Below are 113,195 nucleotides of genomic sequence, written 5' to 3' on the forward strand. Positions count from 1 at the left end.
CGGGCTGGAAGGTGCTTTCGTAGCGCGTGCGGATGCGGCTGTTCAGGCCGTCGCTGGCGATCACCAGGTCGGCGCCGTACTGCTGAGCGAGCGCCTGGTCGTCTGTGACATCGGTCTCGAAGACCAGCTTCACGCCCAGGGCCTCGCAGCGTTCCTGCAGGATGTTGAGCAGGCGCTTGCGGCCGATGCCGATGAAGCCGTGGCCACCGGAGCGCACGCTGGCGCCCTTGTAGAACACCTCGATGTCGTCCCAGTGGTTGAAGGCGTCCTGCATGGCCTGCGCGGTCTCGGGGTCGGCCCGGCGCAGGTTGACCAGGGTCTGGTCGGAGAACACGACGCCCCAGCCGAAGGTGTCGTAGGGCCGGTTGCGCTCGACCACGGTCACCTCCAGCGCCGGGAAGCGCCGCTTCATGAGCAGGCCGAAATAGAGGCCCGCCGGGCCGCCACCGATGCACAGGATGCGCCTCAGCGCTGGAGTGGGTGTGTTCATGCCTGATTAGTTTAGGCTTGAACTAAATGCGAACAACCGGGTTAACCCGCAGGGGGGAAGGGGCGGACGGGCTTCCCGCCGAACGGTGCAAGAATGCTGTGCAGTGTTCTCAGTGGAGGAGCCCCGAATGTCCCTGTACCGATTCAAGTCCCGCGAAACCGGCGATCTGGTGATGCTGGCGCCCAGCGGCAAGCACATCCTGGACATCCTGGGCAAGGATGCTTCGTCCTCCGGCATCATCCGGCCCGAGGAAATGCCTGGCGCCATCGCCGCCCTGCGCGCAGCGGTGCAGGCCGAAGAGGCGGCGCAGCAGCAGATGAAGGAAGAGGCGCTGGCCAAGGGCGAACCGGCGCCGCAGTTCGAGGCGGTCAGCCTGCGCATGCGCAGCGCGCCGTTCATCGAGATGCTCCAGCGCTGCGCCAAGGCCGAGGTGGAGATCGTCTGGGGCGTTTGACGCCTCCAAGCCCCCCGGGCCCCGGAAACGAAACAGCCCGCATCAGCGGGCTGTCGTTCGTTGGCCGGGTTGCGACCCGGTCCCGGATGGTCAGTCGGCGAATTCGCCGGCGGCGTCGATTGCGGTCTTGAGCTTGGTGATTTCGCTGGCAACGAAGGCCTTGTGACCAGCCTGGGTCACGCGGTTGTCGGTGACCACCAGAGCGCCCAGCTCGGCCTGCTTCTTGACGAAGTCCGGGTCCTTCAGCGCGACCTGCAGAGCGTCGTTGAGCTTCTTCTGCACATCCGCCGGCGTGCCCTTCGGTGCGTACATGGCGTGCCAGATGGTCAGGTTGAAGCCCTTGAGGCCCATTTCCTGCAGCGACGGGTAGTCCTTGAGCAGCTTGTGGCCGGACAGCGGCTTGGCCGTGGTGACAGCGAAAGCCTTGACACGACCGCCTTCGATCTGCGCGGTGGTGTTGGTGGTCTGGTCGCACATCACGTCCACCTGCCCGCCGATCAGGTCGTTCATGGCCGGGCCCGTGCCGCGGTAGGCGATGGTGGTCATGGCCTTGTCCAGCTTGACCGCGGACTGCCACATCAGGCCGCACAGGTGCGAGGCGGAACCCAGACCGGCGTGGGCCAGGTTCAGCTTGCCACCGTTGGCGCGGATGTAGTTCTCGAAGTCGCGGTAGGTGGCGGCGGGCAGCTTGGGCGAGCCCAGCAGCGTCATCGGCACGTCGTTGATCATGCCCAGGTACTCGAAGTCCTCCAGCGGCTTGTAGGGCAGCTTGCGGTAGAGGCTGGCGGTGGCGGCCATGCCGATGTGCCAGACCAGCAGGGTGTGGCCGTCCGGCGCGGCGCGGGCCACCTTGGCGGCACCGATGGTGCCGCCGGCGCCGGCGGCGTTCTCGACCACGACCGAAGCGCCGCCCAGCGGCTTGCGCATGGCTTCGGCGAGCTGGCGGGCCACCAGGTCGGTGGGGCCACCAGCGGCAAAGGGCACCACCAGGGTGATGGGCTTGCTGGGGAAGCCTTGGGCAAATGCGCCGGCCGAAACGGCGGCGGTCAGGGCAAAGGCCAGGATCTTCTTCATGTGGGTGCTCCTATGGGATGTTCAGAATCGCATGGTAGTGCGCCACACAGCGCCGGTCATGGCGGAAATTACTTAGCCAGGCCTCGGTGGAAACCCTTTGACTGAGGCGCCTGCGCTCACTTGTAGCTGCGTGCGTCTTCGATCACCTTGCCGTCGTTGGGCAGGCTGCCGGGGCGCACCACCTGCACGTCGCCGCGCAGCTTGGTCACCTCCCGGATTGCGGTCTCGATGCGCTCGCGAAGGCCGTCGCCGACTTCGGTGGCTTCCACCTGGAGGCACATGGCATCGCTGGCCATCTCGCCGCTCACCACCAGCCGGGCCTTCTTCACCTCGGGGAAGCGACGGGTGATTTCGGCCACCTGCGAGGGGTGTACGAACATGCCCTTGATCTTGGTGGTCTGGTCGGCGCGGCCCATCCATCCTTTGATGCGTGGTGCGGTGCGGCCGGTGGGGCACTGGCCCGGCAGGATGGCCGAGAGGTCGCCAGTGCCGAAGCGGACCAGCGGGTAGGCGGTGTTGAGCGTGGTCACCACCAGTTCGCCCACCTCGCCTTCGTCCACCGGTGTGCCGGTGCCGGGGCGCACGATCTCGACGATCACGCTCTCGTCCAGCACCAGCCCTTCGCGCGAGGGCGTCTCGTAGGCCACCAGGCCCAGGTCGGCGGTGGCGTAGGTCTGGTAGACGTCGACGCCGCGCTCCTTGAACCAGGCCGTCAGGCTGGGCGGGCAGGCCTCGCCGCCCACCGAGGCCTTGGTCAGACTCGGCAGGGCGATGCCGGCCTCGGCCGCCTTCTCCAGCAGGATGCGCAGGAAGCTGGGCGTGCCGGTGTAGGCATTGGGCTTGAGGTCGACCATGGCTTCGAGCTGCTGCTCGGTCTGCCCGACACCGCCGGGGAACACGGTGCAGCCCACCGCATGTGCGCCCGATTCCAGGATGAAGGCGCCCGGGGTCATGTGGTAGCTGAAGCTGTTGTGCACCAGGTCGCCGGCGCGGAAGCCTGCGGCGAACAGCGCGCGGCCGGCGCGCCAGTAGTCCTTGCCCGCGCCCTCGGGTTCGTAGATGGGACCCGGGCTGGCGAAGATGCGCGACATGGCCGGGCCGCGCACCAGGGCCGAGAAACCGCCGAAGGCGTCGTGCTGCCGCTTGGCCTTCTGGCGCTCCAGCAGCTCGCTCTTGCGCGTGACCGGGATGCGCGTCAGGGCGGTGCGGTTGTTGATGCCCGACACGTCGATGTCGCGCAGGATGTCGGCAAATGCCGCGCTGTTCTGTTTGGCGTGGGCCAGCTGCCCCGGCAGCGCGGCCATCTGCGCCGCCTCGCGCTCGGCAGGGGATCGGGTTTCCAGGGCGTCGAAGTGTTCGCTCATGGTGTAGGAAGCCTCGGGTTGATGGGATGCGGGATCAGGCCAGCCAGCGCTTGCGGCGCTTGTAGCTCTTGACGTCCTTGAACGACTTGCGCTCACCGCCGCCCATGCCCAGGTAGAACTCCTTGACGTCCTCGTTGTTGCGCAGGTCGCCGGCGGCGCCGTCCATCACGATACGACCGCTTTCCATGATGTAGCCGTAGTCGGCGTACTTCAGGGCCATGTTGGTGTTCTGTTCGGCGATCAGGAAGGTGACCTTCTCCTTGGTGTTCAGGTCCTTCACGATCTCGAACACCTCCTCCACGATCTGCGGTGCCAGGCCCATCGAGGGCTCGTCCAGCAGCACCACGCTGGGGTTGGCCATCAGCGCGCGGCCGATGGCGCACATCTGCTGCTCGCCACCGGACGTGTAGGCCGCCTGCGAGGTGCGGCGCGTCTTCAGGCGCGGGAAGTAGTTGTAGACCTTCTCCAGGTTGCGCGCGACCTCGGCCTTGTCGGTGCGCGTGTAGGACCCCGTCATCAGGTTTTCCTCGATGGTCAGGTGCGCGAAGCAGTGGCGCCCCTCCATCACCTGCACCACGCCGCGGTTGACCAGGTCGGCGGGCGACAGGTTCTCGATGCGCTCGCCGCGCAGCTCGATGCTGCCCTTGGTGACCTCGCCACGCTCGCCCTTGAGCAGGTTGGAGATGGCGCGCAGCGTGGTCGTCTTGCCCGCGCCGTTGCCGCCCAGGATGGCCGCGATCTTGCCTTCGGGCACGTTCAGGGAAACGCCCTTGAGCACGAGGATCACGTGGTTGTAGATGACCTCGATGCCGTTGACGTTGAGAACGATGTTGGGATTGGTGCTCATGGTGTTTCCTTCTGGACCATTTGCAAGGCTCGGCGCACCGGCCTTGCAGATGGTCGCTGGCGAACCAGCGACCAGGGGTGACACCGATCAGCTTCCGCAGTCCGACGCGGCGCGACGGGTCAGCTTCTTCTCGGCGGCGTACTTGTCGGCGGCGGCTTTGACCATTGGCTTGATGATCTGTTCATCGGCCTGCAGCCAGTCGCTGGTGAATTGCCACTTGCTGCCGTCCCAGGTGTGCACGCGGGCCCAGTTCGCGCCCATGTGGTCCTGGCAGCTGGTGGACACCGGGCGCATCACGCCCTTGAAACCCAGGGCGTCGAGCTTGGCCTGTGTCAGGTTGAGGTTCTCGTAACCCCAGCGGGCCTGCTCGGCGGTCACGACCTTGCCCTTTCCGTACTTTTCCTGAGCCTGGCGCACGCCTTCGACTGCAAACATGGCGCTCATCAGACCGCGCATGTAGAGCACGTCGCCCACTTCTTCCTTCGGTCCGGTGCCCTGGCCCTTGTCGTGCAGTTTGGACAGGATTTCCTTGACCACATCGGCGCCCTTTTCCGTGCCGTGCTGCATCGTGACGGCGTTGTAGCCCTTGGCGCCCTGGCCGACGTCCTTGACGTCCGGCTCGGCACCTGCCCACCACACGCCGTACATCTTCTCGCGCGGGTAGCCGGTGGCCTGGGCTTCCTTCAGTGCGGTGGAGTTCATCACGCCCCAGCCCCACAGCACCACGTAGTCGGGGCGCTGCTGGCGCACCTGCAGCCAGGTGGCCTTCTGCTCGACGCCAGGGGCGGTCACGGGCAGCAGGCTCAGCTGGAAGCCCAGTTGCGAAGCGCGTTCCTGCAGCAGCGGAATGGGTTCCTTGCCGAAGGGGCTGTCGTGGTAGACCAGCGCGATCTTCTTGCCTTTGAGGCTGGAGAGGCCACCTTCCTTCTTGCCCAGCTGCTGGATGATGGCGTCTGCGGCCACCCAGTAGGTGCCGGCCAGCGGGAAGTTCCACTTGAACACACCGCCATCGGCCGATTCACTGCGGCCATAGCCAGCCGTGATCAGCGGGATCTTGTCGATCGGTGCCTTCTCGGTCAGGGCAAAGGTGGCGCCGGTGGACAGGGGCTGGAACACGGTGGCGCCTTTGCCTTTCAGGCGCTCATAGCACTCCACGCTCTTGTCGGTGGCATAGCCGGTCTCGCACTCTTCGAAGCTGAGCTTCACGCCGTTGATGCCACCGCGGGCATTGACCAGCTTGAGGTAGTCCACATAGCCGTTGGCCCATGGCACCCCGTTGGGGGCGTAGGCACCGGTGCGGTAGACCAGCACCGGGAAGAACTGCTCCTTGGCCTGGGCCATGGCAGCCGTCGGGACCACCGCGCCCGAGAGGGCGGCACAGGCCAGCGACACGGAGAGAACCAGGTTACGTACTTTCATCGCTTTGTCTCCTTAAGGACAGGTCAGGCACACACAGAAAGAAAAGGCAATCAATGGGGGAAAGGCCAGAGGCGAAGCTTCTGCTTGCCAATGCTCCACAGCTTGGCCAGGCCGTGGGGTTCCACGATCAGGAACCAGACGATGAGCGCGCCGAACACCATGAAGGTCATGTGGGCGGCGGCTGCGGTCGAGAGGCCGACCAGCAGGCTGATGCGTTCGATGAAGATCGGCAGCAGCACGATGAAGGCGGCGCCGAAAAAGCTGCCCATGATCGACCCCATGCCGCCGATGATCACCATGAACAGCAGCTGGAAAGAGCGGTCGATCGAGAAGGCCGCCGGTTCCCAGGACCCGAGGTGCACGAAGCCCCAGAGCGCGCCAGCCACGCCGACGATGAAGGAGCTCACCGCGAAGGCCGACAGCTTGGCGTACTTGGGGCGAATGCCGATCACAGCGGCGGCCACGTCCATGTCGCGGATGGCCATCCATTCGCGGCCGATCGAGCTGCGCACCAGGTTCTTGGCCAGCAGGGCAAACACTACCAGGAAGGCCAGGCAGAACAGGTACTTCTGCAACGGGGTCTCGATGGGCATGCCCAGCACCTGCAGGTTCGACACCGACACCGACCCGGACGCGTTGTTGTTGGTGAACCAGCCCACGCGCAGGAAGGCCCAGTCGCAGAAGAACTGCGCCGCCAGCGTGGCCACAGCCAGGTACAGCCCCTTGACGCGCAGGCTGGGGAAGCCGAAGAAGATGCCCACCAGCGTGGCGAAGAAGCCGCCGGACAGCAGCGCCAGGATCAGTGGCATGCCTTCGATGCGGATGTAGGTGTTGTAGGCCATGTAGGCGCCCACGGCCATGAAGGCCCCCGACCCCAGCGAGATCTGGCCGCAATACCCCACCAGGATGTTCACGCCCAGGGCGGCCAGCGACAGGATCAGGAACGGGATGAAGATGGCGCGGAACAGGTATTCGTCGGCCAGCATCGGCACGCCGACGAAGGCGAACGCGATGAGGGCGAGGATGGCCCAGCGGTCCTGTGCGATCGGGAAGATCTGCTGGTCGGCGCGGTAGGAGGTCTTGAACTGGCCGTTTTCGCGATAGAACATGTTCTTGTCTCCTTACACGCGGTCGATGATCTTTTCGCCGAACAGGCCCTGGGGCCTGAACAGCAGGAACACGAGCGCCAGCACATAGGCAAACCAGATCTCGATGCCGCCGCCGACCATGGGGCCGAGGTAGACCTCCGAGAGCTTCTCGCCCACGCCGATGATCAGGCCGCCGATGATGGCGCCGGGCACCGAGGTCAGGCCGCCCAGGATGATCACGGGCAGCGCGCGCAGGGCGACGGTGGTGAGCGAGAACTGCACGCCCAGCTTGGAGCCCCAGATCACGCCGGCCACCAGGGCGGTGATGCCGGCCACGCACCAGACGATGACCCAGATGCGATTGAGCGGGATGCCGATGGACTGCGCCGCCTGGTGGTCGTCGGCCACCGCACGCAGCGCGCGGCCGGTGCTGGTCTTCTGGAAGAACAGCGACAGCGCGGCGACCAGGCAGGCCGCGATGACGGCCGCGATGATGTCCTCCTGGTTCACCAGCACGCCGCCCTCGAACACGTTCTCGAACAGGAACACCGGGTCCTTGGGCATGCCGACGTCGATCGGGTAGATGTCCGAGCCGAAGATGGTCTGGCCCAGGCCATCGAGGAAGTAGGTGATGCCCAGCGTGGCCATCAGCAGCGTCACGCCTTCCTGGTTGACCAGGTGGCGCAGCACCAGGCGTTCGATCAGCCAGGCCAGGATGAACATGCAGCCGGCCGCCACGATGAAGGCCAGCACATTGCCCAGCAGCTTGCTTTCGATGCCCAGCCACTGCGGAATCCACTGGGAGAAGCGGGCCATGGCCAGCGCGGCGAACAGCACCATCGCGCCCTGCGCGAAGTTGAAGACGCCCGAGGCCTTGAAGATGAGCACGAAGCCCAGCGCCACCAGCGAATAGAGCATGCCGGCCATCAGGCCGCCGAAGAGGGTTTCGAGAAAGAATCCCATGGTGTCGTCTCCGGGTTCAGTGGCTCGTACCGAGGTACGCGCTGATGACTTCTTCGTTGGTGCGCACTTCCTCGGGCGTGCCGTCACCGATCTTCTTGCCGTAGTCCAGAACGACCACGCGGTCGCTGATGTCCATCACCACGCCCATGTCGTGCTCGATCAGCACGATGGTGGTGCCGAACTCGTCGTTCACGTCGAGGATGAAACGGCTCATGTCCTGTTTTTCTTCCAGGTTCATGCCGGCCATGGGTTCGTCCAGCAGCAGCACCTGCGGCTCCATCGCCAGGGCGCGGCCCAGGTCCACGCGCTTCTGCAGGCCGTAGGGCAACTGGCCCACAGGGGTCTTGCGGAAGGCCTGGATTTCGAGGAAGTCGATGATGTGCTCGACGAACTCGCGGTGCTGCTCTTCTTCGCGCTGGGCCGGGCCGATGCGAAGCGCCTGCAGGAACAGGTTGCTCTTCATGCGCAGGTTGCGGCCGGTCATGATGTTGTCGATCACGCTCATGCCCTTGAACAGCGCCAGGTTCTGGAAGGTGCGCGCGATGCCCATCTCGGCCACCTGGCGGCTGTTCATGTGCTTGAAGTGCTGGCCGCGGAAGGTGATCTGACCTTCCTGCGGCTGGTAGACGCCGTTGATGCAGTTGAGCATGGAGCTCTTGCCCGCGCCGTTGGGGCCGATGATGGCGCGGATCTCGTGCTCCTTGACGTTGAACGAGATGTCGGTGAGCGCCTTGACGCCACCGAAGCGCAGGCTGATGTTCTGGACGTCGAGGATGACGTCGCCGATTGTTTTCTGGCTCATGCTGCGGCTTTCACGGGTGCAAACGTCTTGGCGTCGCTGATCTTCAGTGTGGCGCTCACGCTGCCGGTGCGACCGTCCTCGAACTTGACCTGGGTTTCGATGTACTGCTCGGCCTTGCCGCCGTAGAGCGCGTCCACGAGCACGCTGTATTTCTCGGCGATGAAGCCGCGGCGGACCTTGTTGGTGCGGGTGAGTTCGCCGTCGTCGGCGTCCAGCTCCTTGTGCAGCACCAGGAAGCGGCTGATCTGGCTGCCGGCCAGCAGGGTGTCGCGGCTGAGGTCGGCGTTGACCTTCTCCACGCATTCCTTGATCAGCTCGTACACCTCGGGCTTCTGCGCCAGGTCGGTGTAGCCGGCGTAGGGCAGGTTGCGGCGCTCGGCCCAGTTGCCCACGGCCTCGAAGTCGATGTTGACCATCACGCAGACCTTCTCGCGCTGGTCGCCGTAGGCCACCACTTCCTTGATCTGCGAGAAGAACTTGAGCTTGTTCTCGACGTACTTGGGCGCGAACATGGCGCCGTCGTTGCTGCCGCCCTTGATGCGGCCCACGTCTTTCACGCGGTCGATGATCTTGAGGTGGCCCGAGGCGTCGATGAAGCCGGCGTCGCTGGTGTGGTACCAGCCGTCGGCGGTCAGCACCTCTTCGGTGGCCTTGGGGTTCTTGTAGTACTCCTTGAGCAGGCCGGGCGACTTCACCAGGATCTCGCCGGTCTCGCTGAGCTTGATCTCCACGCCCTCACAGGGCACGCCCACGGTGTCGGCGCGCGCCTCGTGGTCGGGCTGCAGGCAGACGAACACGGCGGTTTCGGTGGAGCCGTAGAGCTGCTTGAGGTTGATGCCGATGCTGCGGTAGAAGCTGAACAGGTCGGGGCCGATGGCCTCGCCCGCGGTGTAGGCCACGCGCACCCGGCTCATGCCCAGGCTGTTGCGCAGCGGGCCGTAGACGAACAGGTTGCCCAGTGCGTATTTCAGGTTGTCCATGAAGCCCACGGACTTGCCGTCCATCCTGGCGGGGCCGACGCGGCGCGCCACGTCCATGAAGGCGTGGAACATCTTGCGCTTGAGCGCGCCAGCGTCTTCCATGCGGATCATCACCGTGGTGAGCAGGCCTTCGAACACGCGCGGAGGGGCGAAGTAATAGGTGGGGCCGACCTCCTTGAGGTCGATGGTGACGGTGGCGCCCGACTCGGGGCAGTTCACCACGTAGCCGGCCACCAGCCACTGGGCGTAGCTGAAGATGTTCTGCCCGATCCAGGCCGGCGGCAGGTAGGCCAGCACCTCGTCTTTTTCGGTCAGCTTGTCAAAGCGCGCGCCGACGGCCGCGCGGTCGATCAGGGTGCTGTGGGTGTGGACCACGCCCTTGGGGTTGCCGGTGGTGCCCGAGGTGAAGAACATGGCGGCGACGTCGCCAGGCTGCGCCTTCTCGACCTCCTCGCGGAAGAAGCCGGGGTGTGCCTTGGCAAAGGCCTGGCCCGCGCCGACCAGCTCTTCCAGCCCTCCCAGGCCGGGCTGGTCGTATTTGCGCAGGCCGCGCGGGTCGTCGTAGAAGATGTGCGCGAGCTGCGGGCACTGGGGCTGGATTTCCAGCATCTTGTCGACCTGCTCCTGGTCCTCCACCACCGCGAAGCGCACCTCGGCGTTGTTGATCGGGAACACACACTCGTTGGCCACCGCGTCCTGGTACAGCGGCACGGGGATCGCGCCAAGCGATTGGGCTGCCAGCATGGTGGCGTAGAGGCGGGGACGGTTGGCGCCGATCACCACCAGGTGCTCGCCGCGGGTCAGGCCGGCCTGGTGCAGGCCACAGGCGATGGCCTCGACCAGCTGCGCCATGCCCGACCAGCTGGTGGTCTGCCAGATGCCGTATTCCTTCTCGCGCATGGCCGGCGCGTCGGGGCGCCGGGTCGCGTGGTCCAGCAACAGCCGGGGGAAGGTGGTTTGCATGTGCTTGACTCCTTGGGTCTTCCGCCGAGCGGGCAGGAAGACGGTGACCGCCTGATTCGATGGGGCGGATAGTAGGCCGATGTTTGACGTCATGTTGTCGGTGCGACGACAATTGACGGGTCAACCCTGCTAGGACTTTCCCTAGGAAAATCCGGCACGGTGCGCCGATGTTTGTCAGGTGCCCGCAAGTCTGGGCGTTCTGGTGCGGCGTGGTCGCTGCAGTGGCCGTGGCAAATGGAATCCAGGGAGTGAATCAACACGGCGCTGCGCCACGCGAACCGGCCGCCGGACCTTGCCTGCTTCATGTCTTTTGCTGTTTCCCTGCTCCTGCTGGCCTGGGTGTCCCTGCGCTGGGCCCGCCACCTCTCCGATGCGCCAGCCGACCGCTACTGGATCTTTGTCGGCACCGCCCTGCTGCAGGTCGGTGCGATCACCGGTCTGACCTCGCTGGCGCACCAGCTGACCCCCGCGGGCTGGCTCGTGCTCCAGGTGCTCATGGCGGCGGCCACTGCTCCGCTCACCGGCGGCTGGCGCCGGGGCGGCGTGGCTGGGTCGCTGTCGGGCGGGACGGGGCTGCGCGCCGCCCTGGTCACCAGTTTCAAAGGACTCACGGCCTGGGGCCTGCTGCTGCTGTGCGCCATCGTCGGTGTGCTCCTGCTGGTGCTGGTGCGGCAGGCGCTGGAACCGCTGTACCACTTCGATGACCGGATGTACCACGCCTCGCGGGCCCTCTACTGGATACAGCACGCGACGGTATTCCCCTTTGAGACCCACAACATCCGGCAGAACCTGGTGCCCTTCGGCAGCGAGCTGTTCTTCCTGTGGCCGGTGCTGCTGACCAAGTCAGAGGTGGTCGGTCGGCTGGTGTTCGGCCTGGCGTTGCCGCTGGCGGCCATCGGGCAGTACCTGCTGCTGCGGGCATTCCGGTTGGGGCAGACGGCCGCGCTGGCCGGGGTGCTGATCCTGGTCTCGACGCCACTGATCGTTTCCAGCGCTTCGGGTTTGAAGCCGGAGGTCTGGTCGGTGCTCTCGCTGCTGGGCCTGGCCTACTGGGCAGTGTCGCTCTGCGACGGGGCCGACAGGCCGGGGCTGCGCTGTTTCTTCCTCGGGGTGTTCGCCGCACTGAGCACCAACGTGCGGTCGTTTCCTGCGGCGCTGCTGCCCGGCCTGTTGCTGATCCTGTGGTGGGCCCCCGCGGCGGCTGGCGTCGGGGCACGGCTCAGGGCCTTCGGCGCAGGCCTGCTGGGGGCGGGGGTGCTGAGCACCCTGCTCATTCCCCTGGCCTTCAACACGGTCCACTACCTCCACCCCATGGGGCCCCCGGAGGTGCGTCGGGTGGTGCAGGCCGAAACCACGCCACAGGTGGCCTACACCCATGCCATCCGGTTCGTGTCCTTGCTGCTGGAGTTGCCGCACGCCCCGCTGTCGCCCGAGGTGCGGACCGGCTTCAGCGCCGCCACCAACCGGCTCATTTCGGCGGTCGGAGCGGGGCAGCCCCTGGCGGGCGAGGCAGAGGGCCCATGGCCGGGGCGGTATGTGTACGCCCTGCCCGAGCAGGCCACACGGTTTTCGTTGTGGGGGCTGCTGTGGCTGCCGGTGCTGGGCGTCGCCGCCTGGCGGCTGGCCGGATACCTGAGGACGCGCCGACGGCTCGACGGGGTGGCCGCGCTGGCGCTGCTGGCCATTCCATCGCTGGGGGCGGTGCTGTTCGGCGCGCGCTGGATGGCCCACTCCGAGGTGCCCGCGCGGTTTCTCTGCGGCCCTTTTGCGCTGGCGCTGCCGCTGGGGCTTGCGCTGGTCGCACCGCGCCTGACCGCCGGCCTGGCCCGCAGGCGCCTGGTCCAGGGGCTGCTGGCCCTGCTGCTGGTGTATGCGGTGTACCCGCAGGTCCGGAGTCTCGCAAAGGAGGTGCGCCAGGCAATGACCGATCCGCTGCCAGGCATCGACGTCAACGAGCCCTTCGACGAGGTGCTGCGTTCGGCCATGCCGCCGGGTTCGCGGGTGCTGCTGGTGGGCCACCAGGATGTGCGCGACTACCCGCTGTTCTCGCCTGGCACGGGGTATTCGAACGCCGTGATCCCCTGGGGAACAGCGCCGTTGGACGAGGAGCGGATGCGCCGCCTGATCGCCTCGGAGCGGGTGACCCATGTGCTGATCCAGGACGATGCACGCGCGCTGTTCCGCTGGTTTCCCCCGGTCGACACGCGCGCGATGGTGCGCTGGCTCAATGCCCAGGAAGATCTGAAGCCGGTCTTGCTGCGATCGGCCGGCCAGCGGCTGTACGAGGTGACCGGCGCCGCGCCTGTGAACGAAGCGCCCTTTCGCAGCCTGGAGGCCCCGGCCGCGGCGCCCCTGATCGGTGTTTCGGGTGCGTTGCAGGAGCAGGTGGGGGTGGACGAATCGGCCCTTCAGACCCCCTGGCCCGTCAACGACCTCGGCGGCGACGAGCGCGGTTTCCTGTGGCTGGGACAAGGGCATGCCCAGGGGATCGGTTTTGCCCTCTGGTCCCGGCGGGCGCTGGAGGTCGACCTCCGGATGGACATGGAGCCCGGCCCCGGCATGACCGTCCCGGGACGGCGGTTCATGTTGCTCCACAACGACCTGCCGGTGGGCGGAGAGCGCCGCTTCGAGGGCGTGACATCGGCCGTGGTCCGTGTCCGCCTGCACGCCGGGCGCAATCTCCTGAGCCTGCTGGCACTGGACCGTGCGACGGTCGTGCCCCTGCCCAACGGCGATCCGCGGGGGCTGGTGGTGGGGCTGCGGGCGATCCGCGTCGAACCGGCGACGGCGCCCGCCGCCACGGCGGAGACGCCGCCGGCGAAAAGTGACGGGCTCTCCCGCAGTGCGCGCCTGGCGGTGGGGCTGATCAACCGCCGGCAGCAGGGCGACGGCTACTGGTTCACGGCATACACCAGCGGCACCACCTACGAGCGGCCGGTGGAGGAAATGAACACCTACCTCACCGCCCTGATGGTGGACCTGCTGGCGGCCGAGGGCACCCCCGAGGGCCTGTCGGCCGGTCTGGACCGGGCGCGTGCGCATCTGAACGACCAGATCGAGCCTGGCGGCCTGGTGCGCTACCACGGCAGACCCGGCGGACGGGCCGCGAGCGAGACCGGCATGTGCACCATCACGCCCGATGCCGACGACACCGCGCTGGTCTGGCGCCTCGCGCCGGGCGACCACTCCCTGCGCCCCCGGGCGCTGGCGGGCGTTCGGGCCTACCGCACCGCAGAGGGCCTCTACCGCACCTGGCTGTCGCCTGAAAGCGGCTACCAGTGCCTCAACCCCGGCGCCGACCCGAACCCCGCGGACATCGGCATCCAGATGCACGTGCTGATGTGGCTGGCGCAGGACGACCCGCCCGCGGCCCGCGAACTGTGCCAGGCGCTGCGCCGCACCGTCGATCAGGACCGGCTCTGGGTCTACTACAGCCGGGCGCCGCTGGTGCCGGTGATGCGCCAGCCCGACCTGCGGGCGCATGGCTGCGACCTGGCGCTGCCCGCCGACAGGGTGCGGGCCGAGTTCCCGGAGCAGCAGGTCTGGCTCGATGCCGCGCGCCTGATCGCCCGGATGGGGCCGGAGTCGACCAACCGGCCGACCGCCGATGAAGCGCGGCCGCTGCTGGAGGCCCTGGCCGCCGACCGGTTCGCCGCGGTGCGCAACAACCCGCCCATGCTCTATCACAACGACCTCAGCGCCTCGGTGTCCCGCAGGTACTGGTCGGAAGACGTCGGCTACGCGATGTGGCTGCGGATCTTCCTGGGCACCGGGGGTTGACCATGACCATCCGCTTGACCGGCACGCGCCGGTGCCGGGCCCTGCTCGCCTGCATCCGGTACGACGAGATCGTGGTGCTTCAGGGTGCGCCGGTGCTGGGCGCGGTCTTTGCCATCGGGGCGCTGGACACCGCCCGTGTGGGCCTCCTGATGTTGCTGGTGCTGGCCAATGCCGCGCTGGTGGCCCATGTGTTCCTGCTCAACGACTGGGCCGGCATCGAGCACGACAGCCGGGACCCTGCCCGGGCGTCGCGGGTGTTCCTGCAGCGCGGGATCAGCCGCCGGGAGATCGGTGTCCTGGTGCTGCTCACGCTCGTGCTCAGCATGGCCGGGCTGGCCTGGCTGGGCCGCACGCCGCTGCTGCTGGGGCTGCTGCTGATGATGGCGAGCGCCCTGTATTCGCTGCCACAGGTGTCGGTCAAAGGCGTGCCGCTGGCCAATTCCCTGCTGCACTTCGTCACCGGGGTGCTGCACTTCCTGATGGGGTACGCCGTGTACCGGGAAATCGACGCCGGCGGGGCCGTGATCGGGCTGTTCTTCGCGGTGGTGTTCAGTGCCGGGCATCTGACGCAGGAAGTCCGCGACGCCGAGGCCGATGCGCGCAACGGCATCCGGACCAACGCCGTCTGCTTTGGTCGGCGCGCCTGCTTCCTGGTGGCCTTCGGGCTGTTCACGCTGGCCAACGCCCTGTTGGTGGCGCTGGCCCTGCAGGGGAGGGTGCCCGACGCGCTGGTCGCGGTGGTCGCCCTGGCGTATCCCGTGCACGCCTTCTGGACCTGGCAGGCCTTGCGCGAGGGTCTGCCCCATGTCAGCGTACGGCGCCTGCAAGTGCGCTATCGTGTGCTGTATGCGGGCATCGGGCTGGCGATGGTCACATCACTGCTGCTGGTGTGAGTCCTTGCCGTCCGGCCCCGATGTCCCCTGTGAGAGGCCCTCGCCATGCCGTCCACCACCCCTCTGCGCTCCGGCGCGACACTGCGCGCCACCGCCCGCCCGCCGTCGCTGGACGAGCTGGGCGAAATCCCCTGGCTGAACAGCCTCACCCCGGCCGAGCGCCAGCGGGCTCTGGACGCCCTGGTGGTCAACGAGGTGCAGGTGGGTGAACTGATCTGCCGCATCGGGCGGCCGGCGACCTACTGGTTCGGCCTGCTCGACGGCCTGCTCAAGATGAGCAACGACGATTCGCAGGGCGCGGTGATCACCTTCACCGGCGTCGCGCCCGGCGGCTGGTTCGGCGAGGGCACGGTGCTCAAGCGCGAGGCCTACCGCTACAACATCCAGGCCCTGCGCAGGAGCCGGGTGGCCGGACTGCCCGTGGACACCTTCCACTGGCTGCTGGACCACTCGATCGGCTTCAACCGCTTCGTGATGAACCAGCTCAACGAGCGGCTGGGCCAGTTCATCGCCGCGCGCGAGATCGACCGCATCTCCAGCCCCGACCTGCGGGTGGCGCGCAACCTGGCCGCGCTGTTCCACCCGCTGCTCTCACCCAACGTCGGCGGGGTGCTGCGCATCACCCAGCAGGAGCTGGCCTACCTCGTGGGCCTGTCGCGCCAGCGGGTGAACGAGGCGCTGACGGCGCTGGCCGACAAGGGCTGGATCCGGGTGGAGTACGGGGGCTTGCGGGTGCTGGACCTTTCTTCGCTGCGGTCCGGGGAGCTGTAGCGGGCCGGCATGGCCGTGGGATCATCGGGACATGACCGACAAACCCAAGACCTTGCAGCTCAAGGCCAAAGCCCCGGCCGAGAGGCCGGCGGCCCCGCGAGCCCCGGTGCGCCCGCGCGGCCCGGCCCGGGCCCGTCCCCTCTCTGAAGTGAAGGCCGAACGTGCGGCGCGTGAGGCCGCCTGGGCGGCGCAGAACCCGCAGGGCGACACCGCACCCCGCCGCCCATCGGAGGCACCCCGGCCGTCCCGCCCGCCGCGCGACACCCGGCCCGACCTGGCCCGCGTGGGCAACGTGCGTGGCGAGATCCGCCTGAACAAGCGCATGGCCGAACTGGGCCTGTGCTCGCGCCGCGAGGCCGACGAATGGATTGCGCGCGGCTGGGTGCTGGTCAACGGCCAGCCCGCCGTCATGGGCCAGCCGGTGCCGCCCGACGCGCAGGTCGAGGTGCTGCCGCAGGCGCGCCACCAGCAGGCGGGGCAGGTCACCATCCTGCTGCACAAGCCGGTGGGCTATGTGAGCGGCCTGCCCGAAGACGGCCACGAGAGCGCCGCCGTGCTCATCAAACCCCAGAGCCACTGGCGCGATGACCGCAGCGACCGCCGCTTTGAGGCGGTGCACACGCGCGGGCTGGCGCCGGCCGGCCGGCTGGACATCGACTCCACCGGCCTGCTGGTGCTGACCCAGGACGGGCGCGTCGCGCGCACGCTGATCGGCGAGGACTCGGGCGTCGAGAAGGAGTACCTGGTGCGCGTGCACTGGGCGCCGAACGGCCCCAAGGGCGCGGGCGTGGTGACGCAGGACGTGCAGGCCGTCTTCCCGGCCGAGCGCCTGGCCCTGCTGCGCCACGGCCTGAGCCTCGACGATCAGCCCCTCAAGCCAGCGCAGGTCGACTGGCAGAATCCCGAGCAGCTGCGCTTCGTGCTCAGGGAAGGCAAGAAGCGCCAGATCCGCCGCATGTGCGAGCAGGTCGGCCTTCATGTGGTCGGTCTCAAGCGCATCCGCATCGGCCGCGTGATGCTCGGCAATCTGCCGGTGGGGCAGTGGCGCTACCTGGGCGGAGACGAACGGTTCTGAGCCCGGCGCCCACGATCGCATGACCAAGCCCACTCCGACCGGACCGCTGCGCCAGGCCCTGCTGCGCCACGTGCGCCCGACCGACTTGCAGGCAGCGGCCCAGCTGGCGGTGCAGGGCACCCACGGCGTGATCAACATCGCCGAAGGCGTGCACCAGGCGGTGCACCGGCGGCTGGGGCTGTCCGGTGGCACGACGGGTGAGCAGACCAGTGGCCTGACGGGGCAGATCTACCAGGCCGTGCGCGGCGTGGCCCGGCTGGCGGGCTGGGGCACGAACGCGGCGCTGGGCGTGCTGCTGCCGCTGCTGGACGACCCGGCGACCCATCCCGAGGCCTCGCCGCAGCGCGAGACGGTGCTGGCCGCACTCAACGGCGTGCTGGGCGACCGGCTGCAGGCACTGGGCAACCCGCTGGCGCAGGCGATGGAGCTGCGCGCCGGCGGCGTGCCGCTGTCGTTGTCGCCTGGTTCGCTGAAAGAAGAGCTGCCCGGCGCCGGTCCGCACATCCTGCTGCTCGTTCATGGCCTGTGCATGAACGACGCGCAATGGCGCCGCAGCGGGCACGACCATGGGGCGTTCCTGGCGCAGGCGCTGGGCGCCACGCCGCTTTACCTGCGCTACAACAGCGGCCTGCACATTTCGGTCAACGGGCGCGCGCTGGCGCTGCTGCTGGAGCAGCTGGTGGCTGCGTGGCCCGTGTCGCCGGAGCGCATCACGATCGTGGGCCACAGCATGGGTGGTCTGGTGGCCCGTTCGGCGGTGGCGGTGGGCCAGGCGGCGGGCCTGTCGTGGACGCAGCTGTTGCGCGAACTGGTCTTCCTGGGCACGCCGCACCACGGCGCGCCGCTGGAGCGCGCCGGCCACGGGGCCGACTGGCTGCTGGCCGCCAACCCCTTCACCGCGCCGTTCGCGCGGCTGGGCCAGTTGCGCAGCGCGGGCATCACCGACCTGCGCCACGGCCATGTGCAGGACGCCGACTGGCAGGGCCGCGACCGCTTTGCCTCGGGCGCCGACCACCGCCAGCCCTTGCCGCTGCCCGAGGGCGTGGCCTGCTATGCGGTGGCGGCCACGCTGGCCGGGCAACGCAGCCGGCTGGCCGAGCGCCTCACCGGCGACGGCCTGGTGCCGCTGGACAGCGCGCTGGGCCGCCACGAAGACCCGTCGATGCGGCTGGCGCTGGCGCCCGAGCACCAGTGCACTGTGTTCCGGACCGGGCACCTGGACCTGCTGTCCAGTCCGAAGGTGGCGGCCCAGCTGCAGACCTGGCTGGCCGCGCCGGCTTGACACCCCGGCTTGAAATCGCGCGGCCTGCCCATAATTGCGCCCTCGCGAGTGCCACCCGGCCGGTCCGGAGCGGGTGGCATGGCCCTCATACCTTCTGACGATTTTCAAAGAACATGAGCAAACAGACCCTCTCCTTCCAGGCCGAGGTGGCCCAGCTGCTGCACCTGGTCACCCATTCGCTGTATTCGAACCCCGAGATCTTCCTGCGCGAGCTGGTCTCCAACGCCTCGGACGCCTGCGACAAGCTGCGCTTCGAGGCGCTGAACAACGCCGCGCTGTTCGAGGACGCGCCCAACCTGGACGTGCGGGTGGCCTTCGACAAGGACGCGAAAACCATCACCATCACCGACAACGGCATCGGCATGAGCCAGGCCGAGGCGGTGGAGCACCTGGGCACCATCGCCAAGAGCGGCACCCGCGACTTCATGAGCCACCTCAGCGGCGACCAGAAGAAGGACGCCCAGCTGATCGGCCAGTTCGGCGTGGGCTTCTATTCGGGCTTCATCGTGGCCGACAGGATCGTGGTCGAGTCGCGCCGCGCCGGCCTGCCGGCGGCCGAAGGGGTGCGCTGGACCAGCGGTGGCACGGGCGACTTCGAGGTCGAGACCATCGAGCGCGCCGCGCGCGGCACCACCATCACCCTGCACATCCGCGAGGACAAGACCGAGTTCCTGAGCCACTGGAAGCTCAAGTCGCTCATCACCAAGTACTCCGACCACATCAGCCTGCCCATCCTGATGCAGAAGGAAGAGTGGGACGCCGAGAAGAGCGAGTACATCACCCGCGACGAGTGGGAGCCGGTGAACTCGGCCAACGCCCTGTGGGCGCGCAGCAAGAAGGACATCAGCGACGAGCAGTACGCCGAGTTCTACAAGAACATCAGCTACGACCAGGCCGACCCGCTGGCCTGGAGCCACAACCGCGTCGAGGGCAGCACCGAGTACACCCAGCTGCTCTACATCCCGTCCAAGGCGCCGATGGACCTGTGGAACCGCGACCGCAAGGCCGGCATCAAGCTCTATGTGCGGCGCGTCTTCATCATGGACGAGGCCGAGAGCCTCATGCCCGCCTACCTGCGCTGGGTCAAGGGCGTGGTCGATTCGGCCGACCTGCCGCTGAACGTGAGCCGCGAGCTGCTGCAGGAAAGCCGCGACGTGAAGGCGATCCGCGAGGGCAACACCCGCCGCGTGCTGACCATGCTGGACGACCTGTCCAAGGACGCCGACAAGTACGCCGCCTTCTACGCCGAGTTCGGCGCCGTGCTCAAGGAAGGCCTGGGCGAGGACTTCTCCAACCGCGACAAGCTGGCCAAGCTGCTGCGCTTTGCCAGCACCACCGGCGACGCGGTGACCGTGTCGCTGGCCGACTACAAGGCCCGCATGAAGGACGGCCAGAAGGCCGTCTACTACATCACCGCCGACACGCTGGCGGCGGCCAGGAACAGCCCGCAGCTCGAACTCTTCCGCAAGAAGGGCATCGAGGTGCTGCTGATGACCGACCGGGTCGACGAGTGGGCGCTGTCCTTCCTGCCCGAGTTCGACGGCACGCCGCTGCAGAGCGTGGCCAAGGGGGCGGTGGACCTGGGCGAGCTGCAGGACGAAGAAGAGAAGAAGGCGGCCGAGCAGGCGGCCGAGAGCTTCAAGCCGGTGCTCGACAAGCTCAAGGAAACCCTCAAGGACAAGGCCAGCGACGTGCGCGTGACCACCCGGCTGGTGGATTCGGCCGCCTGTCTGGTGGTGGGCGAGGGCGAGCTCTCCAGCCAGCTGGCCCGCATGCTCAAGGCCGCGGGCCAGAAGGCCCCGGAAGCCAAACCCACGCTGGAGGTCAACCCGTCGCACCCGCTGGTGCGCAAGCTCGACGGCTCGGCCCATTTCGACGACCTGGCGCACATCCTGTTCGACCAGGCGCTGCTGGCCGAGGGCGGCCTGCCCGACGACCCGGCCGCCTACGTCCGGCGGGTCAACGCGCTGCTGGCCTGAGCGCTACGGAAATCGAGTGCATAAGGTCTGAAACCCGGTCCGGTATCCGGCCCGGGTTTTTTTGCGCCCGAACGGCGTTTGGACGACAGTTGCGCCCGTGAAACAGGTCGCAGATGACTACACTGGCAGATTGGGAGCTTCCGATCGGGGCGATTCGCCCCACCACCGTTGACATCCAACCACCGTGCAACCCCAGCGCCCCTTTGATCCTGTTGTCACCTTCCGAAACAGCCAAGGCGAAGCCGCGCGCGGCACGCTGACCAGTCTCCAGCGCCGCTCGCTGGTGATGGAGATCTACAACCCCTATTCCATCGTCCAGGTCAGCGAGGTGCTCAGCGACCTGGTGATCCGCTCCGGCGAGCGCGCCATCTACCAGGGCAAGGCGGTGGTGGTGAGCCTGCTCAACACCGGCCTGATGGCGGTGGTCTCGCTGGCCCTGATTGACGAGTGGTCGGACCTCAATCTGGCCCGTGGCAATGTGCGGGAGGTTGGCATGGAGGCTGCCCGTTTTGTCGAGGACTGGGAGCAGCGCTTCCGGGTCAAGGAAAGTTACCAGGTGGCGGTCAGCGAGTTCCGGGCCTTCCTGTCCGAGACCGCGCGCTGGATCGACCAGGCCGACATGCTGGACTCGCTGCCCAAGGGCGAGGACGGCCGGCTGACCGATGCCGTGTTCTGGGCCATGGCCGAACCCCTGATGACCAAGGGCAAGAGCTTCCTGGTGCGGCTGGAAAGCGAGGCCGCCAGCGTGCCGGCGGACGACGCGCTGCTGCACCGCAGCTACGCCCAGGCGGCGCTGCACCCGCTGGTGCTGCGGGCGCCTTTCGTCTACCGCACCTTTGCCAAGCCGCTGGGCTATGCCGGCGACTACGAGATGGTCAACCAGCTGCTGGGCGACCCGCGGCAGGGCAGCAGCACCTACATCCAGCTGGTCAACGCGACCTTCCTGCGGGCGGCGGTGGCCGAGGCGCACCGCAACCGCATCAACATCCTGGTCGACTACCTCCGGCGCGCCGTGGCCCTGGGCGAGCAGGAAGGGCGCCAGGTGCGCATCCTCAACGTGGGCTGCGGCCCAGCGGTCGAGCTGCAGCGGCTGATCGCCTCCGGCGCGGACCTGAGCCGCCTGAGCTTCACGCTGCTGGACTTCAGCCGCGAGACCCTGGACTACACGCGCGAACGCATCGACGCGGTGATGGCCGAGACCGGCCGGCGGGTCGAGGTGAACTATGTCCAGGAGTCGGTGCACGACCTGCTCAAGCGCCCGGCCCAGTCGCAGGCGCTGGAAGGCGGCCGGGGTTTTGATTTCATCTACTGCGCGGGCCTGTTCGACTACCTGTCCGACAAGGTCTGCACCCGGCTGATCCGCTATTTCATGTCCCGCTCCGCCCCGGGCGCGCGCATGCTGCTGACCAATGTGCACTCGAGCAACCCCGAGCGCCATGGCATGGAGCACCTGCTGGAGTGGCACCTGATCTACCGCGACGAGGCGCAGATGATGTCCGTGATGTCCGAGGTCGGGGCGGCGATCGACCTGTACACCGACCAGACCGGGGTCAACGTGTTCGCGGAAACCACGCTGCCGGGGCGCGGCCCCCTGGACACTGCATGATCGCCAGGGACACCGCGTCCTACGAGCGTCAGCTGTCGGCGTTCCGGCTCGCCTACAGCAAGGCCGGCAGCATCACCTCCATCGGCCTGGTGCTCGCGGGGGTGGGTCTGGACTATTTCTCCTATCCGGAGTGGTTGACCGAGTTCTTCCTGTTGCGTCTGCTGGTGGCCTGCCTGACCCTGGGCATCCTGCTGCTGCTCTACACACGGGTGGGGGCGCAGCAGGTGCGGGTGCTCACCATGACCTGGCTGGTGCTGCCGCAGGTGATGATCGCCTGGATGATCTGGCTGACCAGCGGGGTCGATTCGATCTACTTTGTCGGCCTGCACCTGGCGATGTACGCGGTGGGCATCATCCTGCCGATCACGCTGTTCGAGGGCATCGGCTTCGGTGTGCTCACGCTGGTGCTCTACCTGATGGCCTGCACGCTCCACCCCGACGGCGTGGCCGAACCCGGCAAGCTCTACACCAACAGCCTGTTCATCCTGTTCTCGGCCATTGCCAGCGCGGTCTGCACCTGGTTCAACGAGCGGGCGCGGCTGCGCCTGTTCCAGCTGCAGCACGAGGTGGCCATGAACAACGACAAGCTGCAGGAGACCAACCGCACCCTGGCCGAGGTCAAGGGCCAGCTGATCCAGCGCGAGAAGATGGCCGCCATCGGCACCCTCTCGGCCGGGCTGCTGCACGAGCTCAACAACCCGGTGAACTACGCCCTGATGGCGGTGAACATGGGCCTGAGCGTGCCTTCGGCCAAGACCGACCCGATGCTCAAGGAGAGCCTGGACGACGCGCGCGAGGGGCTGACCCGGGTGCAGAACATCGTCTCTGACCTCAAGACTTTTGCCTATCAGAAGCCCGGTGACGACAGCCAGCGGCCCTTCCTGCTGGAGCACGCGGTGCGTTCGGCCATCCGCCTGGCCGGCTACGAACTCAAGGGCATCGAGTTGGCGCTCGACCTGCCCCAGGACACCCATGTGATGGGTGACGAGCCGGCCATCATCGGGGTGCTGATCAACCTGCTGAGCAATGCCGCCCACGCCATGCAGTCCGTGCAGCGGGCGCAGCCGCGCATCGATGTGCGGGTGGCGCCGGAGGGTGAGCGGCTGCGGATTTCGGTGCGGGACAACGGGCACGGCATCGACCCGGCCAACATCGGCCGGGTGTTCGAGCCCTTCTTCACCACCCGCGACGTGGGGGCCGGCCTCGGGCTGGGGCTCAGCGTGAGCTACGGCATCGTGCAGCGGCACGGCGGCATCCTGTCCGTCGACAGCGTGTTCGGCGAATGGACCGAGTTTTCGTTCGATCTGCCGAGGCCGCCCCAATGAAATCCGACCTGCCGGGTTCCGGTTCCGTTCCCCCGCTGGCCCGTGCCGTGCTGCTGGTCGACGACGAACCGCAGGCGCTCAAGTGGTTTGCGCGCTCCTACGGCGACGAGTTCGACGTGCGAACCGCCGCCAGCGTGCGGCAGGCACTGGAGCTGCTGGACCGGCAGGGGCACGAGGTCGCCGTCCTGCTGACCGACTACCGCATGCCCGAACGCGACGGTGTGGCCCTGCTGGCCGAGGTCCGGGAGCGGCACCCCCTGGTGTCGCGGCTGCTGATGTCGGCCTATGCCGACAAGGACGTGGCGATGGCGGCGGTCAACCTGGGCCATGTGGGGCGGATCCTGGAGAAGCCGCTGGACGAACCGGTGACCCGGCGGGCCTTGCGCGAGGCTCTGGCGGCCTGCCAGCAGCGATTGCGCGAGCAGACCCTGCTGCAGCGGCGGGACGAGGCCCTGCGAGAGACGCTCGGATTCCTGGCGCACGAGGTGGGCACGCCGCTGGCCACCGTCAGCGGCTACCTGCACGCCATGCGCGAACGCCAGCAGGCCCCTCTGTGCGGCAACACCGACCTGGTCTGTCTCACCCAGCGCCGTCCCGGCGAAATCGGCGCGATGCTGGACGCGGCCCTGCGCCGCACCGACTATGCGCAGTCCCTGGTGGCGACCTTCGTGCGCACCGCGCGCGACGCCTATCACGCCGACGGCAGCGCCAGCGAACTGGCCAGTGATCTGGTGCGATCGGTGCGCGAGGGCTATCCTTTCGATGGCGATGAGGCCGGCTGGCTGGTCTGCGATCTGCTGCAGGACTTCGTCCTGCCCGGCCAGCGCGACCTGCTGTACCTGGTGCTGTGCACCGTGGTCAAGAATGCCCTGCTGGCCCTGCATTCGGCACCGCCGGCCGAACCCCGCATCCGCATCGTGGTCGCAGGAACGCCGGACCGGGCGGTCATTGAAATCAGTGACAACGGTCCGGGCATTGCGCCGGAGGTGCTGGCCCGGCTGACCCGGGAGCCCGTCACCACCCGGTCGGCCAGTGGCGGCAGCGGCATGGGCCTGGTCTTCTGCCAGCGGGTGATGGCATCCGTGGGCGGGACGGTCGAGGTCCGGTCACCGCCCGCTGGCGGCACCGCGGTCCGCCTGCACTTTGGTGCCACGGACACAGAACAACACCATGAGGTATCCAGATGAAACCCGAGAAGATCCTGTACGTCGATGACGAGGCGATCGCCCTCAAGTACTTTGAGCGGCTGGTGGGGCCGCTGGCCCCGGTGCTGACCGCCAACTCGGTCGACGAGGGGCGGGCGGTGCTCAGCGTGCACGGCGCCGACATCGCCGTGCTGGTGTGCGACCAGCGCATGCCCGGTGAGCGCGGCAACGAGTTGTTGCGCCACGCCCGCACCCACTACCCGCACATCGTGCGCATGCTCACCACAGCCTATTCCGAGATCGGCGAGGCCATTGATGCGATCAACACCGGCGAGATCTACCGCTACATCGCCAAGCCCTGGGAGCTGGAGAGCCTGCGCTCCGACCTGAAGAACGCACTGGAGCTGTCGGCCCTGCGCAGCGAGCGCGACGAACTGGTGCGCGACAAGATGCTGGCCCAGCAGGCTCGCCTGGTGTCGGGCCGTCTGTCGTCCCTGCTCGTGATCGGCGCCGGTGCCGACCCGGCGGCGTACGAGCGCGCGCTGTTCCGCTTTGCGCAGGCGGCCCTGTGGGTGGGTGCGCAGGAGCCGGCGGTGGACTGGCACCGATGGGACCACGCCGACCTGCAGCAGGCCGAGGCGCGCCGGGGCGCCGGGGTGGCGCTGCAGGTCCGCTCCTGGCTGGAACGGTTCGGCGCCCGGCAGGACGATGCGCATGCGCTGGCGCAGCTGGCGGCTGTCCTGGGCGCAGAGGTCCGGGACGGTGTGCTGCATCTCGCCCGCACCGAGCCCTGCACGGCCCTGCTGACCGCACCCGCCGGTGGTCCGGCCTCGGCCCACGACTGCGCCTGGCTGGCCTGGCAACTCTGGACCCAGGGGCGTTTCGGCCTCCATTCGGCTGGCGAAGGCTGGATGGTTGCGCCGGCCAAGGACGAGCCCCTGCCCAAGGACTGGCTGGCCGACGCGATGGAGCGCCTGGGCAGCCTGGCTTGATCTGCGTCAGGGTCCGGGTGGTGGCTGGCCACCACCCGGCGACTACACTTGTGGGGTTGTGCGGCGCCTTGTAGCGCCGCTTCGCTTTGTTTCCCACGGGTTTCCATGAAATACGCCAAGACCGTTTTCAAGTGGCTGATGTATGCGGCCGTCGTGGCGTCGATCGTGTTCTTCGTGCGCGCCTTCATGATCCACATGGAGAAGCTGCCGCCGATTCCCCTCAACCTGGCCACCGTGGCCGTCGGCCTGCTCAGCATGATGAGCGTGGTGCTGGCCCACTTCTTCGGCACCCACGTGTGGCGCCTGCTGATGTCCGACCAGGGCCACCGCGTGCCCACGCGGCTGGCGGTGCAGGTGTTCTTCATTTCCCAGCTGGGCAAGTACCTGCCGGGCAATGTGGGTCAGTTCATCGGCCGCGGCGTGCTGGCCAAGTCCACCGGCATTCCCGTGGGTGTCGCGGTGGGCACGGCGGTGTTCGAGGGCATCTGGAACCTGGTGATCAGCTGCTTGCTCGCCCTGCTGGGCACCGTGGTGCTGTGGGACCTGCACACCGCCGACGGGGCGGCAGCACCCGCCTTCGCTTCCAAGCTGGTCTGGATCCTGCCGCTGGCCCTGGTGGCGCCCTGGCTGGGCATCAAGGTGCTCAACACCCTGCTGCCCAGGCTGAGCATGAAGATTGGCGGCGGCCGGCTGTTGCGCCTGCCGCAACTGCGCACCGCGCTGTTCGTGTCCCTGTTGATCTTGATCAACTTCATGCAGCAGGGCTATGTAGTGAAATTGCAGTCGGAATACTTATTCGCAAGTCCCGACATTGACTGGTTCAGCATCGCGCTGCTCTACAGCAGCGCCTGGGTGGTGGGCTATGTGGTGCCAGGCTCTCCCGGTGGTCTCGGGGTGCGCGAGGCGATGATGGTGGTGCTCTTCACTCCGTTGACCGGAGCTGCGGTGGCCGCCGGGCTGGCCGTGAGCATGCGCCTGACCACTCTGCTCGGAGATGCCCTGACCGTGTTGCTCGGCGTGCTCGGACGCCGCATGCAAGCGCACAAGACGCCTGCCGCCACGCCCTGAAAAGGGGGGCCGGTCGCTGAAGGGATGTTTCACGGGACCACCGTCCCGGCACCCTCAGGAGTCCTCCGTGTCCCGCCCCGAACTGTCCAACCGTTTCGTCTTCGACGACCCCCGCTACGAACAACTCGCCATCGAGGGCGAGGCCCAGTACAAGCTCGGCACGCCGTTCAACCACATGGCGTTCGACAACTTCCTGCCCGAGGACATCGCCGAGGCGATGTGGCAGGAGTTCCCCAGGGCGCAGGACATCGAGTGGCACAACTACAACCGCCCGGCCGAGCGCAAGCTGGTGTGCGTGGACGAGACCAAGTTCGGGCCGGTGACGCGCCAGATGCTCTACCAGTTCAACTCGGCGCCGTTCCTGCGCTTCCTTGAAAAGGTCACCGGCATCGACAACATGATTGCCGATCCTTCGATGCGGGGCGGCGGTCTGCACCAGACGCCGCGCGGCGGCCTGCTCAAGCTGCACGCCGACTTCAACAAGCACGACCAGAACTTCCTGGACCGCCGGATCAACGTCATCTTCTACATGAACAAGAACTGGAAGGAAGAGTACGGCGGCAGCCTGGAGCTGTGGGACCGCGAGGTGACGTACTGCGGCGCCAAGATCCTGCCGGTGTTCAACCGCCTCGCCATCTTCTCGCCGACCAGCAACACCTTCCACGGCCACCCGGACCCGCTGACCTGCCCGGAAGGCGACTCGCGCAAGTCGCTGGCGCTGTTCTATTACACGAACGGACGGCCCGACGAAGAGAAGAACGGTGCGCACACGACCATCTTTGCCGAGCGCCCGAACGAGCGCATCGGCGGCCTGCGCTGGCGCGTGTCGCAGGACTACATGCCGCCGGTGCTGTTCCGGGCCATGCGCCGCTTCCGCGAGCGGCACCTGGCCGGAACGATCCAGAAGCGCGGCTGATCAGGCCAGCGTGAGGGTCACGTCGATGTTGCCGCGGGTAGCGTTCGAGTACGGGCAGACCTGGTGGGCGGCGTCGACCAGGGCCTGGGCCTGCGCGCGGTCCATGCCTGGCAGGTGCACCGTCAGGCGCGCCGCGATGCCATAGGCCTGGCCCACGGGGCCCAGGTCCACCTCGGCGTCCACCGCCACATCGGCCGGCACCGTCAGCTTCATCTTGCCGGCCACGGCCTTGATGGCGCCGATGAAACAGGCCGAGTAACCGGCCGCAAACAGCTGCTCGGGGTTGGTGCCGTTGCCAGGCGCGCCGGGCGGCGTGTGCTTGACGTCCAGACGGCCGTCGTCGGAACGCGAGGCGCCGTCGCGGCCGCCGGTGGTGTGGGTGCGGGCGGTGTAGAGAACTTTGTCGAGAGAGGCCATGGTCGGGTCTTTCATGAAAAGCTTGCGCAGCAAGCGGGTGGGTGAAGGGGTCAGGCGCTGAGCCGGTCGCGCAGCGTCTGGATCTGTCGGGTCAGGGCAGTGACCTCGTCGAGGGTGCACTGCGCGGCCTGCATCACGCAGGCGGGCAAGCGGGCCGCCCGGGCCTTGAGCCGCCGGCCGGCCGCGGTCAAGCGGATCAGCACGCGGCGTTCGTCGGTGGTGTCCCGCAGGCGCGAGACCAGGTCGGCCGCCTCCAGTCGCTTGAGCAGCGGGGTCAGGGTGCCCGAGTCGAGGTGCAGTCGTTCGCCCAGTGCCGAGACGGTTTCGCCGTCGCGCTCCCACAGCGCCAGCATGACCAGGTACTGGGGATAGGTCAGGCCCATCGACTCCAGCAGCGGCTTGTACAGCTTGGTCATGGCCAGCGAGGCCGAATAGAGCGCGAAACACAGCTGGTTGTCCAGCAGCAGGGCGCGGTCGTCGAGCGGTGGTGTGGAAGGCATGGGGTGAACTGTAGCTGGCAATTAAATTGCACACAATTTAATTGCCAGAAACCTTTGTACAGGAAGGGTCAAACCACCAGCGGCGGCTTCTGCATTTCTTCGATCTGTTCGACCAGCATGTCCACCTGGCCCTGCCAGAAGTCGCGGCCGCCGAACCAGGGGAAGTTGATCGGGAACGCCGGGTCGTCCCAGCGGCGCGCGATCCAGGCGCTGTAGTGCACCAGCCGCAGCGTGCGCAGCGGTTCGATCAGGGCCAGCTCGCGCCGGTCGAAGTCGCGCATCTGCTCGTAGCCGTCGAGCAGGGCGCCCAGCTGCTGCGTCTGCTGGCGCCGTTCGCCCGAGAGCAGCATCCACAGGTCCTGCACCGCGGGGCCGGTGCGCGCGTCGTCCAGGTCGACGAAGTGCGGGCCGGCGCCGGGCTCGCCTTCGGGTGTCCACAGGATGTTGCCGGGGTGGCAGTCGCCGTGCAGGCGGATGAGGGCCACGCCGCCGTCCGTGGCCGAGGCCCGGACCGGGCGCAGGGCCGGGTGCGACTCGATGATCTGCAGCGCTTCGTCCAGCGTCTGGCGCCAGGCGCTGCGCACCTCGGGCGCCACGGCCTCGTGCGTGAGCAGCCAGTCGCGCGGCTCGTGGCCGAAGCTGGCGGCGTCGAGCGCCGGCCGCTGCGCGAAGGGCCGGGCGGCGCCCACGGCGTGCAGCCGCGCGAGGAAGCGGCCGGTCCACTCCAGCACGTCGAAGTCCTCGAGTTCGGGGCGCCGTCCGCCCCGCCGCGGGCTCACGCTGAACAGGAAGCCGCCATGGCGGTGCAGCGTGTGGCCGTCGATGGACAGCGGTGCCACCACCGGCACATCGGCGGCGGCCAGCTCGGCCGCGAAGGCGTGCTCTTCGAGGATCTGTGCCTCGCTCCAGCGGCCCGGCCGGTAGAACTTGAGGACCACCTGCGCGTGCCCGTCCAGAGGCGTCTCCAGCGCCGCCTGGTAGACCCGGTTCTCGTAGCTGCTCAGCGCGGACAGGCGCCCGTCGCCCCACAGGCCGAGGCTGGCCAGCGCGTCCTGCACCACGTCGGGTGTGAGCGTTTCGTAGGGGTGTCGCGGGTCGGTGGCGTGCATGCGCCGATTGTGACCGCCTGCGACAATCCAGGCATGCCCAAAGCCGCCCGCCGCACCCCCGAAGCCCCCAGCCTGCAGGCCCAGTTGCCCGAACTGCGCGAGGGCCAGTCCGTCGAACTGCTCAAGGAGCTGCACATCCTCACGCGCGAGGGCAGGCTCAACCAGGACACCCGCCGCAAGCTCAAGCAGGTCTACCACCTGGTCCAGTTCATCGAGCCGCTGCTGGCCGAGGTGCTCAAGGACCGCGGCGACGTGACCCTGGCCGACCACGGCGCGGGCAAGTCCTACCTCGGCTTCATCCTCTACGACCTGTTCTTCAAGTCGAAGCCGGTCGGCTGGGTGTACGGGGTCGAGACGCGCGCCGAGCTGGTGGAGAAGTCGCGCGCGCTGGCGCAGCGGCTGGGCTTCGCGCGCATGGGTTTCCTGGCGACGACGGTGCAGCAGGCGCTGGACCACCCCGAGTTGCCGGCGCGGATCGACGTGGTGACGGCGCTGCACGCCTGCGACACGGCCACCGACGACGCCATCGCCTTCGGTCTGGCCAAGCAGGCCCGCTTCATGGTGCTGGTGCCGTGTTGCCAGGCCGAGGTGGCCTCGGTGATGCGCCAGCACAAGGCGCTGTCACTCGCCCGAACACCGCTGGCCGAACTCTGGCGGCACCCGCTGCACACACGCGAGTTCGGCAGCCAGATCACCAACGTGCTGCGCTGCCTGCAGCTCGAAGCCCACGGCTACCAGGTCACGGTCACCGAACTGGTGGGCTGGGAGCACTCGATGAAGAACGAGCTGATTCTGGCGCGCCGCCACGACGGTCCGCAGGGCCAGCGGCTGCGCGCCCGCGAACGCCTGCTGCAGATCGTCGACGAACTCGGCCTGCAGCCGCTGCGCGAGCGCTTCGCGGTCTGAGGCCCGCGCCGCGTGTGCGGCGTGCGGGCTCAGGTCAGGGGCTTACTTGGCGGCCGGCTTGGCCACGGGCTTGGCGGGTGTGGCGGCGGCTGCGGAGGTGGCTGCCGTCAGACGCTCGCCCAGGGTCTTCTCCAGCGCCTGCACGCGGGGCTCGACGGTGGCGCGGGTGTCGGACACCAGCCTGGCCTGCAGCGACTGCTGCATCTCACCGCTGAGCTGCTGGTACTTGCCGTAGGCCGGGGACTCCAGCATCGCCACGATCTCGCGCAGCTCGTCCTCGTTGAATTTGCTCTCCAGCACCGCGCCGATGGTGGCCGGCGCCAGTTGCTGGGCACTGCGCCGCACCAGGGGCACGGTGTCCTTGAGGTACTTCTGCAGCTCTGACTGGACCTCCTTGGCGACCGTCTCCTGCCGGTCCTTGGGCACCTTGGCGGCAATGATCTCGGAGGCCCGGTCGGCGAGCAGCACAGCGGGCTCTTCGGTCATGGCCGTGGCCAGCCGCTCGATGCCGCCTTGCTGCAGCTTGAGCACGCGCTGGATCAGCTCCTTCTTGGCCGGGCTGGACGCCGCGGCGGCCGCCGGTGCGGTGGCGGGGGTGGACTGGGCGTGGGACGCGAGGGCGGTCAGCGACAGCAGCAGCGGCAGGCCAACGGTACGGGCGAGGGAAAGGCGTCGGGTTGGGGTCATGCGGCATGGTAACCCTGCGCCATTGCGGGCGTGTAACCAGACCTTCGGCGCTGGCGAGGCCGGCCGCTACCATCGTGCGATGGTCTGCAAGCCCGTGATTTCGCGCCTGCTCGCCACCGCCGTGGTGGTGCTGGCAGGGTGCGCGTCGCCTGTGCCCCGCGGCGCCGACGAGGGCGGACCGGTGGCCGCCTGCCAGCGGTGGCTGCAGCAGCTCGACGAACAGACCGATGCGCATGCGGTGCGCGACGGCGGCGCGGCCCGCATCGCCGGCTTCCCCTTCGTCCGCGTCGACCGCCTGCTGGCGTCTTTCCGCGACGAGGCCTTGCAGGATGCTGCGCGCTGGCAGGCCTGGGGCGAGCGCCTGCAGGCGCTGGACCAGGTGGCGCGCAGGGCCGAGATTCGCAACCTGCCGCGCGCCGCCGTGGATGCGCTGGGCGCCGTGGACCGCGAGGACCTCCAGGCGCGCGCAAGGGCCTGCGGCCCGCTGCTCTGGCAGGCGCTGTCGGCCGACGAGGCCGCCCGGCGCCGGCTGCGCGACGCCGCGTTGGTGCCCGACGACTACAGCGTTGCGCTGCGCACGCTGGGTCTCTACCCGCTGAGCCAGTGGCCGTTTTTCTCGGGCGTGGAGCGCGAGCTGCGGCAATGGCAAAGCCGCTGGATGGCCTCGCCGCCCGCGGACGCACCGGGCTGGGCCCGCTACCGGCCCGCGACCGGGGCCGCAGCGACGGTGCCGTGGACGCCGCTGCCGGTGGACGCTCTCGGTATTCCGGCACCCGACGCCGACACCGCCCGCCGCCTGCTGCAGGCCTACGCGCCGGTGGTGCACATCGAGACCCGTTCCGACGCCGACCGGCCCGGCTGGCTGCGCTGGGGCGAGGGCCCGGCGCCCGAGGTCCAGACCGCGCAGCCGGTGCTCTACCAGCGCATCGCCCACACGCGCTACGGCGACCGGGTGCTGCTGCAGCTGGTCTACAGCCTGTGGTTTCCCGAGCGGCCGGCGCGCCACGGGCTGGACCTGCTGGCCGGTCGAGTGGATGCGGTGGTGCTGCGCATGACCCTGGACGAAGGCGGTCGGCCGCTGATGCTCGACAGCATCCACGGCTGCGGCTGCTACCACGTGTTCGTGCCGGCGCGCAGCATGGACCTGCGCCCGCCGCCGTCGGCGCGCATCGAATGGGCGTTCGTGCCGGCCACACTGCCCGAGCTCGCGCCGAGCCAGCGCCTGCGGGTGCATCTGAGCGCATCGGACCACCAGCTGGTCGGTGTGGCCGCCGATGAGGGAGGCGCGGCGGGGACGACCTATTCGTTGGAGCACGAGGACCAGCTGCGCAGTCTGCCCACGGCGGACGGCGGCCATCGCAGTGCGTTCGGGTCCCATGGCATCATGCCGGGTACCGAGCGCGGCGAACGGGTCCTGTTCTGGCCCATGGGCATCGAGAGCCCCGGCGCGATGCGGCAGTGGGGGCGGCACCCGACGGCCTTTGTTGGCCGCCGCCATTTCGACGAACCGCGCCTGCTGGAACAGCGTTTTCACTGGCGTCAAGAGGCCGCCGCCCCCTGAGGGGTTTCGTCCTGTTACATGACAGCACCTTCCCGGGGTGGTACACCCGGGGGCCGGGGCGCCGCCCTCCAACCATTCTTTTTCTGCATGGTGACCGACTTTCCCTTTCTTCTTCAGTCCATGGCCTGGCCCCTGGTGCTGCTGGTGGCCTGGTATCTGGGCGAGCGGCTGCACGAATGGGCCAACCTGCCGCGGGTGACCAGCTATGTGGCGGTGGGCCTGGTGGCCAGCCTGATCAACCTGCCGGGGCTGACCGACGCCGTGCCGGGCCTGCCCTTCCTGGCCAACGTGGCGCTGTCGCTGATCCTGTTCGAGCTGGGCTACCGCATCCACCTGCGCTGGTTCCGCCACAACCCCTGGGTGCTGGCGCTGGGGCTGGTGGAGTCGGTGCTGACCTTCGCCACGGTGTACTGGGTGTCGGGGCTGTTCACGCTGCCCACAGACACCCGGCTGATCATCGCGGCGCTGTCGGTGTCCGCCTCGCCCGCCGGCATCGTGCGGGTGGCCAACGAGATGCGCAGCGCCGGCCAGGTGACCGAGCGCGTGCTGCACCTGTGCGCAATCAACTGCCTGGTGGCCGTACTGGCGCTCAAGCTGGTCATCGGCTACTGGCACCTCTCGACCTCGGGCGACCTGGTGCTGGCGGCTTTCGGCAGCGTGCACGTGCTGGTCACCTCGGTCGCCGTGGGGGCGCTGCTGGGCGTGGGCATGCCCGCACTGCTGCGCTCGCAGCGCATCCAGGAGCGCGACGTGACCCTGGTGTTCGCGCTCGCGGTGGTGCTGCTGACCACCATGGCCTACGGCCTCAAGCTCTCGCCGCTGCTGGCCGCGCTGACCTTCGGCATCGTGGCGCGCGAACGCCGCGTGCACCTCACCAACGCCCAGCGCGGCTTCGGCACCGCGGGCGACATGCTGACGCTGTTCCTGTTCGTCTACATCGCGGCCCTGCTGGACTGGAGCGAGATCGGTGGCGGCGTGCTGCTGGGGCTGGTGCTGATCGTCGTGCGCATCGCCACCAAGGTGGTGTGCAACGTGGCCGCGGCGCGCCTGTCGGGCAGCACCGAGCGCAAGGGTCTGCTGACCGGCCTGGCGCTCACGCCGATGTCGGCCTTCGCCATCCTGCTGCTGGAACAGAGCCGCCTCTACGGCTTCGAACCCGCCCGCCAGGTGCTGATGGTCCTGGCGTTCATGATGGTGCTGCAGGAGCTGTTCGGCCCTCTGGTGACGCAGCGCGCCCTGCAGGCGGCGAGCGAAACGCATGTGACCCGGGAGTGACGCAGACATGCCGCTGGAAACTTTCAAGGCCTCCGAATCCCTCACGCTGGGCGTCGAGCTCGAACTGCAGCTCGTCAACACCTACGACATGGACCTCTCCAGCAGCGCCAACGACCTGCTGGAGTTGCTGCGGCGCAAGCCCTTCCCGGGCGTGGTCACGCCTGAGATGACGCAGAGCATGATCGAGATCGCCACCGACGTGCAGCACATGCACGGCCCGCTGCTGGCGCAGCTGCGCGAGATCCGCGACACCCTGGTGAATGCGGGTGACCGCCTCAACATCGCGCTCGCCGGGGGCGGCACCCACCCGTTCCAGCGCTGGTTCGAGCAGCGCATCTTTTCCAAGCCGCGCTTTCAGGAGCTCTCGGGGCTGTACGGCTATCTCGCCAAGCAGTTCACCGTGTTCGGGCAGCACGTGCACGTGGGCTGCAGCTCGCCCGACGAGGCGCTGTTCCTGCTGCACTCGCTCAACCGCTATGTGCCGCACTTCATCGCGCTGTCGGCGTCCTCGCCGTTCTTCCAGGGTGTGGACACGCTGTTCGACTCGGCGCGCCTGAACTCGGTGTTCGCCTTCCCGCTCTCGGGGCGCGCTCCCTTCACGCTCAGCTGGGACGAGTTCGCCAACGTGTACTTCACCAAGATGGAGAGCACGGGCGTGGTCAAGTCCATGAAGGACTTCTACTGGGACATCCGGCCCAAGCCCGAGTACGGCACCATCGAGCTGCGGGTCTGCGACACGCCGCTGACGGTGGAACGCGCCGCGGCGCTGGCCTGTTACCTGCAGTGCCTGTGCCGCCACCTGTTGCAGCGCGACGAACCGCCGCCGGTCGAGGACGACTACCTCGTCTACACCTACAACCGCTTCCAGGCCTGCCGTTTTGGTCTCGACGGCATGATGGTCAACCCCAAGACGCGCGAGCAGATCAGCATCCGCGAGGACATCCTGGCCACGCTGCGCAAGCTCGGCCACCACGCCGATGTGCTGGAGGCGCAGGCCGCGCTGGACGAGGTCGAACGCACCGCGGCGCGCGACGGCAACCACGCCACCTGGCTCCGCAAGTGTTACGCCGAGAGCGGCAGCGTGCAGGGGGTGGTGGCGGCGGCGGTGGACGCTCTGCGCGCCTGATGGGGCCGCGAGGTGGGGCCGGCCGGGTCCCCGCTCGCCGGAAAACTGACAGGTGATTACCGCTTATCTCGCAGCTTGTCAGGCAATTTCCTACAACGCGAATGGCAAGGCGCCGACTTAACGTCTTGAAACAGGATGAATACAGTTTGTGACATCGACAAACGCCTTGTTTTCACCCCGTTTTCTCCAGGACACCGCCATGAACTCCACCGACAGCCTCAACCCCTTCGTCCTCATGCTCGATCCGGAAGCCGTGATCACGGCCATGGAAAGCAGCCGCGACCTGCGCGGCCTGCGCCACCGCGTGTGCCGCCCGCTGGACAAGCCCCTGATCCCGATCACCCACCACACCCTCACACAGCGCAAGGCCGTCCGTGCCTACGACGCAGCGATCGACAATGAGGCCTTCATGGACTCGGGCGTCGAGTTCTACGCCGCAGCCCAGCCGGCCCTGCAGCTCGCCGTGCACTGATCACTTCGCAAAGCGTTTGCGGGTCAGCGCCAGCGCGACCCAAAACGCGCCGACCGCGTAGACCGCCAGCACCGCCAGGTGCACCAGAGGCCGATCGGGCCACTGGTCCATGAACAGGGGGCGCACCAGCGCGACGGCATTGGTCAGCGGCAGCCATTCGGAGATGGCGCGCACCAGACCCGGCAGCTGTTCCCGGGGAAAGAAGACACCCGAGAGGAACATCATCGGTGTCAGGAACAGCGTGAAGTAGTAGGTGAAGAAGTCGTAGCCCTGGGCCAGCGCGTTGAACACCAGGGCGATGCACGAGAAGGTGATGCCCGCCACCAGCAGGACCGGCAGCACCAGCAGCAGTTTCGGTGAGTGGCTGATGCCCAGCGCGAGCATCACGCCCAGGATGGCCAGCACCGTGAACAGGGCCTTGAAGGCCGCCCACAGCATCTCGGCCAGCACCACGTCGTCCAGCCGCACGGGCGCATTCATGATGCCGTCCCAGGTCTTCTGCACATGCATGCGCGAGAAGGCGGAGTACAGCGCCTCGAAGCTGGCCGCGTTCATCGCGCTCATGCAGATGCTGCCGCTGGCCAGGAACAGGATGTAGGGCACGGCCTGCTGCCCCTGCGGCGTGGACAGGCTCACCTGGCCCACCAGCGCGCCCATGCCGTAGCCGAAGGCGACCAGCCACATCAGCGGCTCGGCGATGTTGCCGACCAGGCTGGGCAGCGCCAGTTTCTTCCAGACCAGCAGGTTGCGCTGGAACACGGGCCACCAGCGCATCGAGAGACGTGGGGCGGACCAATGGGATGGGTTGCTCATCAGCCGTCTTCCCGTATTTGTCTGCCGGTCAGTTTCAGAAACAGGTCTTCCAGATTCGCCGGCCGGTGCAGGGTGCGCAGATCGTGCATCGGCGCCAGCGCCTGCAGCAGCGACCGGGCGTCCTGGGTGTAGAAGAACACGGTTTCCCCGCTGACCTCGACCCGCCCGGCCAGCTGGCGCAGGGCGGCGTGTGCCGGTGCGTTGTGCAGCGCCAGCGCGCCGGCACCGTAGACCTCCACCACCTCGGGCTCCAGGTGCTGCGCGATCAGCTCGCGCGGCCGGCCCTCGGCGATCTTGCGGCCGTGGTCCAGCACCAGCAGGCGCGAGCACAGGCGCTCGGCCTCGTCCATGAAGTGGGTGGTCAGCAGGATGCTCTTGCCCTGTTGCAACAGCAGCTGCAGGCGCTCCCACATCAGGTGCCGCGCCTGCGGGTCCAGCCCGGTGGTGGGCTCGTCGAGCAGCAGCAGTTGCGGGTCGTTGACCAGGGCGCGCGCCAGCGACAGCCGCCGCTTCATGCCGCCCGAGAGCTCGCCGGGTTTGGCATCGGCCTTGTGCGACAGGGCGGCGAACTCCAGCAGCTGCGGAATGCGCGCGCGGATGGACGCGTCCTTCAGGCCGAAGTAGCGGCCGTACACCAGCAGGTTCTCGGCACAGGAAAAATCCGGGTCCAGCGTGTCCATCTGGCTGACCACGCCCAGGCGCTGCTTGACCGCCAGCGCCTCCTGCGGCATGGGCAGGCCGAAGGCGGTCACCGCACCGGCGTCCGGTGCCGTCAGGCCCAGGCACATGCGGATGGTGGTGGTCTTGCCGGCGCCGTTGGGGCCGATCACGCCCAGGCACTCGCCCGGCGCGATGCCGAACGAGAGGCGGTCGACCACCGTCTGGCCGCCGTAGCGCTTGACCAGGTCCCGGCACTTGAACAGCAGTTCACTCATGGCGGCCGATTGTGCCGTGCCCGCCGTGCCCCTGCGGGCGGAAATGGCGGGTGAAAACGGCCGTCCTACAATGCCGGCTTCCCGGCCGAACGGTCGTCTGACGCCGCGTCCGGCTCGCTCCAAAGTGTCCCTTCCCCCCGCCGTCGCTCTGCAATACCTGCTGCCCAAGACCGCGATCACGCGGTTTGCCGGCTGGTGCGCCCACTCGCGCGCTACCTGGTGGACGCACAACGTGATTCCCTGGTTCATCAAGCGCTACGGCGTCAACATGGACGAGGCGGTCAACCCCGATCCGCGCAGCTACGCCACCTTCAACGAGTTCTTCACCCGGCCGCTGCGCGCCGGCGTGCGCCCGCTCGCGCGCGACGGATTTGTCTGCCCGGTCGATGGCGCGATCAGCCAGCTCGGTGCCATAAAGGACGACCAGATCTACCAGGCCAAGGGCCACCGCTACAGCACCCGCGCGCTCGTGGGGGGCAGCGCCGGCCTGGCCGCGCAGTTCCGCGGCGGCTCCTTCGCCACGATCTACCTCAGCCCCAAGGACTACCACCGCATCCACATGCCCAGCAACGCGCGGCTGCGGCGCATGATCTACGTGCCCGGCGAGCTGTTCTCGGTGAACCCGGTGACGGCGGCGCACGTGCCCGGTCTGTTCGCACGCAACGAGCGCGTGGTCTGCGTGTTCGACGTGCCGCACGGTGTCAACGGCGAGACCCGTCCGTTTGCGCTGGTGCTGGTGGGCGCCACCATCGTCGGCAGCATGGCCACGGTCTGGCACGGTGTGGTCAATCCGCCGCGCACCCGCAACGTGCGCGAATGGACCTACGACGACGAGCCCTGCCTGCTGCAGCGCGGTGAGGAGATGGGCTGTTTCCTGCTGGGTTCCACGGTCGTCATGCTCTGGCCGAAGGACACCATCGATTTCAACCCGCGCTGGGCGGCCGGTCGGCCGGTGCGCATGGGCGAGGCCATGGGCCTTGCCGCCCCCTGACGTTTTTTCGAGGACCCTCATGACGACGCTTGGTACACCCCTCTCGCCCTCCGCCACCCGCGTCATGCTGCTGGGCAGCGGCGAACTCGGCAAGGAGGTGCTGATCGCGCTGCAGCGCCTGGGCGTGGAGACCGTCGCGGTCGACCGCTACGAGAACGCGCCGGGCCAGCAGGTGGCGCACCACGCGCGCACCATCACCATGAGCGACCCGGCGCAGCTGAAGGCGCTGATCGAGGCCGAGCGCCCGCACCTGGTGGTGCCCGAGATCGAGGCCATTGCCACGCCCATGCTGGAGCAGCTCGAAGCCGCCGGCACGGTAACGGTGATCCCGACCGCGCGCGCCGCGCGCCTGACCATGGACCGCGAGGGCATCCGTCGCCTGGCGGCCGAGACCCTGGGCCTGCCGACCAGCCCCTACCAGTTCTGCGACTCGCTGGCCGAGCTACAGGCGGCCATTGACGCCGGCATCGGTTACCCCTGCATCGTCAAACCGGTGATGAGTTCCAGCGGCAAGGGCCAGAGCAAGATCGACGGCCCGGCCGATGTGCAGAAAGCCTGGGACTACGCGATGGCCGGCGGCCGCGTGAGCCATGGCCGCGTGATCGTCGAAGGCTTCATCGACTTCGACTACGAGATCACCCAGCTGACCGTGCGCGCCAGGGGCGCCAGTGGCGAGGTCGAGACGCATTTCTGCGAACCCATTGGCCATGTGCAGGTGAGCGGCGACTACGTTGAGAGCTGGCAGCCCATGGCGATGACGCCGGCCGCCATTGAAAAGTCGCGCCAGATCGCCAAGGCCGTCACCGACAACCTCGGCGGCCTGGGCCTGTTCGGCGTGGAGCTGTTCGTCAAGGGCGAGCAGGTCTGGTTCAGCGAAGTCAGCCCGCGCCCGCACGACACCGGCCTGGTGACCCTGTGCACGCAGCACCAGAGCGAGTTCGAACTGCACGCCCGCGCCATCCTCGGCCTGCCGGTGGACACGTCCCTGCGCAACCCGGGCGCCAGTGCCGTGATCTACGGCGGTGTCGAGGCCCAGGGCATCGTGTTCGACGGCGTCGATGAGGCGCTGCGTGTGCCCGGCACCGACCTGCGCCTGTTCGGCAAACCCGAGAGCTTCACCAAGCGCCGCATGGGCGTCGCGCTGGCCCGGGCGACGGACACCGACACGGCGCGCGCCAACGCCAAGCTGGCCGCGAGCAAGGTCAGGCCCCGCGAGGTCTGACTTCACTCATGACGTAATGCGTCAATCGGATTGAGCCGCGCCGCGCGCCGCGCCGGGAAGTAGCCGAACAGCACGCCGATGGCGGCCGAGAACAGGAAGCTCAGCAGGTTCACGCCCAGGTTGAACTGGTAGGGCACGTCCATCACCGCCGACAGCGCCACCGAGGCGCCGGTGGCCAGCACGATGCCCACCAGGCCGCCGAGCGCGGCCAGCACCACGGCCTCGATCAGGAACTGCAGCAGCACCTCGCGCTCCAGCGCGCCGATGGCCAGGCGCAGGCCGATCTCGCGGGTGCGTTCGGTGACGCTCACCAGCATGATGTTCATGATGCCGATGCCGCCCACCAGCAGGCTCACGGCGGCCACCGCGCCCAGCAGCATGGTCATGATCCTGGTCGTGCCCGAGAGGGTTTCGGCCAGCTGCTTGGTGTCGAGCACGTTGAAGTTGTCCTCGTCGGTCTCGGCCAGCTTGCGGCGCTCGCGCAGCAGCTGCGTGATCGAGGCGGTCACGCGCGCGGCGTCGGCGCCATCGCTCATCGACACCAGCAGGGTGTTGACGCGGGTGTGGCCGACGATGCGGCGCTGCAGCGTCTTGATCGGCATCAGCACCATGTCGTCCTGGTCGTTGCCGAAGGCGCCCTGGCCCTTGGACGCGAGCGTGCCGACGACCTCGCAGCTCATGGCCTTGACCCGCAGCTGGCCGCCCACGGCGCTGGTGTTGCCGAACAGCTCGCGCTGCACCGTCTGGCCGATCAGGCAGACCGCCCCGCCGGCGCGCAGTTCGTCGTCGCTGAAGTTGCGGCCGTCGGCGATCTTCCAGTTGCCGGTGACCAGCCAGTCGTTGGTGCTGCCGATCACGCTGGAATTCCAGTTGCGGCCATTGGCCACCAGGGTGGTGCCGGTGCGGGCTTCGGGCGCCACCGCCAGGATGCCGCTGACCTGTCCCATGATGGCCTCGCCGTCGCTCTCCTTGAACGCGGGCGCACCGCCGCCGCCGCCCCCCGGCCCCATGCGCTGGCCGGGCCGCACCTGCAGCAGGTTGGTGCCCAGGCCGGCGATCTGGTTCTGCACCGCCGCGGTGGCACCGTTGCCGACGGTGACCATGGTGATCACGGCGCTGACGCCGATCACGATGCCCAGGATGGTGAGGAAGGAGCGCAGCAGGTTGCGCCGGATCGAGCGCAGCGCCAGGACCAGGGTGTTAAGCCACATGGCTGTCCCCTTCCGGCTGGCGTTCGCGCAGCAGGTGCGGCACCGGGTTGCGCACGTCGCTGGCAACCACGCCGTCGACGAAGCGCACCATGCGGCGCGCGTACTCGGCCATGTCGGGCTCGTGCGTGACCATCAGCACGGTGATGCCCTGCTCAGTGTTCAGGCGCCAGAGCAGTTCCATGATTTCGTGGCTGCGTTGCGTGTCGAGGTTGCCGGTCGGCTCGTCGGCCAGCAGCACCTGCGGCTCGGTGACGATGGCGCGCGCGATCGCCACGCGCTGCTGCTGGCCACCGGAGAGTTCGCCCGGCGTGTGGTGCTCCCAGCCCTTGAGACCGACCTTCTCCAGCGCCGCGAGCGCCGCCGAGTGCCGCAGGGCCGCGGGTTCGCCGCGGTAGACCAGGGGCAGCTCGACGTTCTCCTGCGCCGAGGTGCGCGCCAGCAGGTGGAAGCCCTGGAACACGAAGCCGAAGTAGCGCCGGCGCAGGCGCGCACGCTGGTCGCGCGAGAGCGACTCCACGTGCACGCCGCGGAACAGGTACTCGCCCGTGGTGGGCACGTCCAGGCAGCCCAGGGTGTTCATCGCGGTCGACTTGCCCGAACCGCTGGGGCCCATGATCGCCACGAAGTCGCCCTGCTGGATGTCGAGGTCGACCCCCTTGAGCGCCTGGAAGGCGGTGTTGCCCTCGCCGTAGGTCTTGGTGATGCCGCGCAGGCGGATCAGCGGGGTGTCGTTGACCGGGCGATCCGGCGCCGGGCCGCCCCAAGCCGGATCAGCCCCCCCGGGGGGCAGCGACCCGCGCAGCGGTGGAGCGTGGGGGCTCACGGCGTAGCCCCACTGCGTTGTTCCGTGATCACCGCCATGCCTTCGGTCAGGCCTTCGCCGCTGACCTCGGTGTTGCGGCCGTCGCTGATGCCGGTTTTGACCGGCTTGGCCACGGGCTCGCCGTTCTCCAGCACCCAGATCTGGCGCGGGCCACCACCACGGCGGTCCATGCCGGCGGTCTTGGGGCGCGTGTTCGGGGGGCGCGGCATCATCTTCGAGAGGATGCTGCCGCCGCTGGCCGGGGCGGCGCCGTTGGAAGACGCGGGCGAGAAGCGCAGAGCGGTGTTGGGCACCAGCAGCACGCCCTTGGCCTCCTTGGCCACGATGGTCGCGGCGGCGGTCATGCCCGGGCGCAGGCTCAGGTCGGCGTTGTCGACATTGAGCGTGGTGGTGTAGGTGACGACGTTGTCGGTCTTGGTCGATCCGAAGGCCACGCGCTGGATGGTGGCCGGGTAGCGCCGCGCAGGAAAGGCGCTGACGGTGAACGTGGCCTTCTGGTCGACCTTGACATTGCCCACGTCGGCCTCGTCCACCGCCACATCCAGTTTGAGCTGGGCCAGGTCCTCGGCCAGGGTGAACAGGGTGACCGCCTGCAGCGAGGCGGCCACCGCGTTGCCTGGATCGACCGAGCGCGAGAGCACCACACCGCTGATGGGCGAGCGGATCGAGGCCTTGGACAGGTTGGTCTCGTTGGTCGACAGCGCGGCGCGGGCCTCGTTGACCGCGGCCTGGGCGGCGGCCTCGGCGGCCACAGCGCGGTCCACAGCGGCCTTGGCGCTGTCGAGTTCGGTGGCCGAGGGCACCTTGCCGCCCGACAGGCGGGCGACCTCCTCGAAGCGCGCCAGCGTGGCGCGGGCCTCCCGGACCGTGGCCCCGGTCTGGGCGAGCTGGGCCTGGGCCGAGGCCAGGCCGGCGCGCGCCTGCGTGACCTGGTCCTGCAGCTTGGCGGTGTCCAGCTCCACCAGCACCTGACCGGCCTTGACGCGGTCGTTGACGTCGACCAGCACCCGCTTGACCGTGCCCGAGAGTTCGCTGCCCACGTTGACCGAGCGGGTCGGCTGCAGCGTGCCGTTGGCCGCGACCGTGAGCGTGATGTCGCCGGCCTTGAGCGGCTCGGTCACGTAGACCGGGGCGGCCTTGGCGCTCTTCTGCGACTGCCAGACGTAGAGGCCGCCGCCGGCCAGCGCCAGCGCCGCGACCGCGATCCAGGTCGAGGCGCGCTGCCACCAGCGGGGCGGACGGTCATCGCCCAGCAGGTTCTGGACGTCGGCGGGGGTGGAGGTCTTCTTGGCGTTCATGGTCATCGGGAGAAATCGGTCAGCGGGCGGCGCTCGGCGCGGCGGTGTCCGGGGTCCAGCCACCGCCCAGGGCCTTGTAGAGGCGCACATGGCCGGTGGCGAGCGAGGCCTGGGCGCTGGCCACGCTGTCCTGCGCGGACAGCAGGGTGCGCTGGGTGTCGAGCACGGTGCGGAAGTCGATCAGGCCGCTCTGGTAGCGCTGGCGCGCCAGCAGCTCGGCGTTGACGGCGGCCTCGGCGGCGGTCTGCAGGCGGGCCAGGCGCTCGCGGTCGCCCTGGATGGCGACCAGCGCGTCCTCCACGTCCTGCAGCGCGGTCAGCACGGTGCTGGCGTAGCTGGCGCGCGCCTGTTCCAGCGCCGCCTCCTGCGCGCGCACCTGGGCCTTCGCGGCGCCTCCGTCCAGCAGCGGCGCCGACACGCTGGCCAGCAGGGACCGCACCACGGAGGCGCCGTCGGTCAGGGTGCCCAGCGTGAGCGCGGACAGGCCGAGCGAGCCGCCGAGCCGGATGCTCGGGTAGCGCGCGGCGTCGGCGGCGGTCACTCGCGCCAGCGCGGCGCTGATGCGGTGCTCGGCGGTGCGCACGTCGGGGCGCTGGTGCAGGGTCTCGGCCGGCAGCGAGAGCGCGATGTCGGCGGGCGGCTGCGGCACCGGCGCGACCGCGCCCAGCGTGGCGTCCAGCGCGCCGGGCGCCTGTCCGGTCAGCACCGACAGCGCGTTCCGGGACTGGGCCAGGCTGGTCTGCAGCGCAGGAATCTGGGCCTGGGTCTGCGCCTGCGCCGCAATGGCCTGTTCCAGGTCCAGCGAAGATGCGAGGCCGGCCTGCACCCGCCAGCGCGTGATCTGCAGCGTTTCGGACTGGGCGGCCAGGTTGCGCTGCGCGATGTCCAGCCGCGACTGCAGGCCGCGCAGCTCGATCAGCGAGGCGGCGACCTCGGCCGCGAGCGACACCTGCACATCGGCCAGGCTGGTTTCGGACGCGCGGGCCTCGGCCTCGCTGGCGTCCAGGCGGGCGCGGTTGCCGCCGAAGATGTCGGGCTCCCAGCTGGCGTCAAAGCCGGCCTGGAAGCGGCTGCTGGCGTCGGCCGAGCCCGAGCGGCTGCGCTGGGCCGAGCCCGAGGCGCTGAGCGAGGGGCCGTTGTTCGCCTGCTGCACATCGCGCTGGGCGCGCGCCTGCAGCAGCGCTGCCTGCGCGCTGCGCACGCCGGGGTTGGCCTGCAGCGCCTGGGTGACCAGGGTGGTGAGCGAGGGGTCGTTGAAGCGTTGCCACCACTGGGTCAGCGTGGTGGCCGCCATCCCTTCGGCGGCGGGCGCCGCGGTCCATTGGGGCGGTACCACCGGCAGCGCGCCGCTGCTGTCAGCGTGATCGGGCGGGGACGACAGGTGGGCGCAGGCCGAAAGGCTCAACGCCAGCACAGCCGCCAGACTCACACGGCGCAGCGGTGGCTGGCGGGCCGCAACAGGGAAGGGAATTCTGTTGTTCATGTCGGAGGCATTGTGTGCGGCCCGTGCTTCTGCCGCACCGCAGAAATGTCAAGCCGAGGTAAAGCCGGCATCGGTGCTGCGGCTCAACAGCCGTGTGCGAGGGGCGGTTCAGCCTCGCCAGCGCCCGTGGCCAGGTGCAGGGTCTGCGTGGGCAGGGCGATCTGCGCGCCATGGCGCTGGACGATGCGGCCCATCGCCAGCAGCAGCTCCTGCTTGAGCGTCTGGTAGTCGACCCAGGCGCGGGTGAGCGTGAAGGCGTAGACCATGATGTCCAGCGAACTGGCGCCGAAGCGGGTGAAGTTGACGATCAGCGTCTGCGTGGGGTCGATGGCCGGGTGCTGTTGCAGGTAGGCGCGGATGTCGTCGCACACCGCCTGCACCTGCGCGAAGTCGTCGTAGCGCAGGCCGATGACTTCGTTCAGGCGCCGGTGGCTCATGCGCGACGGGTTTTCCACCACGATGCTGGTGAACACCGAGTTGGGCACGTAGATCGGGTTCTTGTTGAAGGCGCGGATGCGGGTGTGGCGCCAGCTGATGTACTCCACCGTGCCTTCGATGCTCTTGTCGGGCGAGCGGATCCAGTCGCCGACGCTGAAGGGGCGGTCCAGGTAGATGGTCAGGCCGCCGAAGAAGTTGGCCAGCAGGTCCTTGGCGGCCAGGCCGACCGCGATACCGCCCACGCCGCCGAGCGCCAGCAGCCCGCCGATCTGGAAACCAAGGCCGTGTGCGGCCGTCATGACGGTGACCACCACCACCACCAGGCGCAGCAGCTTGCTCAGCGCCAGCGCGGTGGTCAGGTCGAAGTCTTCTCCGGCTTCGGTGCGGCGGCGGATGCTGGTCTGCGTCACCTCGCCGATGAACTTCCAGAGGAACCAGGCCACGCAGACCATGAAGCCGATGTCGCGCCACAGCAGCACGGTGCCCAGCCAGTCGTGTTCGGGCCAGCGCGCATGCACCGCCCGCGCCACCAGGCTGAGGCCCACCAGCCAGACCATGGCCTGCAAGGGCCGGCGTGCGGCGCGCAGCAGCGATTCGTCCCAGGGGGTGCTGGACGCGTGGGTCCAGCGCTCGATGCGGCGCAGCACCAGGCGCAGGGCCTGGTCCACCAGCAGGGTGATGAAAAGAATGACCAGCGCCGAGGCCAGCCAGAGTTCGACGCCGATGAGGGTTTGCAGTTGTTCCGTGAGCATGAGGGGTATGGGGTGGCGCACTGCGCCTTACTGAAAAGCCACTTCCGCAAAACTGCGCAGCTTGCGGCTGTGCAGCTGGTCGACCCCGCCGGCGCGCAACAGTTCCACCGCGCGGATGCCGATGCGCAGGTGCTGGTCGACCCGCTCGCGGTAGAAGTGGTTGGCCATGCCGGGCAGTTTGATCTCGCCGTGCAGCGGCTTGTCGCTCACGCACAGCAGGGTGCCGTAGGGCACGCGGAAGCGGAATCCGTTGGCGGCGATGGTGGCGCTTTCCATGTCCAGTGCGACGGCACGCGATTGCGAAAAGCGGCGCTGTGGCGTGTTGTCGGGCAGCAGTTCCCAGTTGCGGTTGTCGGTGCTGGCGACGGTGCCGGTGCGCATGATGCGCTTGAGCTCCTGCGGCGGCACGCCGGTCACGTCGGCCACGGCCTGTTCCAGCGCGACCTGGATCTCGGCCAGCGCGGGGATCGGCACCCACAGCGGCAGTTCCTCGTCGAGCACGTGGTCTTCGCGCACGTAGGCGTGGGCCAGCACATAGTCGCCCAGCTGCTGGCCGTTGCGCAGGCCGGCGCAGTGGCCCAGCATCAGCCAGGCGTGCGGGCGCAGCACGGCGATGTGGTCGGTGATGGTCTTGGCATTCGCGGGCCCCACGCCAATGTTGACCATGGTGATGCCCGAGCGGTCTTCGCGCAGCAGGTGGTAGGCCGGCATCTGCGGCAGGCGGGGCAGGGCCTTGCCCAGCGCGTCGATGGCCTGGGCCGACAGGCCGGCGCGGCGCGTGACCAGGTTGCCCGGTTCGACGAAGGCGATGTAGTCGCTGCGCGGGTCGGCCATCTCGGCATGTCCGAGCTTGATGAACTCGTCGATGTAGAACTGGTAGTTGGTGAACAGCACGAAGTTCTGGAACCAGTCGGGCGAGGTGCCGCTGTAGTGGCGCAGGCGCTGGAGCGAATAGTCCACCCGCGGGCCGGTGAACAGGGACAGCGGGTGCGGCTCGCCCGGCCGGGGCTCGTGCGTGCCGTTGGCGATGCCGTCGTCCATCACGGTCAGGTCGGGCAGGTCGAACACATCGCGCATCAGGGCGCGGCGCTCGGGGCCCATCTCGCCTTCCACATGCTCGTGTTCGGCGAAGGAGAAGTGGATCGGGATCGGCTGCGTGCTGGTGCCCACCTCCAGCTTGCCGTCGTGGTTGGACAGCAGCAGGCGGAACTGCTCCAGGTAGTAGTCGGCGTACAGGTCGGGGCGGGTCAGCGTGGTTTCGAAGCGGCCCGGGCCGGCGACGAAACCGTAGCTCAGCCGGCTCTGCAGCCCGGCCTCCTGGCGCGAGACGCTGCGCGAGTGCAGCCGCACGAAGGGGTAGCAGGCGCGGATGCGGGCGCCACCGGGCTCGGCACCCGCCACGAAGTCGTGCATGGCTTCGCGCAGGAAGGCGACGCTGCTGTCGTAGATGTGCTGCACCTGGGCCAGCGCGGCGGCCGGGTCGTCGAACAGCTGGGGGGCGATGAAGGTGGGGGATTTGTGCATGGGGCTATTGTGTGGCCAGGTCTTGTTACAGGCGCGTTCAGGGGCCGGTGGCACACTGTGCCGTTCTAGTGGGGCCTCCCGATGAATCCGATCCGGACACCGTTTTCTGCCATCTCGCGCCTGTCCCTGGCGGGCGTTTGCGGGGCGCTCCTGTTCTTGCTGGCGGCCTGCGGCGGCGCTTCCGACGGTGCCGACGGCCCGGCACCGGCTCGCAGCAAGTCGGCCACGCTGGACGCGTCCGACAGCCCCAAGGCCCAGGGCACGGTGCCGGTCTACCGGTTCTACAACCGGGCCACGGGCGCGCACTTCTACACGGCCAGTGCCAGCGAGCGGGACCGCATCCGTGCCACGCTGCCCGTCATGTCCTACGACGGGCCGGCGTTCGAGGCCAGCCCCGTGGCCGCTGCAGGACTCAGCCCGGTGCACCGCTTCTACAACCGCCAGACCGGCGTGCACTTCTACACCATCAGCGAAGCGGAACGGGCGCAGGTGCAGGCGAACCTGCCGCAGTTCCTCTACGAGGGTATCGCCTACTACGCGAGCACGGTGGCCGGGCCGGGGCTGCGGCCCCTCAGCCGCTTCTACCTGGCGGGCAAGGGCTACCACTTCTATACCGTCACCCCGACCGAGGTGGCCTACCTGCCGCAGTACGCCTACGAAGGCACGGGCTACCACGTCTTCGGCTCCGAGCCGGCCACCATCCGCAGCTACGGCAGCTTTGCACGGGCGGCGCTGGGGCCCGGGGCGCCGCTGTACGGGGCGCTGTCCTTCCCGGCCGACAACCCCTGGAACCAGGACGTGTCGGCCCTGCCGGTGGACCCGAACTCGGACGCGGTGATCGCCAGCATCGGACTGGACACCGGCCTGCACCCGGACTTCGGGTCCGGCTTCTGGGAGGGGGCGCCCATCGGCATTCCCTATGTGGTGGTCTCGGGCGCGCAGGCCCGGGTGCCCATGGTCTGGACCGCGTACGGGGACGAGAGCGATCCGGGGCCGTACCCGGTGCCGGTGGACGCCCCCGTCGAGGGCGGGCGTGCCAGCAACGGCGACCGCCATGTGATCGTGATCGACCGGGACAACCAGCGCCTCTACGAGATCGGCCGGGCGTTCCCGCAGACCGGTGGGGCGTGGTTTGCAGACGTTGGCGCGCTGTTCCACCTGGACAGCAACAACGTGCGGCCGGGCGGCCAGCCGGGCTGGACCAGCGCCGATGCGGCGGGGCTGCCGATCTTCCCCGGCCTGGCGCGCTACGAGGAAGCCGCGCTCGGCCCGGGGGGCATCGCCCACGCGCTGCGCTTCACGGTGCAACGCAGCCGGCGCGCTTACGTGCCACCGGCCACGCACTGGGCGTCGTCGAACACCAGCGCGAACCTGCCGCCCATGGGCATGCGCGTGCGGCTGAAGGCCAGCTACATCATTCCACCGACCTTCAGCACCGAGACCCGGGCGTTGCTCACGGCCATGAAGACGCACGGCATGTTCGTGGCCGACAACGGCAGCAACTGGTATGTCAGCGGCGCACCCGATCCGCGGTGGAACAACGACCGGCTCAACAGCGAGCTGCGCCAGGTCCGGGGGCGGGACTTCGAGGTGGTGCGCATGGACGGGCTGGTCACGCCCTGAGACGCTGACGCTACAGTGGCGGCAGCCTGGGTCCTTCCGCTGCGCCATGTCCATGACCGATTCCTGGGGCTTTGTGCCCGATACACCTGCCGCCGCCGTGCTGGCGGTCGCCCTCGGCTGCGGCCTGCTGGTGGGCATCGAGCGCGAGCGGCGCAAGGGCAGTGGCCCGAACCGGGCGTTCGCCGGTCTGCGCACCTTCGCGGTGACCAGCGTGGCCGGCGCCGCGGCGGCGCTGACGCAGATCAGTGGGCTGGTGGTGGCCGGTGCCCTGCTGGTGATCGGCCTCACCTTGCTGGCCTACCAGCGCGACCGCTCCGACGACCCCGGCGCGACGACCGAGATCGCGCTGCTGCTGACCTACCTGACCGGTGTGCTCTGTGTGTGGAGCCCGCCGCTGGCGGCGGGCCTGGCTGTCGGGTTGACCGCATTGCTGGCCGGGCGCGAGCGCCTGCACCGGTTCGCCCTGCACTGGCTGCGCCCGGGCGAGGTGCGCGATGGCATCGTGCTGGCCGCGCTGGTGCTGATGGCGCTGCCCCTGGTGCCCGACCAGCCGCTGTGGGGCACGCCGCTGAACCCGCACAAGGTGGTGCAACTGCTGGTGCTGCTGCTGGGCGTGCAGTCGGTGGCACACCTGGCGGCGCGGCTGCTCGCGGCGCACCACGCGGTGGCGGTGTCGGCGCTGGCCTCGGGCTTCGTGTCCAGCACCGCCACCATCGCCACCCTGGGGCTGGCTGTGCGCGAGCAGGGCGCCCAGCCCCGCCTGATGGCCGGCGGCGGCCTGCTGTCCTGCGTGTCCACCCAGGTGCAGCTGCTGCTGGTGGCCGCGGCCATGCAGCCGGCCTGGCTGGCGCGGCTGTGGCTGCCGGCGTTGGTGGGGGCCGGGGTGGTGGCGCTGTGGGGCTGGGTGCTGATGCGCGGTGCGCCGACCGATGGCGACGGGCTGGTGGTGTCGTCGCCGCGCATCGAGGGACTGTCCGTGCGCGGCGACGACCGCATGTTCAGCCTGCGCGGCGCCGCGGCCGTGGCCGTGCTGCTCAGCAGCGTGCAGCTGGTGGTGCACGCCCTGCAGCGCTGGCTGGGCGATGCGGGCTTGGTGGCGGGTGCGCTGGTGGCCGCGCTGGCCGACCTGCATTCGGCGCTGGCGGCGGTGTTCTCGGCCACCACGCCGGTGTCGGGGCCGGCCGGCGTGTGGGCGGTGGCGCTGGCCTTGCTGGTGCACGCGGCGAGCAAGAGCATCACCGCCGGGCTCACCGGGGGCATGGCCTACCTGCGCTGGCTGGCGCCCGGCCTTTGGCTGCACACCGGGCTGGTGGCGGCCGGATTGGTGTGGTTCAGCTCTTGACGGGGTCGCGCATGGTCACGAACTCTTCGGCCGCCGTCGGGTGGATGCCGATGGTGCTGTCGAACACCGCCTTGGTGGCGCCGGCCTTCATGGCCACGGCGAAGCCCTGCACGATCTCGCCGGCCTCGGCGCCCACCATGTGCAGGCCCACCACGCGGTCGCTGGCGGTGTCAACGATCAGCTTCATCAGCGTGCGTTCGCTGCTGCCCGAGAGCGTGTGCTTCAGCGCCTTGAACTCGCTGCGGAACACGGTGATCGCGCCGAACTTCTCGCGCGCCTGCGCCTCACTGTAGCCCACGGTGCCGATGCTGGGGTGGGTGAACACCGCGGTGGGAATGAACTCGTAGCCCATGCTGCGCGGCGCCTTGCCGGCGGCGGGGCCGAACAGCTGGTCCACCACCACCATGGCTTCTCCCAGCGCCACCGGCGTGAGCTGCACCCGGTTGGTCACGTCGCCCACGGCCCAGATGCTGGGCACGTTGGTGCGGTAGTGTTCGTTCACGATGACCTCATCTTGCGCGCCCTGGGCCACGCCCAAGGCCTCCAGGCCCAGTCCCTGCACATTGGGCTTTCGGCCGGTGGCGTAGAGCACGGCGTCGGCCATGACAACGTTGCCGCCATCGCACTCCACGCGCAATCCTTCGCCGGTCTTGCGGACATCCACCACATCGGCATTGAGCCGCAGATCGACGCCGGCCTTGACCATCTCGCCGGCCACGAAGTGGCGGATCTCGTCGTCGAAGCCGCGCAGCACCTGTTCGCCCCGGTAGAGCTGGGTGACCTTGGCGCCGAGGCCGTTGAAGATGGACGCGAACTCGCAGGCGATGTAGCCGCCACCGACCACCAGCAGGCGCTGCGGGAAGGGTTCGAGGTCGAACACCTCGTTGGAGGTGATGACATGCTCGCGCCCGGTGAAGTGCGGCACGAAGGGGGTGCCGCCGGTGGCAATCAGGATGTGGGCGGCGGTGAAGGACTGGTGGCCGGGCGAGCCGTCGGCGTTCAGCGTGGCCACGGTGACGGCGTGCGGTCCGTCGATGCGCGCAAAGCCGTTGATGACGGTGACGCCCGCGCCGCGCAGCAGGTTGGCGTAGACGCCGTTCAGGCGCGAGATTTCCTTGGTCCGGTTGGCCTTGAGGGTGGACCAGTTGAAGGTGGGGGCGGCGTCCAGTTCCCAGCCAAAACCGCGCGACTCCTCGAAGGCGTCGTGGTAGTGCGCCGCGTAGCTGTAGAGCTTCTTGGGGATGCAGCCCACGTTGACGCAGGTGCCGCCCAGGCCGTCGGTGCCCAGGGTTTCGGCCAGCGCCACGCGGGCGCCGCGGCCGGCGGCCATGCGGGCGGCACGCACACCGCCGCTGCCGCCGCCGATGACAAAGAGGTCGAAGTCGAAAGAACTCATGGCTTCAGGTGCAGGACAGGAAGCCGGTCAGTGTACGAGGGCACCTCTTGGCACCTTCCGAGCAGGGGCTCTCAGGCGAGGGCGCGCACCTCGTCCTGGGCCATCACGCGCCGCCGCGCCATCTCGCGGCCCATACCGATGGTGTCGATGCCCTTCATGCGCTTCTTCGCCTCCGGGTAGGCGAGCGATTCCTCCAGCAGGATGTGGTCCAGGTACAGCGCCTCGAACACGTCCAGCGCGTGCCGAAGCTCGGCCGGGTCGAACCAGAGGTTGCCGTTGGCGGCCGCTTCCAGGGAAGGGGCGATCTGGATCCAGTTCTCTTCCAGCCAGCCGTGGTCCTGGATCAGGTGTTCGGCCGCCTGAACGACCTCGGCGTCCTGGCTGGCCAGCAGCGCCGGGAAGATGTGCTTTTCTTCGTCCAGGTGGTGCTGGCGCGCCTCGGTATTGAAGTAGTTCAACACGCGGCGGGCCAGCGCCCGGGTGGCCGCGTTCAGCCCGTCGGACTCGATGGCGTCCACCAGCCCGTGCAGCTGCCGCACATGGTCCTGGATGTCCTGGTGGGTGCTGTCGAGAAACTCGAAGATGGCAATGGAGACGGGGGCTGCGCTCATGGGAGACTCCTTGATGGCGTTCAGGCCATTCTGGAGACGCGGCGCCGCCGCCCATTGATCTGCCTCAAGAAATGGCTCCCCCCGCGCCGCCTTCGGCGTCACCCCCTGGGGGCGGCACTGGCGGCCCGGCGAAGCCGGTTCCGCGGTGCCACTGGATCAACTACCCTTCTGTCGTGGGTGCCTCAGTACGTATACACCCCGCGCCCCGTCTTGCGGCCCAGCCAGCCGGCCGCCACCATCTCCTTGAGCAGCGGGGCCGGGCGGTACTTGCTGTCGTTGAACTCGGCCATGTAGACGTTCATCACCGCCAGGCAGACGTCCAGGCCGATCATGTCGGCCAGGGCCAGCGGACCGATGGGCTGGTTGGTGCCCAGCTTCATGCCGGCGTCGATGTCCTCGGGCGTGGCGATGCCCTCGGCCAGCACGAAGAAGGCCTCGTTGATCATGGGCACCAGGATGCGGTTGACCACGAAACCGGGCGCGTTCTTCACCGTGATCGGCGTCTTGCCCAGGGCTTCGGCCAGGGCCTTGACGGCGTCGTGCGTGGCGTCGCTGGTCTGCAGGCCGCGGATGATCTCCACCAGCGCCATCATGGGCACCGGGTTGAAGAAGTGCATGCCGATGAACTTGTCGGCGCGCTGGGTCGCGGCGGCGAGCTTGGTGATGCTGATCGAACTGGTGTTGGTGGCGACGATCACCTCGGGCGCCAGGATGCCGTCGAGCTGCTGCAGGATCTTGACCTTCAGACCCTCGTTCTCGGTCGCGGCCTCGATGACCAGCTGCGCGCCCTTGAGGTCGTCGTAGCTGGTCGAACCTTTGATCAGCGCCAGCGCGGTGGCCTTGCCCTCGGCGGTCAGCTTCTCTTTCTTGATCAGGCGGTCCAGGCTGCCGGCCACCGTGGCCAGGCCCTTGTCCACCGCGGCCTGGGCCACGTCGACCATGACGACGCGGATGCCACTGACGGCGCAGGCCTGCGCGATGCCGTTGCCCATGGTGCCGGCGCCGATGATGCCGACGGTCTGGATGCTGCTCATGTGGGAATCACTCCTGGAAGATGAGGGTAAAGACGGAGGCGCTCTAGGCGGGCCAGCCTACTGCGGCGAAAGGCCCTGTGCTACCTTGCCCCGCATTGTCGCGCAGCGTCCTGCAACGGCATGACAGGCGCGCGACGCCAGGAGTCAACATGTTCGATTACATCGTCGTGGGCGGTGGGTCCGCCGGCAGCGTGCTGGCCGGCCGCCTGAGCGAAGACCCGGCCGTGCGCGTGGCGCTGCTCGAAGCCGGGCCGCCGGACCGCAGCGTGCTGATCCACTGCCCCGGGGGGCTGGCGGTGATGGCCAAGTACCAGCTCAACGGCTGGGACTATTCCACCGTGCCGCAGCCGGGGCTGCACGGCCGGCGGGGCTACCAGCCGCGCGGCAAGGTGCTGGGCGGCTCCAGCTCCATCAACGCCATGATCTATGCGCGCGGCCACGCGCAGGACTACGACGCCTGGGCCGCCGAAGGCAATCCGGGCTGGTCGTTCGGCGAGGTGCTGCCGTACTTCAAGCGCGCCGAGCACAACGAGCGCGGGGCCGACGACTGGCACGGCAGCGGCGGCCCGCTGAACGTGATGGACCTGCGCTCGCCCAACCCGGTGCTGCCGGACTTCGTCGAGGCGGGGCGTCAGGCGGGCTACCCAGTCAACGCGGACTTCAACGGCGCCGAGCAGGAGGGCGTGGGCGTCTACCAGGTCACGCACAAGAATGGCGAGCGCTTCAGCGCCGCCAAGGCCTACCTCACGCCGCACCTGGGGCGCAGCAACCTGCGGGTGATCACCAGCGCGCTCACCACGCGCGTGGTGACGGAACAGCGGGGTGGGCGCCCCGTGGCGGTGGGCGTCGAATACCGGCCCGATGGCGGCCGCGGCGCGCCGCAGACCCTGGCCCTGAACCCGGGTGGCGAGGTGCTGCTGAGCGCCGGCGCCTTCGGTTCGCCGCAGCTGCTGATGCTCTCGGGCATCGGGCCGACCGCGCACCTGTCGGAACATGGCGTGGCCGCGGTGCACGAACTGCCCGGCGTGGGCGGCAACCTGCACGACCACCCGGACGTGGTGATGGTGGTGAACGCCCCTCGTTTGACTTCACTGTTCGGCATCTCCCCGAGCGGCATCGCCGACATGGTCAAGGGCGTCTTCGAGTGGCGCAGCCGCCGCAGCGGCATGCTGACCACCAACTTCGCCGAGGCCGGCGGCTTCATCAAGAGCTCACCCGAGGAGGCGATTCCCGACCTGCAGCTGCACTTCGTGGTGGGCAAGCTGGTGGACCATGGCCGCAAGACCGTGCTGGGCCATGGCTATTCCTGCCACGTCTGCCTGTTGCGCCCGAAGAGCCGGGGCACGCTGCGCCTGGCCAGCAGCGACCCGCAGGTGGCGCCGCTGATCGACCCGGCTTTCCTGCAGGACCCTGACGACGTGGCGCGGCTGGTGCTGGGCTTCAAGCGCATGCGCGCCCTGCTGCAGCAGCCGGCCCTGGCGCGCCATGGCGGCATCGAATCGGCCGCCTCGCGCGACGCGCAGAGCGATGCCCAGATCGAGCAGTTCGTTCGCCACCACGCCGACACCATCTACCACCCGGTCGGCACCTGCCGCATGGGGCCGGACCCGGCGGCGGGTGCCGTGGTCGACGCTCGGCTGAAGGTGCACGGCGTGGACGGGCTGCGCGTGGTCGATGCGTCGGCGATGCCCAGCGTGGTCGGCGGCAACACCAATGCGCCGGTGATCATGATGGCTGAGAAGGCCGTGGATATGATTCGCGACGACCGCCGGGCCGCCGTGGCCTGAACCCGCAGGAGCGAACATGATTCTTGAACACGCCGACATCCGCATCGACCCCGCCAAGGCGGCCGACTTTGAAGCCGCGATCCTGCGCGGGGCCAGCACCGTGATTGCCCAGGCCAAAGGCTTTCAGGGCTTCAAGGTCAACCGCAGCATCGAAAGCCCGGGCCGCTACATCCTGAACATCTACTGGGACACGCTGGAAGACCACACGGTGGGTTTCCGCCAGTCGCCGGCCTTTGCCGAGTGGCGCAGCATCGTCGGCCCGTTCTTCCTGCAGCCGCCGGTGGTCGAGCACCTCGAACTCGTAGGCAAGAGCTGAAAGACAACGCATACGGAGCGCGTGCCTGCTCCAGTGATGCGGAGGAACCGGCTTCGCCGGGCCGCTCGCATCGCCCCCCGGGGGGTGACGCCGAAGGCGGCGCGGGGGGAGCCTATTTCTTCCGCATCAGCGTCGACTTGCCGAACAGGCTCTCGATCAGGTCCACCGCCAGCTCGGCGGTGCGGTTGCGCACATCGAGCGCCGGGTTGAGTTCCATCACGTCCAGCGAGGCCAGGCGCCCCGTGTCGGCGATCATCTCCATGCACAGCTGGGCCTCGCGGTAGGTCGGGCCGCCGGGCACCGTGGTGCCCACGCCGGGCGCGATCTCCGGGTCGAGGAAGTCCACGTCGAAGCTCACGTGCAGGTGGGTGTTCTCGTCCATCCCCATCAGCGCCTGCTCCATGGTGTGGCGCATGCCCATCTCGTCGATGTAGCGCATGTCGAACACTTCCAGACCCACCTCGTGCACGAAGCGCTTTTCGCCCGGGTCCACACTGCGGATGCCGATCTGGCGCACCACGTCGGGCGTGATGGCCGGCGTGTGGCCGCCGATGCCGGTGAGCTCGGCCGGCCCGTGGCCGCACAGGCAGGCCACCGGCATGCCGTGGATGTTGCCGCTGGGGGTGAGTTCGGCGGTGTTGAAGTCGGCGTGCGCGTCCAGCCAGAGCACGCGGAGCTGCTTGCCCGTTTCGCGGCAGTGGCGGGCCACCGCGCTGATGGACCCCATGCCCAGGCAGTGGTCGCCCCCCAGCACGATGGGCAGACGGCCCCGGGCGAGTTCGGTGTGTACGGCGTCGTGCAGCGCGGTATTCCAGGCCACCACCTCGGGCAGGTGGCGGTAACCGTCGACCGGCGGTTGCCAGGGGTTGGACGGGCCGCCCAGGTTGCCACGGTCGATCACCTGCAGGCCGTGGCTCTCCAGCACCGCTTGCAGGCCGGCCACGCGCAGGGCCTCGGGCCCCATGGAGGCGCCGCGCGCGCCGGCGCCGATGTCGGTGGGAACGCCAATGAGGCTGACGGGTAGGTTCATGGTCGGTTCGCTGATGGAAGACGGGTCAGTGTAGGAACGGCGGCGGGACGTTCAAGCAGGCTTTCCCGCATTCAGGCCAGAGGCAGTTCGATTTCGAAGCGCGCACCCTGGCCGGGGGCGCTCTCGGCGCGGATCGTCCCGCCCATGCGCTCCACGGCCTTGAGCACCAGGGCCAGGCCGATGCCGGTGCCCGGGATCTGGTCCTGCCGGTGCAGGCGCTGGAACATGCCGAAGATGCGGTCGTGGTGCTTCATGTCGAAGCCGATACCCTGGTCGGTCACGCTCAGCAACACCCGGTCGCCGCGGATTTGCGCCTCGATGCGGATGTGTGGCGCCTGGCCCGCGGGCGTGAATTTGAGTGCGTTGTCGATCAGGTTGCGCAGCACGATGGCCAAGCCCTTGGGGTCGGCCTGCACCTGGAGGTCGTCGGGCACCGACGTCTCCAGCACGCCCTGGCGGGTTTCGAGCTCGTCGCGGAACGGCGTCGCCACGTCCCGCACGCACGCGGCCAGACCCACCGGCCCGATCTGCTCCGTCATCTGCTGCAGCCGGGAGTAGGCCAGCAGGTCGCTGACCAGGCGCGACATGTGCAGCGTCGCGCGCTGGATGCGGCGCAGGTAGTCGCGGCCCTGCTCGTCCAGCTGCTGCGCGTGCTCTTCCAGCAGCAGGGCGCTGAACCCTTCGATGCCGCGCAGCGGCGTGCGCAGGTCGTGCGAGGCCGAGTAGGTGAAGGATTCCAGCTCGCGGTTGACGACCTGCAGCCGCTGCACGCTGTCGTGCAACTGTTGGGTGCGCTCCTGCACCTTCTGTTCGAGCTGCTCGGCCAGCTCGCGCAGCCGGGCCTGTGCGCGGCTGCGTTCCTGCAGGTTGACCAGCATCTGTGCGAACAGCTTGAGCAGCGTGATTTTTTCCTCGTCGTACTCGTGCGTGCTGCGGACCGAGTCCAGGCCCACGTAGCCGAGGCAGCCGTCCTGCCCTGTCAGGGGCAGGGTCATGAGACTTCGGATGCCCTGGGCCATGATGAGGTCCTTGAGCGGGCTTTCGGGCAGGGCCTGCACATCGGGCACATAGACCATCTCGCCCCGCTGGTGGGCCGCCTCCCAGTCCTGGGCCCGGCCCATCGGCAGGTTCTGCAGAAAGGCCTGCCCGGAGGCAATGCCCTCGGCGCACCACTCGTGCGTGTTGGAACTGGTGCGGGTCTGGAAGTCGTAGGCGAACAGGTAGGCGCGGTCTGCGGCCACGAAGCTGCCCAGATCGCCCAGCGCTTCCAGAATCGCCTGGTCCATCTGCTGCAGCGGCAGGTTGATGAAGCGGCTGGCCAGGCGGAACAGCAGCAGCACAAAGTCGTTCAGGTGCTCCCGCTCGCGCTGAACCTGCTGCTGCTCGGTGGTGTCGCGGACCAGGAACATGCACTGGTTGCCACCCGGCAGCCAGGCCAGGCGGGCGTTGAAGTAGTGGGCGCCATCGGCCATCTCGATGCTGTAGTCCAGCTCCTGCAGCCCGTCGGTGCGCGCCCTGGTCATGGCTGCATGCATGGTGGCTGCGAGCGGCGCGGGCATGATCTCGCGGATGGTGCGGCCCAGGAACTCCTCGGGCCGGCGATAGAGCTGGTCGGCGCCTGCCTGGTAGAACACGAAGCGCTCCTGGGCGTCCACCACAAACAGCATGTCCCGGAGCACGTCGAAGACCTGCTTGAGGGTGGCGTCGCGTTCGCGTGCGGTGGCCTCGGCCTCCCGCAGATCAGTCACGTCCAGGCAGGAGCCGACGTAGCCGATGAAGCGCTGGTCGGCGTCGTAGCGGGGCCTGGCCTGTTCGTGCACCCAGCGGTACACGCCGTCGTGGCGGCGCAGGCGGTATTCCATGCTGTAGGGCCGGCGCGCATCAAAGCTCTCGTCGAAGATCTTCTCGCAGCGGTCCCGGTCCTGCGGATGCAGGTCCTCCAGCCAGAAGGTCTCGCATTCGGTGGCCAGGTCGCGGCCGGTGAAGTCGAGCCAGGCCTGGTTGAGCCAGTCCGGGTGTTTCTGGTCGTCCACGGTCCAGGCCAGACCGGCCGAGGCATTGGCCACCGTGTCCAGGTGTTTGAGGGTTTGACGCTGCGCTTCTTCCAGTGCCTTGCGGTCGGTGATCTCGAAGGTGGTGCCCGCCATGTAGGTCACCCGGCCCATGGCGTTGCGCAGGCCGCTGCCCCGGGTGTCGAGCCAGCGCACCCGGCCCTGGGAGTCGACGGCACGGAACTCGATGCGGAAATCGGCCTCGCCCCGGAGGAAACGGAGCAGGGTCTCGCGCACGCGTCGGCGGTCCTCCGGATGGATCAGCCCCACGACGACCTTCTCCATCTGCTCTTGCGCAGGAGGCTGATACCCCAGGTTCAGGAAGAACTCGTCGCTGGGCAGTATGAGGTCGCGCAGGAAGTCGCGTTCCCAGACCTGCCCATGTGAGGCGGCCAGCCGGAATCGCTGCTCGTTGCGCTTGAGCGCCCGCTGGTCCCGCTCCAGCTGGGTGACGTCGCGGAACATCAGCAACAGGCAGTCACCGCCGTCCCGCTGCACCCGTTCAGCGCTGTAGCGCACATGGATCAACTGGCCGTCGGCCCGGTGGCTGCTGCCCTCGACATCGCGCACCTTCTCGCCATGCTCCAGGGCATCGATCAGGCTCTGGTGGCGGATGGCGGAGTTCCAGAGCCCCAGACCGGCCGAGGGCTGACCGATCAGCTGTTCGCGTGATCGCCCGAACAGTTCGCAGAAGGTGTCGTTGACCAGCAGCAGTCGGCCGCTGTGCCACTCGCTGAGCGACATGGCCTCGGGGGCGGCCTGGAAGGCGGTCTCGAAGAGCTGTTGCGCGGAGTGCCGCAAGGCTTCCGCTTCATGGCGCTCGGTGATGTCGCGCGTGATGACCAGGACGGTGGGGGCTTCGCCGGCCGGCGCAGGCTCCCGGCGGGCCTGGGACTCCCAGTGCCTCATGCCGCCGGGTCCCGGGTGGCTGAAGTAGAGTGTCTCGGCCTCCCCGCTGGCCAACACCCTTTGCAGGCAGGCGGTCCACAGCGCTTCGTTGTCGGGGGAGCCGCCCAGGGCGCTGATGGGGCGGCCGATCAGTGCACCGGGGTTCAGCCCGGTCGCCACTTCGATGGCCGGGTTGGCATACAGCACGCGACAGGCGCTGTCGTAGCGCACGACCACATCGGGCATGTGGTCGGTCAGGGTCTGCAGATGGTGCTCGCTGCGGGCCAGTGCGCGCATCGAGCGGTGCAGGCGCCACGCGCCGTAGGCCATGGCTGCGGCCACCAGCAGGGTGAGGCCCCAGGCCAGCGGCAGGATGGTCCGCCAGCCGGTCAGCACGCTGTCGACCGACAGGGCGTACACCAAGACCACGCGGTCGGCCTCGCCGCCGAGGCGCTGGTAGCCGACGATGCGTTCCACGCCGTCGAGCATGGCCGCGGCCCGGAACACACCGCCGGGCTGGTGGTCGAGCGCGGTGGCCACATGGCCGCGGAAGCTGCGACCCTGCTCCTCGGCCACCATGGGATGGCGCACCAGCAGCGTGGTGGCCCCGTCGGGCTCCAGCCGGAACAGGCTCATGCTGTCGCCCTTGGGCAGGCCTTCGGATTCGAAGCGCCCCAGAAGGGCGTCTCGTGGCAACCACAGCTCGTAGGTCTCGGGGGCACCGGCCCCCGGCTGGCGCCACAGGAAGGGCAGCACCCAGCGCCCGCCTTCCTGGCGGGCCAGCTCCGGCACCCACGCCCGTTCGGGAATGGCGGGGGCGGCCCGGTCGCCGGGGGGGCGGCGGTGCAGTTCGAACGGCAGGCTCAGAGAGTCCACCAGGGGGCGGTGGTCTCCCAGCAGATTGCGCGGCTGCAGCCCAGACGAGGGGCGGCTGGCCTCTATGGCGGCACGACCCATCCGGAGGGACTGGTCGAGTTCTGCGGCCAGGCGCCGGACCTCCCGCTGCGCCCGCGCCTGGGCGAGATCCAGGGCCGCGTCCCGCTGGGCCAGCAGCAGGACGGTGACCAGCGCGACCAGCAGGCCAATGGACACGAGCACCAGCGCCACCAGCCCCCAGGGTCGGGAATCGCTGCGGAACGGGGGGGTGGTCGGCTCGCTGGGTGAGGCCATGAAAGGGTGGGTTGCTGTGCGTGGACCCAGATGGGTCACAGGGAGTCTAGCAACCCGGACCCGGGCGGGCGATCACATGTTCCGGCGGTACTGTCCACCCACCTCGAACAGCGCGCTGGTGATCTGGCCCAGGCTGCAGCAGCGCACCGCGTCCATCAGCACCTCGAACACGTTGCGGTTCTCGATCACCGCCTGCTTCAGCCGCGCCAGCTGGACCGGGGCCTCGTGGGCGTGGCGCGCGTGAAAGTCGGCCAGGCGCTGCAGCTGGCTCTGCTTTTCTTCCTCGGTCGAACGCGCCAGCTCGATGGACTCGGGCACCGGATCGCCCTTGGGGTTGCGGAAGGTGTTGACGCCGATGATGGGGTACTCGCCGGTGTGCTTGAGCATCTCGTAGTGCATGCTCTCTTCCTGGATCTTGCTGCGCTGGTAGCCGGTCTCCATCGCGCCCAGCACGCCGCCGCGTTCGGCGATCTTCTCGAACTCGGCCAGCACGGCTTCTTCCACCAGCTCGGTCAGCTCGTCGATGATGAAGCTGCCCTGGTTCGGGTTCTCGTTCTTGGCCAGTCCCCACTCGCGGTTGATGATGAGCTGGATCGCCATCGCGCGGCGCACCGAGTCTTCGGTCGGCGTGGTGATCGCTTCGTCGAAGGCGTTGGTGTGCAGCGAGTTGCAGTTGTCGTAGATCGCGATCAGCGCCTGCAGCGTGGTGCGGATGTCGTTGAACTGGATTTCCTGCGCGTGCAGGCTGCGGCCGGAGGTCTGGATGTGGTACTTGAGCTTCTGGCTGCGTTCGTTGGCGCCGTACTTCTCCTTCATCGCCACCGCCCAGATGCGGCGCGCCACGCGACCCAGCACGGTGTACTCCGGGTCCATGCCGTTGCTGAAGAAGAACGACAGGTTGGGCGCGAAGTCGTCGATGTGCATGCCGCGCGCCAGGTAGGCTTCGACGAAGGTGAAGCCGTTGGACAGCGTGAAGGCGAGCTGGCTGATCGGGTTGGCCCCGGCTTCGGCGATGTGGTAACCGCTGATCGAGACCGAGTAGAAGTTGCGCACGTCGTGGTGCACGAAGTACTCGGCGATGTCGCCCATCACCTTGAGCGAAAACTCGGTGCTGAAGATGCAGGTGTTCTGGCCCTGGTCTTCTTTCAGGATGTCGGCCTGCACCGTGCCGCGCACATTGGCCAGCACCCATTCGCGGATCTTGGCGGCTTCGGTGTCGGTGGGCTCGCGGCCGTTCTCGGCCTTGAACTTTTCCAGGTTCTGGTCGATGGCGGTGTTCATGAACATCGCCAGGATGGTCGGCGCCGGGCCGTTGATGGTCATGGACACCGAGGTCGTCGGGTTGCACAGGTCAAAGCCCGAATACAGCACCTTCATGTCGTCCAGCGTGGCCACGTTCACGCCGCTGTTGCCCACCTTGCCGTAGATGTCGGGGCGCAGGTCGGGGTCGTTGCCGTAGAGCGTGACCGAGTCGAAGGCGGTGGACAGGCGCTTGGCCGGCAGGCCTTCGCTGACCAGCTTGAAGCGGCGGTTGGTGCGGAAGGGGTCGCCTTCGCCGGCGAACATGCGGGTCGGGTCCTCGCCCTCGCGCTTGAAGGCAAACGTGCCCGAGGTGTAGGGGAAGCTGCCCGGCACGTTGTCCAGCATCAGCCACTTGAGGATCTCGCCGTGGTCTTCGTACTGCGGCAGCGCCACCTTGCGGATGGTGGTGCCGGACAGCGACTTCGTGGTGAGCGCGGTGCGGATCTCCTTGTCGCGGATCTTCACCACGTACTCGTCGCCCGCGTAGGCCTTCTGCATGTCGGGCCACTGGGCCAGCAGCTTGCGGGCCGCCGGGTCCTGCTGCAGCTCGCGGGTCTGCGCGAGGTCGATGGCAGCCTCGGAGGCCTTGGGCCGGTTGGGCTTGTCCACCGCCAGCATCGCGGCGGCGGCGCGCAGCTGCTGGATCTCGCGCGCCAGCTTCGCCTGTTCCCGAGCCTTCTTCTTGTAGCCGCGCACGGTGTCCGAAATCTCGGCCAGGTAGCGCGTGCGCGCCGGCGGCACGATGGGCGTCTGGTTGGTGCTGTGGCGAACGTTCACCAGCGGCAGTTGGCCGTCGGATAGCTTCAGTCCCTTCTCGATCAGCCGGGCCTTGAGCGCCTGGTAGAGCGCGGTCACGCCGTCGTCGTTGAAGCGCGCGGCCATGGTGCCGAACACCGGCATCTGGTCGGGCATGACGGTGAAGGCTTCGCGGTTGCGCTGCACCTGTTTGGCCACATCGCGCAGCGCGTCGGCCGCGCCCTTGCGGTCGAACTTGTTGATCGCCACGAACTCGGCGAAGTCCAGCATGTCGATCTTTTCCAGCTGGCTGGCGGCACCGAACTCGGGCGTCATCACGTACATCGGAATGTCCACGTGCGGCACGATGGCCGCATCGCCCTGGCCGATGCCCGAGGTCTCGACGATGATCAGGTCGAAGCCCGCCACCTTGCAGGCCGCCACCACGTCGGGCAGGGCGGCGCTGATCTCGCTGCTGGTGTCGCGTGTGGCCAGGCTGCGCATGTAGATGCGCGGGCCCTTCTGCCAGGGCGTGATGGCGTTCATGCGGATGCGGTCACCCAGCAGGGCGCCGCCGCTCTTGCGGCGGCTGGGGTCGATGGAGATCACCGCCACGCGCAGCGCGTCGTCCTGGTCCAGGCGGATGCGGCGGATCAGCTCGTCGGTGAGCGAGGACTTGCCGGCACCGCCGGTGCCGGTGATGCCGAGCACGGGCACGGTCTTGCCGGTCGCTGCGGTGCGCATGGCCTCGACCAGCGCGGCGTCGGCCTTGCCGTTCTCCAGCGCCGTGATGAGTTGCGCCAGCGCGCGCCAGTTCATCTCGCCATGGCCCTCGATAGCCTCGATCGCCTTCGGTGCATAGCCGCTGATGTCGCGGTCACAGCGCATCACCATCTCGCCGATCATTCCCTGCAGGCCCATGCGCTGGCCGTCTTCGGGGCTGTAGATCCGGCCCACGCCGTAGGCGTGCAGCTCGCGGATCTCGGCCGGCACGATCACGCCGCCACCGCCACCGAACACCTGGATGTGCTCACCGCCGCGCTGCTTGAGCAGGTCCACCATGTACTTGAAGTACTCGACGTGGCCGCCCTGGTACGAACTGATGGCGATGCCCTGCACGTCTTCCTGCAGCGCGGCCGTGACCACGTCGTCCACCGAGCGGTTGTGGCCCAGGTGGATCACCTCGGCGCCCATGCCCTGCAGGATGCGCCGCATGATGTTGATGGCGGCGTCGTGGCCATCGAACAGGCTCGCGGCGGTGACAAAGCGCACCTTGTTCGTGGGGCGGTAGCTGGCCAGGGCCTTGAAGTCGGCGGACAGGTCGGTCATGGTGGGGTCTCTCTCGGGTGGTCTTGTCGGGATGAGCGGTCATTCGACCCGCAGCCCCTTGAGGGCCGGGTCTTCGGGAGGAAAGCGCAGGTCCAGCGCCTGCAGCGTGTCGCGCACGATGGTCGCGATCATCAGGTTGCGGTGCGTCTTGCTGTTGGCGGGCACCACGGTCCAGGGCGCCCAAGCGGTCGAGGTGGCTTCGAGCAGGTCCTCGTAGGCCTTCTGGTAGTCGGTCCACTGCTTGCGGACCTCCAGATCACCCAGGCTGAATTTCCAGTGTTTGGTGACGTCGTCCACCCGCTCCTGCAGGCGCTCGCGCTGTTCGTCGAAGCCGATGTGCAGCATGAACTTCAGCACCACGGTGCCGGTCTCGGCCAGCAGGCGCTCGAAGTCGTTGATGTGCTGGTAGCGCTGCTTGGTCTGCTCCGGCGTGATCCAGCCGTTGACCACCGGCACCAGCACGTCCTCGTAGTGGCTGCGGTTGAACACGGTGATGTGGCCCGCGGCCGGCACCTGCTGGTGGATGCGCCAGAGGTAGTCGTGCGCGCGCTCGGGCTCGGTGGGCGCTTTCCAGCCCACGGTGTGCACGCCCAGCGGGCTGGTCTGGCCGAACACGCCGCGGATGGTGCCGTCCTTGCCCGAGGTGTCGGTGCCCTGCAGGATCACCAGCAGCTTGTGCCGGCCATCGGCGTAGAACAGGTTCTGCAGCCCGTCGATCTCGCGCGCCAGGGCCAGCACCCGGGCCTGGTCCTCGGCCTTGCTGCCCTTCGAGAAGGGCTTGTCCCCAGGGTCAAAGTCCTTCAGCCGAACCTGGCGCCGGCCCGGCCCGACCTGCCACCGGGCCCAGGGGCTGTCCGCCGGTGCGTGCAGCGCCTGAAAAAGCGCCTGGTCTTTGCCGTTCCGGGTGTTCATGAAGATGTCCGTATGGTTGATTGACGTTTACGTAAACGTAAATTCGAATGTTAACGCAGGCTGCCCGGATACACCATGGGGGAAGCCCGCCCAGGCCTGGAAGCCTAGAATCTTTCGGCCGTCGCCCAGAGAGAAAGAAACCGATGCCCACCGTCCACGACCCCGAACGCAAACGTGCCCTGGTGCTGCGCCTCAAGCGCGTCGAAGGGCAGTTGCGCGGCATCCAGAAACTGCTGGAGTCCGACGCCGACTGCGAGACGGTGGCCCAGCAGCTGTCCGCCGCCCGCAAGGCCCTGGACAAGAGCTTCTTTGCCATGGTCGGCTGCGTGATCGCCCAGGGCGACGTGCCGCCCGACGACGTGGCCGACATGCTGGCCCGTTTTTCCTGACCCACCGCCCTTCAGGTCCTGCCATGAAACCCATCCAGCTGTTCGACCCGGCGTCTAGCACCTACACCTACCTGCTGTTCGACCAGGCCACGCGCGAGGCGGTGATCATCGACCCGGTGGACGAGCAGATCGAGCGCGACCTGGCGGTGCTGCGCGAATACGGGTTGCGCCTGGTCTGGACCCTGGAGACCCATGCCCATGCCGACCACATCACCAGCGCCGGCAAGCTGGCCGAGCTGGCGGGCGCCAGGACGGCGGCGCCGGCGGGCTGCGGCATCGGCACGGCGGGCCGGCAGCTGCAGGATGGCGACGAGCTTGAGTTCGGTGCCGAGCGCCTGCGCGCCCTGCACACGCCGGGCCACACGGCCGGCAGCATGAGCTACCTCTGGCGCGACCATGTGTTCACCGGCGACGCGCTGCTGATCGGCGGCTGTGGCCGCACCGATTTCCAGTCGGGCAGCGCGGTCGACCTCTACCGCAGCCTCACACAAGTGCTGTTTGCGCTGCCCGATGACACCACCGTCTGGCCCGGGCACGACTACCAGGGCCGCACCTCGTCCACCATCGGCAACGAGAAGACCAGCAACCCGCGCGTGGCCGGCAAGACCGAGGCCGAATTCGTGGCCATCATGGACAGCCTGAACCTGCCCCGGCCGCGCCGCATCGATGAAGCCGTGCCGGCCAACCTCACGTCCGGGCTGCGCCACGACGCCGACGGGGTGCAGCTGATGCAGCCGCGCACCGGGCAGGGCGGCTACGCGGGCGATGTGTCGCCCCAGCTGGCCTGGCAGTGGGTGCAGCAGGGCGAGGCGGTGCTGGTGGATGTGCGCACCGACGCCGAGCGCGAATGGGTGGGCTTTGTGCCCGGCGCGCTGCCGGTGGCCTGGAAGCAGTGGCCGGGCATGGCCATGAACACCGGGTTCGACGAGGCGGTGCGCGCCGCCGCCGACGGCGGACGCAAGCTGGTGCTGCTGTGCCGCAGCGGTGTGCGCTCGGTCGCGGCCGCGCGGCGTGCCACGGAACTGGGCCTGGAGGCCTACAACATCCTCGAAGGCTTCGAGGGTGATCCCGATGGCCACGGCCAGCGCGGGCGCAAGGGCGGCTGGCGGTACCACGGGCTGCCCTGGCGCCAGAACTGAGATCAGAGAGACCGCTGCCATCCGCTGGCGCGCCGCTTATCGGATAAACAGCGTCAGACTTGAGAAGAAAGCGTAACCACCCCTGCTAATGCTGACAGGGAGGGGGCGATTTTCATCCTACAAGTTTTTTCAATGGGTTCTTCTTTAACAGGAGCACCCCATGGAACTGCTGGACCACACCCTTGAAGCGCAACGTCCTTCTCCCCGCCTGACGGCCGCGCTGGAGGCGCGGATCCAGAAGGATTTCGTGCCCCGCTGGAACGACCTGTGGCAGGGTCGGTTTGCGGTGCAGGGCGCACGCCCCGGCCCCAACTCGGTGCGCCTGGACGGCAACGACTACCTGTCGGTGTCCGGCCATCCGGACATCGTGCGGGCCCAGGTGGAGGCGCTGACCCGCAGCGGCAGTTTCGCCGTGCAGTCCGGGGTGTTCATGCACGACGAACACCCGACCCGCAACCTCGAACTGAAGCTCGCGCGCTGGGTGGGCAAGGAGGACGGGTTCGTGTGCCAGTCCGGCTACGCGGCCAATGTCGGCCTGATCCAGTCGGTGGCCAATCCGGAGACGCCGGTGTACCTGGACGGGCAGGCCCACGCCTCGCTGTGGGAAGGTGCCCACGCGGCCCGCGCGCCGTCGCAGGTGTTCCGGCACAACGACCCCCAGCACCTGGACAAGCTCATGAGCCGGCACGGCCCGGGACTGGTGGCGGTGGACTCGGTCTACAGCACCACCGGCGCGGTGTGCCCGCTGCTGGAGATGCTCGACGTGGTGGAGCGGCACGGCTCGATGATCCTGGTCGACGAGTCGCACTCGCTGGGCACCCACGGTCCATCGGGCGCCGGCCTGTGCGCCCAGCTGGGGGTGACGGACCGGGTGCATTTCATCTCCGCGAGCCTGGCCAAGGCCATGGCGGGGCGGGCCGGCTTCTTCACCGCGCCGGACCGCCTGCGCTACCACATCCTCACCTCCAGCTTCCCCAACATCTTCAGCTCCTGCGTGTTGCCGCACGAAGCGGCCGGCCTGGCGGCCACGGTGGACGTGCTGCAGCAGGCCGACGCCGCGCGCGAGAACCTGCGGCTGGTGACCCGGCGCATCCGCAGCGCGCTGACCGGTATGGGGTATCCGATCGACCAGGGCACCGAGCAGATCATCGCGCTCGAAGCGGGGCCGGAGCCCGCCACCATCCAGGTGCGCGACGAGCTGGATGCGCTGGGGGTGCACACCGCGTTCTTTGGTGCACCGGCCACCAGCCGCAACCGGTCCCTGGCACGGATGACCCTGCACTCGGCGCTGACCGAGGCGGAGCTCGAACACGTCGAGTCGGCTGCGCGCCTGGTCGCCGACCGGGTCCGGCCCTGGGAATGGGCGGCCGCCCGCCGCCAGCGCGGTGGTGCTCAGCTGTCCTGAATGGTCCGCACGCCCTGCATGTCCAGGAAGTTGCGGTACGGGTAGATCGGCAGCGGCAGGTCGGTCTCCGCCAGCGGGAACAGGGCGCCGATGAGCTGTCCGTCGTCGCCCACCGCAAAGGCCTTTTCGGTCCGGATCGGCCCGCGCAGGCCCAGCTGCTGGTGCAGCTCGACCGCCGGAAGCAGCAGCCCCTTCTGGATGGCCTGCACGACGTCGAACCCCAGTCCCGCCGACCGGGCCAGATCGGCCACGTCCTTCAGGCCGGAGGCGGGCTCCAGCTGCAGCCATTCGCAAAGGCCTTCCGGCGTCAGGCCCAGCATGCCAAAGGGTTCATCGAGCACGACGTACTCGATCCAGTGCGAGCGGGCCCGGGTCAGCAGCGCCTCCATGATGGATGGCACTTCCAGCAGGGCCTGGTGGTGGGACTGCATGGCCGTGCGCCAGACGGTGTTCAGCCGCGGATGGGCGCGCCGGGCCAGCTTGATAAGGGTGGTCATCAGGCGCCCGGCGATGTCGGCCGTCTGCTTGGGGATGAACTGGTCGATCAGGCCGTTGTTGAAGGCCTTGATCGCGATCTGCTCATCGGCCTGCCCGGTCAGCAGGATGCGCGAGCCCGGCCAGTCCACCAGGGTTTCGAGCACCTTCAGGCCATCGATGCCTGGCATGGCGAAGTCCACCACACAGGTTTGTGCCAGCTGGTAGCGCGCCGGGTTGGAGCCCCAGTAGCGCAGCACCTGCGGAAGCAGATGGTGGCCGTGGCGCCAGCGGTCGATCATCTGCAGGTGGTGCCCCGCGTCGGCCTCCCAGCGCGCCGGCTCGTCGTTCATCCGGGCGATGAAAGCCGCCGGTCGTGAAAACAGTTCGACCTGCAGAAAGCTGGGCACGACCATGCCCAGCATCTCCAGATAGTCGATGTCGTCGTCCAGAAAGATCAGGCTTCCCGAACGGTGGTACAGCGGAAAGTTGAAGGCCATGGCTCAGTGTGTGCTCGTGGGCGGGATGAAGGGGGCACGCTCGTCCCGCAGGGGCAGCACGATCGTGAACGAGGCACCGTGACCGGGTTGGGACTGGAGGAGCAGCCGACCGTCCGACGCCTCCACCACGTTTTTGCAGAACGTCAGCCCCAGTCCGTTGCCGACACTGCTCTGCAGTGAGAAAAAGGGTTCGAAGATGCGGTGTTGTTTCTGCAGCGGAATGCCGGTGCCCTTGTCGGTCACCACGATCCTGCCCAGCCCGTCCTTGACCGTCACCTCCACGCGCAGGTCGCCCGGCTTGGGGGCGTCTCCGGATGCGGCCAGCGCATGCATGGCATTTTTGATCAGGTTGACCAGAACCTGTGAAAACTGGGCACGAGACCCCAGGAAGCCGAAGTCCTCTTCCAGCGCCAGCTGCACGCATTCGCGCTCGCGCGGTGAGCGGAACGGGTACTGGCCGAGCACGTCCTGCACCAGTTCGAACGCGGTGAGATGGGCGGTGGGCCGGGGCAGCCTCAGCAGCTGCGCGTTGGAGATCTGGGTGTCGATCTGCCGGTTCATGCTGCGCACCAGGTTCTGCAGCCGCTGCGCCAGCTCCTCCAGCTTCTTGCGCTTGGGTTCGGGCACGTCGTGCTGGGCCAGGCCACGCAGCACGTCGCCGACCAGGTTCACCGTGGCCAGCGGCGTGCGCAGCTCGTGCGCCATCACGCCCATGGTGCTGAGCGTGTTGATCAGCCGGACCCGGCGCAGGTTGGCGCCCGACATGCCCAGCATCAGGCTCATGCCCAGGGCAAAGCCGATCAGGGTGAGGTTCTCGGGCTCGATGCCGACCCAGGTCTGCTGCGTGCCGGTGAGCAGGAACAGGCCCGCGGCGACTGCGAACCCGGTGATGCAGCCCAGCGAGGCCAGGCGCCAGTCGGTGATGTGGAAATAGATCAGGATCATGCTGCACACACTGGCCAGCCAGACCTTGTTGCCCTCGTTCATCAGGAACATCCATCCGAAGAACAGCGGCAGCTGCAGCCAGAAGATCAGTCCGTACACCCAGACGCTGGTCTTGGACTGCAGGTCCCGGTTCACGCGCGGATGCAGCAGCAGCAGCCCCGTCAGGGCCAGCACCACGCGCACCGCAAACAGCTCGTAGGGCTGCGGCAGGGCCTGGCCCCACAGCCACCCGAAGATGAAGTGGCCGCCGAAGGTGAAGACGCCCAGCCACTGGAGGCGGGCCGTCGAAGGATGCAAAATAGGCTCCAGAGGTGCATGGACAATTTCGTCCACCACCCAGCGCCAGAACCTCAGCCTGGCGTTGTGAACCCTGAGACGGTCCCACTGCAACATGTATTCCTTCCAGCGTCGACCGACGTTGCCAGCCCGTGGTCTTGTGGCGGGCGGGTCCATTGTCCCGGCAACGGGGCGTCGCCCGTCATGACCCTTCCTGTCAACTTTGACAGCGTGGGCGTGGACGCCATTTTGGCCGATTGGGTTCGCGCCTTGCGCGACTCCGGGGTCGAGGCGGTGCTGGTGATGGGGCCCAATCCGATGGGGGGGCGGGACGAGCGCGAGGTGCTGGCCGTGCATCCGCCGCGCCTGCTCGGTGCCGCGGAGGCCCTGGCCGCCAGCACCGACTTTGGCGCCAGCTGGCGCGACAGCGATGCACCCCTGGTGGCCTGGCAGGACATTTCCAAGGCGGCCTATGCCGAGCCGTCCAGCCGCTGGCGCAGGCTCTGGCTGGCCCACGGGCACCAGACCCTGGTGCGGGTGGCCTTCAGCCTGCCGGCGGGGCGCGCGTTCGAGTGCTTCATGTTCAGCCCCCGGGCCTTCGCGGACCGCTCCGAGGCCGCGGCACTGGCCTGGTCGGCCTACAACATCTGGCCGATGCTGCGCCGCGCCATCGCCGAGCAGCGGGTCACGCTCAGCCCCCGCGAGCAGGAGAGCCTGAACTACGCCTTCGAAGGCCTGACCGCGCGCGAAACCGCGCAGCGCATGGACTGCTCGGAGCGCACCGTCAACTACCACCTGGCCAATGCCATGGCCAAACTCAAGACCGACAACAAGCTCTCTGCGGTGCAACGGGCCTGCTGGATCGGGTTGATCTGACGCCGGTGAGGTCGCGATGAGGATGCTGCATCGCCGCAAAGTGCCTGCCAGGCCTTGTTCATAATCTTCCGCATGACTTTACTGGCGCTGGATGTTGGCAACACGCGATTGAAATGGGCGCTGTACGACGCCCCCCGTGTGGGAGGGCGCCTGCTGGCGCATGGTGCACAGTTCCTGGAGAACATCGAGAAACTGGCCGAGGGCGACTGGAGCAGCCTGTCCGCACCCACCCGGGTGCTGGGCTGCATCGTGGCGGGCGACGCTGTGAAGCGGCGGGTCGAGGAACAGCTCGAACAGTGGGACGTGACGCCCCAGTGGGTGGTGTCCAGCGCGTCGGAGGCGGGTCTGAGCAACGGCTACGACCACCCGGCCCGCCTCGGTTCCGACCGCTGGGTTGCGATGATCGGCGCGCGCCAGCGCCTGCTGCAGAAGGGGCCGGCCAGGCCTTGCATCGTGGTCATGGTCGGTACCGCGGTGACGGTCGAGGCGATCGATTCGGCCGGCCGCTTCCTGGGCGGCATCATCCTGCCCGGCCACGGCATCATGCTGCGCGCGCTGGAGTCCGGCACCGCCGGGCTGCACGTGCCCACCGGCGAGGTGCGCGACTTCCCGACCAACACCAGCGACGCCCTCACCAGCGGTGGCACCTTCGCCATCGCCGGTGCGGTGCAGCGCATGTGGGACAACCTGCGCGGCCATTGCGGCGAAGACCCGGTCTGCTACATGACCGGCGGCGCGGGCTGGAAGATGGCGCCCAGCATGTCCACGCCCTGCGAGCTGGTGGACAGCCTCATTTTCGACGGCCTGCTCGAAATCGCCCACAAGCGGTTCGGTTAGACCTCGCCCCAGGGCAGCATCAGGGTCACGGCCAGCAGTTGCGCAAATTCCGGTTCGAAGGCGTCGATGATGCGCTGCGGGTCGGGGCAGAGCGCGCTGTCGGCGATCACGCCGAACTGCACGCCGCCGCCGTAGCTCAGGATGGAGACGCCCAGGCCCACCGTGCCGGTCTGTGGCACCCAGAACATGGTCTGCTCCAGCGTCGCGCCGCAGAACTTCAGCTTCTCGCCGGGACCGGGCACATTGGTCATCACGGCGGTGGTCTTGCGGCCGAACAGGCTGAGCATCGCGTCCTGCGCCGGCTTGATCAGCAGGCCCGCTACCGACAGCAGGCCGAAGGTCAGCAGCGGCTGCAGACTGCCCTTGAGCGCGTTCATGCGCGCGCGCACCGCGTACACGCGCTCGATCGGGTTGGCGATGCCCACGGGCAGCACCAGCGGGATCAGGCCGAAGCGGTTGCCCAGCTTCCAGGCGTCCTCCATCGGCCGCAGGTTGATCGGCACCATGGCGCGGATCTCCTTGCCTGCCGGGTCGTCGCCATGGTGGCGCAGGTAGCCGGCGATCGCGCCCGCCACGCAGCTGAGCAGCACGTCGTTGACCGAGCAGTTGAGCGCCTTGCCGATGGCCTTGACCTCGGTCAGCGGGATGGGCTGGCACCAGGCCACCCGCTTTTCACCCTTGGGTGCGCCCTTGAGCCGCGTGGGTGAGTCGTCGGGCATGAGGGCCAGTGCCGCCAGATCGCTGGCGAGCTGGCCTCCGAGGCGCGCCACCTCCATGGCTTGGTCCAGTGTTTCCCCGAGCCCTTGCTGCGGCGCCGCCAGCATCGACAGCGACTTCGCCGCCCCGCCACCGGCGGCGTCCAGCGCCCGTGCGGCGATGTCACCGAAGGGGCGGATCAGCGTGTCGGCCACCCAGTCCTCGGCCGCCTCCAGCCCCTGTTTGTGCGACCGGGGCTTTCGCTTGGGCGGTTCGGTGCCGCCATCGACCAGGCTCATCATCACGCTGATCAGCGCGATCCCGTCGGCGATGCAGTGGTGGATGCGCGCGATCAGCGCCGAACCACCCTCGTAGTCCTCGATCAGCTCGAACTGCCACAGCGGGTGCGCCGGGTCCAGCGGCACCATGGCCAGCGCGCCGGCGCGCGCCTGCAGCGCCGCCTGGGCTTCCTGACCGCGGCGGCGGGTCAGCGTGTGCGTGACCACATGGCGGTCGAGCGAGAAGTCGGGGTCGTCGCGCCAGTGGGCGCCGGCGGCGTCCTGCTGGGCGGTCTGCCGGAAGCGCCGGTAGCCCAGCAGCTTGTCCTGCACCCGCTGAGCCAGCGCCTCGCGCGTGATGCCGGGTCGCAGGATCCAGACGCCCACGATCATCATCAGGTTGGTGTCCGAGTCCATGCGCAGCCAGGCGGTGTCCACCTTGCTCATGCGCTCGCCCTCCAGGCCCAGGACGCCGGCCACCGACTGCAGGGTGCTGCGGCCCTCGGGTGGGGATTTCGGCGTGCCTTTGCGGATGCGCGTGACCATGGTGTCTCCTGCGAGGCCCCGGGGTTGGGGGCTGGTTGTGATTGGGTGGCGGCGTCTATTCTGGGGGCAGTCGCAACCGTAAGATACCGGGCCTCCCCTAGCCCGGGTCCGGGCCACCCCCTCACTCACGGAGACCTTCATGTCCGACCTCAAGTCCCGCTTCGATGCCGCCGTTGCCCAGTCCAAGAACCTCAGCGAGCGCCCCGACAACGCCACGCTGCTCAAGATCTACGGCCTGTACAAGCAGGGCACGGTGGGCGACAACACCGAGAAGAAGCCCGGCTTCGGTGACATGGTCGGCCGCGCCAAGTGGGACGCCTGGAACGGCCTGAAGGGCACGTCTCAGGACGATGCGCAGCAGCAGTACATCGACCTGATCGCGTCGCTGAGCTGAGCTCCCACGCTCCGCTGCTGCGCGGGGCCTGTCTTACTTTTTCTTCGAGCCGGTGGCCGTTTTGGCCGCCGGCTTTTTCTTGGCCGCCAGCAGCTCGTCCAGGTTTTTGACGATCTCGCTCTCGATGCGGTCCTTGAAGGCGCCGAGCAGGAAGCCGAGCTGAGCGTCCAGCTCGAAGTGATCCGCCGTGACCCGCAGCGTGCCCTTGGCACCGGTGCGCGAGAAATGCACCTCGTCGCAATCCACACCCTCTTCGTAGGCGCACTGCATGTCGAACTCGGCCTCGGCCTGTTCGGCCCATTGCCAGGCCACCTTGCGTGCGCCGGAGATGCCGAGGTGGTGGTTGCGCCGGATGTGGATGTTCGCCATGGTGTTCGCGTTGTTCAGAGGGTTGACGGTGGCCGGGCGGCGGGATCGAGGGCCTGGAGGGCGGCCTGGCGCTCGGCCGCGGTCTGGCGGGCCAGCGCGCGCACCGCATCATAGAACCGCGCAAAGTCGCGGCCCTCGCGCTCGAACAGCGCCTCGAATGCCGGCACCCACTGGTCGTAGGCGGCCTGGGCACCGAAGCTGGCGTTGTTGGCCCGGGCGACCCAGGCGTCGTAGCCCTTGTAGCCGCCCCAGCCTCGGCGCAGGCCGGCGTAGCGCTGGCGGAAGTCGTGCAGCACCTGGGCCTTGCGGGCCAGTTTGGCGGTGTCGTCGAGCGTGGCGTCGTCGTAGAGTGCCTGCAGCCGTTCCCTGGTCTCGCGCGTCAGCGCACGAAAGGTTTTGCGGCGCTCATCGAAGCCGGCGTAGGTCTGGCGCGCTGTCTCGTCGGCCTGGGCCAGCCAGCGCGCGCCGCCGATGCGCTCGACCGCCGTCGCGAAGGACTCGTTGAACACGGTGTCACCGGAGGCGTAGGCCACCTGGTGGGCCAGCTCGTGAAAGATAAGCCGTGCCAGCTCACCCTCGGGGTAGCCGATGAAGGTGTTGAGCAGGGGGTCGCCGCCGGCCCAGTTCATCCAGCCCAGCGTGGAGTAGGCGGGCACCGGGTAGATCGCCACGTCCAGGTCGCTGCCGAGCCCGGCCGCAAACGCCCGGGCCTCGTCCTCGTCGTAGTAGCCCCGGTAGCCGACACAGCCGGCCACCGGGAAGCACCACTGCTGCAGCCGCAGCGACAGCGCGGGCGCGGCGACCACGTTGTAGACCGCCGCCTTGCGCTGCAGGTCGGCATAGCGCCGGTAGCTGGCGTTGTCGGGCAGACCCAGTTCGGTGACCGCAAAGGTGCGGATGCGCTGCGTGAGCTGCAGCTTGTGCTGCAGCGCGGGTGGTGTGGCCGGGTCGTCCAGCCAGTCCTGCACCGGCCGCGCCGCGTGCATCAGCTTCAGGTGGCCGGTGACCGATTGCCAGTAGTAGCCGGGGCCGGCGTCGGACGAAGCGCAACCGGACAGCAAACCCGCCAGGCAACACACCACCAGCACGCGCCGAGGAACCGGCTTCGCCGGGCCTCTGGCGCGGTCCCTTCCTGCGGGGAGGAAGCCGTGAGGCGGCGCAGGGGGGGTCATCCCTTTTCCACTTGCACCAGGCAGTCGTAGAACACCGGTGCACGGCCCAGGTCGGTGAGCTTCTGGCTGGTCAGTTCGTTCACGTTGCTGCCGTCCAGGCCCAGCTTGCGCCACCAGATGCCCAGTCCGTTGACCACGCCCTCGCGTGCCCGGGTCGAGAGGCGCGCGGTGCAGCGGTAGCTGCCGCGCTGGTTGAACACCCGCACCAGGTCACCGTCGGCGATGCCGCGCGGGGCGGCGTCGGCCGCGCTGATCTCCAGCAGTGGTTCGCCTTCGATGTCGCGCAGGCTCTTCACGTTCACGAAGCTGGAGTTGAGGAAGTTGCGGGCGGGTGGCGAGATCATGGCCAGCGGGTGGCGCGGGTCGCTGCCGGCCGGCTCGTGGTTGGGCACGTGGTCGGGCAGGCCGTCCAGCCCCTGCGCCGCCAGGCGTGCGCTGAAGAACTCGCATTTGCCGGAGGGCGTCGGGAAGCCACCCTCGGCGAACGGGGCCTCGGGCACCGGCAGCGTGGCGAAACCCTGGTCCAGCAGTTGCTGGAAGTCCACCCGGTCGCCGAAGGTCTGGCGGCACAGGGTTTCATCGTCGTCGGCGAAGCAGGGCTCGTCGAAGCCCATGCGCCGCGCCAGCTGGCGGAACACCTCGGTGTTGGGTCGCGCCTGCCCGACCGGCGCGATGGCGGGCCGGTTGAGCAGCACGTCGGTGTGGCCGTAACTCGTGTGGATGTCCCAGTGCTCCAGCTGGGTGGTGGCGGGCAGCACGATGTCGGCGTGGTCCGCGGTGTCGGTCATGAAGTGTTCGAGCACCACGGTGAACAGGTCCTCGCGCGCGAAGCCCGCCACCACCTTGGGCGACTCGGGCGCGACCGCCACCGGGTTGCTGTTGTAGACGATCAGCGCCTCGATCTTCGGGCCGAACGCTGGCGAGGATTCGCGCAGCAGATCGTCGCCGATGGTGACCATGTTGATGGTGCGTGGCGTGCGGCCGGCCAGCAGGTCGGGGCGGTGCAGCGCGGCGCGGTCGACAGGAAAGTGGCCCGAGGCCGAGAGCAGTAGACCGCCCGCGCGGTGGCGCCAGGCGCCGGTCAGCGCCGGCAGGCAGGCGATGGCGCGCACCGCGTTGCCGCCGCCGCGCACGCGCTGCATGCCGTAGTTCAGGCGGATGGCGGCCGGCTTCGTGGTGCCGTAGTCGCGCGCCAGCCGTTCGATCTGTTCGACCGGGATGCCGCAAACCTCGGCCGCACGCTCGGGCGGCCACTGCAGGGCGCGTTCGCGCAGCTGCTCCCACCCCAGGGTGTGGCGGGCGATGTAGTCGTGATCCAGCCAGTCGTTCCTGATGAGTTCGTGCATCAGCGCCAGCGCCAGTGCAGCGTCGGTGCCGGGGCGCAGCGCGATGTGCTCGTGGCACTTGTCGGCGGTTTCGCTGCGGCGCGGGTCGATGCATACCAGGCGCGCGCCGTCACGCTTGGCCTGCTGCGCCAGGCGCCAGAAATGCAGATTGCTGGCAATGGAGTTGCTGCCCCAGATCAGGATCAGCTTGGCCTCGGCGAAGTGCTCGACCTTCATGCCCAGCTTGCCGCCCAGGGTGTGCACCAGGGCCTCGCCGCCGGCGGCCGCGCAGATCGTGCGGTCCAGGAAGGAGGCGCCGAGCCTGTTGAAGAAGCGCGCCGCCATGCCCTCGCTCTGCACCTGACCCATGGTGCCGGCGTAGCTGTAGGGCACGATGGCCTGCGGGTTGCGCGCGGCGATGTCTTTCAGCCTCGCGGCGATGTCATCCAGTGCCTCGTCCCATCCGATGGGCTCGAACCGCCCGCTGCCCTTGGGGCCGGTGCGGCGCAGCGGCGCGAGGATGCGTTCGGGGTGGTGGGTGCGTTCGGGGTAGCGCGATACCTTGGTGCACAGCGCGCCGTCGGTGTGGCGGTGTGCCGGGTTGCCGGCCACGCGCACGGCTTTGCCGTCCACCACGGTGGTGACCAGGGCACAGGTGTCGGGGCAGTCGTGGGGGCAAGCGCCCCGGACCGTGAATTCGTTGGGGTTGTGGGCCATGAAATGCGGTGAATGGCGTATAGGCGGGGCGGGGCCTATGTAGTAGGCTTCGCAAGTCTGGTGACGCCCTGTTACGAACGAGGTGACATCCGACCAGCTCAAAAAAGCATATCAGGAGTCACTGGATGCAACGTCGTCGGGTTCTTTCTTCCTTGGGCGCCTGTCTGGGCGCTTCTACCCTGGCCGGCGTGGCCGGTTCCGCGTGGGCCCAGGCGGCTGGCGGATCGGGGGCCATCGTGCTGGGACAGTCGGCGCCGTTCACCGGGCCGTCCGCGCAGCTGGGGCTGCAGTTCAACCTGGGGGCCCAGCTGTACTTTGACCAGGTCAATGCCTCCGGGGGCGTCAACGGGCGCCGCATCGAACTCAAGCGGCTGGACGATGGCTACGATCCGGAGCGCTGCGTGGCCAACACCAGGCAGTTCATCGCCGACGGCGTATTCGCCCTGTTCGGCTACGTCGGCACCCCCACCAGCCTCGCCGCCCTGCCGCTGGCCACTGAAGCCAAGCTGCCCTTCTTTGCGCCCTTCACCGGGGCGCAGGCCCTGCGCGAGCCGTTCAACCGCTACGCCATTCATGTGCGGGCCTCGTACTTTGACGAAACCGCCGCCATCGTCAAGCAGGTCACCTCGATCGGCGTCAAGCGGGTGGCGGTGTTCTACCAGAACGACGCCTACGGAAAGGCCGGGCTCGAAGGTGTCGAGCGCGCCCTGCAGGCGCTCAACATGGAGCCGGCGGCGGTGGGAACGGTGGAGCGCAACAGCAACGAGGTGGCGCCGGCGCTCAAGGACATCATGGCCGTCAAGCCCGAGGCCATCGTGCAGATCGGTTCGTACAAGGCCTGTGCCACCTTCATCCGGCTGGCGCGCCAGCAGGGCTACCCAGGCAACTTCTACAACGTCTCCTTCGTGGGTACGCAGGCGCTGCTGGACGAACTGGGGGCGGTCGCCAAGGGTGTGGCGGTCAGCCAGGTGATGCCTTTTCCCTATTCGCCTGCAATGCCTATCTCGGGCGAGTACCTGGCGGCGCTCAAGGACCAGCGCGGTGTGGCGCCCAACTACTCCGGCATCGAAGGCTTTGTGGCCGCGAAGGTGCTGGTGGAGGGGCTCAAGCGCGCCCGAGGTGCCGGCCGGGAGGCCTTCATCGATGCCATCGGGGGCATGAAGGATGTGAGCATCGGTGGATTTCCGCTGGACTTCGGGCCGCAGAAGCACGCCGGCTCCCGCTTCGTCGAACTGACCCTGCTGACCGAAGACGGCCGGGTGCGCCGCTGACGCGGGCAGGGCCGACATCCCCGGTCCGGTCCGGGTTGTCGCGAACGGACCTGTCTCCAGGGCCGTGCATGGCTACCATGGCCGTTTGCAGATGAGGACACCATGCAGCTGATCGACTCCATCCTGACCCAGTCCGCGGCCATCGCCGCCGTGCGCCGCGACATCCACGCCCATCCCGAGCTCTGTTTTGAAGAGGTGCGCACCGCCGAGGTGGTCGCCGCCAAACTGACCGAGTGGGGCATCCCGGTGCACCGTGGCATGGGCACCACCGGTGTGGTCGGCATCGTGCACGGCCGCGACGGCGGGGCCTGTGGCCGTGCCATCGGCCTGCGCGCCGACATGGACGCGCTGCCCATGCAGGAGCACAACCACTTCGCGCACGCCAGCCAGCACGCCGGCAAGATGCACGCCTGCGGCCACGACGGCCACACCGCCATGCTGCTGGCGGCGGCGCAGCACTTCTCGAAACACCGGAACTTCGACGGCACGGTCTACCTGATCTTCCAGCCGGCCGAAGAGGGCGGCGGCGGTGCCCGCGAGATGATCAAGGACGGCCTGTTCGAGCAGTTCCCGGTCGAGGCGGTGTTCGGCATGCACAACTGGCCGGGCCTGCCGGTGGGCAGTTTTGCCGCCAGCGCCGGCCCGGTGATGGCTTCCAGCAACGAGTTCCACATCGTCATCCGCGGCAAGGGCTCGCACGCCGCGCTGCCGCACAACGGCATCGACCCGGTGCCCGTGGCCTGCCAGATGGTGCAGGCCTTCCAGACCATCATCTCGCGCAACAAGAAGCCGGTGGACGCCGGCGTGATCAGCGTGACCATGATCCACACCGGCGAAGCGACCAATGTGGTGCCCGACAGCTGCGAGATCCAGGGCACGGTGCGCACCTTCACCTACGAGGTGCTGGACCTGATCGAGCGGCGCATGCAGGAGATCGCCGAGCACACCTGCGCCGCCTTCGGCGCCAGCTGCGAGTTCCAGTTCCGCCGCAACTACCCGCCGACCGTCAACCACCCGGCCGAGACCGCGTTCGTGCGCGAGGTGCTGGCCGGCATCGTCGGCGCCGACCAGGTGCTGGTGCAGGAGCCGACCATGGGGGCCGAAGACTTCGCCTACATGCTGCAGGCGCGGCCAGGCTGCTACATCTTCATCGCCAACGGCGAGGGCGCGCACCGCGAGATCGGCCACGGCGGCGGCCCCTGCACGCTGCACAACCCGAGCTACGACTTCAACGACGACCTGATCCCGCTGGGCGCGACCTACTGGGTGCGGCTGGCCGAGCAGTGGCTGTCGCAACCGCGCAAGGACGCCGCATGATCAATCCCCAGTCCGCTTTCGCGTCGTCCTATGCCCGGGCCCGCGTGCAGTTTCTGGAGGGGGCCGCCGCCGCCGGCATGGCCATCCGCAGCCACAACCACCCGCTGCCCGGGCGCGACCAGGAAACCCTGGCCATGGACGTGGCCCTGGACGGACCGCCGGATGCCGAGCGACTCCTGGTCGTGAGCAGCGCCTGCCACGGCGTGGAAGGGTTCTGTGGCTCGGGCATCCAGGTGTTTGCCACCCACGACGCCGACTGGCGCGCGCACGCCCGCGCCGCCGGTGTGGCGGTGCTGTACATCCACGCGCTCAATCCCTACGGGTTCTCGCACCTGCGCCGGGTGACCGAGGACAACGTCGATCTCAACCGCAACTTCCAGGACTTCTCTCAACCCCTGCCGGCGAACCCGGCCTATGACGAACTGCACCCGTTCCTGCTGCCGGCGGTCTGGCCGCCCGTGGCCGAGAACGAGGCGGTCATCGCACACTTCATCGGGCGCAAGGGGCTGGGCGCGTACCAGAGCGCGGTCTCCCAGGGCCAGCACAGCCACCCCGATGGTCTGTTCTTCGGCGGCACGGCGCCGACCTGGAGCCACCGCACGCTGCGCGAGGTGCTGCGCGAACATGGGCGCAGCGCGCGCTACATCGCCTGGATCGACCTGCACACCGGGCTGGGCCCGAGCGGCCTGGGCGAGCGCATCTTCGCCTGCCGCGACGACGACGCGGCCCTGCAGCGCGCCCGCGCCTGGTGGGGTGGCGACGGCCAGACGCCCGTGACCTCGATCTACGACGGCAGTTCCGCCTCGGCCCGCCTGACGGGCCTGATGTGGAACGCGGTTTACGAAGAGTGCCCGCAGGCCCAATACACCGGGATCGCGCTGGAATACGGCACCCTGCCGCTGCTGGATGTCCTCAACGCCCTGCGCGGCGACCAGTGGATGCGCCTGCACCCGGATGCCCCGGCCGGCCTGCGTACCGTGATCCAGAAACGGGTGCGGGACGCGTTCTATGTCGACACCGACGACTGGCGCGCCCAGGTGGTGTCCCAGGCCCGCCAGGCCCTGTTCCAGGCGGTGGACGGGCTGCGCCGCAGCCCGCCCCAATAGGCCCAGGCGGCGGCCCCGGGCTCAGGGCGCCGTGCGGTAGGCGCCCGTGAGCTGCAGCAGATGCTGGCGCTGGCCGGCTTCGAGGTAAGGTGTCAGCACATTGAGCACGTGCTGCGCACCACGCAGCAGCGCCGCCTGCGCGTTGTCCGGCTCCAGCGCATGGCGCGGGTCGCGCACGTACTCGAAGCTCAGCCAGTAGGTCAGCAGCACCACCATGCAGTTGGCCGTGGGTTCGAGTTCCCGCGCATCGAGGTCGATGGCGCCGGCGCGCGACATGCCGCTGAGCAGGCTGCGCACCGAACGGATCTTGTTCTTGAGCACGGCCTGGAAGCGCGTCTCCAGCAGCCGGTTCTTGGACAGCAGGTCGTTGAGGTCGCGGTAGAGGAAGCGGTATTCCCAGACTATTTCGAACAGCGAGTGCAGGAAGAACCAGGCGTCCTCCACATTGCGCACGCCGTCGCTGGCCTGCAGCAGTTCGTTGAGCGCCTTCTCGTAGCGCTCGAACAGCGAGTTGATCAGCTCGTCCTTGGCCGGGTAGTGGTAGTACAGGTTGCCCGGGCTGATGCCCAGTTCGGAGGAGATCAGCGTGGTGGAGACGTTGGGCTCGCCGAAGCGGTTGAACAGCGCGAGGGTGACTTCCAGAATGCGTTCGGCCGTGCGGCGGGGGGCTTTGCGGGTCATGTCAGGCGCGCTGCGTCTGCAGCCGTTGTTCGAGGGTGTCCAGGGCGCTGTCCAGCCGCTCCAGGGCCGTTTCTCGCCGCACCGGCTCTGCGGGCAGCAGGCGCCGGTGCGCGTCGTGCAGGGCGGCCTCGTCCAGTGCGATGCCGTGCCGCGCCAGCATGGGGCCCAGGTGGCCGGCGCGGTCGCGCAGCAGCTGGCGGGTCTGCTGGAAGGCGTGCTCGGCCAGTTCGCGGCGCTGGCGGTAGCTGAAGGTGTTGGCGAAGAACAGCTCGGCGTCGCGCTGGTCGGGTTCGATCAGCACGATGTCGGTGCCCGGGTAGCTGCGCTCGTAGTGTCTGAAGCCCAGCGCCAGGCGGGAATGGATCATTGAGCGGAAGGTCTGGCTCATCACCGTGGGCAGCCCGCCTTCGACCAGGGAAGGAATGTGTTCGCTGGCGGCGCCGGCGTGGAACGGCACCAGCGGGTTCAGGCACAGCAGCAGGTCCACTCCCTCGTCCAGAGCCACCGTGGCGTGCACGGTCTTTTTCAGCGCGCCGTCCACGTAGTGCCGGCCGTCGATGACCACCGGCGGGAACAGACCGGGCAGGGCGGCGCTGGCCTGGATGGCGCGCGAAATCGGCACATGGTCCCAGCCCGGGCGTCCGAAGGGTGTGGCCTCGCCGGTGTCGAGCTCGGTGGCCACCAGGGTCAGGCGGGCGCGCAGCTGGCGGAAGTCGTTGCTGCGGCCGGGTTTGCTGAACAGGCGTTGGATCTGTTCGTGGATGCCTTCGTTGTCCAGCACGCCGGTGGGCAGCGCGGCGCCCATGCGCTCGAAGGCGTTGGTGAAACGCTTGCCCTGGGCGGCCCAGGCCCACAGAGCACCGCCCATCAGCGCCGGAACCCGCTGCGCCCGTTCGATGAACTCGCGCCAGGCCGGGCGCATCAGCCAGGCGGGATCGAAGTGGTCGTCGCCCAGCCGGTCCTCGATGAAGGAGTCGCACAGCTGGCGCGGCGTGATGCCGTTGACCAGTCCCGCGGCGATGAAGCCGCCGGCCGACACGCCGATGTAGTGGTCGCAGCCGTTGAAGTCCAGTCCGTGCAGGCTGTCTTCCAGGGCACACAAAGCGCCGATCTCATAGATCGCACCCAGCGGCCCGCCGCCGGCAAAGGCCAGCGCGATGCGGGGGGCGTGGCGGGAACGCCGTGTCGAACGGGGGCGGGAAGGCGTCATGCGGTCGAGTGTAGACCGCCACGAAGGCGGCAGGTGTTGCGTTGCAGCAGCCCGCGCGGACGAAAAAAAAGGGCGCAATGCGCCCCTTCCTGCTCAGCCAAGCGGCGCATGGCCCCGGCGCTCAGGCCGCCTTCTTGGCGCGCGCAGGTGCCTTGCGGGCGGGCTTGGCGCTGGCCGTTTTCGCACTGGTCTTTGTGGCGGCTTTGGACGCGGCCTTCGGTGCGGCGGTCTTGCGCGGTGCGGCGGTCTTCACGGTCTTGCCACCCTCGCCGGCCACGGCGGCGCTGAGGGCGTCGATGCGCTCGATCAGCGCCTCGATGTCGCGCGCCGAGGGCACGCCCAGCTTGTTCAGGGCCTTGGCCACCCGCTCCTCGAAGATGTTCTCCAGCTTGTCCCACTGGCCGGCGGCCTTGCTGCCGATGTCGCTGGCCATGTTGGTCATGCGCTGCGTGGCTTCGTTGAGGCGTTCTTCGGCGACAGCCTGGGTCTTGCGCTGGATCGACAGGCCTTCCTTGACCAGGGTCTCGAAGGCCTTGCCGCCTTCGGCCTGGGCCTTGGAGAAAGCGCCGAGGCCGGCCAGCCAGATCTGCTGGGCAGAGTCCTTGATCGCGCCGGACAGCGGCGATGCGGTGGCGGATGCACCAGTGCTGGCGGTGCCGGATTTGCGAGTCTTGGTGACCATGGGAGCTCCGTGAACGGGGTGGATCGGGATGGAGGCGTGGCAATGCCTCAGGGTGATGGGACTGTACGGCTGTGGCGCCATGCCTGTGTAGGGGCCAGCGACTAAAAACTGGGGTGCGCGCCACGGGTTTGTGCTGAACCGGCGCCATCGGCTAGTGGTGAACAATGAACGGTTGTTCCCGATACCCACAAATCCAGGAGTACCTCGATGCACTATTTCGTCACCGGCGCCACCGGCTTCATCGGCAAACGGCTCGTCAAGAAACTGCTGGAGCGCAAGGGCGCGGTGGTGCACTTCCTGCTGCGCAAGGAAAGTGCGGGCAAGGTGGCAGGGTTGCGCGAGTTCTGGGGCGTGGGCGCGACCCGGGCCATCCCGGTGTTCGGTGACCTGACGGCGAAAAAGCTGGGCGTGAGCGCCGAGGACATCAAGGCGCTCAAGGGCCAGATCGACCACTTCCACCACCTGGCCGCGGTGTACGACCTGGAGGCCGATGCCGAGAGCCAGATCGTCGTCAATGTGGACGGCACGCGCAATACCGTCGAGTTCGCCAAGGCGATTGGTGCCGGCCACTTCCACCATGTGTCGTCGATCGCCGCGGCGGGCCTGTACGAAGGCGTGTTCCGCGAGGACATGTTCGACGAGGCCGAGGGACTGGACCATCCGTATTTCATGACCAAGCACGAGAGCGAGAAGATCGTGCGCCACGAATGCAAGTTGCCATGGACGGTGTACCGGCCGGCGGCCGTGGTCGGCGACAGCCGCACCGGCGAGATGGACAAGATCGACGGGCCCTACTACTTCTTCAAGCTCATCCAGCGCATGCGCCAGATCCTGCCGCCCTGGATGCCCAGCGTGGGCCTCGAAGGCGGGCGCATCAACATCGTGCCGGTGGACTTCGTGGTCAACGCGCTGGACCACATCAGCCACCAGAAGCGCGGCAGCGGTGGCTGCTTCCACCTGGTCGACCCGATGGGCTACCGCGTCGGTGACGTGCTCGACATCCTGAGCAAGGCGGCGCACGCGCCCAAGATGAATCTGTTCGTCAACGCCGCGCTGCTGGGTTTCATCCCCAAGAGCGTGAAGAAAGGTCTGATGGCGTTGGCGCCGGTGCGCCGCGTCTACCGCGCGGTGATGCAGGACCTCGGGCTGCCCGAGGACATGATGACCTTCGTCAACTACCCCACGCGCTTCGACTGCCGCGAGACCACGGCCGCGCTCAAGGGCAGCGGCATCGCCTGCCCCGATCTCAAGGACTACGCCTGGCGCCTGTGGGACTACTGGGAGCGACATCTCGACCCGGACCTGCACATCGACCGCAGCCTGCGCGGCACCGTGGCGGGCAAGGTGGTGCTGGTCACCGGCGGCAGCTCGGGCATCGGCCTGGCGGCGGCGCACAAGTTCGCCGAGGCGGGTGCGGTCACCATCATCTGCGGCCGCGACCAGGACAAGCTCGACGAGGCCTGCGCCGAAGCCAGGGCCAAGGGTTACCAGTTCATCGCCTACCCGGCCGACATCGCCGACATGGCCGACTGCGACCGCTTCGTGCAGGTGCTGATCCAGAACCACGGCGGCGTGGATTTCCTGATCAACAACGCCGGCCGTTCGATCCGCCGCGCCATCGAAAGCAGCTACGACCGCTTCCACGATTTCGAGCGCACGATGCAGCTCAATTACTTCGGTTGCCTGCGCGTGACCATGGGCCTGCTGCCGGGCATGGTGGCCAAGCGCAAGGGTCACATCGTGAACATCAGCTCCATCGGCGTGCTGACCAACGCGCCGCGCTTCTCGGCCTATGTGGCCAGCAAGGCGGCGCTGGATGCGTGGACCCGCTGCGCATCGTCCGAGTTCGCCGACCAGGGCATCTCGTTCACGACCATCAACATGCCGCTGGTGCGCACGCCCATGATCGCACCGACGCAGATCTACAAGAACGTGCCCACGCTCTCGCCCGAAGAGGCGGCCGACATGATCGCGCAGGCCTGCATCTTCAAGCCGGTGCGCATCGCCACGCGCCTGGGGGTGACCGGTCAGGTGCTGCACGCCTTCGTGCCGCGCATCGCGCAGATCGTGATGAACACCAGCTTCCGCATGTTCCCCGACTCCTCGGCCGCCAAGGGAGAGAAGGGGGCGAAGCCCCAGCTGTCGCCGGAAGCCATCGCGATGCAGCAGATGATGCGCGGCATTCATTTCTGACCTTGGGGATCGGGCGGGTGGGGACCTAGAATTTCGGGGTTCCCGTTCTCTCCACCCACCCGCCATGACCAGCCCCAACCACACCCCCGTCGATCTGTCCCACATCCAGCCGCGCGAGAAGGCCGAGCTGCTCGCGCAGGCCCTGCCGTACATCCGCAAGTACCACGGCAAGACCATGGTCATCAAGTACGGCGGCAACGCCATGACCGACCCGGCCCTGCAGCAGGACTTTGCTGAAGACGTGGTGTTGCTCAAGCTGGTCGGCATCAACCCGGTGGTGGTGCACGGCGGCGGCCCGCAGATCGAGACCCTGCTGCAGCGCCTGGGCAAGAAGGGCGAGTTCATCCAGGGCATGCGCGTGACCGACGCCGAGACCATGGAGGTGGTCGAGTGGGTGCTGGGCGGCGAGGTGCAGCAGGACATCGTGGGCCTGATCAACGCCGCTGGCGGCAAGGCCGTGGGTCTGACGGGCCGCGACGGCGCCATGATCCGCGCCCAGAAGCTGCGCCTGGCCGACACGCAGGATCCGAGCCGCGAACACGACGTGGGCCAGGTCGGCGACATCGTGTCCATTGATCCCTCGGTGGTGAAGGCACTGCAGGATGACCAGTTCATTCCCGTGGTCAGCCCGATCGGCTTCGGCGAGAAGAACGAGAGCTACAACATCAACGCCGACGTGGTGGCCGCCAAGCTCGCCACCGTGCTGCAGGCCGAGAAGCTGCTGATGCTCACCAACATCCGCGGCGTGCTGGACAAGGCCGGCAACCTGATGACCGAGCTGACGCCGCGCCGCATCGACGAACTGTGCGAGGACGGCACCATCAGCGGCGGCATGATCCCCAAGATCGCCGGCGCGCTGGACGCGTCCAAGAGCGGCGTGAACGCGGTGCACATCATCGACGGCCGCGTGCCGCACGCGCTGCTGCTGGAGGTTCTGGGTGACCAGCCGTTCGGCACGATGATCAAAAGCCACTGACCATGAGGCTGCTGCTGGTTGAAGACGACGTGATGGTCGCCAGCGGCATCAAGCTGGGGCTGAGCAACGCCGGCTACACGGTGGACTGGGTCGGCAGCGCCGAGCGGGCCGAGCAGGCGGTGGAGAACGACAGCTTCGACCTGGCCATCGTCGACATCGGACTGCCCGGCATCAACGGTCTGGAGCTGACCCAGCGGCTGCGCGCGCGGGGCTGGGCCATGCCGGTGCTGATCCTGACCGCGCGCGACGCGCTGCACGACCGGGTGCAGGGGCTGGACCTCGGCGCCGACGACTACATGCTCAAGCCCTTCGAGCTGCCCGAGCTGCTGGCACGCCTGCGTGCGCTGCTGCGGCGCTCGCAGGCCGCGACCACCGCGGTGCTCAGCCTGGGACCGCTGGAGATGGACACCGCACTGCGCCGCGTCAACCTGGCCGGTCAGACCATGGAGCTGGGGCCGCGCGAGTGGACCGTGCTCGAGTACCTGCTGCTGCAGGCCCCGAAGCCGGCCGCCAAGGACAAGCTGCTGGCGGCGCTGACCGGCTGGGACAAGGAAATCACGCCCAACGCCATCGAGGTCTACGTCTCGCGCCTGCGCGCCAAGCTGGAGCCGGCCGGGGTGGCGCTGCGCTCGATCCGCGGCTTCGGCTACCGGCTCGAACTGCTGCCGCCGTCCGCCCATGCGCGCGAGCCCTGAACACCGGTCGGCCGAAGGCCTGATCTGGGGGCTGCAGCGGCGCCTGCTGGTGCTGCTGTTTCTCCCATTGGGGCTGGTCGGGCTGGTGAGTGTCTATTTCCACTACCAGAGCGCAGGCACCGCGGCCTTGCAGCAGGACCAGCAACTGCTGCGGCTGGTGCCGATGCTGGCCGACTCGGTGGTGGTGACCTTGCCCCGCGACGCCCCCCGACCGATCGACATCGACGCCGACCCTGGGCTGGCCCTGCTGCTGGCGCCGCCGGTGGACGTGTTCCTCAAGGAGCGCGAGGGCTATGCCGGCTACGGGGTGATGGATGCCAACGGCCGTCTGCTGCTCGGGGACCACTGGCTGCCGACCGTGTTGCCTTCCACCGAAGACGCCGAGTTCCTCAGCGTGGTCGACGGCGGCATCACCTACCGGGTGGTGGCGCAACGCAGCCCGACCGCGGCGGGCGAGCTCATCATCATGCTGGCCGACGGTTCCGATGGGCGCCAGCAGTGGCTGGACACGGTGCTGCTGCGGGTGTTGCTGCCCAACCTGCTGCTCATGGTGGTGGCCGCGGTGGCGGTGACCTGGGCGGTGGCGCGGGCCCTGCGCCCGCTGATCGACCTCAAGGAAGCGGTCGAACGCCGCTCGCCCCGCGATCTCAGCCCCATCGACGCCGAGAGCGCCCCTGCCGAGGTGCGGCCGCTGGTGTCCTCGCTCAACCGCCTGTTCTCGCTGGTGAACGACCAGACGCAGGCGCAGCGCCGCTTCGTGGCCGACGCTGCGCACCAGCTGCGCACGCCGCTAGCCGGCCTGCAGGCGCAGGTCGAGGCCTGGTCGCAGGCGGCACGCTCGATGGGGGGCGCAGAAACGCTCAGCCTTCGGGTGGAGCAGGTGCACCGCCTGCGCGACGCGACGCGCCGGACCTCGCAGCTGGCCAACCAGCTGCTGGCGCTCTCGCGCGCCGACAGCGTGAGCGCCAGCACCCACCCGATGGAGCAGGTCGACCTGCAGGAGCTGTGCGAGAACATCCTGGCACTCCATCTGGATGCCGCGGCCGACAAGCAGATGGACCTGGGGCTGGAGGCCGCGCCAGCCCAGACCCGCGGCCACACCTGGCTGCTGCGCGAGCTGCTGATCAACATCGTGGACAACGCGGTCAAGTACACCCCGCCGGGCGGGCGCATCACGCTGCGCTGCGGGCAGGACCTCGCGGCCGAACCGCCAGAAGCGTGGATCGAGGTGGAGGACGATGGTCCCGGCATTGCGGAGGACGAGCGGCAGCGGGTGCTGGAGCGCTTCTACCGCCTGCCCGGCACCCAGACCGATGGCAACGGGCTGGGGCTGGCCATTGCCGACGAAATCGCCCGATCCCACCACACCCAGCTGCAGCTGCTGACCGGCGGAAACGGGCGGGGATTGCGCGTGCGCGTGGTGTTCGAGGCGGTCCGGGCCGGCGGGAGGCCTGTGCGAGAATCACCGGAGGGATGACACACCACGGGCCGGACGCATGGCCAGCCCGACTGCTGAACACCAACGGACCCGACCACCCATGAGCTCCAGCGCTTCCTCGTCCACGGCCGCCGCCTCTCCCGATGCCGCCAGTGAAGGCGCTGAGAGCACCGAGTCCGGTGGCCGCAAGCGGCCCAAGCCCGGTGAGCGCCGGGTGCAGATCCTGCAGGCGCTGGCGACCATGCTGGAACAGCCCGGCGCCGAGCGCGTGACGACCGCCGCGCTGGCCGCCCGGCTGGATGTCAGTGAAGCTGCTCTCTACCGCCATTTCGCCAGCAAGGCCCAGATGTTCGAGGGCCTCATCGAGTTCATCGAACAGTCCGTGTTCGGTCTGGTCAACCAGCTGGGCGAGCGCGAGCCCGATCCGGTGCTGCGTTCGCGCAAGCTGGTCACGCTGCTGCTGCAGTTTGGCGAGAAGAACCCCGGCATGGCGCGCGTCATGGTGGGCGATGCCCTGGTGTACGAGAACGAGCGCCTGCAGCAGCGCATGAACCTGTTCTTCGACAAGATCGAGTCGGCGCTGCGCCAGAACCTGCGCGAGATCGCCGTGCTCTCGTCGGCGACCACCCCCACCGTCGATGCCCAGGCCGATGCCTCGGTCATCACGGCCTTCTGCATGGGGCGGCTGCAGCGTTTTGCCCGCAGCGGCTTCAAGCGCCCGCCCAGCGAGAACCTTGACCACGGCCTGCGCTTGCTGCTGCCCGACGGGCGCCTGTGACCTCCCGGGTCCGGGTGTGCGGGTAAACCCGCAGATGCCGGCGCTGGGCGCCGCGCATTAGGGCGCAGCCCCTAGACAAAATTCCCGTTGCACGCCGCAGGTTGCGCCTGGGGTCATTCTTTTGCGGTAAAAATAGCACGACCGTTCGATTTGTGGGCGGTCTTCTTTTTTTATCACCGCATGAGCGCCACCACTTCCTCCAAACGCCCGCGCAGCGACGCCGCCCTCACGCGGTCGCTGCAAAAAGGCCAGCAGACCAAGGCCGCCATCGTCGATGCGGCGCTCGGTCTGGCGACGCAGATCGGCCTGGAAGGCCTGTCCATTGGCGCGCTGGCCGAGGTCATGCAGATGAGCAAGTCGGGCGTGTTTGCGCACTTCGGTTCGCGCGAGGAGCTGCAGATTTCGGTGGTGCGCGAGTACCACCACCGTTTCGAGGAAGAGGTCTTCTACCCGGCCATGTCGGTGCCGCGCGGCCTGCCACGCCTGCGCGCGCTGTTCGACAACTGGATGAAGCGCACCTCGGTGGAAATCGACTCGGGCTGCCTCTACATCAGTGGCGCAGTGGAGTTCGACGACCGGCCAGGGCCGGTGCGCGACGCGCTGGCCAGCTCGGTCAGCACCTGGCTGGCGGCCATGAAACGCGCCATTGAGCTTTCCATCGAAGAGGGCCACCTGCGCGCCGACACCGACGCCGACCAGATGCGCTTCGAGATCCATTCACTCATCCTCGCGCTGCATTACGAGGCCCGCTTCCTGCGCGCGCCCGACTCGCTGCAGCGCGCGGTGACGGCCTTCGAGGGCATCGTGCAGCGCTACAGCGCGGGCGGCGCCACCGATCCCGCCCCTGCACGCAAGGCGGCCCGCAAACCGCGCGCCGCCTGACCTTCCCTTTCTTCACAAACCCTCCACAGGAGTTCACCCATGCCCGTCTACAACCCGCCCCTGCGCGACATGCAGTTTGTGATGCACGAGGTGCTGAACGTCAGCGCCGACTTCCAGTCCATGCCCCAGCACGCCGAGATGGATGCCGACACCATCAACGCCGTGCTCGAAGAGGCCGGCAAGTTCGCCTCGCAGGTGATCTTCCCGCTGAACATCAGCGGTGACACCGAGGGCTGCACGCTCGACAAGACCACGCACGAGGTCAAGACCCCCGCCGGCTTCAAGGAAGCCTACAAGACCTACACCGACGGAGGCTGGTCGGCCCTGTCGTGCGACCCCGAATACGGCGGACAGGGCCTGCCGCTGGTGGTCAACCAGTGCCTGTACGAAATGATGAACTCGGCCAACCAGGCCTGGACCATGTACCCCGGTCTGAGCCATGGTGCCTACGCCGCGCTGCACGAGCACGGCACGCCCGAGCAGAAAGCCCTGTACCTGCCCAAGCTGGTCAGCGGCGAGTGGACCGGCACCATGTGCCTGACCGAGCCGCACTGCGGCACCGACCTGGGCCTGATGCGCACCAAGGCCGAACCGCAGGCCGACGGCACCTACAAGATCACCGGCAACAAGATCTTCATCAGCGCCGGTGAACACGACATGGCCGCCAACATCGTGCACCTGGTGCTGGCCCGCCTGCCCGACGCGCCTCCGGGCATCAAGGGCATCAGCCTGTTCGTGGTGCCCAAGTTCCTGGCCAGCGCCGACGGCACGCTCGGCGCGCGCAATGGCATCTACTGTGGTGGCCTGGAGCACAAGATGGGCATCCACGGCAACGCCACGGCGCAGATCGTCATCGACGGCGCCATCGGCACCCTGGTGGGCCAGCCGCACAAGGGCATGCAGGCCATGTTCGTGATGATGAACGCCGCGCGCCTGGGCGTGGGCAACCAGTCGCTGGGTCTGACCGAGGTGGCCTACCAGAACGCCCTGGCCTACGCCAAGGACCGCATCCAGATGCGCAGCCTCTCCGGCGCCAAGGCCAAGGACAAGCCGGCCGACCCGATCATCGTGCACCCCGACGTGCGCAAGATGCTGCTGACCGCCAAGGCCTACGCCGAAGGCGGCCGCGCGCTGGCTATGTTCAGCTCGGTGCTGCTGGAGAAGGTGCACCACCACCCCGACGAGAAGGTGCGCAAGGACAGCGACGAAATGCTGTCGCTGCTCACGCCCATCGTGAAGGCCTTCCTGACCGACAACGGCTACCAGGCCGCCACCATGTGCCAGCAGGTCTTCGGCGGCCACGGCTACATCAAGGAATGGGGCATGGAGCAGTTCGTGCGCGACGCCCGCATCAACATGATCTACGAAGGCACCAACACCATCCAGTCGCTGGACCTGCTGGGCCGCAAGGTGCTGGGCAACAACGGCGCGACGCTCAAGAAGTTCGGCAAGCTGGTGACCGCGCTGGTGATGGAAGAGGGCGTCAACGAGAAGATGGCCGAGTTCATCAACCCGCTGGCGGTGCTGGGCGAGCAGATCACCAAGTTCACCATGGAGATCGGCTTCAAGGGCCTGCAGAACCCCGACGAGGTGGGCGCCGCCGCGGTGGACTACCTGCGCGTGGCCGGCCACCTGGTGTTCGGCTACTTCTGGGCCCGCATGGCCCAGGTGTCGCTGCAGAAGATCGCCGAGGGCAGCACCGACCCGTTCTATACCGCCAAGCTGCAGACCGCGCGCTTCTACTTCGCCAAGCTGTTCCCGGAGACCGCGACGCTGATGCGCACCGCGCGCGCGGGCAGCAAGGTGTTGATGGACACCGACGCGGCATTGGCCTGATTCACGTCATTCAACAACACCGGAGACAGACATGAAGAAGACCGCCATTGCCTCCTTGCTGGGCCTCGCCGCCGTGTCCGCCTTTGCGCAGATGTCGCCGGCCGGCCTGTGGAAGACCATCGACGACGACTCGAAGAAGGAGAAGTCGCTGGTGCGCATCACTGAAAGCAATGGCCTCTTCTCCGGTCGCATCGAGAAGCTGCTCGACCCCGACACCAAGCCCGACACCGTCTGCGAAAAGTGCACCGACGAACGGAAAGACAAGCCGGTGCTGGGCATGACCATCCTGCGCAACCTCAAGCAGAACGCCGATGACAAGGCCGTGTACGACGGCGGTGACATCACCGACCCGAACAACGGCAAGGTCTACCGCGCCCGCCTCAAGCCGGTGGATGGTGGCAAGAAGCTGGAGATGCGCGGCTACATCGGGCCGTTCTACCGGACCCAGGTGTGGCACCGCGTCGAGTGAAACGATCTGTCTTCCCAACAGGACCCAACATGAAACGATTCCAAGTGAAAAAAGTCGCCGTACTCGGCGCGGGCGTGATGGGCGCGCAGATTGCGGCGCACCTGGTCAACGTCAAAGTGCCGGTCGTCCTGTTCGACCTGCCGGCCAAGGAGGGCGCCAGGAACGGCATCGTCACGCGCGCCATCGAGAACCTCAAGAAGCTCAAGCCCTCGCCGCTGGGCGTGGCCGCGGACGCCGACCTGATCGGCCAGGCCAACTACGAGGAGCACATGGAGCAGCTGCGCGGCTGCGACCTCATCATCGAGGCGATCGCCGAGCGCATGGACTGGAAGCTCGATCTGTACAAGAAGATCGCGCCCTTCGTCGCCGAACACGCCATCGTCGCGTCCAACACCTCGGGCCTGTCGATTACGAAGCTCAGCGAAGGCCTGCCCGAGGCGATCAAGCCGCGCTTCTGCGGCATCCACTTCTTCAACCCGCCGCGCTACATGACGCTGGTGGAGCTGATCAACACCCCGACCACCGAGGCGCAGATCCTCGACGACCTCGAAGCCTTCGTCACCAGTGGCTTGGGCAAGGGCGTGGTGCGCGCCAAGGACACGCCCAACTTCGTGGCCAACCGCATCGGCATCGCCGGCATGCTGGCCACGATGAAAGAGGTCGAGAACTTCGGCCTGACCTACGACGTGGTCGACGACCTGACGGGCAAGCGCCTGGGCCGCGCGTCCAGCGGCACCTTCCGCACCGCCGACGTGGTGGGCCTGGACACCATGGCCCACGTCATCAAGACGCTGCAGGACAACCTGAACGAGCAGACCGACCCGTTCTACGGCAGCTTCGGCACGCCGCCCGTGCTGGCCAAGCTGATCGAGATGGGGAACCTGGGCCAGAAGGCCAAGGCCGGTTTCTTCAAGAAGGTCGGCCGCGACATCCAACGCTTCGACCTGGAGAGCGGCGAGTACGTGCCCGCGGGCGAGAAGGCGGACGAGGTCTATGGCCGCATGCTCAAGCGCCCGGCCGCCGAGCGCCTGAAGCTCTTGCGCAACGCCGAAGGCCCGCAGGGCCAGTTCCTCTGGGCCATCCTGCGTAATGGCTTCCACTACGCCGCCGTGCACCTGGCTGCCATCGCCGAGACCGCACGCGACGTCGACCAGGCCATGCGCTGGGGCTTCGGCATGAAGCAGGGCCCGTTCGAGCTGTGGCAGGAAGCCGGCTGGCTCGAGGTCGCGAAGATGGTCCAGGAGGACATCGACGCCGGCAAGGCGCTCAGCAAAGCGCCGCTGCCCGAGTGGGTGTTCAAGGGTCCCGTGGCCGAGGCCGGTGGCGTGCACACCGCGCAGGGTTCGTGGAACCCGTCCAAGGGCGTGTTCGAAGCCCGCCGCAGCCTGCCGGTCTATGAGCGCCAGCACTTTCCCGAGTTGCTGCTGGGCGAAGCCGGGCCGAAGTTTGAGACCGCGGGCACCACCATCGAAGAGAACGATTCGATCCGTGTCTGGACGCTGGATGGCGACGTGCTGATCGCCAGCATCAAGACCAAGATGCACGCCATCAGCCCCGAGGTGTGTGAAGGCCTGATGGCCGCCATCGACCTGGCCGAGGCCGAGTACCAGGGCCTGGTGGTCTGGTCGGGCGACGAGCCCTTCAGCGCCGGCGCCGACCTGCAGGCCATGCTGCCGGCCTTCATGGCCGTGGGCGTGGCCGCCATCGAAGACGCCGAGGGCTTCATGCAGCAGATGATGCTGCGCCTGCGCTACGCCAACGTGCCGGTGGTCTCCGCGGTGCGTGGCCTGGCGCTGGGTGGCGGCTGCGAGCTGGCGGTGCACAGCGCGCGCCGCGTGCTGCACATGGAAAGCTACGTCGGTCTGGTGGAAGTGGGCGTGGGCCTGGTGCCGGGCGCCGGCGGCCTGACCTACATCGCGCGCCGTGCGGCCGAGAACGCCGAGACCTCGACGGGCAAAGACCTGCTGCCCTTCCTGACCGAAGGCTTCACTGCCGCGGCCATGGCCAAGGTCGGCACCAGCGCCATCGAGTCGCGCAAGCTCGGCTACGTGCTGCACTCCGACCTGATCGTGCCCCACAAGGACGAGCTGCTGTTTGTCGCCATCAACGAAGCCAAGGCCCTGTTCGCGGGCGGCTATCGCGCGCCGCACAAGCGCCTGTTCCCGGTCGCCGGCCGCGACGGCAAGGCCACCATCCTGGGCAGCCTGGTCAACATGCGCGACGGCGGCTTCATCAGCCAGCACGACTTCCACATCGCCTCGCTGATTGCGAACGTGGTCACCGGCGGCGACGTCGAAGCCGGCACGCTGGTGAGCGAGGAATACCTGATGACGCTGGAGCGCCAGGCCTTCTGCTCGCTGATCGTCCACCCAAAAACGCAAGAGCGCATTCTGGGCATGCTCAACACCGGCAAGCCCGTCCGCAACTGAGGAAGCGACATGAAACAAGTTCAAGACGCCTACATCGTCGCCGCCACCCGCACGCCCATCGGCCGTTCGCACAAGGGTTCGTTCAAGCACCTGCGCCCGGACGATCTGCTGGCCCACGCGCTGCGTTCGGCCATGGCCCAGGTGCCGAGCCTGGACCCCAAGGCTGTGGAAGACGTGATCGCCGGTTGCGCGATTCCCGAAGCCCAACAGGGCCTGAACGTGGCACGCATCGGCGCCATCCTGGCCGGCCTGCCCAACTCGGTGGGCGGCATCACGGTCAACCGCTTCTGCGCCTCCGGCCTGTCGGCCGTGGCCATGGCGGCCGACCGCATCCGCGTCGGTGAAGCCGACGTGATGATCGCCGCCGGCACCGAGAGCATGAGCATGGTGCCCATGATGGGCAACAGCCCCAGCCTCTCGCCGACCATCTTCCGCAACACCGACGACATAGAGAGCTACGGCATCGCCTACGGCATGGGCCTGACGGCCGAGAAGGTGGCGCAGCAGTGGAAGGTGAGCCGCGACGCGCAGGATGCCTTCGCCGTGCAGTCGCACCAGCGCGCCGTGATCGCCATGAAGAACGGCGAGTTCACGGACGAGATCACCCCGGTGACGGTGCAGGAGCGCAGCGTGGACCTCGAGTCGGCCGAGGTGTCGGTCACCGAACGGATCGTGAGCCTGGACGAAGGCGCGCGCCCCGACACCACGCTCGAAGGTCTGGCCAAGCTGCGCACTGTGTTCGCCGCGCGCGGCTCGGTCACCGCCGGCAACAGTTCGCAGACCAGCGACGGCGCGGGTGCACTGATCCTGGTGAGCGAGGCCGCTCTCAAGCGCTACAACCTCACGCCGCTGGCGCGCTTCGTCAGCTACGCCAGCCGTGGCGTGCCGCCGCACATCATGGGCATCGGCCCGGTCGAGGCGATCCCCGCTGCGCTGAAGTACGCCGGCCTGAAGCAGGACGACATCGACTGGTTCGAACTCAACGAAGCCTTCGCTGCGCAGTCGCTGGCCGTGATGAACACACTGGGCCTGGACCCGGCCAAGGTCAACCCCATGGGCGGCGCCATCGCGCTGGGCCACCCGCTGGGCGCGACCGGTGCCATCCGTTCCGCCACCGTGGTGCACGCGCTCAAGCGACACAACAAGAAGTACGGCATGGTGACGATGTGCGTGGGCATGGGGCAAGGGGCGGCCGGGATCTTCGAGCGGGTCTGACGCCATGAGCGCGCACGTCTTCGACCAGGCCATCGCGCTCACCGCCACCGGCGACGGGCTCTATGCCGGCGCCACCTCGCCCGCCTACGCCAACATGGTGGGGCCGTTCGGTGGCATCACGGCCGCGACGATGCTCAACGCCGTGATGTTGCACCCGTCCCTGCTGGGCGAGCCGCTGTCGCTGACGGTGAACTACTGCGCGGCGCTGGCCGACGGGGCGTTCGAGGTCTCAGCTCAGCCGGTGCGCACCAACCGCTCCACCCAGCACTGGGTGGTGTTGGTCACCCAGGCCGGTGCTTCGGGCGAGGCCGAGACCGTGGCCACCGCGACGGTGGTCACCGCGGCCCGGCGCGAGACCTGGAGCGTGGACGACGAGCCCATGCCCGCGGTGCGCAGGCCCGACGAGGTCAAGCCCTATACCGTGCCCTCGCCGGTGGAATGGATCCGGCGCTACGAGATGCGACCCATCGAGGGCGCCATCCCGCGCACCTGGGACGGCACCGGCAGCGACAGCCGCTCGCGTCTGTGGATGCGCGAGGCTGTGCCGCGTGCGTTGGACCTGTGCGGCCTGGCCGCGCTGGCCGATGTGTTTTTCCCGCGCATCTGGCTGCGCCGTGCGACCTATGTGCCGGCCGGCACGGTGTCGATGACGGTGTACTTTCACGCTGGTTCGGCGCAGCTGGCCGAGGTCGGCCACGGCTGGGTGCTGGGCCAGGCGCGCGCGCAGGCCTTCCGCAACGGCTTCTTCGACCAGACGGCGCTGCTCTGGAGCGAGGCCGGGCACCTGCTGTGCTCCAGCCACCAGGTCGTCTACTACAAGGAGTAGCGGCGGGGCGTGGGGTGCGTTCTGTTCAGGGGCGGCCCAGGAACAGGTACAGCCCCGTGTACCCCTTGGGAGCGCTCACCACGCTCAGGTACAGCGGCCCCATGCCCGTGTCCGCGCCGATGAACAGGCTGGTGCCCCAGCGCAGGCCGTGGATGCTGATGTCGCGCCGGCTGGCCCAGGCGTTGCCGCCCTCCAGCGAACCGCCCGCAAACAGCGCGCGCGCCACGCCCACGTTCCAGGGCAGGCGCTGGTAGTAGGTCAGGCGGCCGAACAGCAGGTAGTTGCCCGCGACCTGGCCGACCCGGTAGCCCGAGAGCTGCTGGAAGCCCCCCAGCGAAAACTCGTCGATGGCGCCCACCGGCACCCGCGTGGCGCGGGCGAAGCGGGCGCCGACGTTCAGCGTGTGTGCGCCCCAGGAGTGCACCGTGCTGCCGTTCATTTCCAGCCGGTTGAACGAGACGTCGTCGCCCCCCGAGACCAGGCGCCGCCGGCCCGCCGCCAGCTCGCTCTGGAAGCGGTAACCGGACGACGGGAAGTTGGCGTAGTCCAGCTGGTCCGAGATCAGCGCGGCGCGCACACCGACGTCGCGCCATTTCTGTGTGGCGATGACCTCGCTGTCGTCGACCTCGCGCGAGACCAGCTCGGGCGTGGCCTTGTGCAGACCCAGCTGCACGCCCAGGCGCAGGTCGCCGTAGCGTCCCAGCAGGCCGATCGGCCAGCCGTAGTCGGCGCCCAGCTTCAGACCCTGCCGCGTGCCGGTGCCCAGCGCCTGGCCGTCGGCGCCGTAGACCTCCAGCCGCTTGAGGCTGGCGTCGACATAGCCCGCGACGAAGCTGTCGTTGGCCCGGCCCAGCGGCTGGTAGAGTTCCGAGAAGGCGGCCAGCGAGGCGCCGATCTGCAGCCGGTTGCGCCATTCGGCGCCGCTGTCGTTGAACCAGTGGCGGTTGTGGCCGATCAGCAGGTTGAAGTCGCCACGGCCATCGAAGTCGGTGCGCAGGTCCAGGCCCAGGCGCAGGTAGTTGGGGCCCCAGTCGTTCTCGCGCAGGCCGATCACCAGCGTCTCGTCGGTGTTGTCGCGCACCCGTTCCAGCCGGTAGTCGACGCGGTCGTAGTCGCCCGTGGCCGAGAGCTTCTGCAGGTCGGCCTCGATCTGGGGCACGTTGACCCGCTGCCCGGGTGCGGTGTCCAGCGCAAGCGCCAGCGGCTCGACCCGGCTCTCGGGCACGCCCTCGAAGCGCACCGCCTTGATCTGTCCCATGCGTTCGGCGTAGGCCTGCGCGTTCATGCCGCGGCTGGCCTGCCACTGTGCGTAGCCGGCCGGGTCCGCTGAGAAGCGCCTGAGCGCCTCGGCCACGCTGCGCGCGTGGTCCAGGCCGATCTTCACCAGCTCGGGCGCCTTCTCGAAGTCGGCCGAGGTCAGCTTGCCCAGCGAGGGCTGGATCAGCAGGTCGGCGGGCGTGAGCGTGGCGATGCTGGCTTGCACGTTCTGCTCGGTCAGGATGTTGACCATCTGCGTGGTGATGCCCAGCAGGCTGCCCAGGGTCTCGCGCCCGGCCAGCGGCGTGCCGATGTTGACCGCGATGATCACGTCCGCACCCATGCGGCGCGCCACGTCCACCGGCAGGTTGTTCACCAGGCCGCCGTCGCCGAGGATCTGGCCCTCCAGATCCAGCGGCGCGAACACGCCCGGCACCGACATGCTCGCGCGCATCGCGGCGGCTAGGTCGCCGTGGTCCAGCACCACGGCCTTGCCGGTCTCCATGTCGGTGGCCACGGCACGGAACGGGGTGGGCAGCCCGTCGAATGTGGCCAGCAGGCGCGTGGACAGCGTGTAGCGGCGCAGCAGCAGCTCCAGCGAGCGCGTCGACACCGCGCCCGTGGGCAGGCGGAACTCGCCGTCGCGGAAGCCGATTTCCAGCACCGGCGAGAGCTCGAAGTCCTCTTCCTTGCGGCGCTGCGAGAGCAGCTGGCGCGGCACGCGGCGCTCGAACACGTCGCCCCAGTCCACCTTCAGCAGCTCGCGTTCGAGGTCGTCGGCGCTCATGCCGGCGGCGTACAGGCCGCCGATGATCGCGCCCATCGAGGTGCCGACGATCATGTCCACCGGCACCTTCATTTCTTCCAGCACCTTGAGCACGCCCACGTGCGTCAGACCACGCGCGCCGCCGCCCGAGAGCACCAGGGCGACCTTGGGCTTCTGCACGGCGGGCGGGGGCGCGGCCGGCGCCGGGGCCTGTGCATTCACGGCGTTGGACGACAGCAGCAGCCACAGCGCGGCCAGCAGGGCGCGCAGCCAGAGGGACAGGGTCGGTTGGTGCATCGGAACGCTCACGGACGGCAGGATGCGACCGAGTGTAGGAGCGCGGCGCCGGCGTGTCGCGGATTGGGCAGGCCACCCCACGCCGTGCGGCGCTTTCGTGTTACCTTGCGCCGACTTTTTGCCACCCCAGAGCGAGCTCCACACCATGTCCGACATCCTCGTCCACACCGAAGCCGGCATCACCACGCTGACCTTCAACCGCCCCGACAAGAAGAACTCCATCACCGCCGCCATGTACGGCGCGCTGGCCGACGCGATCGCCGCCGCAGCCGCCGACCCGGCCGTGCGCGTGGTGGTGTTCCAGGGCAACGAAACCACCTTCAGCGCCGGCAACGACATCGGCGACTTCCTCAACAACCCGCCCGCGACCGAAGACTCGCCGGTGTTCCGTTTCCTGCGCGGCATCGCCCAATTTCCCAAGCCGCTGCTGGCCGCGGTGTGTGGCCCGGCCGTCGGCATCGGCACCACGCTGCTGTTCCACTGCGACCTGGTCTACGCAGGCGACAACGCCGCGTTCTCCATGCCCTTCGTGAACCTGGGCCTGTGCCCCGAGGCCGCGTCCAGCCTGCTGGTGCCGCAGATGCTGGGCTACCACCGCGCCGCCGAGGCGCTGCTGCTGGGCGAGCCCTTCATGGCCGAGGCCGCGCTGGAAGTGGGGCTGGTCAACCGCGTGCTGCCGCCGAGCGAGGTCACCGGCTACGCGCAGTCGGTGGCGCGCAAGCTGGCCGCCAAGCCGCTGGCCTCGCTGGTCGAGACCAAGCGCCTGATGAAGAAGGGCAACGCCGCGCTGGTGATGGCCACCATGGCCGAAGAGGGCGCGAGCTTCGGCCGCATGCTCGGCGAGCCGGCCGCCAAGGAAGCCTTTGGCGCCTTCATGGAACGCCGCAAGCCGGACTTCTCGAAACTCTGATCAGGCGATTCGCCGCCGGGCCGCCCCAAGGCGAATCAGCCCCCTCGAGGGGCAGCGACCCGCGCAGCGGCGGAGTGTGGGGGCTTCAGTTCAGTCGCGCCACCCAGTAGGTCGCGCCTTCGGGACCGTAGCGCTCCGAGTGCGGCGCGCCGTGCTCCAGTTCGAACAGGTCGCCCGGTTTCAGGTGCTGGGTCTCGCCACCCACGGTCAACCACATCTCGCCCTGCACCACCTTGGCCTTCACCGCGAAGGGGTGCGTGTGTTCTTCCAGCACCGTGTCCGGTGCCCACACCCGCTCCAGCACCTCGTCGAAGCCTTCGGCCAGGGCGACGCTCTTGAATGTTTCAAAGGTCTTGGGCATGGCGTTCTCCTGTCTGCGCGCTGCTCACCATTGCAGCACGGCCGTGTGGGCCTTGCGGGGGTAGGGGTTTGCCGCCCACCGGGTCTGTGTAGCATCGTCGGTCCTGCGTCCCGACACCCGAAAGGCCCGCCATGTCCTACATGCTCCTGATCCACGAACCCGTTGGCCAGCGCGCCACCCGCACCGAAGCCGAGGGCCGCACCGCCTACGCCGCCATGGTCGCGTTCGGCGAGCGGCTGGCGGCCGAGGGGCGGCTCAAGGCGGTGGAGTCGCTGGCGGGTCTGGACGGCGCGGTGCGCGTGAGCCACGCCAGCGGGCAGGCCCAGACCCTGGACGGGCCCTTCGCCGAGGCCAAGGAAATGATCGGAGGCTTCTTCCTGCTGCAGAACGTGAACCGCGAGCAGGCCATCGCGCTCGCCCACGAGTGCCCGGCCGCGCAGTGGTGCACGGTGGAGGTGCGGGCGCTGGCGCCCTGTTTCGACGAAAGCCACGCCTGATCCGGGTTTTCCCGTAGATCGGGCCTGTCGAAATCGCGCAGGCTGCTTCGTCGTGGTGTTGTCGCCACCAAGGAGTCCTGCCATGCCCACCCTGCATTTCGACATCCACATCGCCGCGCCGCGCGAACGCGTCTGGCGCACCATGCTCTACACGCCCACCTACGAGCGCTGGACCGCCACCTTCTGTGAAGGCTCGCGCTACGACGGCAGCTGGGAGGCCGGAACGCCCATCCGCTTCCTGGGCCCCAACGGAGACGGCATGGTGGCGGAGATCGCCGAACACCGGCCGGCCGAGTTCGTCTCGATCCGCCACCTCGGCACGATCAGCAACGGCGTGGAAGACACCACCAGCGAGGCGGTGCGCGCCTGGGCGCCGTGCTTCGAGAACTACAGCTTCACCGACGAGGCCGGCGGCACGCGCCTGCGCGTCGACTGCGACGTGTTCGGCAGCTACGAGGACTGGATGAACCAGACCTGGCCCAAGGCGCTGCAGGCGCTCAAGAACATCTGTGAAACCCCCACCTGAGGAGAGTCCCATGACCACCACCACCGTGCCCATGTGCGCCGTCGTGCACTTTGAAATGCCCTACAAGGACCGCGAGCGCGCCGCGCGCTTCTACGCCGCCGCCTTCGGCTGGACCCACCAGTTCCTCGGTCCGGAGATGGGCGACTACATGCTGGTCAACACCGCGCCGGCCGGCGCCCGCCCGCCTGTGCCGCCCGAGGCCGCACTGGGCTCGATCAACGGCGGCCTGTTCCCGTTCAACGCCGACTGGCCGATGCAGCACCCGTCGGTGGTGATCGGCGTGCCCGACATCCGCGCTGCGATGCAGCGGGTGCGCGACGCGGGCGGCGAGGTGATCGGCGAGCCAATGGCCATTCCCGGCGTGGGCCAGTACGTGGTGTTCCGCGACACCGAGGGCAACCACAACAGCATGATGGAACCGGACATGCAACCCCCCGCCTGCAAAACATGATCACCCCCGCCGTGCTGCGCACGACCCCCTCAAGGGGGCAACACCTGCGGCCTGGCAAAGCCAGTTCCGCGGTGTTCTCGAAACTGAAAACCAGAGGACCGTTCTCATGCGATTCATGATCATTGTCAAAAGCTGCCCCGAGTTCGAGGCCGAGCTCATGCCCGAGGCGCCCGAGGAACTCATGGCCGAGATGGCCGCCTACCACGAGGAGTTGGCGCGCGCGGGCGTGCTGCTCGACGGCAGCGGCCTGCACCCCAGCCGCACCGGCTGGCGCATCCACTACGACGAGGCCGGCGGCCGCAAAGTCGTCGACGGCCCGTTTGCCGAAGCCAAGGAGCTGATCGCCGGCTACACCCTGATCCAGGTGCGCTCGCGCGAAGAGGCGATGGAGTGGAGCCGGCGCTTTCCGAACCCCGCCGGCAAGGGCAGGCCCGCCGTGATCGAGCTGCGCCAGCTGATCGAGCTCGACGAGTTCCCGCCCAGCGCCGCGCTCGACCAGATGAAAGCCATCGACGGCATCGCCCCACAACCCTGAAGGAGAACCCCCATGTTTCGCCAGATCTTTGTCAACCTGCCCATCCAGGACATGGCCCGCTCCCAGGCCTTCTTCAAGGCCCTGGGCCTCACGTTCAATCCGCGCTTCACCAACGAGCAGGGCGCCTGCCTGGAGATCGGCGAGAACTTCTACGCCATGCTGCTGGTCAAGCCCTTTTTCCAGGGCTTTGTCCAGAAGCCGATCAGCGACGCCCACCAGAGCACCGAGGTCATCCTGGCCCTGTCGGTGGACAGCCGCGCCGAGGTGGAGGAGGTGGTGCGCAAGGCCGTGGCCGCCGGGGCGACCCGCATTCCGGAGCCCAAAGACTACGGCTTCATGTTCCAGGACGGTTTCGCCGACCTCGACGGCCACCAGTGGGAGGTGTTCTGGATGGACGAGGCGGCCGCGCCCGCGCAGATGTGACGGCAGGGGTGTAGAAACGGCGCGTGCATTCCGCGATCCACGACACCATCGCCACCGTCTGGCGCCTCGAATCCGCCCGCATCGTGGCGGCGGTGGCGCGGCGCGTGCGCGACGTGGGCGTGGCCGAAGAACTGGCGCAGGACGCCCTGGTCGCGGCCCTGGAGCGCTGGCCGCTCGATGGTCTGCCCGACAGGCCCGCCGCCTGGCTCATGACCACCGCCCTGAACCGCGCGCTCGACCACCTGCGCCACCGCCAGATGGCCGACGCCCGGCACGGTGACATCGCCAGCGACCTCGAAGCGATGGAGGCCCACGTGGTTCCAGACTTCAGCGACAGCCTCGACCGCCGGCGCGAAGACGCCGTGCTGGGCGACGACCTGCTGCGGCTGATCTTCACCGCCTGCCACCCGGTGCTGCCGCCCGAATCGCGCGTGGCGCTCACGCTCAAGCTGCTGGGCGGCCTCTCCACCGCCGAAATCGCCCGTGCCTACCTGGTGCCCGAGGCCACGCTCGCGCAGCGCCTGGTGCGCGCCAAGCGAACCCTGGCCGATGCGAGGGTGCCGTTCGAACTGCCGCCGCCCGAGCAGCTGGGCGAGCGCCTGGCCTCGGTGCTGGAGGTGGTCTACCTGGTCTTCAACGAGGGCTACACCGCCACCAGCGGCGCCGACTGGATGCGCCCCGCGCTGTGTGACGAGGCCCTGCGCCTGGGGCGCATGCTGGCCGAACTCGCGTCGCAGGAGGCCGAGGTGCTGGGCCTGCTCGCGCTGATGGAGATCCAGGCCTCCCGCACCGCGGCGCGCACCGACCGCGAGGGCCAGCCCATCCTGCTGGCCGACCAGGACCGCCGGCGCTGGGACCGGCTGCTGATCCGCCGCGGCCTGACCGCGCTGGACCGTGCGCAGGCGCTCGGTCAGCCGGTCGGCCGCTACCGCCTGCAGGCGCAGATCGCGGCCTGCCACGCGCGTGCGCCGCGCGCCGTTGACACCGACTGGAAGCAGATCGCCGCGCTCTACGCCGAACTGATGCGCGTCGCGCCCTCTCCGGTGGTGGAGCTCAACCGCGCGGTGGCGGTGGGCATGGCCGAGGGGCCGGCCGCGGGCCTGGCCATCGTCGAGACCCTGCTGCAGGACAAGGCGCTGGCGCGCTACCACTGGCTGCCCGCGGTGCAAGGTGACCTGCTGGAGAAACTCGGACGGCACGACGAGGCCAGGGCGGCGTTCCTGCAAGCGGCGGCATCCGCCGGCAATGAGCGTGAGCAGGCCTTGCTGCGCGCGCGTGCCGATGGGCCGGCGCCTACCGGTAACCGATCAACCGCCCGGCGGTGATCACCCCCAGCCAGAGCAGGACCGACAGCACACCGTGCCAGCGCCAGCCCGGGCGCGGCGGCACGCCGACCGCGGCGCCCAGCCGCCGCCAGTGCGGATCGAGCCGCAGCCACAGCGCGTTGAGCACCGCCGCGGCCAGCAGCGCCAGTTTGATGCCGAACAGTGGCTCGACCACATAGTCGAGCGGGCGCGTGGCGAAGAGCAGCGCGCCGGTGGCCAGCGCCAGCAGCAACCCGGTGATGGCCACGGGCACCAGGGTGGTCGCCAGCGGCTCCAGCGGTACAGACCGGAACGCTCCGATCAGCCGCAGATCCAGCGGCACGATGGCGCCGAACAGCAGCGCGATGCCGACCACATGACCGGTGTTGACCAGCGGGTAGAGCCAGACCGAAGCGCGCAGCACCTCCGACAGGCCAGTGGCCTGCAGTGCGGCGGCCAGGGGCTCCAGCATCAGTTGCGGTCGGGGTAAAGGTCGTAGGTCTTGCCGTCGATCACCAGGCGCTCGGCCTTGAAGACCTTCTTTTTCGGGTCGCTGTGCTTGTGGCCCGAGACGGTCAGCTTCACGCCCTTGACCAGCATCGCGTCTTTCAAGCCGGCGCGCTCGTTGCGCCAGGGCTGGCCGACCTCGACGATCCAGTTGGCGCCATCCACGGCCAGCGTCAGCTCGCCGTGCGGGTTGCCGAGCCTGGCCGCGACGATGGTGCCGGTGAGTTCGGAATTCACGTCCTCGGCCCAGACCCAGCCGTGGTGGGCGGCGGCGGGCCCGGCCATAACGATGAGCAGGGCCGCCGCAGCCAGTGACCGCACGGCGTGTTGCAGAAAGGGGGATGGTGACGGGGGCATGGGATGACCTCGCTCGATGAAGGCGGATGACTTCGCGCAGTGTGCGTTCATCCCCGCTCAGGGGCAATGGTTGACCCTGTGGGCATCGGGCACTTCGCAAGCGGGTGCGTCACATGCTCTTCACACCGCCTGCGGATGATCCGCAGTCTTGGCGGCCCGTTGCAGAGCGCGGCTGCGTCCACGATCATTCAAGCCCCATGGAGGAGTCCACCATGTCCACCCTGTCCCGCACCATCGGCCTGTCCCTGTTGGTGCTGGCCACGTCCTCGGCGCTGGCCCAGTCCCCGCCCGCAGCCCCCGGCCACATGTCCCACAGCCGCGCCGAGCGGCCTTCGCATGTGCAGCTCGGCCCGCGCCCGTTCTTCCTGGTCGACGACATGGCCGACGGTCCGCTCAAGCGCGATCTGCAGCGCTGCGCCAAGCGCGGCGACTTCACGCCGCGCGACTTTTCCATTGGCCACCGCGGCGCCGCCATGCAGTTCCCCGAGCACACGCGGGAGTCGTACACGGCGGCCGCGCGCATGGGCGCCGGCATCGTGGAATGCGACGTCACCTTCACCAAGGACAAGGCGCTGGTCTGCCGCCATGCGCAGAACGACCTGCACACGACCACCAACATCCTGGTCACGCCGCTGGCCGCCAAGTGCACCCAGCCCTTCGTGCCCGCCGTGCTCGACGCCGACGGCAAGTTGGTGACACCGGCCAAGGCCGAGTGCCGCACCAGCGACATCACGCTCGCCGAGTTCAAGACCCTGCGCGGCAAGATGGACGCCTTCAACCCGGCGGCGCGCACGCCCGAGCAGTACCTGGGCGGCACGGCCAACTGGCGCACCGACCTCTACTCGGGGCCGAGCAGCGGCACGCTGATGACCCACGCCGAGTCGATCGAGCTGTTCAAGCAACTGGGCGTGAAGATGACGCCCGAGCTCAAGAGCCCGAGCGTGGCGATGCCGTTCGACGGCTTCACGCAGCAGGCCTATGCGCAGAAGATGATCGACGAGTACAAGGCCGCCAAGGTGCCGCCGCGCGACGTGTTCCCGCAGTCCTTCGACATCGGCGACGTGCTGTACTGGGTGAACAACGAGGCCTCGTTTGGCAAACAGGCGGTGTACCTGGACGACGCCAATTCGGTCACGGACCTGCCCGACCTCAAGACCCTGGCGGGCTACAAGTCACAGGGCATCCACTTCTGGGCGCCACCCACCTTCGCGCTGCTGGCCGCCGAGGGCGGCAAGATCGTCCCCTCACAGGCCGCGAAGGATGCCAGGGCCGCGGGTCTGGGCCTGATCACCTGGACGCTGGAGCGCTCGGGCATCCTGGCCGACGGCAACAACGGCTGGTACCACCAGACCTTCGACAGCGCGGTGAAGACCGAGGGCGACATGCTGCAGGCGCTGCACGTGCTGGCCAAGGAGGTGGGGGTGGTCGGCGTGTTCTCCGACTGGCCGGCCACCACCACCTTCTATGCCAACTGCATGAACCTGCGCTGAGCGCGCGCCGGGCGACACGGAGGGCGGTGGTCACCGCAGGGGTGTCGGCCAGGCGACGGGCCCACCCTTGTCAGCCGGGCAGCGATCGGACAGCATGGCCGCTGTCCGATCTGTCGACCGCAACGCCAGGAGACCCACATGCCGAACCGCGCCACCTTCAAACGCATGGAAGAAAGCACCCGCGAAGACTGGGCCTGCATCCTTCCCGAGGCCATGGCGATGGCCAGGACGCTGCCCGACCGGGTGCTCGACCACCTGCGGCTGCTCGATGGCGACCATGGCGGCTTCCCGGTCGACCGGCTGACACACAGCCTGCAGACCGCGACGCTGGCGCAGCGGGACGGGCGCGACGAGGAATATGTGGTGTGTGCGCTGCTGCACGACATCGGCGACACGCTGGGCTCGTTCAACCACCCCGACATCGCCGCTGCGATCCTCAAGCCTTTCGTGAGCGAGGAGAACCTGTGGATGGTGCAGCACCACGGCATCTTCCAAGGCTACAACTTCTTCCACCACATCGGGCTGGACCGCAACATGCGCGACATGTTCAGGGACCACCCGCACTACCAGCGCGCGGCCGAGTTCGTCGAGCGCTACGACAACCCGGCCTTCGACCCGGCGATGGAGGCGCTGCCGCTGAGCCACTTCGAGCCCATGCTGCGCCGGCTGATGGCGGTGCCGAAGAGTTCGGTCTACAAGGCCGCCCTGCCGGGCGGGAAGACCACCGCCTGAGGCCGGCGGTCAGGCGTAGCGCGCGACGGTCAGGCCTTCCATGCTGATCTCCGGCGTGCGGCCGGCGATCAGGTCGGCCATGACGCGGCCGGTGCCGGTGGCCATGGTCCAGCCCAGCGTGCCGTGGCCGGTGGACAGCAGCAGGTTGTCGTACATGCATGCGCCGACGATGGGCGTGCCGTCCGGCGTCATGGGGCGCAGGCCGGTCCAGAACTCGGCCTTGGCCACGTCGCCACCCTTGGGGAACAGGTCGGTGACCACGAACTCCAGCGTCTTGCGCCGGCTGTCGTTGAGTTCGAGGTCGAAGCCGGACAGTTGGGCCGTACCGCCCACGCGGATGCGGTCGCCCAGCCGTGTGACGGCGACCTTGTGGGTCTCGTCCATGATGGTCGACTCGGGTGCCTTGTGGGCGTTGGTGATGGGCACGGTGATCGAGAAGCCCTTGACCGGGTAGACCGGGATGTGAATGCCCAGCGGCGCCAGCATGGCGGTGGAGTAGCTGCCCAGCGCGAGCACATAGCGGTCCGCGGTCTTGAGGCCTTCGCTGGTGCGCACGCCGGTGATCTTGTTGCCGTTGCGCTCCAGCACGTCGATGCTCACGCCGAAACGGAACTGCACGCCCAGGGCCTTGGCCTTCTCGGCCAGCGCGTTGGTGAACTTGAAGCAGTCGCCGGTCTCGTCGCCGGGCAGGCGCAGCGCGCCCACGAACTTCTCCTGCACGTCGGCCAGCGCCGGCTCGTACTGCAGGTAGCCGGCGCGGTCGAGCACCTGGTAGGGCACGCCGTATTCCTTGAGGATCTCGATGTCCTTGGCCGTGCCGTCGAGCTGCTTCTGGGTGCGGAACAGCTGCAGCGTGCCCTGCTCGCGGTGGTCGTACTGGATGCCGATGTCGGCGCGCAGTTCCTTCAGGCAGTCGCGGCTGTATTCGGCCAGCCGCACCATGCGGCCCTTGTTGACCTGGTAGCGCGCCTCGGTGCAGTTGCGCAGCATCGACAGACCCCAGCGCCACATGGCCGGGTCGAGCATGGGCTTGATGACCAGCGGGCTGTGGTGCATCAGCAGCCACTTGATGGCCTTCACCGGCACGCCCGGGCCGGCCCAGGGCGCGGAGTAGCCGGGCGAGACCTCGCCGGCGTTGGCGTAGCTGGTCTCCAGCGCGGGGCCGGGCTGGCGCTCGATCACTTCGACCTCGTGGCCGTCGCGCGCCAGGTAGTACGCGATGGTGGTGCCGATGACACCGCTGCCCAGAACCAGTACCCGCATGTTGTTCTCCGATGAGGCCCGCGGCGCGATGGCGCCGCTGGTGGCCCGATGCAATGCGTTTTGCAAGCGCCGTGCCACTGGGCGCGTGATCGCAAGTGCTTGATCTGAAAAGAAAAGTAACTGGAGTCTTATCGGGTTGGATTGAAATCGTTACGGAAGAGCGGTGCAAGTGGATTGAAATAAATACAATGGATCGAAACCAATACAGACCATGCGCATCGACGTCCACTTCACCGACCGGGTCGGCATCGCCCAGGAAATCCTCGCCGCGCTCGCCAGCCGCGCGCTCAACGTCTCGGCGGTCGAGGTCGAGCCGCCGCACATCTATATAGAAGCGCCCACGCTGGGGGCCGACGACCTGGCGGCGCTGCGCGAGCCGCTGCTGCGGGTGGCGGGCGTGCTCTCGGTGGCCGAGCTGGAGATGCTGCCCGGCGCGCGGCGGCGGCTCTACCTGGACGCGCTCATGACCTCGCTCACCGACCCTGTGCTCGCGGTCGACGGTCGCGGCGTGGTGGTGCTGGCGAATGCGGCGGCGGTGGCGGTCTGCGGCATGCCCGAGGCCGAGCTGGCCGGCCGCTCGCTGCGCGAACTCACGGGCGATGCCGCGCTGGTGGACGCGCTGGTGGCGCAGGGCGCGCGCCTGCCGGTGAGCGAGGTGCAGGTGGGCGGGCAGCGCTTCCTGATGGAAACGGTGGCGCTGCACGACGCGGGCGGCAGCGTGGCCGGCGCGGTGCTGACGCTGCACGCGCCGCAGCGCCTGGGCGAGCGCATCAGCGCGCTGCAGAACCACGGCGCCGGCGGCTTCGAGGCCATCCTCGGCCAGTCGCCCGCCATTCGCGCGCTCAAGCAGCGCGCCATGCGCATGGCGCAGGTCGACGCGCCACTGATGATTCGCGGCGAGACCGGCACCGGCAAGGAGCTGGTGGCCCAGGCCTGTCACGCGGGCAGCCCGCGGCGCGACCAGCCCTTCTTCGCGCTCAACTGCGCGGCCCTGCCCGAGAGCCTGGCCGAGAGCGAGCTGTTCGGCTACGCCAGCGGCGCCTTCACCGGCGCGCTGCGCGGCGGCCGGCCGGGTCTGCTGGAGCTGACCGACGGCGGCACCCTGTTCCTCGACGAGGTGGGCGAGATGTCACCCTACCTGCAGGCCAAGCTGCTGCGCTTCCTGAACGACGGCAGCTTCCGCCGCGTTGGGGGCGAGCGCGACCTCAAGGTCAATGTGCGCATCATCAGCGCGACCCACCGGGCGCTGGAGGACATGGTCGCCAGCGGTGCGTTCCGCCAGGACCTGCTGTTCCGCCTCGATGTGCTGCAGCTGAACCTGCCCCCGCTGCGCGAGCGCACCGAGGACATCCTGCCGCTGGCGCAGGTGTTCCTCGAACGCGCCTGCGCGCAGATCGGCCGGCCCAAGGCGCGGCTGAGCCGCGCAGCCGGCGAGGCGCTGCTGGCCAATCCCTGGCACGGCAATGTGCGGCAGCTGCAGAACGTGGTGTTCCGCGCGGTCACGCTGAGCGACGCGGCGGTGATCGACGTGCCGGCGCTGGAGCTGGCCGGGGCCGACGTGAGTGCCGCATCGACCGCCTCTGCACAGGAGGAGGTGACGACGCTGGAAGAAGCGGTGGCCGGCTTCGAGCGCGGGCTGCTGCAGCGCCTGCTGCCCGACCACCCGAGTACGCGCAAGCTGGCCGAGCGCCTGGGCACCTCGCACTCGGCCATCGCCGCGCGGCTGCGGCGTTATGGTCTCAAGGCCCCTTGAAAGGGCGAAAAAAAGCCCCGGCGGTGGGCCGGGGCAAGCGAGGAGTTCTCGTGGAACAACAATCGGTCAGGCGCCTTGCTGGATGCCTGCGAGGATCCAGCCGCCGTTGCCCTGGCGCGGCTTGGTCAGGTGCCAGATTTCGTCGACCGGGCTGGTCACGCCGTCTTCGCGCAGCTCGCCGGTGAAGCGCACGCTCACCACGTACAGAGCGTCTTCTTCGGCCACTTCCAGCACCTGGGCGTTGAGGCTCAGCACGTCGGTGTGCTGGGTGGCGCCGTTGCGGTCGCGGATGTCCATCTGCAGCTCGGCAAACATCTCCGGCGAGGTGAACTGGCGGATGTCGTCCAGGTTGCCGGTGTCATTGGCCGCCTGCAGGCGGATGTAGTTGACCTTGGCGTTGCGCTCGAAGGCGGCGACGTCGAAGTCGGCCGGGATGCGCGGCTGCGCGCCTTGCAGGTTGGCACCGATCATCGAGCCACCGGCGGCAGCGCCACCGGTCTGCACCGGGCTGGCGGGCATGCGGAAGGCGTTGTTCGAACCGCCCGCACCGGCTGCGGCACCGGCGTAGGCCATGCCGCCTTGCGACGCCGCGGCCCGCTTGCGCATGATGAAGCCGATCACGGCCAGCGCGGCCATCACCATCAGGCCGATCATCAGCATGTTGGCCAGCTCTTCACCGAAGCCCAGGTGCGAGGCCAGCGCGGCCAGGCCCAGGCCGGCGGCCAGACCGGCCACCGGGCCCATCCAGCTGCGCTTGGGCGCGGCGGCGGCACCGGCCGCGGCACCTGTGGCAGGCGCGGCGTTCGGCGTGGCATCGGGCGCCTTGGCGGGCGGGGTGGCCTGGCGCTGCATGCCCAGCGACTTGCCGCCGCCGATGCGCTTGGCCTCTGCGTCCATGTGGGCGGTGCCCAGGCCCAGCGTCAGCACGACGGCGAGCAGGGAAAGCAGTTTTTTCATGAGAAGTCTCCTGCTGAAGGAAATTGAAGAACGATTAGGGTAGCGACAATTCAATCCCGAAAAAGCATATAAACAGATAGATACCTTCTTAAAAAGAAGGAATGTATGCGATGGCTCAGGCCCGGTGGAGGGTCTGCTGCCGTGTGTGGGCCTTGACCGCCTGTTGCAGCGCGCGGCGCATCGCGCTGTACCGTTCCAGTGACGCCTCCATGTCCGCCAGCGGCACATGCCCCGCCGCCGCTGCGGCCAGCACCGTGGCCTTGAGGTGCTGGTAGGCGGCCTCCATGGGCAGGAGGTCGAGTGCAGGGCGGGGGCCCGGGACCACCCGGCCGTGTTCGGCCAGCAGGAAGGTGGCCGTGGACACGAAGCGCTGGTGCGCATCGGGCAGCCGGGGGTCCGCGGCGCCGGGTGGCACCAGCGGTGCGGAGACCCGCAACTGTTCGGCGCAGGTTTCGTAGTAGCGCAGGATGCGCAGCAGCTCCGCCAGGCGTTCGGTGGAGGCTGGTGTGAGTGCGCTGCGGCCCATGCGCTCCACAAAGCGCTCCACGGCGGCGTCGAGCTGCGAAAGCACCGTCTGGCCGCTGGCCAGCGCCTCGGGCGTGGCCACCTTCAGCACGGCGCCCGCCTGGTGCACGCACAGCTTGCCCAGGCGCGCGATCTCCTGCTCCAGCGCGTCCAGTGCCAGCGTGGGCACGGCCAGCACGTTGTCGTCCAGGAAGCGGGGCTGCGCCTCGTCCTCCTCCCGGGCGCGAAAGCGCTGCAGCAGCCAGTGCGTGAGGCGGTCGGCCAGCGGCCACATGAGCAGCACGCCCAGCAGATTGAATGTGGTGTGGAACAGCGCCAGCTTGGTGGCCGGGTCGGGTGGCAGCGACAGCGCTTCGCGTGCCGCCGACAGCGCGTCGACGAGCCAGGGCAGGAGCAGCAGTGCCACCGCGCCGGTGAGCAGGTTGAACAACACGTGGGCGGCGGCCGTGCGGCGCGCGTTGGGGGTGGCGCCGATGCCGGCCAGGGCGGTGGTCACCGCGCTGCCAATGTTGGCGCCGATCACCACCGCGGCCGCGCCCTGGGGTCCGATCAGTCCGCTCTGGGCCGCGGTCAGGGTGATGGTCATGGCTGCGCTGGACGACTGCATCAGCACCGTCATCATCAGGCCGATGCCCAGCTGGGCCAGCACCGAGAGCGCGTCCGTGCCCTGCGGCAGGCTGATCTGCCCGGCCAGGCCCACGAACGCCTGCTGCAGCAGGCCGATGCCCAGGAACAGCAGCCCGAAGCCGGCCAGCGCCGTGCCCAGGGCGCCGCGGCGCTGGTGCTCGCCGCTCAGGCGCATCAACGCGCCCAGGCCCACCAGCGGCAGCGCGAGCGCCTCCATCCCGAACTTCAGACCCACCAGGGCCACGATCCAGCCGGTCATGGTGGAGCCCACGTTGGCACCGAACACCACCCACACCGCGGGCGCCAGCCCCAGCAGACCCGCGTTGACAAAGCCTATGGCGGCCACGCCCACCGCGGTGGACGATTGCACCAGGGCCGTCACCAGCACGCCGGTGCCCAGCGCATGCCAGCGGGTGCGCGTGGACTGGCTCAGGATGTTGTGCAGGGCCGGTCCGGCGACCAGCTTGAGGCCATCGGTCATCATGCCCATGCCCAGCAGAAACAGGCCCAGACCTCCGACCAGCGGACCGAGGGAAGACCAGAGGTTCATGGTGCGAGCAAACGGTGGGAGCGTCGGGTGGCGTGGGGTGGGCTCATGAATGAACGGCGCATCGGGTGGTGAGGTTCCGGGGATTGTGGGCGCTGGCGGGGGCAGATGTCGGGCCGGTGACAGCGAAGTCTATTTATACAAAGCAAATGCTTGCTAAAAATAAGAGCCGCTGCTAAGGTGCCTCCCCATGATCCCGGACACCCCCGACCACAGCACAGACCCGGCGCCCCGGCGCGCCCGCGGGCGACCCCGCAAGACCGCCGACGAGCGCGACGACGGCAACCGCCGCCAGGACCTGCTGCGCGCCGCGGCCCGCCTGTTCCGCCAGCAGGGCTTTGCCGCCACGAGCACGCGCGACATCGCGGCCGCCGCAGGCATGCGCTCGGGCTCGCCCTTCTACCACTTTGAAAACAAGGAGGC

Annotated in this window: 99 protein-coding genes and 1 pseudogene (2 of these 100 only partly in view); 56 read left to right on the forward strand and 44 right to left on the reverse strand. The window is 68.5% G+C overall.

Annotated features, from left to right (window positions below; translation table 11 throughout):
• Positions 1-490: the beginning of a bifunctional salicylyl-CoA 5-hydroxylase/oxidoreductase gene (locus HPF_RS03110; protein WP_133155719.1), read on the reverse strand. The gene continues 1,892 nt to the left of window position 1, outside the view; the window shows 490 of its 2,382 coding nt (coding positions 1-490); it begins with the start codon at positions 488-490; its stop codon lies beyond the left edge, outside the window.
• 127 nt (positions 491-617) lie between these two features.
• On the opposite strand from HPF_RS03110, the gene HPF_RS03115 reads away from it, so the two are divergent.
• Positions 618-944 (forward strand): DUF1840 domain-containing protein, encoded by a 327-nt coding sequence (locus HPF_RS03115; RefSeq protein WP_079364326.1) that lies wholly within the window; start codon positions 618-620, stop codon positions 942-944.
• A 90-nt stretch (positions 945-1,034) separates the two neighbouring features.
• Here the strand turns inward: HPF_RS03115 and HPF_RS03120 are convergent, their stop codons facing one another.
• The 8 genes from HPF_RS03120 to HPF_RS03155 all read right to left on the reverse strand — a co-directional run bounded on the left by HPF_RS03120 (position 1,035) and on the right by HPF_RS03155 (position 10,444).
• Positions 1,035-2,018 (reverse strand): tripartite tricarboxylate transporter substrate-binding protein, encoded by a 984-nt coding sequence (locus tag HPF_RS03120; RefSeq protein WP_066153924.1) that lies wholly within the window; start codon positions 2,016-2,018, stop codon positions 1,035-1,037.
• Between the two features lie 116 nt (positions 2,019-2,134).
• Complete coding sequence (locus HPF_RS03125; RefSeq protein WP_066153921.1) at positions 2,135-3,382, reverse strand: phenylacetate--CoA ligase family protein; 1,248 nt, start codon at positions 3,380-3,382, stop codon at positions 2,135-2,137.
• Positions 3,383-3,416: 34 nt separating this feature from the next.
• Entirely contained in the window at positions 3,417-4,229 is an 813-nt protein-coding gene (locus HPF_RS03130) for an ABC transporter ATP-binding protein (protein ID WP_066153918.1), read from the reverse strand.
• Between the two features lie 87 nt (positions 4,230-4,316).
• Complete coding sequence (locus tag HPF_RS03135; RefSeq protein WP_133155720.1) at positions 4,317-5,648, reverse strand: ABC transporter substrate-binding protein; 1,332 nt, start codon at positions 5,646-5,648, stop codon at positions 4,317-4,319.
• Positions 5,649-5,698: 50 nt separating this feature from the next.
• The gene (locus tag HPF_RS03140; RefSeq protein ID WP_066153911.1) at positions 5,699-6,757 is read right to left on the reverse strand and encodes a branched-chain amino acid ABC transporter permease; all 1,059 of its coding nucleotides are present in this window, start codon (positions 6,755-6,757) and stop codon (positions 5,699-5,701) included.
• Positions 6,758-6,769: 12 nt separating this feature from the next.
• On the reverse strand, positions 6,770-7,699 hold the full coding sequence (locus HPF_RS03145) for a branched-chain amino acid ABC transporter permease (protein WP_066153908.1): 930 nt from the start codon (positions 7,697-7,699) through the stop codon (positions 6,770-6,772).
• A 16-nt stretch (positions 7,700-7,715) separates the two neighbouring features.
• Positions 7,716-8,501 (reverse strand): ABC transporter ATP-binding protein, encoded by a 786-nt coding sequence (locus tag HPF_RS03150; RefSeq protein WP_066153903.1) that lies wholly within the window; start codon positions 8,499-8,501, stop codon positions 7,716-7,718.
• Positions 8,498-10,444, reverse strand: a complete 1,947-nt coding sequence (locus HPF_RS03155) for an AMP-dependent synthetase/ligase (RefSeq protein WP_133155721.1) — start codon at positions 10,442-10,444, stop codon at positions 8,498-8,500. Before HPF_RS03155 ends, HPF_RS03150 begins: the two co-directional genes overlap by 4 nt.
• A gap of 303 nt (positions 10,445-10,747) precedes the next feature.
• On the opposite strand from HPF_RS03155, the gene HPF_RS03160 reads away from it, so the two are divergent.
• The 12 genes from HPF_RS03160 (at position 10,748) to HPF_RS03215 (ending at position 27,276) form a co-directional block, all read left to right on the forward strand.
• A complete protein-coding gene (locus HPF_RS03160; RefSeq protein ID WP_133155722.1) occupies positions 10,748-14,224 on the forward strand; it encodes a hypothetical protein in 3,477 nt (1,158 codons plus the stop codon).
• A gap of 2 nt (positions 14,225-14,226) precedes the next feature.
• On the forward strand, positions 14,227-15,117 hold the full coding sequence (locus HPF_RS03165) for a UbiA family prenyltransferase (RefSeq protein WP_133155723.1): 891 nt from the start codon (positions 14,227-14,229) through the stop codon (positions 15,115-15,117).
• Between the two features lie 45 nt (positions 15,118-15,162).
• Entirely contained in the window at positions 15,163-15,888 is a 726-nt protein-coding gene (locus HPF_RS03170) for a Crp/Fnr family transcriptional regulator (RefSeq protein ID WP_066153891.1), read from the forward strand.
• Between the two features lie 31 nt (positions 15,889-15,919).
• The gene (locus tag HPF_RS03175; protein WP_341785650.1) at positions 15,920-16,963 is read left to right on the forward strand and encodes a pseudouridine synthase; all 1,044 of its coding nucleotides are present in this window, start codon (positions 15,920-15,922) and stop codon (positions 16,961-16,963) included.
• 19 nt (positions 16,964-16,982) lie between these two features.
• Positions 16,983-18,245 (forward strand): PGAP1-like alpha/beta domain-containing protein, encoded by a 1,263-nt coding sequence (locus tag HPF_RS03180; RefSeq protein ID WP_133155724.1) that lies wholly within the window; start codon positions 16,983-16,985, stop codon positions 18,243-18,245.
• A gap of 113 nt (positions 18,246-18,358) precedes the next feature.
• Positions 18,359-20,224 carry a molecular chaperone HtpG gene (gene htpG, locus HPF_RS03185; RefSeq protein ID WP_133155725.1) on the forward strand — a complete coding sequence of 622 codons (1,866 nt, stop codon included), beginning with the start codon at positions 18,359-18,361 and terminating at the stop codon, positions 20,222-20,224.
• A gap of 184 nt (positions 20,225-20,408) precedes the next feature.
• Positions 20,409-21,830: a class I SAM-dependent methyltransferase gene (locus HPF_RS03190; RefSeq protein ID WP_066153883.1), complete on the forward strand. Its 1,422-nt coding sequence runs from the start codon at positions 20,409-20,411 to the stop codon at positions 21,828-21,830.
• Positions 21,827-23,155 carry a sensor histidine kinase gene (locus tag HPF_RS03195; RefSeq protein WP_133155726.1) on the forward strand — a complete coding sequence of 443 codons (1,329 nt, stop codon included), beginning with the start codon at positions 21,827-21,829 and terminating at the stop codon, positions 23,153-23,155. Before HPF_RS03190 ends, HPF_RS03195 begins: the two co-directional genes overlap by 4 nt.
• Complete coding sequence (locus tag HPF_RS03200) at positions 23,152-24,342, forward strand: hybrid sensor histidine kinase/response regulator (RefSeq protein ID WP_079364336.1); 1,191 nt, start codon at positions 23,152-23,154, stop codon at positions 24,340-24,342. The genes HPF_RS03195 and HPF_RS03200 overlap by 4 nt, the downstream gene beginning before the upstream one ends.
• Positions 24,339-25,292 (forward strand): response regulator, encoded by a 954-nt coding sequence (locus HPF_RS03205; protein ID WP_079364337.1) that lies wholly within the window; start codon positions 24,339-24,341, stop codon positions 25,290-25,292. The genes HPF_RS03200 and HPF_RS03205 overlap by 4 nt, the downstream gene beginning before the upstream one ends.
• 105 nt (positions 25,293-25,397) lie before the next feature.
• Positions 25,398-26,360 carry a lysylphosphatidylglycerol synthase domain-containing protein gene (locus HPF_RS03210; RefSeq protein ID WP_079364338.1) on the forward strand — a complete coding sequence of 321 codons (963 nt, stop codon included), beginning with the start codon at positions 25,398-25,400 and terminating at the stop codon, positions 26,358-26,360.
• Between the two features lie 67 nt (positions 26,361-26,427).
• On the forward strand, positions 26,428-27,276 hold the full coding sequence (locus HPF_RS03215) for a 2OG-Fe(II) oxygenase (RefSeq protein ID WP_079364339.1): 849 nt from the start codon (positions 26,428-26,430) through the stop codon (positions 27,274-27,276).
• Here the strand turns inward: HPF_RS03215 and HPF_RS03220 are convergent, their stop codons facing one another.
• The 3 genes from HPF_RS03220 to HPF_RS03230 form a co-directional block, all read right to left on the reverse strand.
• Positions 27,277-27,693 (reverse strand): organic hydroperoxide resistance protein, encoded by a 417-nt coding sequence (locus HPF_RS03220; RefSeq protein WP_066154081.1) that lies wholly within the window; start codon positions 27,691-27,693, stop codon positions 27,277-27,279.
• Positions 27,694-27,743: 50 nt separating this feature from the next.
• A complete protein-coding gene (locus HPF_RS03225) occupies positions 27,744-28,193 on the reverse strand; it encodes a MarR family winged helix-turn-helix transcriptional regulator (RefSeq protein WP_133155727.1) in 450 nt (149 codons plus the stop codon).
• Positions 28,194-28,261: 68 nt separating this feature from the next.
• On the reverse strand, positions 28,262-29,302 hold the full coding sequence (locus tag HPF_RS03230; protein WP_133155728.1) for a serine/threonine protein kinase: 1,041 nt from the start codon (positions 29,300-29,302) through the stop codon (positions 28,262-28,264).
• A gap of 33 nt (positions 29,303-29,335) precedes the next feature.
• Here HPF_RS03230 and HPF_RS03235 point away from each other — a divergent pair, with 33 nt between their 5' ends.
• Positions 29,336-30,208 carry a class I SAM-dependent methyltransferase gene (locus HPF_RS03235; RefSeq protein WP_133155729.1) on the forward strand — a complete coding sequence of 291 codons (873 nt, stop codon included), beginning with the start codon at positions 29,336-29,338 and terminating at the stop codon, positions 30,206-30,208.
• A gap of 42 nt (positions 30,209-30,250) precedes the next feature.
• Here HPF_RS03235 and HPF_RS03240 read toward each other — a convergent pair whose 3' ends face one another.
• Complete coding sequence (locus HPF_RS03240) at positions 30,251-30,895, reverse strand: hypothetical protein (protein WP_133155730.1); 645 nt, start codon at positions 30,893-30,895, stop codon at positions 30,251-30,253.
• 79 nt (positions 30,896-30,974) lie between these two features.
• Between HPF_RS03240 and HPF_RS03245 the strand changes: the two genes are divergently transcribed.
• The 4 genes from HPF_RS03245 (at position 30,975) to HPF_RS03260 (ending at position 35,329) form a co-directional block, all read left to right on the forward strand.
• Positions 30,975-32,456 carry a hypothetical protein gene (locus tag HPF_RS03245; RefSeq protein ID WP_133155731.1) on the forward strand — a complete coding sequence of 494 codons (1,482 nt, stop codon included), beginning with the start codon at positions 30,975-30,977 and terminating at the stop codon, positions 32,454-32,456.
• Between the two features lie 120 nt (positions 32,457-32,576).
• Positions 32,577-33,731: a cation:proton antiporter gene (locus HPF_RS03250; protein WP_066153854.1), complete on the forward strand. Its 1,155-nt coding sequence runs from the start codon at positions 32,577-32,579 to the stop codon at positions 33,729-33,731.
• Between the two features lie 7 nt (positions 33,732-33,738).
• Positions 33,739-34,857, forward strand: coding sequence for a YbdK family carboxylate-amine ligase (locus HPF_RS03255; protein WP_079364344.1), 1,119 nt, complete (start codon positions 33,739-33,741; stop codon positions 34,855-34,857).
• A gap of 199 nt (positions 34,858-35,056) precedes the next feature.
• The gene (locus tag HPF_RS03260) at positions 35,057-35,329 is read left to right on the forward strand and encodes a hypothetical protein (protein WP_133155732.1); all 273 of its coding nucleotides are present in this window, start codon (positions 35,057-35,059) and stop codon (positions 35,327-35,329) included.
• Here HPF_RS03260 and HPF_RS03265 read toward each other — a convergent pair whose 3' ends face one another.
• Together HPF_RS03265 and HPF_RS03270 are read right to left on the reverse strand one after the other, a co-directional pair.
• Entirely contained in the window at positions 35,330-36,142 is an 813-nt protein-coding gene (locus tag HPF_RS03265) for an ABC transporter permease (protein WP_133155733.1), read from the reverse strand.
• A complete protein-coding gene (locus HPF_RS03270; RefSeq protein WP_133155734.1) occupies positions 36,142-37,077 on the reverse strand; it encodes an ATP-binding cassette domain-containing protein in 936 nt (311 codons plus the stop codon). Before HPF_RS03270 ends, HPF_RS03265 begins: the two co-directional genes overlap by 1 nt.
• A gap of 124 nt (positions 37,078-37,201) precedes the next feature.
• Between HPF_RS03270 and asd the strand changes: the two genes are divergently transcribed.
• Positions 37,202-38,068 (forward strand): archaetidylserine decarboxylase, encoded by an 867-nt coding sequence (gene asd / locus HPF_RS03275; RefSeq protein WP_243721669.1) that lies wholly within the window; start codon positions 37,202-37,204, stop codon positions 38,066-38,068.
• Positions 38,069-38,087: 19 nt separating this feature from the next.
• Complete coding sequence (purT, locus tag HPF_RS03280) at positions 38,088-39,290, forward strand: formate-dependent phosphoribosylglycinamide formyltransferase (protein ID WP_133155735.1); 1,203 nt, start codon at positions 38,088-38,090, stop codon at positions 39,288-39,290.
• Between the two features lie 2 nt (positions 39,291-39,292).
• Here purT and HPF_RS03285 read toward each other — a convergent pair whose 3' ends face one another.
• The 6 genes from HPF_RS03285 to HPF_RS03315 all read right to left on the reverse strand — a co-directional run bounded on the left by HPF_RS03285 (position 39,293) and on the right by HPF_RS03315 (position 46,819).
• Positions 39,293-40,501, reverse strand: a complete 1,209-nt coding sequence (locus HPF_RS03285) for an ABC transporter permease (protein WP_133155736.1) — start codon at positions 40,499-40,501, stop codon at positions 39,293-39,295.
• A complete protein-coding gene (locus HPF_RS03290) occupies positions 40,491-41,222 on the reverse strand; it encodes an ABC transporter ATP-binding protein (protein WP_243721743.1) in 732 nt (243 codons plus the stop codon). The genes HPF_RS03285 and HPF_RS03290 overlap by 11 nt, the downstream gene beginning before the upstream one ends.
• A 98-nt stretch (positions 41,223-41,320) precedes the next feature.
• Positions 41,321-42,622: an efflux RND transporter periplasmic adaptor subunit gene (locus HPF_RS03300; protein ID WP_133155737.1), complete on the reverse strand. Its 1,302-nt coding sequence runs from the start codon at positions 42,620-42,622 to the stop codon at positions 41,321-41,323.
• 19 nt (positions 42,623-42,641) lie between these two features.
• The gene (locus HPF_RS03305; RefSeq protein ID WP_133155738.1) at positions 42,642-44,105 is read right to left on the reverse strand and encodes an efflux transporter outer membrane subunit; all 1,464 of its coding nucleotides are present in this window, start codon (positions 44,103-44,105) and stop codon (positions 42,642-42,644) included.
• Positions 44,106-44,188: 83 nt separating this feature from the next.
• Entirely contained in the window at positions 44,189-45,295 is a 1,107-nt protein-coding gene (locus HPF_RS03310; RefSeq protein ID WP_133155739.1) for a mechanosensitive ion channel family protein, read from the reverse strand.
• A gap of 27 nt (positions 45,296-45,322) precedes the next feature.
• Positions 45,323-46,819 carry an AMP nucleosidase gene (locus HPF_RS03315; protein ID WP_066153830.1) on the reverse strand — a complete coding sequence of 499 codons (1,497 nt, stop codon included), beginning with the start codon at positions 46,817-46,819 and terminating at the stop codon, positions 45,323-45,325.
• An 81-nt stretch (positions 46,820-46,900) separates the two neighbouring features.
• Between HPF_RS03315 and HPF_RS23830 the strand changes: the two genes are divergently transcribed.
• Both HPF_RS23830 and HPF_RS03325 read left to right on the forward strand, forming a co-directional pair.
• Positions 46,901-48,442 (forward strand): hypothetical protein, encoded by a 1,542-nt coding sequence (locus tag HPF_RS23830; protein WP_243721670.1) that lies wholly within the window; start codon positions 46,901-46,903, stop codon positions 48,440-48,442.
• A 52-nt stretch (positions 48,443-48,494) separates the two neighbouring features.
• Positions 48,495-49,784 (forward strand): MgtC/SapB family protein, encoded by a 1,290-nt coding sequence (locus HPF_RS03325; RefSeq protein WP_133155740.1) that lies wholly within the window; start codon positions 48,495-48,497, stop codon positions 49,782-49,784.
• On the opposite strand, the gene gorA is transcribed toward HPF_RS03325, so the two are convergent.
• The 3 genes from gorA to HPF_RS03340 form a co-directional block, all read right to left on the reverse strand.
• The gene (gene gorA, locus HPF_RS03330) at positions 49,774-51,180 is read right to left on the reverse strand and encodes a glutathione-disulfide reductase (RefSeq protein WP_133155741.1); all 1,407 of its coding nucleotides are present in this window, start codon (positions 51,178-51,180) and stop codon (positions 49,774-49,776) included. The genes HPF_RS03325 and gorA overlap by 11 nt on opposite strands.
• A 71-nt stretch (positions 51,181-51,251) precedes the next feature.
• Positions 51,252-51,791 (reverse strand): hemerythrin domain-containing protein, encoded by a 540-nt coding sequence (locus tag HPF_RS03335; RefSeq protein WP_133155742.1) that lies wholly within the window; start codon positions 51,789-51,791, stop codon positions 51,252-51,254.
• A 182-nt stretch (positions 51,792-51,973) separates the two neighbouring features.
• Positions 51,974-52,825 carry a 3-hydroxybutyryl-CoA dehydrogenase gene (locus HPF_RS03340; RefSeq protein WP_066153818.1) on the reverse strand — a complete coding sequence of 284 codons (852 nt, stop codon included), beginning with the start codon at positions 52,823-52,825 and terminating at the stop codon, positions 51,974-51,976.
• A 149-nt stretch (positions 52,826-52,974) separates the two neighbouring features.
• Here HPF_RS03340 and HPF_RS03345 point away from each other — a divergent pair, with 149 nt between their 5' ends.
• Positions 52,975-54,612 (forward strand): GMC family oxidoreductase, encoded by a 1,638-nt coding sequence (locus HPF_RS03345; RefSeq protein WP_133155743.1) that lies wholly within the window; start codon positions 52,975-52,977, stop codon positions 54,610-54,612.
• Between the two features lie 16 nt (positions 54,613-54,628).
• Positions 54,629-54,928 (forward strand): antibiotic biosynthesis monooxygenase family protein, encoded by a 300-nt coding sequence (locus HPF_RS03350; protein ID WP_066153812.1) that lies wholly within the window; start codon positions 54,629-54,631, stop codon positions 54,926-54,928.
• A 112-nt stretch (positions 54,929-55,040) separates the two neighbouring features.
• On the opposite strand, the gene rocF is transcribed toward HPF_RS03350, so the two are convergent.
• The 4 genes from rocF to HPF_RS03370 all read right to left on the reverse strand — a co-directional run bounded on the left by rocF (position 55,041) and on the right by HPF_RS03370 (position 64,345).
• Positions 55,041-55,958 carry an arginase gene (rocF, locus tag HPF_RS03355; RefSeq protein ID WP_133155744.1) on the reverse strand — a complete coding sequence of 306 codons (918 nt, stop codon included), beginning with the start codon at positions 55,956-55,958 and terminating at the stop codon, positions 55,041-55,043.
• A 71-nt stretch (positions 55,959-56,029) separates the two neighbouring features.
• Complete coding sequence (locus HPF_RS03360; protein WP_133155745.1) at positions 56,030-60,067, reverse strand: PAS domain S-box protein; 4,038 nt, start codon at positions 60,065-60,067, stop codon at positions 56,030-56,032.
• Between the two features lie 72 nt (positions 60,068-60,139).
• Positions 60,140-63,433, reverse strand: coding sequence for a fused isobutyryl-CoA mutase/GTPase IcmF (gene icmF, locus HPF_RS03365; RefSeq protein ID WP_133155746.1), 3,294 nt, complete (start codon positions 63,431-63,433; stop codon positions 60,140-60,142).
• A gap of 39 nt (positions 63,434-63,472) precedes the next feature.
• Complete coding sequence (locus tag HPF_RS03370; RefSeq protein WP_133155747.1) at positions 63,473-64,345, reverse strand: PPK2 family polyphosphate kinase; 873 nt, start codon at positions 64,343-64,345, stop codon at positions 63,473-63,475.
• Between the two features lie 143 nt (positions 64,346-64,488).
• Between HPF_RS03370 and HPF_RS03375 the strand changes: the two genes are divergently transcribed.
• The 4 genes and pseudogenes from HPF_RS03375 to cqsA all read left to right on the forward strand — a co-directional run bounded on the left by HPF_RS03375 (position 64,489) and on the right by cqsA (position 67,278).
• Positions 64,489-64,734 (forward strand): metal-sensitive transcriptional regulator, encoded by a 246-nt coding sequence (locus tag HPF_RS03375; RefSeq protein WP_066153800.1) that lies wholly within the window; start codon positions 64,489-64,491, stop codon positions 64,732-64,734.
• 23 nt (positions 64,735-64,757) lie between these two features.
• Positions 64,758-65,438, forward strand: a pseudogene (locus tag HPF_RS23835) (MBL fold metallo-hydrolase); the annotation flags it as partial.
• Positions 65,439-65,462: 24 nt separating this feature from the next.
• Entirely contained in the window at positions 65,463-65,873 is a 411-nt protein-coding gene (locus HPF_RS23840) for a rhodanese-like domain-containing protein (RefSeq protein WP_243721744.1), read from the forward strand.
• Between the two features lie 160 nt (positions 65,874-66,033).
• A complete protein-coding gene (gene cqsA, locus HPF_RS03385; RefSeq protein WP_066153794.1) occupies positions 66,034-67,278 on the forward strand; it encodes an alpha-hydroxyketone-type quorum-sensing autoinducer synthase in 1,245 nt (414 codons plus the stop codon).
• Here the strand turns inward: cqsA and HPF_RS03390 are convergent.
• Positions 67,266-68,252 carry a response regulator gene (locus HPF_RS03390; protein WP_066153791.1) on the reverse strand — a complete coding sequence of 329 codons (987 nt, stop codon included), beginning with the start codon at positions 68,250-68,252 and terminating at the stop codon, positions 67,266-67,268. The genes cqsA and HPF_RS03390 overlap by 13 nt on opposite strands.
• Before the next feature lie 3 nt (positions 68,253-68,255).
• Positions 68,256-69,494 carry a sensor histidine kinase gene (locus HPF_RS03395; protein ID WP_243721671.1) on the reverse strand — a complete coding sequence of 413 codons (1,239 nt, stop codon included), beginning with the start codon at positions 69,492-69,494 and terminating at the stop codon, positions 68,256-68,258.
• Positions 69,495-69,677: 183 nt separating this feature from the next.
• Between HPF_RS03395 and HPF_RS03400 the strand changes: the two genes are divergently transcribed.
• Positions 69,678-70,349: a helix-turn-helix transcriptional regulator gene (locus tag HPF_RS03400; protein ID WP_066153788.1), complete on the forward strand. Its 672-nt coding sequence runs from the start codon at positions 69,678-69,680 to the stop codon at positions 70,347-70,349.
• 72 nt (positions 70,350-70,421) lie between these two features.
• Positions 70,422-71,186, forward strand: a complete 765-nt coding sequence (locus tag HPF_RS03405) for a type III pantothenate kinase (protein ID WP_079364742.1) — start codon at positions 70,422-70,424, stop codon at positions 71,184-71,186.
• Here the strand turns inward: HPF_RS03405 and HPF_RS03410 are convergent.
• Positions 71,183-72,706, reverse strand: a complete 1,524-nt coding sequence (locus HPF_RS03410) for a wax ester/triacylglycerol synthase family O-acyltransferase (RefSeq protein WP_079364363.1) — start codon at positions 72,704-72,706, stop codon at positions 71,183-71,185. The two genes, HPF_RS03405 and HPF_RS03410, sit on opposite strands and share 4 nt — an antisense overlap.
• A 139-nt stretch (positions 72,707-72,845) precedes the next feature.
• On the opposite strand from HPF_RS03410, the gene HPF_RS03415 reads away from it, so the two are divergent.
• Complete coding sequence (locus tag HPF_RS03415) at positions 72,846-73,100, forward strand: acyl-CoA-binding protein (protein ID WP_066153785.1); 255 nt, start codon at positions 72,846-72,848, stop codon at positions 73,098-73,100.
• Positions 73,101-73,133: 33 nt separating this feature from the next.
• Here the strand turns inward: HPF_RS03415 and HPF_RS03420 are convergent, their stop codons facing one another.
• The 3 genes from HPF_RS03420 to HPF_RS03430 form a co-directional block, all read right to left on the reverse strand.
• Positions 73,134-73,469, reverse strand: a complete 336-nt coding sequence (locus tag HPF_RS03420) for a polyhydroxyalkanoic acid system family protein (RefSeq protein ID WP_079364364.1) — start codon at positions 73,467-73,469, stop codon at positions 73,134-73,136.
• 14 nt (positions 73,470-73,483) lie between these two features.
• Positions 73,484-74,557, reverse strand: a complete 1,074-nt coding sequence (locus HPF_RS03425) for an aminopeptidase (RefSeq protein ID WP_424955187.1) — start codon at positions 74,555-74,557, stop codon at positions 73,484-73,486.
• 80 nt (positions 74,558-74,637) lie between these two features.
• Positions 74,638-76,683, reverse strand: coding sequence for a molybdopterin-containing oxidoreductase family protein (locus HPF_RS03430; RefSeq protein WP_133155750.1), 2,046 nt, complete (start codon positions 76,681-76,683; stop codon positions 74,638-74,640).
• A gap of 125 nt (positions 76,684-76,808) precedes the next feature.
• Between HPF_RS03430 and HPF_RS03435 the strand changes: the two genes are divergently transcribed.
• From HPF_RS03435 to HPF_RS03445, 3 genes are all read left to right on the forward strand, one after another.
• The gene (locus HPF_RS03435; RefSeq protein WP_133155751.1) at positions 76,809-77,954 is read left to right on the forward strand and encodes an ABC transporter substrate-binding protein; all 1,146 of its coding nucleotides are present in this window, start codon (positions 76,809-76,811) and stop codon (positions 77,952-77,954) included.
• 102 nt (positions 77,955-78,056) lie between these two features.
• Positions 78,057-79,271, forward strand: coding sequence for a M20 aminoacylase family protein (locus HPF_RS03440; protein ID WP_079364368.1), 1,215 nt, complete (start codon positions 78,057-78,059; stop codon positions 79,269-79,271).
• Positions 79,268-80,377, forward strand: coding sequence for a M14 family metallopeptidase (locus HPF_RS03445; RefSeq protein ID WP_133155752.1), 1,110 nt, complete (start codon positions 79,268-79,270; stop codon positions 80,375-80,377). The genes HPF_RS03440 and HPF_RS03445 overlap by 4 nt, the downstream gene beginning before the upstream one ends.
• A gap of 21 nt (positions 80,378-80,398) precedes the next feature.
• Here HPF_RS03445 and HPF_RS03450 read toward each other — a convergent pair whose 3' ends face one another.
• From HPF_RS03450 to HPF_RS03460, 3 genes are all read right to left on the reverse strand, one after another.
• A complete protein-coding gene (locus HPF_RS03450) occupies positions 80,399-81,058 on the reverse strand; it encodes a TetR/AcrR family transcriptional regulator (RefSeq protein ID WP_133155753.1) in 660 nt (219 codons plus the stop codon).
• A 1-nt stretch (position 81,059) separates the two neighbouring features.
• Positions 81,060-82,268, reverse strand: coding sequence for a patatin-like phospholipase family protein (locus tag HPF_RS03455; protein ID WP_133155754.1), 1,209 nt, complete (start codon positions 82,266-82,268; stop codon positions 81,060-81,062).
• Positions 82,269-82,389: 121 nt separating this feature from the next.
• Positions 82,390-82,950, reverse strand: coding sequence for a phasin family protein (locus HPF_RS03460; RefSeq protein ID WP_133155755.1), 561 nt, complete (start codon positions 82,948-82,950; stop codon positions 82,390-82,392).
• Between the two features lie 207 nt (positions 82,951-83,157).
• Here HPF_RS03460 and HPF_RS03465 point away from each other — a divergent pair, with 207 nt between their 5' ends.
• The 11 genes from HPF_RS03465 (at position 83,158) to HPF_RS03515 (ending at position 96,687) form a co-directional block, all read left to right on the forward strand.
• On the forward strand, positions 83,158-85,143 hold the full coding sequence (locus HPF_RS03465; protein ID WP_133155756.1) for an SDR family oxidoreductase: 1,986 nt from the start codon (positions 83,158-83,160) through the stop codon (positions 85,141-85,143).
• A 64-nt stretch (positions 85,144-85,207) separates the two neighbouring features.
• A complete protein-coding gene (argB, locus tag HPF_RS03470; RefSeq protein WP_066153758.1) occupies positions 85,208-86,119 on the forward strand; it encodes an acetylglutamate kinase in 912 nt (303 codons plus the stop codon).
• Between the two features lie 2 nt (positions 86,120-86,121).
• Entirely contained in the window at positions 86,122-86,814 is a 693-nt protein-coding gene (locus HPF_RS03475) for a response regulator (RefSeq protein ID WP_066153755.1), read from the forward strand.
• On the forward strand, positions 86,798-88,291 hold the full coding sequence (locus HPF_RS03480; protein ID WP_243721672.1) for an ATP-binding protein: 1,494 nt from the start codon (positions 86,798-86,800) through the stop codon (positions 88,289-88,291). The genes HPF_RS03475 and HPF_RS03480 overlap by 17 nt, the downstream gene beginning before the upstream one ends.
• A 61-nt stretch (positions 88,292-88,352) precedes the next feature.
• Positions 88,353-89,030 carry a nucleoid occlusion factor SlmA gene (gene slmA / locus HPF_RS03485; protein WP_066153750.1) on the forward strand — a complete coding sequence of 226 codons (678 nt, stop codon included), beginning with the start codon at positions 88,353-88,355 and terminating at the stop codon, positions 89,028-89,030.
• A gap of 180 nt (positions 89,031-89,210) precedes the next feature.
• Positions 89,211-89,912, forward strand: a complete 702-nt coding sequence (locus HPF_RS03490) for a TetR/AcrR family transcriptional regulator (RefSeq protein WP_133155757.1) — start codon at positions 89,211-89,213, stop codon at positions 89,910-89,912.
• A gap of 39 nt (positions 89,913-89,951) precedes the next feature.
• The gene (locus tag HPF_RS03495; protein ID WP_133155758.1) at positions 89,952-91,748 is read left to right on the forward strand and encodes an acyl-CoA dehydrogenase C-terminal domain-containing protein; all 1,797 of its coding nucleotides are present in this window, start codon (positions 89,952-89,954) and stop codon (positions 91,746-91,748) included.
• A gap of 31 nt (positions 91,749-91,779) precedes the next feature.
• Positions 91,780-92,217, forward strand: a complete 438-nt coding sequence (locus HPF_RS03500; protein ID WP_079364376.1) for a DUF2147 domain-containing protein — start codon at positions 91,780-91,782, stop codon at positions 92,215-92,217.
• Between the two features lie 29 nt (positions 92,218-92,246).
• The gene (locus HPF_RS03505) at positions 92,247-94,646 is read left to right on the forward strand and encodes a 3-hydroxyacyl-CoA dehydrogenase/enoyl-CoA hydratase family protein (protein ID WP_133155759.1); all 2,400 of its coding nucleotides are present in this window, start codon (positions 92,247-92,249) and stop codon (positions 94,644-94,646) included.
• Between the two features lie 9 nt (positions 94,647-94,655).
• Positions 94,656-95,861, forward strand: a complete 1,206-nt coding sequence (locus HPF_RS03510) for an acetyl-CoA C-acyltransferase (protein WP_133155760.1) — start codon at positions 94,656-94,658, stop codon at positions 95,859-95,861.
• Positions 95,862-95,865: 4 nt separating this feature from the next.
• Complete coding sequence (locus HPF_RS03515; protein ID WP_133155761.1) at positions 95,866-96,687, forward strand: acyl-CoA thioesterase; 822 nt, start codon at positions 95,866-95,868, stop codon at positions 96,685-96,687.
• 25 nt (positions 96,688-96,712) lie between these two features.
• Here the strand turns inward: HPF_RS03515 and HPF_RS03520 are convergent, their stop codons facing one another.
• Positions 96,713-99,007 (reverse strand): patatin-like phospholipase family protein, encoded by a 2,295-nt coding sequence (locus tag HPF_RS03520; protein WP_079364380.1) that lies wholly within the window; start codon positions 99,005-99,007, stop codon positions 96,713-96,715.
• Between the two features lie 145 nt (positions 99,008-99,152).
• Here HPF_RS03520 and HPF_RS03525 point away from each other — a divergent pair, with 145 nt between their 5' ends.
• The gene (locus HPF_RS03525; protein WP_079364381.1) at positions 99,153-99,917 is read left to right on the forward strand and encodes an enoyl-CoA hydratase; all 765 of its coding nucleotides are present in this window, start codon (positions 99,153-99,155) and stop codon (positions 99,915-99,917) included.
• A gap of 85 nt (positions 99,918-100,002) precedes the next feature.
• Here HPF_RS03525 and HPF_RS03535 read toward each other — a convergent pair whose 3' ends face one another.
• A complete protein-coding gene (locus tag HPF_RS03535; RefSeq protein ID WP_079364382.1) occupies positions 100,003-100,278 on the reverse strand; it encodes a cupin domain-containing protein in 276 nt (91 codons plus the stop codon).
• A gap of 131 nt (positions 100,279-100,409) precedes the next feature.
• Between HPF_RS03535 and HPF_RS03540 the strand changes: the two genes are divergently transcribed.
• The 6 genes from HPF_RS03540 (at position 100,410) to HPF_RS03565 (ending at position 104,035) form a co-directional block, all read left to right on the forward strand.
• Positions 100,410-100,775: a YciI family protein gene (locus tag HPF_RS03540; protein ID WP_079364383.1), complete on the forward strand. Its 366-nt coding sequence runs from the start codon at positions 100,410-100,412 to the stop codon at positions 100,773-100,775.
• Between the two features lie 82 nt (positions 100,776-100,857).
• Complete coding sequence (locus HPF_RS03545) at positions 100,858-101,301, forward strand: SRPBCC family protein (RefSeq protein WP_079364384.1); 444 nt, start codon at positions 100,858-100,860, stop codon at positions 101,299-101,301.
• A 10-nt stretch (positions 101,302-101,311) separates the two neighbouring features.
• Positions 101,312-101,752 (forward strand): VOC family protein, encoded by a 441-nt coding sequence (locus HPF_RS03550; RefSeq protein WP_206610778.1) that lies wholly within the window; start codon positions 101,312-101,314, stop codon positions 101,750-101,752.
• Positions 101,753-101,858: 106 nt separating this feature from the next.
• Positions 101,859-102,287, forward strand: a complete 429-nt coding sequence (locus HPF_RS03555; protein ID WP_079364385.1) for a YciI family protein — start codon at positions 101,859-101,861, stop codon at positions 102,285-102,287.
• 12 nt (positions 102,288-102,299) lie between these two features.
• The gene (locus tag HPF_RS03560; protein ID WP_066153723.1) at positions 102,300-102,710 is read left to right on the forward strand and encodes a VOC family protein; all 411 of its coding nucleotides are present in this window, start codon (positions 102,300-102,302) and stop codon (positions 102,708-102,710) included.
• A gap of 23 nt (positions 102,711-102,733) precedes the next feature.
• Entirely contained in the window at positions 102,734-104,035 is a 1,302-nt protein-coding gene (locus tag HPF_RS03565) for an RNA polymerase sigma factor (protein ID WP_079364386.1), read from the forward strand.
• On the opposite strand, the gene HPF_RS03570 is transcribed toward HPF_RS03565, so the two are convergent.
• Both HPF_RS03570 and HPF_RS03575 read right to left on the reverse strand, forming a co-directional pair.
• Positions 104,004-104,486 (reverse strand): hypothetical protein, encoded by a 483-nt coding sequence (locus HPF_RS03570; protein ID WP_241559710.1) that lies wholly within the window; start codon positions 104,484-104,486, stop codon positions 104,004-104,006. The genes HPF_RS03565 and HPF_RS03570 overlap by 32 nt on opposite strands.
• Positions 104,486-104,878: a DUF6152 family protein gene (locus tag HPF_RS03575; RefSeq protein ID WP_133155763.1), complete on the reverse strand. Its 393-nt coding sequence runs from the start codon at positions 104,876-104,878 to the stop codon at positions 104,486-104,488. The genes HPF_RS03570 and HPF_RS03575 overlap by 1 nt, the downstream gene beginning before the upstream one ends.
• A 212-nt stretch (positions 104,879-105,090) precedes the next feature.
• Between HPF_RS03575 and HPF_RS03580 the strand changes: the two genes are divergently transcribed.
• Together HPF_RS03580 and HPF_RS03585 are read left to right on the forward strand one after the other, a co-directional pair.
• Positions 105,091-106,368 (forward strand): glycerophosphodiester phosphodiesterase family protein, encoded by a 1,278-nt coding sequence (locus HPF_RS03580; RefSeq protein WP_133155764.1) that lies wholly within the window; start codon positions 105,091-105,093, stop codon positions 106,366-106,368.
• 138 nt (positions 106,369-106,506) lie between these two features.
• Entirely contained in the window at positions 106,507-107,100 is a 594-nt protein-coding gene (locus tag HPF_RS03585; RefSeq protein ID WP_066153706.1) for an HD domain-containing protein, read from the forward strand.
• 9 nt (positions 107,101-107,109) lie between these two features.
• Here the strand turns inward: HPF_RS03585 and HPF_RS03590 are convergent, their stop codons facing one another.
• Positions 107,110-108,363, reverse strand: a complete 1,254-nt coding sequence (locus tag HPF_RS03590) for a D-amino acid dehydrogenase (RefSeq protein WP_133155765.1) — start codon at positions 108,361-108,363, stop codon at positions 107,110-107,112.
• 211 nt (positions 108,364-108,574) lie between these two features.
• Between HPF_RS03590 and HPF_RS03595 the strand changes: the two genes are divergently transcribed.
• Positions 108,575-110,116: a sigma 54-interacting transcriptional regulator gene (locus tag HPF_RS03595; RefSeq protein WP_133155766.1), complete on the forward strand. Its 1,542-nt coding sequence runs from the start codon at positions 108,575-108,577 to the stop codon at positions 110,114-110,116.
• 66 nt (positions 110,117-110,182) lie between these two features.
• Here the strand turns inward: HPF_RS03595 and HPF_RS03600 are convergent, their stop codons facing one another.
• Both HPF_RS03600 and HPF_RS03605 read right to left on the reverse strand, forming a co-directional pair.
• On the reverse strand, positions 110,183-111,073 hold the full coding sequence (locus HPF_RS03600) for a Tim44 domain-containing protein (RefSeq protein WP_133155767.1): 891 nt from the start codon (positions 111,071-111,073) through the stop codon (positions 110,183-110,185).
• 115 nt (positions 111,074-111,188) lie between these two features.
• Positions 111,189-112,775, reverse strand: coding sequence for a Na/Pi cotransporter family protein (locus HPF_RS03605; protein ID WP_127804701.1), 1,587 nt, complete (start codon positions 112,773-112,775; stop codon positions 111,189-111,191).
• Positions 112,776-112,962: 187 nt separating this feature from the next.
• Here HPF_RS03605 and HPF_RS03610 point away from each other — a divergent pair, with 187 nt between their 5' ends.
• On the forward strand, positions 112,963-113,195 hold the 5' end (the start) of the coding sequence (locus HPF_RS03610) for a TetR/AcrR family transcriptional regulator (protein WP_133155768.1). 439 nt of this gene lie beyond the right edge of the window; only the first 233 of its 672 coding nucleotides appear in the window; the start codon lies at positions 112,963-112,965; its stop codon lies beyond the right edge, outside the window.

This window comes from Hydrogenophaga pseudoflava, assembly GCF_004353865.1.
In the GTDB taxonomy this organism is placed as follows: Bacteria; Pseudomonadota; Gammaproteobacteria; order Burkholderiales; family Burkholderiaceae_C; genus Hydrogenophaga; species Hydrogenophaga pseudoflava.

Bases quoted from the DNA above. Each gene is read 5' to 3' on its own strand.
- HPF_RS03115 (WP_079364326.1), top strand. From the start codon at position 618: ATGTCCCTGTACCGATTCAAGTCCCGCGAAACCGGCGATCTGGTGATG.
- HPF_RS03120 (WP_066153924.1), bottom strand. From the start codon at position 2,018: ATGAAGAAGATCCTGGCCTTTGCCCTGACCGCCGCCGTTTCGGCCGGC.
- HPF_RS03125 (WP_066153921.1), bottom strand. From the start codon at position 3,382: ATGAGCGAACACTTCGACGCCCTGGAAACCCGATCCCCTGCCGAGCGC.
- HPF_RS03130 (WP_066153918.1), bottom strand. From the start codon at position 4,229: ATGAGCACCAATCCCAACATCGTTCTCAACGTCAACGGCATCGAGGTC.
- HPF_RS03135 (WP_133155720.1), bottom strand. From the start codon at position 5,648: ATGAAAGTACGTAACCTGGTTCTCTCCGTGTCGCTGGCCTGTGCCGCC.
- HPF_RS03140 (WP_066153911.1), bottom strand. From the start codon at position 6,757: ATGTTCTATCGCGAAAACGGCCAGTTCAAGACCTCCTACCGCGCCGAC.
- HPF_RS03145 (WP_066153908.1), bottom strand. From the start codon at position 7,699: ATGGGATTCTTTCTCGAAACCCTCTTCGGCGGCCTGATGGCCGGCATG.
- HPF_RS03150 (WP_066153903.1), bottom strand. From the start codon at position 8,501: ATGAGCCAGAAAACAATCGGCGACGTCATCCTCGACGTCCAGAACATC.
- HPF_RS03155 (WP_133155721.1), bottom strand. From the start codon at position 10,444: ATGCAAACCACCTTCCCCCGGCTGTTGCTGGACCACGCGACCCGGCGC.
- HPF_RS03160 (WP_133155722.1), top strand. From the start codon at position 10,748: ATGTCTTTTGCTGTTTCCCTGCTCCTGCTGGCCTGGGTGTCCCTGCGC.
- HPF_RS03165 (WP_133155723.1), top strand. From the start codon at position 14,227: ATGACCATCCGCTTGACCGGCACGCGCCGGTGCCGGGCCCTGCTCGCC.
- HPF_RS03170 (WP_066153891.1), top strand. From the start codon at position 15,163: ATGCCGTCCACCACCCCTCTGCGCTCCGGCGCGACACTGCGCGCCACC.
- HPF_RS03175 (WP_341785650.1), top strand. From the start codon at position 15,920: ATGACCGACAAACCCAAGACCTTGCAGCTCAAGGCCAAAGCCCCGGCC.
- HPF_RS03180 (WP_133155724.1), top strand. From the start codon at position 16,983: ATGACCAAGCCCACTCCGACCGGACCGCTGCGCCAGGCCCTGCTGCGC.
- htpG (WP_133155725.1), top strand. From the start codon at position 18,359: ATGAGCAAACAGACCCTCTCCTTCCAGGCCGAGGTGGCCCAGCTGCTG.
- HPF_RS03195 (WP_133155726.1), top strand. From the start codon at position 21,827: ATGATCGCCAGGGACACCGCGTCCTACGAGCGTCAGCTGTCGGCGTTC.
- HPF_RS03200 (WP_079364336.1), top strand. From the start codon at position 23,152: ATGAAATCCGACCTGCCGGGTTCCGGTTCCGTTCCCCCGCTGGCCCGT.
- HPF_RS03205 (WP_079364337.1), top strand. From the start codon at position 24,339: ATGAAACCCGAGAAGATCCTGTACGTCGATGACGAGGCGATCGCCCTC.
- HPF_RS03210 (WP_079364338.1), top strand. From the start codon at position 25,398: ATGAAATACGCCAAGACCGTTTTCAAGTGGCTGATGTATGCGGCCGTC.
- HPF_RS03220 (WP_066154081.1), bottom strand. From the start codon at position 27,693: ATGGCCTCTCTCGACAAAGTTCTCTACACCGCCCGCACCCACACCACC.
- HPF_RS03225 (WP_133155727.1), bottom strand. From the start codon at position 28,193: ATGCCTTCCACACCACCGCTCGACGACCGCGCCCTGCTGCTGGACAAC.
- HPF_RS03230 (WP_133155728.1), bottom strand. From the start codon at position 29,302: ATGCACGCCACCGACCCGCGACACCCCTACGAAACGCTCACACCCGAC.
- HPF_RS03235 (WP_133155729.1), top strand. From the start codon at position 29,336: ATGCCCAAAGCCGCCCGCCGCACCCCCGAAGCCCCCAGCCTGCAGGCC.
- HPF_RS03240 (WP_133155730.1), bottom strand. From the start codon at position 30,895: ATGACCCCAACCCGACGCCTTTCCCTCGCCCGTACCGTTGGCCTGCCG.
- HPF_RS03245 (WP_133155731.1), top strand. From the start codon at position 30,975: ATGGTCTGCAAGCCCGTGATTTCGCGCCTGCTCGCCACCGCCGTGGTG.
- HPF_RS03250 (WP_066153854.1), top strand. From the start codon at position 32,577: ATGGCCTGGCCCCTGGTGCTGCTGGTGGCCTGGTATCTGGGCGAGCGG.
- HPF_RS03255 (WP_079364344.1), top strand. From the start codon at position 33,739: ATGCCGCTGGAAACTTTCAAGGCCTCCGAATCCCTCACGCTGGGCGTC.
- HPF_RS03260 (WP_133155732.1), top strand. From the start codon at position 35,057: ATGAACTCCACCGACAGCCTCAACCCCTTCGTCCTCATGCTCGATCCG.
- HPF_RS03265 (WP_133155733.1), bottom strand. From the start codon at position 36,142: ATGAGCAACCCATCCCATTGGTCCGCCCCACGTCTCTCGATGCGCTGG.
- HPF_RS03270 (WP_133155734.1), bottom strand. From the start codon at position 37,077: ATGAGTGAACTGCTGTTCAAGTGCCGGGACCTGGTCAAGCGCTACGGC.
- purT (WP_133155735.1), top strand. From the start codon at position 38,088: ATGACGACGCTTGGTACACCCCTCTCGCCCTCCGCCACCCGCGTCATG.
- HPF_RS03285 (WP_133155736.1), bottom strand. From the start codon at position 40,501: ATGTGGCTTAACACCCTGGTCCTGGCGCTGCGCTCGATCCGGCGCAAC.
- HPF_RS03300 (WP_133155737.1), bottom strand. From the start codon at position 42,622: ATGAACGCCAAGAAGACCTCCACCCCCGCCGACGTCCAGAACCTGCTG.
- HPF_RS03305 (WP_133155738.1), bottom strand. From the start codon at position 44,105: ATGAACAACAGAATTCCCTTCCCTGTTGCGGCCCGCCAGCCACCGCTG.
- HPF_RS03310 (WP_133155739.1), bottom strand. From the start codon at position 45,295: ATGCTCACGGAACAACTGCAAACCCTCATCGGCGTCGAACTCTGGCTG.
- HPF_RS03315 (WP_066153830.1), bottom strand. From the start codon at position 46,819: ATGCACAAATCCCCCACCTTCATCGCCCCCCAGCTGTTCGACGACCCG.
- HPF_RS23830 (WP_243721670.1), top strand. From the start codon at position 46,901: ATGAATCCGATCCGGACACCGTTTTCTGCCATCTCGCGCCTGTCCCTG.
- HPF_RS03325 (WP_133155740.1), top strand. From the start codon at position 48,495: ATGACCGATTCCTGGGGCTTTGTGCCCGATACACCTGCCGCCGCCGTG.
- gorA (WP_133155741.1), bottom strand. From the start codon at position 51,180: ATGAGTTCTTTCGACTTCGACCTCTTTGTCATCGGCGGCGGCAGCGGC.
- HPF_RS03335 (WP_133155742.1), bottom strand. From the start codon at position 51,791: ATGAGCGCAGCCCCCGTCTCCATTGCCATCTTCGAGTTTCTCGACAGC.
- HPF_RS03340 (WP_066153818.1), bottom strand. From the start codon at position 52,825: ATGAGCAGCATCCAGACCGTCGGCATCATCGGCGCCGGCACCATGGGC.
- HPF_RS03345 (WP_133155743.1), top strand. From the start codon at position 52,975: ATGTTCGATTACATCGTCGTGGGCGGTGGGTCCGCCGGCAGCGTGCTG.
- HPF_RS03350 (WP_066153812.1), top strand. From the start codon at position 54,629: ATGATTCTTGAACACGCCGACATCCGCATCGACCCCGCCAAGGCGGCC.
- rocF (WP_133155744.1), bottom strand. From the start codon at position 55,958: ATGAACCTACCCGTCAGCCTCATTGGCGTTCCCACCGACATCGGCGCC.
- HPF_RS03360 (WP_133155745.1), bottom strand. From the start codon at position 60,067: ATGGCCTCACCCAGCGAGCCGACCACCCCCCCGTTCCGCAGCGATTCC.
- icmF (WP_133155746.1), bottom strand. From the start codon at position 63,433: ATGACCGACCTGTCCGCCGACTTCAAGGCCCTGGCCAGCTACCGCCCC.
- HPF_RS03370 (WP_133155747.1), bottom strand. From the start codon at position 64,345: ATGAACACCCGGAACGGCAAAGACCAGGCGCTTTTTCAGGCGCTGCAC.
- HPF_RS03375 (WP_066153800.1), top strand. From the start codon at position 64,489: ATGCCCACCGTCCACGACCCCGAACGCAAACGTGCCCTGGTGCTGCGC.
- HPF_RS23840 (WP_243721744.1), top strand. From the start codon at position 65,463: ATGCAGCCGCGCACCGGGCAGGGCGGCTACGCGGGCGATGTGTCGCCC.
- cqsA (WP_066153794.1), top strand. From the start codon at position 66,034: ATGGAACTGCTGGACCACACCCTTGAAGCGCAACGTCCTTCTCCCCGC.
- HPF_RS03390 (WP_066153791.1), bottom strand. From the start codon at position 68,252: ATGGCCTTCAACTTTCCGCTGTACCACCGTTCGGGAAGCCTGATCTTT.
- HPF_RS03400 (WP_066153788.1), top strand. From the start codon at position 69,678: ATGACCCTTCCTGTCAACTTTGACAGCGTGGGCGTGGACGCCATTTTG.
- HPF_RS03405 (WP_079364742.1), top strand. From the start codon at position 70,422: ATGACTTTACTGGCGCTGGATGTTGGCAACACGCGATTGAAATGGGCG.
- HPF_RS03410 (WP_079364363.1), bottom strand. From the start codon at position 72,706: ATGGTCACGCGCATCCGCAAAGGCACGCCGAAATCCCCACCCGAGGGC.
- HPF_RS03415 (WP_066153785.1), top strand. From the start codon at position 72,846: ATGTCCGACCTCAAGTCCCGCTTCGATGCCGCCGTTGCCCAGTCCAAG.
- HPF_RS03420 (WP_079364364.1), bottom strand. From the start codon at position 73,469: ATGGCGAACATCCACATCCGGCGCAACCACCACCTCGGCATCTCCGGC.
- HPF_RS03430 (WP_133155750.1), bottom strand. From the start codon at position 76,683: ATGGCCCACAACCCCAACGAATTCACGGTCCGGGGCGCTTGCCCCCAC.
- HPF_RS03435 (WP_133155751.1), top strand. From the start codon at position 76,809: ATGCAACGTCGTCGGGTTCTTTCTTCCTTGGGCGCCTGTCTGGGCGCT.
- HPF_RS03440 (WP_079364368.1), top strand. From the start codon at position 78,057: ATGCAGCTGATCGACTCCATCCTGACCCAGTCCGCGGCCATCGCCGCC.
- HPF_RS03445 (WP_133155752.1), top strand. From the start codon at position 79,268: ATGATCAATCCCCAGTCCGCTTTCGCGTCGTCCTATGCCCGGGCCCGC.
- HPF_RS03450 (WP_133155753.1), bottom strand. From the start codon at position 81,058: ATGACCCGCAAAGCCCCCCGCCGCACGGCCGAACGCATTCTGGAAGTC.
- HPF_RS03455 (WP_133155754.1), bottom strand. From the start codon at position 82,268: ATGACGCCTTCCCGCCCCCGTTCGACACGGCGTTCCCGCCACGCCCCC.
- HPF_RS03460 (WP_133155755.1), bottom strand. From the start codon at position 82,950: ATGGTCACCAAGACTCGCAAATCCGGCACCGCCAGCACTGGTGCATCC.
- HPF_RS03465 (WP_133155756.1), top strand. From the start codon at position 83,158: ATGCACTATTTCGTCACCGGCGCCACCGGCTTCATCGGCAAACGGCTC.
- argB (WP_066153758.1), top strand. From the start codon at position 85,208: ATGACCAGCCCCAACCACACCCCCGTCGATCTGTCCCACATCCAGCCG.
- HPF_RS03475 (WP_066153755.1), top strand. From the start codon at position 86,122: ATGAGGCTGCTGCTGGTTGAAGACGACGTGATGGTCGCCAGCGGCATC.
- HPF_RS03480 (WP_243721672.1), top strand. From the start codon at position 86,798: ATGCGCGCGAGCCCTGAACACCGGTCGGCCGAAGGCCTGATCTGGGGG.
- slmA (WP_066153750.1), top strand. From the start codon at position 88,353: ATGAGCTCCAGCGCTTCCTCGTCCACGGCCGCCGCCTCTCCCGATGCC.
- HPF_RS03490 (WP_133155757.1), top strand. From the start codon at position 89,211: ATGAGCGCCACCACTTCCTCCAAACGCCCGCGCAGCGACGCCGCCCTC.
- HPF_RS03495 (WP_133155758.1), top strand. From the start codon at position 89,952: ATGCCCGTCTACAACCCGCCCCTGCGCGACATGCAGTTTGTGATGCAC.
- HPF_RS03500 (WP_079364376.1), top strand. From the start codon at position 91,780: ATGAAGAAGACCGCCATTGCCTCCTTGCTGGGCCTCGCCGCCGTGTCC.
- HPF_RS03505 (WP_133155759.1), top strand. From the start codon at position 92,247: ATGAAACGATTCCAAGTGAAAAAAGTCGCCGTACTCGGCGCGGGCGTG.
- HPF_RS03510 (WP_133155760.1), top strand. From the start codon at position 94,656: ATGAAACAAGTTCAAGACGCCTACATCGTCGCCGCCACCCGCACGCCC.
- HPF_RS03515 (WP_133155761.1), top strand. From the start codon at position 95,866: ATGAGCGCGCACGTCTTCGACCAGGCCATCGCGCTCACCGCCACCGGC.
- HPF_RS03520 (WP_079364380.1), bottom strand. From the start codon at position 99,007: ATGCACCAACCGACCCTGTCCCTCTGGCTGCGCGCCCTGCTGGCCGCG.
- HPF_RS03525 (WP_079364381.1), top strand. From the start codon at position 99,153: ATGTCCGACATCCTCGTCCACACCGAAGCCGGCATCACCACGCTGACC.
- HPF_RS03535 (WP_079364382.1), bottom strand. From the start codon at position 100,278: ATGCCCAAGACCTTTGAAACATTCAAGAGCGTCGCCCTGGCCGAAGGC.
- HPF_RS03540 (WP_079364383.1), top strand. From the start codon at position 100,410: ATGTCCTACATGCTCCTGATCCACGAACCCGTTGGCCAGCGCGCCACC.
- HPF_RS03545 (WP_079364384.1), top strand. From the start codon at position 100,858: ATGCCCACCCTGCATTTCGACATCCACATCGCCGCGCCGCGCGAACGC.
- HPF_RS03550 (WP_206610778.1), top strand. From the start codon at position 101,312: ATGACCACCACCACCGTGCCCATGTGCGCCGTCGTGCACTTTGAAATG.
- HPF_RS03555 (WP_079364385.1), top strand. From the start codon at position 101,859: ATGCGATTCATGATCATTGTCAAAAGCTGCCCCGAGTTCGAGGCCGAG.
- HPF_RS03560 (WP_066153723.1), top strand. From the start codon at position 102,300: ATGTTTCGCCAGATCTTTGTCAACCTGCCCATCCAGGACATGGCCCGC.
- HPF_RS03570 (WP_241559710.1), bottom strand. From the start codon at position 104,486: ATGCTGGAGCCCCTGGCCGCCGCACTGCAGGCCACTGGCCTGTCGGAG.
- HPF_RS03575 (WP_133155763.1), bottom strand. From the start codon at position 104,878: ATGCCCCCGTCACCATCCCCCTTTCTGCAACACGCCGTGCGGTCACTG.
- HPF_RS03580 (WP_133155764.1), top strand. From the start codon at position 105,091: ATGTCCACCCTGTCCCGCACCATCGGCCTGTCCCTGTTGGTGCTGGCC.
- HPF_RS03585 (WP_066153706.1), top strand. From the start codon at position 106,507: ATGCCGAACCGCGCCACCTTCAAACGCATGGAAGAAAGCACCCGCGAA.
- HPF_RS03590 (WP_133155765.1), bottom strand. From the start codon at position 108,363: ATGCGGGTACTGGTTCTGGGCAGCGGTGTCATCGGCACCACCATCGCG.
- HPF_RS03595 (WP_133155766.1), top strand. From the start codon at position 108,575: ATGCGCATCGACGTCCACTTCACCGACCGGGTCGGCATCGCCCAGGAA.
- HPF_RS03600 (WP_133155767.1), bottom strand. From the start codon at position 111,073: ATGAAAAAACTGCTTTCCCTGCTCGCCGTCGTGCTGACGCTGGGCCTG.
- HPF_RS03605 (WP_127804701.1), bottom strand. From the start codon at position 112,775: ATGAACCTCTGGTCTTCCCTCGGTCCGCTGGTCGGAGGTCTGGGCCTG.